The 115343-nt window shown below is 32.7% G+C and carries 106 protein-coding genes, 1 tRNA gene and 1 other RNA gene (1 of these 108 cut by a window edge); 43 read left to right on the forward strand and 65 right to left on the reverse strand.

The window, feature by feature from the left end:
* From ACHRVZ_RS15995 to ACHRVZ_RS16040, 10 genes are all read left to right on the forward strand, one after another.
* Positions 1 to 267, forward strand: the end of a protein-coding gene (locus ACHRVZ_RS15995; RefSeq protein ID WP_395423762.1) for a TerB family tellurite resistance protein. 369 nt of this gene lie to the left of the window's left edge; 267 of the gene's 636 nt are visible here — the last part of the coding sequence; its start codon lies off the left edge, out of view; its stop codon occupies positions 265 to 267.
* 5 nt (positions 268 to 272) lie between these two features.
* Positions 273 to 1478: a conjugative transposon protein TraJ gene (traJ, locus tag ACHRVZ_RS16000; RefSeq protein WP_395423763.1), complete on the forward strand. Its 1206-nt coding sequence runs from the start codon at positions 273 to 275 to the stop codon at positions 1476 to 1478.
* Between the two features lie 29 nt (positions 1479 to 1507).
* Positions 1508 to 2116, forward strand: a complete 609-nt coding sequence (gene traK / locus ACHRVZ_RS16005; RefSeq protein ID WP_395424150.1) for a conjugative transposon protein TraK — start codon at positions 1508 to 1510, stop codon at positions 2114 to 2116.
* 6 nt (positions 2117 to 2122) lie between these two features.
* Positions 2123 to 2581, forward strand: a complete 459-nt coding sequence (locus ACHRVZ_RS16010; RefSeq protein WP_395423765.1) for a hypothetical protein — start codon at positions 2123 to 2125, stop codon at positions 2579 to 2581.
* A 4-nt stretch (positions 2582 to 2585) separates the two neighbouring features.
* Positions 2586 to 3872 carry a conjugative transposon protein TraM gene (gene traM, locus ACHRVZ_RS16015; RefSeq protein ID WP_395423767.1) on the forward strand — a complete coding sequence of 429 codons (1287 nt, stop codon included), beginning with the start codon at positions 2586 to 2588 and terminating at the stop codon, positions 3870 to 3872.
* A gap of 18 nt (positions 3873 to 3890) precedes the next feature.
* Entirely contained in the window at positions 3891 to 4724 is an 834-nt protein-coding gene (gene traN, locus ACHRVZ_RS16020; RefSeq protein WP_395423769.1) for a conjugative transposon protein TraN, read from the forward strand.
* Positions 4725 to 4753: 29 nt separating this feature from the next.
* Positions 4754 to 5557, forward strand: a complete 804-nt coding sequence (locus ACHRVZ_RS16025; protein ID WP_395423772.1) for a hypothetical protein — start codon at positions 4754 to 4756, stop codon at positions 5555 to 5557.
* Between the two features lie 6 nt (positions 5558 to 5563).
* Entirely contained in the window at positions 5564 to 5860 is a 297-nt protein-coding gene (locus ACHRVZ_RS16030; protein WP_395423773.1) for a hypothetical protein, read from the forward strand.
* A 100-nt stretch (positions 5861 to 5960) separates the two neighbouring features.
* A complete protein-coding gene (locus ACHRVZ_RS16035) occupies positions 5961 to 6149 on the forward strand; it encodes a hypothetical protein (RefSeq protein ID WP_395423775.1) in 189 nt (62 codons plus the stop codon).
* A complete protein-coding gene (locus ACHRVZ_RS16040; protein WP_395423778.1) occupies positions 6100 to 7656 on the forward strand; it encodes a recombinase family protein in 1557 nt (518 codons plus the stop codon). The genes ACHRVZ_RS16035 and ACHRVZ_RS16040 overlap by 50 nt, the downstream gene beginning before the upstream one ends.
* Here the strand turns inward: ACHRVZ_RS16040 and ssrA are convergent.
* Both ssrA and ACHRVZ_RS16050 read right to left on the reverse strand, forming a co-directional pair.
* Positions 7611 to 8006, reverse strand: a transfer-messenger RNA (tmRNA) gene (gene ssrA, locus ACHRVZ_RS16045). The genes ACHRVZ_RS16040 and ssrA overlap by 46 nt on opposite strands.
* A 67-nt stretch (positions 8007 to 8073) precedes the next feature.
* Positions 8074 to 9276, reverse strand: a complete 1203-nt coding sequence (locus ACHRVZ_RS16050; RefSeq protein WP_395424151.1) for a serine hydrolase domain-containing protein — start codon at positions 9274 to 9276, stop codon at positions 8074 to 8076.
* A 240-nt stretch (positions 9277 to 9516) separates the two neighbouring features.
* On the opposite strand from ACHRVZ_RS16050, the gene ACHRVZ_RS16055 reads away from it, so the two are divergent.
* On the forward strand, positions 9517 to 10719 hold the full coding sequence (locus tag ACHRVZ_RS16055; RefSeq protein WP_395423780.1) for an NAD(P)-dependent oxidoreductase: 1203 nt from the start codon (positions 9517 to 9519) through the stop codon (positions 10717 to 10719).
* A gap of 210 nt (positions 10720 to 10929) precedes the next feature.
* Here the strand turns inward: ACHRVZ_RS16055 and fumC are convergent, their stop codons facing one another.
* From fumC to arsC, 3 genes are all read right to left on the reverse strand, one after another.
* Positions 10930 to 12315: a class II fumarate hydratase gene (gene fumC / locus ACHRVZ_RS16060; RefSeq protein WP_395423781.1), complete on the reverse strand. Its 1386-nt coding sequence runs from the start codon at positions 12313 to 12315 to the stop codon at positions 10930 to 10932.
* 660 nt (positions 12316 to 12975) lie between these two features.
* A complete protein-coding gene (locus ACHRVZ_RS16065) occupies positions 12976 to 15420 on the reverse strand; it encodes a TonB-dependent receptor domain-containing protein (protein ID WP_395423783.1) in 2445 nt (814 codons plus the stop codon).
* A gap of 95 nt (positions 15421 to 15515) precedes the next feature.
* Positions 15516 to 15860 carry an arsenate reductase (glutaredoxin) gene (gene arsC, locus ACHRVZ_RS16070; RefSeq protein ID WP_395423784.1) on the reverse strand — a complete coding sequence of 115 codons (345 nt, stop codon included), beginning with the start codon at positions 15858 to 15860 and terminating at the stop codon, positions 15516 to 15518.
* Between the two features lie 114 nt (positions 15861 to 15974).
* On the opposite strand from arsC, the gene ACHRVZ_RS16075 reads away from it, so the two are divergent.
* Both ACHRVZ_RS16075 and ACHRVZ_RS16080 read left to right on the forward strand, forming a co-directional pair.
* The gene (locus ACHRVZ_RS16075; protein WP_395423786.1) at positions 15975 to 16904 is read left to right on the forward strand and encodes a lysostaphin resistance A-like protein; all 930 of its coding nucleotides are present in this window, start codon (positions 15975 to 15977) and stop codon (positions 16902 to 16904) included.
* Between the two features lie 7 nt (positions 16905 to 16911).
* Entirely contained in the window at positions 16912 to 17952 is a 1041-nt protein-coding gene (locus tag ACHRVZ_RS16080; RefSeq protein WP_395423787.1) for an AMP-binding protein, read from the forward strand.
* 79 nt (positions 17953 to 18031) lie between these two features.
* Here the strand turns inward: ACHRVZ_RS16080 and ACHRVZ_RS16085 are convergent, their stop codons facing one another.
* From ACHRVZ_RS16085 to ACHRVZ_RS16095, 3 genes are all read right to left on the reverse strand, one after another.
* Entirely contained in the window at positions 18032 to 19261 is a 1230-nt protein-coding gene (locus ACHRVZ_RS16085) for an RsmB/NOP family class I SAM-dependent RNA methyltransferase (RefSeq protein WP_395423789.1), read from the reverse strand.
* 147 nt (positions 19262 to 19408) lie between these two features.
* A complete protein-coding gene (locus tag ACHRVZ_RS16090) occupies positions 19409 to 21382 on the reverse strand; it encodes a KUP/HAK/KT family potassium transporter (RefSeq protein ID WP_395423790.1) in 1974 nt (657 codons plus the stop codon).
* A gap of 134 nt (positions 21383 to 21516) precedes the next feature.
* The gene (locus ACHRVZ_RS16095) at positions 21517 to 22806 is read right to left on the reverse strand and encodes a hypothetical protein (protein ID WP_395423792.1); all 1290 of its coding nucleotides are present in this window, start codon (positions 22804 to 22806) and stop codon (positions 21517 to 21519) included.
* A 119-nt stretch (positions 22807 to 22925) separates the two neighbouring features.
* On the opposite strand from ACHRVZ_RS16095, the gene ACHRVZ_RS16100 reads away from it, so the two are divergent.
* Entirely contained in the window at positions 22926 to 23987 is a 1062-nt protein-coding gene (locus tag ACHRVZ_RS16100; protein WP_395423793.1) for an oxidoreductase, read from the forward strand.
* Between the two features lie 83 nt (positions 23988 to 24070).
* On the opposite strand, the gene ACHRVZ_RS16105 is transcribed toward ACHRVZ_RS16100, so the two are convergent.
* From ACHRVZ_RS16105 to ACHRVZ_RS16125, 5 genes are all read right to left on the reverse strand, one after another.
* Positions 24071 to 24529, reverse strand: coding sequence for a sensor of ECF-type sigma factor (locus ACHRVZ_RS16105; RefSeq protein WP_395423795.1), 459 nt, complete (start codon positions 24527 to 24529; stop codon positions 24071 to 24073).
* A 15-nt stretch (positions 24530 to 24544) separates the two neighbouring features.
* On the reverse strand, positions 24545 to 24958 hold the full coding sequence (locus tag ACHRVZ_RS16110) for a hypothetical protein (protein ID WP_395423797.1): 414 nt from the start codon (positions 24956 to 24958) through the stop codon (positions 24545 to 24547).
* 33 nt (positions 24959 to 24991) lie between these two features.
* Complete coding sequence (locus ACHRVZ_RS16115; RefSeq protein ID WP_395423799.1) at positions 24992 to 25534, reverse strand: RNA polymerase sigma factor; 543 nt, start codon at positions 25532 to 25534, stop codon at positions 24992 to 24994.
* Between the two features lie 61 nt (positions 25535 to 25595).
* Complete coding sequence (locus tag ACHRVZ_RS16120; protein ID WP_395423801.1) at positions 25596 to 26726, reverse strand: transcriptional regulator; 1131 nt, start codon at positions 26724 to 26726, stop codon at positions 25596 to 25598.
* Positions 26727 to 26915: 189 nt separating this feature from the next.
* Positions 26916 to 27104 (reverse strand): hypothetical protein, encoded by a 189-nt coding sequence (locus tag ACHRVZ_RS16125; RefSeq protein WP_395423802.1) that lies wholly within the window; start codon positions 27102 to 27104, stop codon positions 26916 to 26918.
* A gap of 82 nt (positions 27105 to 27186) precedes the next feature.
* Between ACHRVZ_RS16125 and ACHRVZ_RS16130 the strand changes: the two genes are divergently transcribed.
* A complete protein-coding gene (locus ACHRVZ_RS16130) occupies positions 27187 to 27567 on the forward strand; it encodes a hypothetical protein (protein WP_395423804.1) in 381 nt (126 codons plus the stop codon).
* A gap of 290 nt (positions 27568 to 27857) precedes the next feature.
* Here ACHRVZ_RS16130 and ACHRVZ_RS16135 read toward each other — a convergent pair whose 3' ends face one another.
* Positions 27858 to 28928, reverse strand: a complete 1071-nt coding sequence (locus ACHRVZ_RS16135) for a branched-chain amino acid aminotransferase (protein WP_395423806.1) — start codon at positions 28926 to 28928, stop codon at positions 27858 to 27860.
* A gap of 309 nt (positions 28929 to 29237) precedes the next feature.
* Between ACHRVZ_RS16135 and mnmD the strand changes: the two genes are divergently transcribed.
* Both mnmD and ACHRVZ_RS16145 read left to right on the forward strand, forming a co-directional pair.
* On the forward strand, positions 29238 to 29903 hold the full coding sequence (mnmD, locus tag ACHRVZ_RS16140; protein ID WP_395423808.1) for a tRNA (5-methylaminomethyl-2-thiouridine)(34)-methyltransferase MnmD: 666 nt from the start codon (positions 29238 to 29240) through the stop codon (positions 29901 to 29903).
* A 165-nt stretch (positions 29904 to 30068) separates the two neighbouring features.
* Positions 30069 to 30266, forward strand: coding sequence for a hypothetical protein (locus tag ACHRVZ_RS16145; RefSeq protein ID WP_056252939.1), 198 nt, complete (start codon positions 30069 to 30071; stop codon positions 30264 to 30266).
* A gap of 33 nt (positions 30267 to 30299) precedes the next feature.
* Here the strand turns inward: ACHRVZ_RS16145 and ACHRVZ_RS16150 are convergent, their stop codons facing one another.
* A complete protein-coding gene (locus ACHRVZ_RS16150) occupies positions 30300 to 31241 on the reverse strand; it encodes a LysR substrate-binding domain-containing protein (protein ID WP_395423810.1) in 942 nt (313 codons plus the stop codon).
* A 107-nt stretch (positions 31242 to 31348) separates the two neighbouring features.
* Here ACHRVZ_RS16150 and ACHRVZ_RS16155 point away from each other — a divergent pair, with 107 nt between their 5' ends.
* The 4 genes from ACHRVZ_RS16155 to can all read left to right on the forward strand — a co-directional run bounded on the left by ACHRVZ_RS16155 (position 31349) and on the right by can (position 34738).
* Positions 31349 to 31828 (forward strand): Dps family protein, encoded by a 480-nt coding sequence (locus tag ACHRVZ_RS16155; RefSeq protein WP_041515979.1) that lies wholly within the window; start codon positions 31349 to 31351, stop codon positions 31826 to 31828.
* Between the two features lie 109 nt (positions 31829 to 31937).
* Entirely contained in the window at positions 31938 to 32243 is a 306-nt protein-coding gene (locus tag ACHRVZ_RS16160) for a hypothetical protein (protein ID WP_395423813.1), read from the forward strand.
* 80 nt (positions 32244 to 32323) lie between these two features.
* On the forward strand, positions 32324 to 33973 hold the full coding sequence (locus ACHRVZ_RS16165) for a SulP family inorganic anion transporter (RefSeq protein ID WP_395423815.1): 1650 nt from the start codon (positions 32324 to 32326) through the stop codon (positions 33971 to 33973).
* Positions 33974 to 34099: 126 nt separating this feature from the next.
* The gene (can, locus tag ACHRVZ_RS16170; RefSeq protein WP_041515976.1) at positions 34100 to 34738 is read left to right on the forward strand and encodes a carbonate dehydratase; all 639 of its coding nucleotides are present in this window, start codon (positions 34100 to 34102) and stop codon (positions 34736 to 34738) included.
* Positions 34739 to 34771: 33 nt separating this feature from the next.
* On the opposite strand, the gene ACHRVZ_RS16175 is transcribed toward can, so the two are convergent.
* Entirely contained in the window at positions 34772 to 35974 is a 1203-nt protein-coding gene (locus ACHRVZ_RS16175) for an LETM1-related biofilm-associated protein (protein WP_395423818.1), read from the reverse strand.
* Between the two features lie 118 nt (positions 35975 to 36092).
* Positions 36093 to 36620: a superoxide dismutase family protein gene (locus ACHRVZ_RS16180; RefSeq protein WP_395423821.1), complete on the reverse strand. Its 528-nt coding sequence runs from the start codon at positions 36618 to 36620 to the stop codon at positions 36093 to 36095.
* Positions 36621 to 36832: 212 nt separating this feature from the next.
* Between ACHRVZ_RS16180 and ACHRVZ_RS16185 the strand changes: the two genes are divergently transcribed.
* The 3 genes from ACHRVZ_RS16185 to ACHRVZ_RS16195 all read left to right on the forward strand — a co-directional run bounded on the left by ACHRVZ_RS16185 (position 36833) and on the right by ACHRVZ_RS16195 (position 38383).
* Entirely contained in the window at positions 36833 to 37267 is a 435-nt protein-coding gene (locus ACHRVZ_RS16185; protein ID WP_395423823.1) for an META domain-containing protein, read from the forward strand.
* 31 nt (positions 37268 to 37298) lie between these two features.
* A complete protein-coding gene (locus tag ACHRVZ_RS16190) occupies positions 37299 to 37820 on the forward strand; it encodes a DUF4251 domain-containing protein (RefSeq protein ID WP_395423825.1) in 522 nt (173 codons plus the stop codon).
* Between the two features lie 80 nt (positions 37821 to 37900).
* Positions 37901 to 38383 (forward strand): hypothetical protein, encoded by a 483-nt coding sequence (locus tag ACHRVZ_RS16195; protein ID WP_395423827.1) that lies wholly within the window; start codon positions 37901 to 37903, stop codon positions 38381 to 38383.
* A gap of 82 nt (positions 38384 to 38465) precedes the next feature.
* Here the strand turns inward: ACHRVZ_RS16195 and ACHRVZ_RS16200 are convergent, their stop codons facing one another.
* From ACHRVZ_RS16200 to ACHRVZ_RS16230, 7 genes are all read right to left on the reverse strand, one after another.
* A complete protein-coding gene (locus tag ACHRVZ_RS16200; protein ID WP_395423829.1) occupies positions 38466 to 39560 on the reverse strand; it encodes a glycoside hydrolase family 18 protein in 1095 nt (364 codons plus the stop codon).
* A gap of 228 nt (positions 39561 to 39788) precedes the next feature.
* A complete protein-coding gene (locus tag ACHRVZ_RS16205; RefSeq protein ID WP_395423832.1) occupies positions 39789 to 41594 on the reverse strand; it encodes an acyl-CoA dehydrogenase family protein in 1806 nt (601 codons plus the stop codon).
* 57 nt (positions 41595 to 41651) lie between these two features.
* Positions 41652 to 42002 carry a four helix bundle protein gene (locus tag ACHRVZ_RS16210; RefSeq protein ID WP_395423835.1) on the reverse strand — a complete coding sequence of 117 codons (351 nt, stop codon included), beginning with the start codon at positions 42000 to 42002 and terminating at the stop codon, positions 41652 to 41654.
* Between the two features lie 130 nt (positions 42003 to 42132).
* A complete protein-coding gene (locus tag ACHRVZ_RS16215; RefSeq protein ID WP_026984655.1) occupies positions 42133 to 43314 on the reverse strand; it encodes an acetyl-CoA C-acyltransferase in 1182 nt (393 codons plus the stop codon).
* Between the two features lie 174 nt (positions 43315 to 43488).
* Positions 43489 to 45879 (reverse strand): 3-hydroxyacyl-CoA dehydrogenase NAD-binding domain-containing protein, encoded by a 2391-nt coding sequence (locus tag ACHRVZ_RS16220; protein ID WP_395423836.1) that lies wholly within the window; start codon positions 45877 to 45879, stop codon positions 43489 to 43491.
* Positions 45880 to 45932: 53 nt separating this feature from the next.
* Positions 45933 to 46391, reverse strand: coding sequence for a MarR family winged helix-turn-helix transcriptional regulator (locus ACHRVZ_RS16225; RefSeq protein WP_395423839.1), 459 nt, complete (start codon positions 46389 to 46391; stop codon positions 45933 to 45935).
* A gap of 221 nt (positions 46392 to 46612) precedes the next feature.
* Complete coding sequence (locus ACHRVZ_RS16230; protein ID WP_395423842.1) at positions 46613 to 47650, reverse strand: helix-turn-helix transcriptional regulator; 1038 nt, start codon at positions 47648 to 47650, stop codon at positions 46613 to 46615.
* 231 nt (positions 47651 to 47881) lie between these two features.
* On the opposite strand from ACHRVZ_RS16230, the gene ACHRVZ_RS16235 reads away from it, so the two are divergent.
* From ACHRVZ_RS16235 to ACHRVZ_RS16255, 5 genes are all read left to right on the forward strand, one after another.
* On the forward strand, positions 47882 to 49303 hold the full coding sequence (locus ACHRVZ_RS16235; protein WP_395423844.1) for an RtcB family protein: 1422 nt from the start codon (positions 47882 to 47884) through the stop codon (positions 49301 to 49303).
* A 452-nt stretch (positions 49304 to 49755) separates the two neighbouring features.
* Positions 49756 to 50553, forward strand: a complete 798-nt coding sequence (locus ACHRVZ_RS16240; protein WP_395423845.1) for a TatD family hydrolase — start codon at positions 49756 to 49758, stop codon at positions 50551 to 50553.
* 154 nt (positions 50554 to 50707) lie between these two features.
* Positions 50708 to 51859 carry a hypothetical protein gene (locus tag ACHRVZ_RS16245; protein WP_395423848.1) on the forward strand — a complete coding sequence of 384 codons (1152 nt, stop codon included), beginning with the start codon at positions 50708 to 50710 and terminating at the stop codon, positions 51857 to 51859.
* Between the two features lie 263 nt (positions 51860 to 52122).
* On the forward strand, positions 52123 to 53061 hold the full coding sequence (locus ACHRVZ_RS16250; RefSeq protein ID WP_395423850.1) for a DUF1837 domain-containing protein: 939 nt from the start codon (positions 52123 to 52125) through the stop codon (positions 53059 to 53061).
* Positions 53058 to 55718, forward strand: a complete 2661-nt coding sequence (locus tag ACHRVZ_RS16255) for a DEAD/DEAH box helicase (protein ID WP_395423852.1) — start codon at positions 53058 to 53060, stop codon at positions 55716 to 55718. The genes ACHRVZ_RS16250 and ACHRVZ_RS16255 overlap by 4 nt, the downstream gene beginning before the upstream one ends.
* Before the next feature lie 94 nt (positions 55719 to 55812).
* Here ACHRVZ_RS16255 and ACHRVZ_RS16260 read toward each other — a convergent pair whose 3' ends face one another.
* The 3 genes from ACHRVZ_RS16260 to ACHRVZ_RS16270 all read right to left on the reverse strand — a co-directional run bounded on the left by ACHRVZ_RS16260 (position 55813) and on the right by ACHRVZ_RS16270 (position 60936).
* Positions 55813 to 56211 (reverse strand): helix-turn-helix domain-containing protein, encoded by a 399-nt coding sequence (locus tag ACHRVZ_RS16260; RefSeq protein ID WP_395423854.1) that lies wholly within the window; start codon positions 56209 to 56211, stop codon positions 55813 to 55815.
* A gap of 297 nt (positions 56212 to 56508) precedes the next feature.
* A complete protein-coding gene (locus ACHRVZ_RS16265) occupies positions 56509 to 57837 on the reverse strand; it encodes an SWIM zinc finger family protein (RefSeq protein WP_395423856.1) in 1329 nt (442 codons plus the stop codon).
* A gap of 6 nt (positions 57838 to 57843) precedes the next feature.
* Entirely contained in the window at positions 57844 to 60936 is a 3093-nt protein-coding gene (locus ACHRVZ_RS16270; RefSeq protein ID WP_395423859.1) for a DUF6493 family protein, read from the reverse strand.
* Positions 60937 to 62341: 1405 nt separating this feature from the next.
* Here ACHRVZ_RS16270 and ACHRVZ_RS16275 point away from each other — a divergent pair.
* The 3 genes from ACHRVZ_RS16275 to ACHRVZ_RS16285 all read left to right on the forward strand — a co-directional run bounded on the left by ACHRVZ_RS16275 (position 62342) and on the right by ACHRVZ_RS16285 (position 65273).
* On the forward strand, positions 62342 to 63439 hold the full coding sequence (locus ACHRVZ_RS16275) for a slipin family protein (protein WP_395423860.1): 1098 nt from the start codon (positions 62342 to 62344) through the stop codon (positions 63437 to 63439).
* Between the two features lie 1061 nt (positions 63440 to 64500).
* The gene (locus ACHRVZ_RS16280) at positions 64501 to 64659 is read left to right on the forward strand and encodes a hypothetical protein (protein ID WP_395423861.1); all 159 of its coding nucleotides are present in this window, start codon (positions 64501 to 64503) and stop codon (positions 64657 to 64659) included.
* 110 nt (positions 64660 to 64769) lie between these two features.
* Complete coding sequence (locus ACHRVZ_RS16285) at positions 64770 to 65273, forward strand: hypothetical protein (protein ID WP_395423863.1); 504 nt, start codon at positions 64770 to 64772, stop codon at positions 65271 to 65273.
* A gap of 117 nt (positions 65274 to 65390) precedes the next feature.
* On the opposite strand, the gene ACHRVZ_RS16290 is transcribed toward ACHRVZ_RS16285, so the two are convergent.
* The 6 genes from ACHRVZ_RS16290 to ACHRVZ_RS16315 form a co-directional block, all read right to left on the reverse strand.
* Positions 65391 to 67169 carry an AMP-dependent synthetase/ligase gene (locus tag ACHRVZ_RS16290; RefSeq protein WP_395423864.1) on the reverse strand — a complete coding sequence of 593 codons (1779 nt, stop codon included), beginning with the start codon at positions 67167 to 67169 and terminating at the stop codon, positions 65391 to 65393.
* Positions 67170 to 67348: 179 nt separating this feature from the next.
* Positions 67349 to 67780, reverse strand: coding sequence for a hypothetical protein (locus tag ACHRVZ_RS16295; protein WP_395423866.1), 432 nt, complete (start codon positions 67778 to 67780; stop codon positions 67349 to 67351).
* 135 nt (positions 67781 to 67915) lie between these two features.
* Positions 67916 to 70321, reverse strand: coding sequence for a TonB-dependent receptor domain-containing protein (locus tag ACHRVZ_RS16300; RefSeq protein WP_395423869.1), 2406 nt, complete (start codon positions 70319 to 70321; stop codon positions 67916 to 67918).
* Between the two features lie 211 nt (positions 70322 to 70532).
* Complete coding sequence (purL, locus tag ACHRVZ_RS16305; RefSeq protein ID WP_395423871.1) at positions 70533 to 74186, reverse strand: phosphoribosylformylglycinamidine synthase; 3654 nt, start codon at positions 74184 to 74186, stop codon at positions 70533 to 70535.
* 114 nt (positions 74187 to 74300) lie between these two features.
* Positions 74301 to 76610: a T9SS type B sorting domain-containing protein gene (locus ACHRVZ_RS16310; protein ID WP_395423872.1), complete on the reverse strand. Its 2310-nt coding sequence runs from the start codon at positions 76608 to 76610 to the stop codon at positions 74301 to 74303.
* 57 nt (positions 76611 to 76667) lie between these two features.
* A complete protein-coding gene (locus tag ACHRVZ_RS16315) occupies positions 76668 to 78179 on the reverse strand; it encodes a hypothetical protein (RefSeq protein WP_395423873.1) in 1512 nt (503 codons plus the stop codon).
* Positions 78180 to 78429: 250 nt separating this feature from the next.
* Between ACHRVZ_RS16315 and ACHRVZ_RS16320 the strand changes: the two genes are divergently transcribed.
* The 4 genes from ACHRVZ_RS16320 to ACHRVZ_RS16335 all read left to right on the forward strand — a co-directional run bounded on the left by ACHRVZ_RS16320 (position 78430) and on the right by ACHRVZ_RS16335 (position 80915).
* Positions 78430 to 78861 (forward strand): PaaI family thioesterase, encoded by a 432-nt coding sequence (locus ACHRVZ_RS16320; RefSeq protein ID WP_395423875.1) that lies wholly within the window; start codon positions 78430 to 78432, stop codon positions 78859 to 78861.
* Between the two features lie 5 nt (positions 78862 to 78866).
* Positions 78867 to 79931, forward strand: a complete 1065-nt coding sequence (locus ACHRVZ_RS16325) for a chorismate-binding protein (RefSeq protein ID WP_395423876.1) — start codon at positions 78867 to 78869, stop codon at positions 79929 to 79931.
* A gap of 105 nt (positions 79932 to 80036) precedes the next feature.
* Positions 80037 to 80753 (forward strand): bacillithiol biosynthesis deacetylase BshB1, encoded by a 717-nt coding sequence (gene bshB1, locus ACHRVZ_RS16330; protein ID WP_395423878.1) that lies wholly within the window; start codon positions 80037 to 80039, stop codon positions 80751 to 80753.
* An 88-nt stretch (positions 80754 to 80841) separates the two neighbouring features.
* A tRNA-His gene (locus ACHRVZ_RS16335) sits at positions 80842 to 80915 on the forward strand.
* Positions 80916 to 81199: 284 nt separating this feature from the next.
* Here ACHRVZ_RS16335 and ACHRVZ_RS16340 read toward each other — a convergent pair.
* The 8 genes from ACHRVZ_RS16340 to ACHRVZ_RS16375 all read right to left on the reverse strand — a co-directional run bounded on the left by ACHRVZ_RS16340 (position 81200) and on the right by ACHRVZ_RS16375 (position 92160).
* Positions 81200 to 82054 carry a neutral zinc metallopeptidase gene (locus ACHRVZ_RS16340; protein WP_395423880.1) on the reverse strand — a complete coding sequence of 285 codons (855 nt, stop codon included), beginning with the start codon at positions 82052 to 82054 and terminating at the stop codon, positions 81200 to 81202.
* A 94-nt stretch (positions 82055 to 82148) separates the two neighbouring features.
* Positions 82149 to 86201 carry a PAS domain S-box protein gene (locus tag ACHRVZ_RS16345; RefSeq protein ID WP_395423882.1) on the reverse strand — a complete coding sequence of 1351 codons (4053 nt, stop codon included), beginning with the start codon at positions 86199 to 86201 and terminating at the stop codon, positions 82149 to 82151.
* Positions 86202 to 86295: 94 nt separating this feature from the next.
* Positions 86296 to 87084, reverse strand: a complete 789-nt coding sequence (locus ACHRVZ_RS16350; RefSeq protein WP_395423885.1) for a hypothetical protein — start codon at positions 87082 to 87084, stop codon at positions 86296 to 86298.
* Between the two features lie 122 nt (positions 87085 to 87206).
* Entirely contained in the window at positions 87207 to 88535 is a 1329-nt protein-coding gene (locus tag ACHRVZ_RS16355) for an aldehyde dehydrogenase (protein WP_395423887.1), read from the reverse strand.
* A gap of 74 nt (positions 88536 to 88609) precedes the next feature.
* Positions 88610 to 89299 carry an RluA family pseudouridine synthase gene (locus ACHRVZ_RS16360; RefSeq protein ID WP_395423890.1) on the reverse strand — a complete coding sequence of 230 codons (690 nt, stop codon included), beginning with the start codon at positions 89297 to 89299 and terminating at the stop codon, positions 88610 to 88612.
* 58 nt (positions 89300 to 89357) lie between these two features.
* Positions 89358 to 89708 carry a four helix bundle protein gene (locus ACHRVZ_RS16365; RefSeq protein WP_395423893.1) on the reverse strand — a complete coding sequence of 117 codons (351 nt, stop codon included), beginning with the start codon at positions 89706 to 89708 and terminating at the stop codon, positions 89358 to 89360.
* A 111-nt stretch (positions 89709 to 89819) separates the two neighbouring features.
* A complete protein-coding gene (panB, locus tag ACHRVZ_RS16370; RefSeq protein WP_395423896.1) occupies positions 89820 to 90638 on the reverse strand; it encodes a 3-methyl-2-oxobutanoate hydroxymethyltransferase in 819 nt (272 codons plus the stop codon).
* A gap of 94 nt (positions 90639 to 90732) precedes the next feature.
* On the reverse strand, positions 90733 to 92160 hold the full coding sequence (locus ACHRVZ_RS16375; protein ID WP_395423898.1) for an L-serine ammonia-lyase: 1428 nt from the start codon (positions 92158 to 92160) through the stop codon (positions 90733 to 90735).
* Positions 92161 to 92475: 315 nt separating this feature from the next.
* Here ACHRVZ_RS16375 and ACHRVZ_RS16380 point away from each other — a divergent pair, with 315 nt between their 5' ends.
* From ACHRVZ_RS16380 to ACHRVZ_RS16410, 7 genes are all read left to right on the forward strand, one after another.
* The gene (locus ACHRVZ_RS16380; RefSeq protein WP_395423899.1) at positions 92476 to 94623 is read left to right on the forward strand and encodes a cation:proton antiporter; all 2148 of its coding nucleotides are present in this window, start codon (positions 92476 to 92478) and stop codon (positions 94621 to 94623) included.
* Between the two features lie 104 nt (positions 94624 to 94727).
* Positions 94728 to 95228 (forward strand): hypothetical protein, encoded by a 501-nt coding sequence (locus ACHRVZ_RS16385; RefSeq protein ID WP_395423900.1) that lies wholly within the window; start codon positions 94728 to 94730, stop codon positions 95226 to 95228.
* 152 nt (positions 95229 to 95380) lie between these two features.
* Complete coding sequence (locus ACHRVZ_RS16390) at positions 95381 to 96127, forward strand: DUF2625 domain-containing protein (RefSeq protein WP_395423902.1); 747 nt, start codon at positions 95381 to 95383, stop codon at positions 96125 to 96127.
* Between the two features lie 50 nt (positions 96128 to 96177).
* Positions 96178 to 96840, forward strand: coding sequence for a class I SAM-dependent methyltransferase (locus tag ACHRVZ_RS16395; RefSeq protein WP_395423905.1), 663 nt, complete (start codon positions 96178 to 96180; stop codon positions 96838 to 96840).
* A complete protein-coding gene (locus tag ACHRVZ_RS16400; protein ID WP_395423907.1) occupies positions 96837 to 97538 on the forward strand; it encodes a VanW family protein in 702 nt (233 codons plus the stop codon). Before ACHRVZ_RS16395 ends, ACHRVZ_RS16400 begins: the two co-directional genes overlap by 4 nt.
* Before the next feature lie 37 nt (positions 97539 to 97575).
* Positions 97576 to 98007 carry an SMI1/KNR4 family protein gene (locus ACHRVZ_RS16405; protein ID WP_395423909.1) on the forward strand — a complete coding sequence of 144 codons (432 nt, stop codon included), beginning with the start codon at positions 97576 to 97578 and terminating at the stop codon, positions 98005 to 98007.
* Positions 98008 to 98050: 43 nt separating this feature from the next.
* Positions 98051 to 98413 (forward strand): VOC family protein, encoded by a 363-nt coding sequence (locus ACHRVZ_RS16410; RefSeq protein WP_395423912.1) that lies wholly within the window; start codon positions 98051 to 98053, stop codon positions 98411 to 98413.
* A gap of 58 nt (positions 98414 to 98471) precedes the next feature.
* Here ACHRVZ_RS16410 and ACHRVZ_RS16415 read toward each other — a convergent pair whose 3' ends face one another.
* The 24 genes from ACHRVZ_RS16415 to ACHRVZ_RS16530 all read right to left on the reverse strand — a co-directional run bounded on the left by ACHRVZ_RS16415 (position 98472) and on the right by ACHRVZ_RS16530 (position 115087).
* Entirely contained in the window at positions 98472 to 99152 is a 681-nt protein-coding gene (locus ACHRVZ_RS16415; RefSeq protein ID WP_395423914.1) for a 2'-5' RNA ligase family protein, read from the reverse strand.
* A 7-nt stretch (positions 99153 to 99159) separates the two neighbouring features.
* Entirely contained in the window at positions 99160 to 99528 is a 369-nt protein-coding gene (locus tag ACHRVZ_RS16420) for an iron chaperone (protein ID WP_395423916.1), read from the reverse strand.
* A gap of 78 nt (positions 99529 to 99606) precedes the next feature.
* Entirely contained in the window at positions 99607 to 100074 is a 468-nt protein-coding gene (locus ACHRVZ_RS16425) for an SRPBCC family protein (RefSeq protein ID WP_395423919.1), read from the reverse strand.
* Positions 100075 to 100151: 77 nt separating this feature from the next.
* On the reverse strand, positions 100152 to 100733 hold the full coding sequence (locus ACHRVZ_RS16430; protein ID WP_395423922.1) for a TIGR00730 family Rossman fold protein: 582 nt from the start codon (positions 100731 to 100733) through the stop codon (positions 100152 to 100154).
* A gap of 5 nt (positions 100734 to 100738) precedes the next feature.
* The gene (locus tag ACHRVZ_RS16435) at positions 100739 to 101263 is read right to left on the reverse strand and encodes a GNAT family N-acetyltransferase (RefSeq protein ID WP_395423925.1); all 525 of its coding nucleotides are present in this window, start codon (positions 101261 to 101263) and stop codon (positions 100739 to 100741) included.
* A gap of 187 nt (positions 101264 to 101450) precedes the next feature.
* A complete protein-coding gene (locus ACHRVZ_RS16440; RefSeq protein WP_395423927.1) occupies positions 101451 to 102575 on the reverse strand; it encodes a lactonase family protein in 1125 nt (374 codons plus the stop codon).
* Positions 102576 to 102599: 24 nt separating this feature from the next.
* Positions 102600 to 103130 (reverse strand): GNAT family N-acetyltransferase, encoded by a 531-nt coding sequence (locus ACHRVZ_RS16445; protein ID WP_395423929.1) that lies wholly within the window; start codon positions 103128 to 103130, stop codon positions 102600 to 102602.
* Positions 103131 to 103158: 28 nt separating this feature from the next.
* Positions 103159 to 104256, reverse strand: coding sequence for an MBL fold metallo-hydrolase (locus ACHRVZ_RS16450; protein ID WP_395423931.1), 1098 nt, complete (start codon positions 104254 to 104256; stop codon positions 103159 to 103161).
* A gap of 315 nt (positions 104257 to 104571) precedes the next feature.
* Entirely contained in the window at positions 104572 to 104994 is a 423-nt protein-coding gene (locus ACHRVZ_RS16455; protein ID WP_395423933.1) for a DUF1801 domain-containing protein, read from the reverse strand.
* 6 nt (positions 104995 to 105000) lie between these two features.
* Complete coding sequence (locus ACHRVZ_RS16460) at positions 105001 to 106047, reverse strand: serine hydrolase domain-containing protein (protein WP_395423935.1); 1047 nt, start codon at positions 106045 to 106047, stop codon at positions 105001 to 105003.
* 107 nt (positions 106048 to 106154) lie between these two features.
* Entirely contained in the window at positions 106155 to 106523 is a 369-nt protein-coding gene (locus ACHRVZ_RS16465; RefSeq protein ID WP_395423938.1) for a nuclear transport factor 2 family protein, read from the reverse strand.
* A gap of 72 nt (positions 106524 to 106595) precedes the next feature.
* On the reverse strand, positions 106596 to 107276 hold the full coding sequence (locus tag ACHRVZ_RS16470) for an aspartate/glutamate racemase family protein (protein ID WP_395423941.1): 681 nt from the start codon (positions 107274 to 107276) through the stop codon (positions 106596 to 106598).
* Positions 107277 to 107310: 34 nt separating this feature from the next.
* Positions 107311 to 107727, reverse strand: a complete 417-nt coding sequence (locus tag ACHRVZ_RS16475; RefSeq protein WP_395423943.1) for a hypothetical protein — start codon at positions 107725 to 107727, stop codon at positions 107311 to 107313.
* A 33-nt stretch (positions 107728 to 107760) separates the two neighbouring features.
* A complete protein-coding gene (locus tag ACHRVZ_RS16480) occupies positions 107761 to 108246 on the reverse strand; it encodes an SRPBCC domain-containing protein (protein WP_395423946.1) in 486 nt (161 codons plus the stop codon).
* Positions 108247 to 108495: 249 nt separating this feature from the next.
* Positions 108496 to 109107 carry a hypothetical protein gene (locus ACHRVZ_RS16485; RefSeq protein WP_395423948.1) on the reverse strand — a complete coding sequence of 204 codons (612 nt, stop codon included), beginning with the start codon at positions 109105 to 109107 and terminating at the stop codon, positions 108496 to 108498.
* Between the two features lie 498 nt (positions 109108 to 109605).
* On the reverse strand, positions 109606 to 110385 hold the full coding sequence (locus ACHRVZ_RS16490; protein WP_395423949.1) for a hypothetical protein: 780 nt from the start codon (positions 110383 to 110385) through the stop codon (positions 109606 to 109608).
* Positions 110386 to 110422: 37 nt separating this feature from the next.
* Positions 110423 to 111013 carry a hypothetical protein gene (locus ACHRVZ_RS16495; protein WP_395423951.1) on the reverse strand — a complete coding sequence of 197 codons (591 nt, stop codon included), beginning with the start codon at positions 111011 to 111013 and terminating at the stop codon, positions 110423 to 110425.
* Between the two features lie 75 nt (positions 111014 to 111088).
* A complete protein-coding gene (locus ACHRVZ_RS16500) occupies positions 111089 to 111652 on the reverse strand; it encodes a DUF3592 domain-containing protein (RefSeq protein WP_395423953.1) in 564 nt (187 codons plus the stop codon).
* A 12-nt stretch (positions 111653 to 111664) separates the two neighbouring features.
* Positions 111665 to 112294: a hypothetical protein gene (locus ACHRVZ_RS16505; protein ID WP_395423955.1), complete on the reverse strand. Its 630-nt coding sequence runs from the start codon at positions 112292 to 112294 to the stop codon at positions 111665 to 111667.
* A 41-nt stretch (positions 112295 to 112335) separates the two neighbouring features.
* The gene (locus ACHRVZ_RS16510) at positions 112336 to 112767 is read right to left on the reverse strand and encodes a GNAT family N-acetyltransferase (protein ID WP_395423957.1); all 432 of its coding nucleotides are present in this window, start codon (positions 112765 to 112767) and stop codon (positions 112336 to 112338) included.
* A 22-nt stretch (positions 112768 to 112789) separates the two neighbouring features.
* On the reverse strand, positions 112790 to 113470 hold the full coding sequence (locus ACHRVZ_RS16515; RefSeq protein WP_395423958.1) for a DUF4919 domain-containing protein: 681 nt from the start codon (positions 113468 to 113470) through the stop codon (positions 112790 to 112792).
* Positions 113471 to 113529: 59 nt separating this feature from the next.
* Positions 113530 to 113919, reverse strand: coding sequence for a DUF1801 domain-containing protein (locus ACHRVZ_RS16520; protein ID WP_395423959.1), 390 nt, complete (start codon positions 113917 to 113919; stop codon positions 113530 to 113532).
* A 313-nt stretch (positions 113920 to 114232) separates the two neighbouring features.
* Complete coding sequence (locus ACHRVZ_RS16525; protein ID WP_395423961.1) at positions 114233 to 114742, reverse strand: TPM domain-containing protein; 510 nt, start codon at positions 114740 to 114742, stop codon at positions 114233 to 114235.
* Positions 114743 to 114898: 156 nt separating this feature from the next.
* A complete protein-coding gene (locus ACHRVZ_RS16530) occupies positions 114899 to 115087 on the reverse strand; it encodes a SymE family type I addiction module toxin (RefSeq protein ID WP_395423963.1) in 189 nt (62 codons plus the stop codon).
* Positions 115088 to 115343 lie beyond the last annotated feature (256 nt).

Genomic DNA, 115343 nt, shown 5'->3' on the forward strand with positions numbered 1-115343 from the left:
ATTGCATATTTTGAAAAAGTGTATGGTAATTTACTTGTTCAAAGCATAAGGAATCTTGATGAACTTCTAACAATCGTCACAGCTGATAAACTAAGAATGTCAGATGATGAGCGATTGGAGGCCATCGATAAGATTTACCAAGATATGGAGGAAAAACTTTTATTTCTTCGAAGCTTTAATTCATCTTCAAATGTTTTGGCACTACAACGTGCCAGAGAAGAAAATGATATAGATACTGCCCAGCGAATTCATGAATTAAAAAAATAGAAATCATGATGATATTGAAGTTGAATAAAGCGATTGTTTTTATGATCGCAGCTCTACTATTGCCAGTAATTAGTCATGCGCAGAGCTTAGGTAGTGATATAAAAGGTTTACACCAAATTTTAGAACAGCTCTATGATGAGATGATGCCTTTATGTAATAATCTTGTTGCAGTAGGGCAGGGTATAGCGGGTTTTGGAGCACTCTGGTATATCTCTTCGAGGGTATGGAGGCATATAGCGAGTGCAGAACCAATAGATTTTTATCCACTATTTCGACCATTTGTAATTGGTTTTTGTATCATGATATTTCCTTCTGTATTAGCACTGCTTAATGGAGTTATGAAACCTACGGTGACGGCTACAGCGGCAATGGTTGAAGGTTCCAATAAAGCTATTGAAGTGTTGTTAAAAGAGAAAGAAAAAGCAATTAAAGAAACAGATCCATGGAAAATGTATGTAGGAGCCACTGGCAGCGGAAATCGTGACGAATGGTATAAATATACACATAGTGGAGAAGATCCTTCAGAGGAAAGTATGCTTTCGGGAATTGGGAATGATGTCAAATTTGCTATGGAAAAAGCTTCATATAGTTTTAGAAATTCAGTAAAAGAGTGGATGAGTGAGATCTTAAGAATACTCTTCGAAGCTGCTTCATTATGCATTGATACACTAAGAACATTTCAACTTGTTGTGCTTTCTGTCCTGGGACCTCTTGTTTTTGGAATTGCTGTTTTTGATGGATTTCAGCATACGCTCACGGTTTGGCTTGCAAGGTATATAAATATTTATTTGTGGCTTCCTGTTGCCAATATTTTCGGAAGTATTATTGGAAAAATTCAGGAGCAGATGTTAAAACTTGATATCGCACAGGTTAATAGCTCAGGAGATACTTTTTTTAGCAGAACAGATATCGCTTATTTAGTTTTCATGATCATTGGAATCATTGGATATTTCACAGTTCCATCTGTAGCTAATTACATTGTACATGCAGGCGGAGGCGGAGCATTAGGCCAGAAGGTAACAAGTATTTTTGGTAATTCAGCTAGTAGTGTAGTTGCTAAAACTTCACAAGGAGCCGGAATGGTTATGGATTCAATGGGTAATGCTGCAGGGAAAATGTCTCAGAGTATGTCTTCATCATCTAATAATTCACCCTATTTTGAAAAGAAAGGAAATTATATGGGTGATAGGCTAAAAGGGAATTCTAAATAATCTTAAAACTTTTTGTAATGTTTACTAAAATGAAAAATATTGATAGTGCTTTTAGGTACATAAGAGGCTTTACGCTTCTTGTAATTGTAGGATGCATCATAATCTGCTGTTATACTCTGTATAAAAGTTTTACGACAGTAACTCTGATGCAGGACAGGGTTTACATTCTGGCTAATGGTAAAGCTCTGGAGGCCTATTCCTCAGAGAGAAAAGATAATGTTCCAGTGGAAGCCAGAGACCATGTTAAAAGTTTTCACCGTTATTTTTTCACGCTTGATCCTGATGATAAAGTAATCAAAGCAAATATTACCAAAGCGCTTTATCTGGCTGATGACAGTGCGAAACATGTATATGATGATCTGAAAGAAAATGGATATTACTCAGGTATAATTTCGGGAAATATTAGTCAGACTATCACAATTGACAGTATTCAGATTGGTGTTGATGATTATCCTTATCGTTTTAAATGTTTTGCTAAGCAAAAAATAATTCGAAGTACCAGTATTGTAAATAGGAGCCTTATCACTGAGGGTAATTTACGCAATGTTTCCAGAAGTGATAATAATTCGCATGGTTTTCTTATTGAACGCTGGGTTACTTTGGAAAATAAAGATCTGAGTGTTGAAAATCGAAAATGAAAAGTAATGAGGAATTTAACTGAGAAACCCTTTATGAATATGGTAATTGATAAATATTTATTGCTTGTTCAGAGCAAATGGGCGCAAAAAATGAGTAGTCTCACTTCAGGTTTGTCAAAAAGAAGTTTAGTTGTTCTGTGGCTGGGATTTACAATTTTATCAGGCTGTATTAGTATTTCTATTGTTTACTGGAGTTTTGCTGGAGGTGTCTCTGGGAAAATCGATATTGTTTCTGTTTCAAAGCCTGTTATAGTAAATCAGAAATCAAAAGAGAATATTCTTAAACCGATTTTAATTTCACAAAAAGAGTATAAAAAAATAGAGAACTTCCTATCCTACAAGGATAGTCTTAAAAGAAGTTCTTCTAATAAGAAAATATATGACAGTATTAAGCTGTCTCGACCAGGCCTTCTGGATAGTCTGGTTTTTATTGAAAATTATTATAAGTCTAATGTAAAAGAGTAATGTCATGGAGAAAAAAACAATTTCATTAAAAGAATTAAAAAAAAGAAAAATGCTTCTAATACTTCCGGTTTTGATTTTGCCATTTGTAACGATGCTATTTTGGAGTCTTGGAGGTGGCAAAGGAACATTAGAAATTGTCAAAACGGAAGGTAGGGAAGGATTTAACAGTGTTCTACCAGATCCAAAATTTAAAAATGATGATGATTTTGATAAGATGAGTTATTATGAGCAGGCCGTAATTGATTCAGCAAAACTGCAAGAGCAAATCAAGAAAGACCCTAATTACTCAAGTACTGTGGTCTTAGGAGATTCTGTGGTTAATTGGGATCAAGAGCTAGGGACTAATAATTTTAGAAAAGGTAAAGTGGCTTTAAATACCAGCTCCTTTAAAGATCAAAATGAACAAAGAGTGTATGAGAAATTAAAAGCACTTCAAAATGCGATAAGCCAGCCTAAGGTACAAATAAGTCAAAGCCACGATATGAGGGAGTTTGAGGGTTATGGCACTAGTGAAGCATCTGGACAGATGGAGAAACTTGAGCAAATGATGTCGGTTATGAATGAACCTCAGGAAGCTGATCCTGAACTCAAACAATTAGGAGGAATGCTTGAGAATATACTTGATATTCAGCATCCAGCCCGAGTTCAAGAAAAATTAAAACAATCTTACGAAAACAAAAAATCAAGGTCATTGACAGTTGCTATAAAGACCAAGGAGAATAATCTTACCTCATTACAATCCGTTAAAGAAAACAAAGAGAATACCTCTAAACAAAATTCATTTTATGCTTTTGATGAAGAAGAGGTTTCATTTGAAGAGCAGAATGCCATTGAAGCTGTTATACATGAAACGCAGACCATTGTAAACGGTTCTACAATTAAACTCAGATTAAGCAATGATGTTTTAATTCAGGGAAAGCTTATTCCTAGAAACAGTTTTTTGTTTGGAATTGCTTCTTTACAGGGAGAAAGACTCGAAATAAAAATAAGTAATATAAAATATGCAAATTCAATTTTTCCAGTTGAACTCTCAGTTTTTGATATGGATGGAATTAAGGGGGTTTTTATTCCAGGGGCTATTAGCCGTGATGTTTCCAAAGCATCAGCAGACCGGTCCATTCAAACTTTAGGAGTTAGCGGTCTTGATGATTTATGGGGAGTACAGGCTGCCGGAATGGGTATTGAAGCTGCCAAGAGTTTTATGAGCAAAAAGGTTAAACTTATAAAAGTTGTAGTTAAGGCGGGCTATCGAATTCTCCTTTATGATGAGAAACAAAAGAATTCTAATTAAACGATAAAAACTGAACAGATGAAAAATAATAAATTAGGATTTTTGGCGAGTTTGTTAGTATTGGCATTTTCGTTATCAGCTCAGTCAAATGATGGCGGGACTATTTTTAAAAATTTGCAAATTGGATTTTCCAAAACTACTAGCATAGTCTTCCCTTATCCCATTATAAGTATAGATAAAGGAAGTCAGGGAGTTTTGATTCAGAAGGCAAAAGGAGTTGAGAATATTTTATTAGTTAAAGCCGGACTGCAGAATTTTACACAGACAAATTTAACTGTTGTTACTTCTGATGGTAAATTATATGGCTTTATTTTGAATTATGACGAGCAGTGTCCAGATCTAAATTTAGTAGTGGATAATTCAACAGTAGTAAATAAGGAAGTTGTTTTTTCCATGGAGAATCAAAATCAAAAGAAAATTGAGCAATATGCTAACCTGGCATTTTCTAAAAATAAAAAGATAGTCGGACTCAGTAGTGCTCGATTTGATATAAAACTTCAGATTACAGGTCTTTTTATTCATCAGGATGTAATCTATTTAAGATTAGTAATTGGTAATAAATCCAAAATAAATTATGATATAGATCAGCTTCGTTTTTTTATCAGAGATCAGAAAAAATCAATACGAACTGCTTCCCAAGAAATAGAAATCTTGCCTTTGCTTTCAACTTCTGAAGTTTCAAAGATACCAGATGAATCAGAAGTTTTGCAAGTGCTTGCTTTATCTAAGTTTACTATCCCCGAGAAAAAGTATTTAACAATTCAATTAATTGAAAAAAGCGGAGGGAGACAGATAGAACTCAATATTAAAAATAATGATCTGATTGATTTGGAGGTATTGGGGACTTTATAAACATATATTAACTTTTAAAATTAAATATTATGAATCAGAAAAATGTAGAATTCTTACAAGACCAAATTAAGTTTACTGGATTTGGAGAATCGATGGATGGTGTATTGAAAGATAATATACTTAAGGGAGAAGCAGAATTTAAATTGAATCATGAGGTGAAGTATGGGACTGATACAGTAAATGCTACTTTAAACTTTAAAAAATCAGATCAAAGTGATATGTATTTTTTTAATTCCTATAAAATTAGTTTGCAAAAAGATGATTCCAAAGAAGCGTTGGAGCAGACATTCTTTATTAATAAAGATAATAATATTACTGCTAAAGAAGCCTATAATTTAATGGAGGGACGTTCTGTAAACAAAGATCTTAAAACAAAAGAGGGAGAAGCTTATAATTCTTGGATTCAGATGGATTTTAAACAGGCGGATAATAGTAATGGAAATTTCAAATTAAATCATTATCACCAAAATTATGGTTATGATTTGGAATCAAGTTTGGCAAAACATCCTATAAAAGAATTAGAAAATCCAATGTACAAGGAGGATCTAATTAATTCTCTAAAAAAGGGAAATTTACAATCAGTCACTTTTAAAATTGACGGAACTGAGAATAAACAATTTGTAGAGGCAAATCCACATTTTAAAACAATTAATGTTTACAATGAGAATAAACAGCGAATCAGAATCAGTGAAAGTAAAGATCAAAAACAAGGTGAGTCTGAAGGGAAGTCGATGGCTAAAGATTCAAAGCAGAAGCAGGATGCTGAAGATCCTGAATCGGAGGAAAAGGCTAAGTCAAAAACCAGAAAAAATAGACAAGCTCATTCAATTTGATTTATCATGGATAATTTAAAACCCTTATCAGATTTCTTTATAGCCATTGAGAAAGACTTTCGTATTAGTAGTACACATATTGCAATTTATGTGACATTACTTCAATACCGAATTGATAAGGGTTTTATTAATCCTATTGAGGTATTTAGACATGAAATTAGTCACAAAGCAAAAATATTATCAGCCTATACGTACCGAAAATCTGTTCGTGAACTTAGTGAATATGGTTATATAAAATATATTCCTTCTTGTAAAAAGACGCAAGGGAGTAAGATATTTTTTAAATTGGATCATCTGGATTAGAAGCAGTAAAATTGGTTTGTATTGGAAGATCTTTTAACATTTATAAGAGCATAAGAATTGAAAAGCCCATTACGGGCTTTTTTTGATAAATTTCATTACTATGGAAAAGTTAAAAATCAAGGAAGAGGTTTTAAATAAAAGGATTATAGAAAGTTTTATTGAAATAGACAAAATTAAAGAGCAAAAAGTGGTAAGTTTATTTATTAAAATAATCGTTGCAGCAACTATACAAGAATTTTATGAAAAAGGCAATAAGATATCTGAGGTTCAGTCAGATTGGACAGAGTAACGGTTCGATTGAAAGACAGGAATTATATACAGATCAGTGGATCAAAACAAATGATATTGAGTTAATAGACACCTTTATTGATAGAGGCAAAAGTGCGAAAACATTTGATAGGCCGGATTTTATAAAATTGCAAGAGTTTATTACAAAGCACTATAAAAATGTTGATTATTTGTTAGTGGATCAACTGGATAGATTTAGCCGAAATGCTGGGGAAGCAATGAGTATGGTTAAAACTCTTCAGGGTAAGTATGGAATACAAGTAGTAAGTGTAACTGAAGGGATAATCTTTGATTATGAGACACCTGGGAGTTTTTTTAGAGCTGGATTACAACTTTTGCTTGCAGAAGAAGATAATATAAACCGAAGTATTAAAATTAGGGGAGGTTTATACACTGCAAAGGCAAAGGAGGGCCGTTTTGTACATAATTCGCCTCCTTTTGGATATAAGAAAGAAGGAGAACGTAAAGAGCGTAAGTTGGTGGTTAACGAAAAAGATGCTAAAATTGTTCGTTTCATTTATGACACTTATTTGCGTGACGTACCTATTTATCTGATAAAAGATATGGCTAAGAAATTAGGTTTCAACAGAACTGGAAATGATGCAATTCAAAGAGTGCTTAGTAATGCTGTGTATGCAGGTTTCTTGAAAGTTGAACCTTATAAAGATCATCCCGGAGGTCTTTTTCCAGGTATTCATGAGCCAATTATCGATGTACATGTATGGAAAATGGTACAGAATAAAATGAAGAGACCTGAAAAAATTAGATCTATTATTGACGATGAAATTCCTCTTAGAGGGGTTTTGAAGTGCCATTGCGGAAATGTACTTACAGGTGCACCTTCTCGTGGTAAGTCCGGTAAATATTTTTATTACTATAAATGCAAACATTCTAAGCATAATAATATAAGTGCTATCAAGGCTCATGATCAGTTTTTAAATATTTGTGAACTAATGAGTATTTCACCCGCAGTTGTTGAAAAAATAAGAAGTGGATGTGATAAATCTTTAAAAGATGAGTTACAGAAAAATAAGGTACTTAGCGAACTCAAAAAAGAGGAATTGATAGAGACTGAAAAAAAACTATTACTGCTTGAAGAAAAATGGATAAAAAGTGAAATTGCTAAAGATACGTATGATAGATGGTATGCTAATTATAAATACAGTATAGAAAATGCTAAAGAATCTATTCAGAGATTTAGCACAAATCCTTCAGGAGCATTTAAAATTTTGCAAAAGAATTTAGACTTACTAACCGATATTTCAAGTGTTTACACTAAGGCTAATACCTTAGAAAAAAGAGAATTTGTGAATTTGGTGTTCGACAGCAATTTGTACTATGAGGATGGTATCTATCGAACACCTACAATGTTGCATGTTTTTACTTGTAATCAGTTGAAAATGAAGAACAAAGGATTGCTTATTTACGAAAAAAAACGGGATGATTTTTCAATCATCCCGTCGAGTGGAGTCGCCGAGAATCGAACTCGGGTCCAAACAAGCAACTAAAGAGCTTTCTACACGTTTATTTCCTGATTGGATTTTCGTTGTTAAGCTAGGTCAGGAACAACCACTCAACACTTATCTTCTTAATTTCGATATCCACCCGAAGCTCATGGAAATCTAGGTTTATTTTTACGGTTCCCCTGTACTGACCGCCACAAACCAAGGCTTTCAAGGAGAATCCAGCTTCCCTATCTGATAGGGACGTGGCTAATCTTACTATAATTCAGATTATGCAGCTAAAGCGTAGTTATTTTCGCCGTGTAAAATTGTAAGATCTTATATTTACGAGCAAGGTCTCAATGCTCGACGTGCTTACTTTTCAATTCGACTTGCTGTCAAAACCAGTCGACCCCAAAAATGAGTTTGCAAATTTATACTATTTGAAGTTAGTTTTGTAATAAAATTTTCAGAAAAATAATTTTATTCTTCATCTTTAAAATTAAACGGATAATCGCCAAAAATTGGAGCCAATTTTCGAACCGCATAAGTGTTTCTGGTCATTTTATTAGATAAAGCTATAATTGTAACATTTTCTTTCATTAACGGAATATAAGATGAGGTATTACCATGCCACCAACCATTATGAAAGTAAAAGTTTTGTCCAGAATCCCAATTGATCATTCTGATACCTAAACCGTAATTTTTTGTTCCTTTTCTTTCATTACTATAACCGGTATAGACTTGTTTTAAAAGCTCCGGTTTCAAAAATCCGGGAGCATTTCTGGCACGATCAAATTTTAATAAATCACGAGGAGTAGAGTAGATGTTTTTGTCACCATAAACACAATCCAAATAATCAAAACCAATTTCTACACCATTACCTTTATATGATGGAACAATTTTTTTTCTGTCTTTTTCATTATCAAAAACAAAGGTATTTGTCATTCCCAAAGGTTTAAAAATCATTTGGGTCATTGCCTCCTTATAGGTAAGTCCTGTTATCTTTTCGATAATTAGGGCTAACATTGCGTAGTTGGTATTGCAATAACTAAAGCGTGTTCCTGTTTTTGATTCTAACCCAATATCTTTTGTGGCAAGAATATTCAAAATATCTTTGTTTGTTAATTGGTTATGTCTGTCCCAAACTGATTTGTCGCGATCAGTAAAATAGGCATAATTTCGCATTCCGCTTCTGTGGCTCAATAACATTCTGACCGTACAATCAGGATAAGGAAATGTTTTTAAAATGGTGTTTACTTTTTGATCTAAATCAATTTTGCCTGCGTTTACAAGTTTTAAGACTGCTGTCGCTGTCAAAACCTTACTTACTGATGCAATATGAAGCGGAGTGTTTGCTGTGATCTTAGTATCTTCATTTTTGTTAGCATATCCATTGTATCTTTCAAAAATGATTTGACCATTTCTAGCAACTAAAAAACTTCCGTTCATAGTATTGTTAGGCCAGTTTTTATTGTAAAAATGGTTTATTCTTCCCGTAACTGAATTTAAGTAGGCTTGCGTAAGTCTTTTTTCCGGACCTAACGGCTTCATCTTTGGTAAGGTATCTTCTGTTGTCGAAGTATTGTCGGTATTGGTTTTTTTATCTTTTCCGCAAGAGCTTAAAACTAATATTAGGAAAAGTATTTGTGGTATCTTTGTGTTTTTAAGGAAACTCATTTTCATCATTCTTTAAAAACAAATATATAGAATTCAATATTTATGTTTGACCGTTTTCTGTTTACTGAAAAGCTTGTTTTAACAAAATTTTAAGGTTTTGTTTAATTAGTCGATTGTTAGTCAGCTTTTAACGGTTTTTAAGCATTCTAAATTGAAATTTAACAACAAAACTTTAACTAAATTTGTTATATTTGAAACAAATAAGACGTAAAAAGTTATATTAATAAATACTTTAAACCTGTTTAAATGAAATTCGGAATCATAAAAGAAAGAAAAAACCCGCCAGACCGTAGAGTTGTTTTTGCTCCTAATGAGCTTACCAGACTGAAGCAGCTTTATCATGATGCAATAGTCGAAGTTGAAAGCTCTGATATTAGGATTTTTTCGGATGTTCAATATAAGAGTATGGGCATTACAGTTACAGATGATGTTTCTGATTGTGATGTTTTATTTGGTGTAAAAGAAGTTCCTGTTGAAAATTTAATTCCCAATAAAGCTTATTTCTTTTTTTCGCATACAATAAAGAAGCAGCCTTATAATAGGAAGTTGTTGCAGGCTATTTTAGAAAAAAATATCGATTTGTACGATCATGAAACAATTGTTGATGCTCATAATCGTCGTTTAATTGGTTTTGGAAAATATGCCGGAATGGTTGGTGTTTATAACGGAATTAGAGCTTTCGGAATAAAATTCGAATTATTTAAATTGCCAAAAGCTGAAACTTTATCAGGTAAAGATGCATTAATTATGCATTTGAAGCGTATTACAATGCCGGCCTTAAAGTTTGTAATTACTGGAACGGGAAAAGTTGGAAGCGGTGCCAAAGAAATTCTGGATGCTATAAAAATAAAAGAAATTACGGTTGATAATTATCTGACTAAAAAATATGCGCAAGCTGTTTATGTTCAATTGGATGTTTTAGAATACAACAAACGAATTGATGGAGAAGTTAAGGATTTTAAAGATTTTGTAGCACATCCTGAAGATTACGTTTCAGATTTTGAAAAATTCACCAAAGTGACTGATATTTATTTTGCAGGACATTTTTATGCTAGTGGTGCTCCAATGATTTTAACTAGAGAAATGCTAAATGCAAATGATTGTAAGTTAAAAGTTGTAGCAGATATTTCATGCGATGTAAAAGGTCCAATTGCTTGTACTTTGCGTTCTTCGACTATTGCAGAACCTTTATATGGTTATTTTCCTTTAGAAGATACTGAAGTTGATATTTTTCATCCTGCTGCAGTGGTTGTAATGGCGGTTGATAATTTGCCATGCGAAATACCAAAAGACGCCAGTGAAGGCTTTGGAGAACAATTTATGGAACATGTAATTCCGGCTTTCTTTAATGGAGATAAAGATGGAATTCTTGAACGTGCTAAAATAACAGATAAAGGAAAGTTAACACCAAGATTTAGTTATTTACAGGATTATGTAGACGGGAAGTAGAAAAAAGTCTCAGTCTCAGGTTTCAGTTTTGAGAGTGGGTAAACTTTGACAAAGTTGTAGATATTGATAGGATTAATAAAAAAGGCAAAAAACTTTAGTTTTCTGCCTTTTTTTATAGTCATCTGAAACCTGAAACCTGAAACCTGAAACCTGAAACCTGAAACCTGAAACCTGAAACCTGAAACCTGAAACCTGAAACCTGAGACTTTTTTATACCATCTCTTCCGGTTTGACCCAGGTATCAAAATCTTCTGGAGTGACATATCCTAAACGAACAGCTTCATTCTTAAGAGTTGTTCCGTTTTTATGAGCTGTTTGAGCTATTTCTGCTGCTTTATAATATCCTATTTTTGTGTTTAAAGCAGTTACTAACATTAATGAATTGTCTACCAATTCTTTAATTCTCTTATAATTGGGTTCAATTCCTTGCGCGCAATGTTCATCAAACGAAATACAAGCGTCTCCTAATAATCGTGCCGATTGTAAAAAATTGGCTGCCATAACAGGTTTAAAAACGTTTAATTCATAATGGCCCTGCATTCCGCCAACTGCAATTGCCATATCATTTCCAATAACTTGTGCGCAAACCATTGTTAAAGCTTCGCATTGCGTTGGGTTTACTTTTCCTGGCATAATAGATGATCCAGGTTCATTTTCAGGTATGTGAATTTCTCCAATTCCGGAGCGAGGTCCAGAAGCTAACATTCTAATATCATTTGCAATTTTATTTAATGACACAGCCAGTTGTTTTAAAGCTCCATGAGTTTCAACAATAGCATCGTGCGCGGCCAAAGCTTCAAATTTATTTTCGGCAGTTACAAAAGGATGATTGGTAAACTTAGCGATGTATTCCGCCACTTTTACGTCGTAACCTTTTGGAGTATTCAATCCGGTTCCGACTGCGGTTCCTCCCAAAGCGATTTCAGATAAATGTGCTAAAGTGTTTTTTAATGCTTTTAAGCCGAAAGACAATTGAGCAGCATATCCTGAGATTTCTTGTCCTAATGTTAGGGGAGTTGCATCCATAAGATGTGTACGCCCAATTTTTACGACATCTTTGAATTCTTTTGCTTTTGCAGATAAAGTGGTTTGCAATTTTTCGACTCCCGGAATTGTAGTTTCAACAATCATTTTGTAAGCAGCAATATGCATTCCGGTTGGAAAGGTATCATTTGATGACTGCGATTTATTAACATCATCATTTGCTTTAATAAACTGTTCACCTTCGCCAATTTCGAAACCTTTAAGAACTTGAGCACGATTTGCAATTACTTCGTTTACGTTCATGTTACTTTGTGTTCCTGAACCGGTTTGCCAGATTACAAGCGGAAATTGATCATCTAGTTTTCGGTCCAGAATTTCGTCGCAAACAGCTGCAATCGCATCTCTTTTTTCTATGGGTAAAACACCCAGGTCATAATTGGCATAAGCTGCTGCTTTTTTTAGATAAGCAAAACCTTCAATGATTTCTTGTGGCATCGATGCCGAAGCTCCTATTTTGAAATTATTTCTAGAGCGTTCTGTTTGAGCTCCCCAGTATTTATCGGCTGGGACTTGTACTTCGCCCATAGTGTCTTTTTCTATTCTGTATTTCATTTTGTATATGTGTTTATTATTTTTGTGATTTGAAAACTGATCTGTAAATAAAAAAACAGAAAGTTCTTATGAAAATGATTGTCCTAGCCCTGATGGGAACGGCATCCTTTTTCTGGCTTCTTTAGCCAGGAAAAGATAGAGTGTACAGCAGGAAATGGCTCCTGAAAACATACATGCTCTCTTGATTTGGATAGTTGAATAAAAACGTTATTTAAAATGAGTTTAAATATACGGATTATTGTGATTTTATAAAAATTGATTTGGATTTAATTGCTAAGGAAAAATATAAAACTTACATTTGTCCTTACATTCAAAAATTCCGGAAAACATGTTTGAATTTTCACAGTACTTAGGTTTTTTACTTTTCTTGACCATACTAACTATAGGGTTTTGGTTGATGTTTTTCTTAGTTGGTTTCGTATCTTATTGGGTTACGGGAGCAAGCTGGGAAATGATCAAAGAGAAGAGAGCAAAGAAGAAACAAGAACAATCAATTTAATTTTAAATTGATTTCATAAAAAAAGGACCCGTTTTTACGAGTCCTTTTTTTTATGTAAAAAAAATAGAATTTCAATAAAAAATCCAAATTCCAATTTTATAAAACTAATTTGAAGTCTTATTATTGGAATTTGGATTTTTAAATTTGAATTCTAACCTATATTATCCTGGGAAATCTCCACCTCCGTCACCATCATTTTTAGGTGCTGCATTTTTGTCTCTTTCGCTTTTTGGTTTGTTAAAACGGTAAGTGAATGATAAATTGAACTGACGTTTACGGAATTGCATTTCACCATATGATGTTTGGTTTTCAAGGTAAGTATAAGACTTCATGATTCTTGAATTGAAAACATCACTAATATTGAATGCGATTGTTGCTTTGTCTTTTAATACATCTTTACTAAATGCTGTATTCATACCAAACTGACCTAAGTTTTTACCTTGTGCCGTTTTTTGTTCGCCATTGTACATCGCTGTTAATTGCCAGTCGATTTTGTATGGTAAAGTTACTTTAGAGTTGATTCTGGCGAACCATGAATTTGCCTGATTGTCTAAATTTTGTACAACCACATCTCCATTTGCATCTTTGTAACTGTTCTCTCCTGTTGTTTTTACATTGTAAAGGTTGAAGTTACTATTTACTTTCCACCATTTAAATGGAGTGTAATTTAAGGTAAACTCAAATCCGAATTTTTGCTCTTTTCCTAAGTTAATAGGTCGGCTTAAGATAACCGGAATTCCGTTTACAGTTTCGCCTGTTGGAGATCTTACAAAGCTGAAAACATCTTTCGTATCTTCAAAATAAGCAGAAGTATTAAAAGTTACTTTGTCCCAACGTTTGATGTATCCGATGTCATATTTATCTGTTAAAGACGGATCTAAATCAGGGTTTCCTTGAAAAATATTGATATTACTTGAGTAATTTGTTGCAGGGTTCATGAAACGTCCTCTTGGTCTTGATAAACGTTTACTATAACTTGCGGTGAAATTACTTTGATCTGATATTTCATAACTAATAAAAGCACTTGGAAACAAGTTGTTGTACTTTTTAGTATTGAAATCGTTTGTGTCTAAAAGGTTTACCTGAATATTTGTGTCTTCCCAGCGTAAACCAAATAAGTATGAGAATTTGTTTACCTTAAGACCATATTGTGTGTATATCGCATTGATATTCTCCTTGTATTCTAAAGTGTTTGATAAACTCGGAATTGTCGCTCCCTGATCATCAAGGACGTAATATTTATTATTTAAATCTCCAAAACTTCCTTTATATCCAGCTTCAAACTGACTTCCTTTACCTAATGGTAAAACATAATCTGCTTGTAGTTGTACTTGTTTCTGAACTTGGTCGTTTAAAGTATTGTTGAAATTGTCTGAACCTGTAATAAGACTATTACTGTCGTCGCTGTTTCTTGAAACCGATAAATCAGCAGTCAATTTATGACCTTTATCGTTGAAGTTTTTAATTAAGTTGGAAGTATACTCAACGTTCTCACTTCCTGTATCTCCATTGTTTAAACGGTAAGATCTACCTGTAAAAGCATGAGCAGCATCATAATTATTGTAGTTAATTAAGTCTCTTGTGTCTCCAGTGCTTTTTTGATAGTTAATCGCGTTTGTCCAGAAAGTATTTGGAGCAACTGTCCATTCGATTCCGGCTCTACCGTTAAATCCGTCAGAAGTTCTTTTGGTATCACGCTCTTCGTCCAGGTAACTTTTTATAGATCCGTCTGGATTAAAATATTGAGAGTTGGTTAAACCGCCACCTTCACTTGTTCTGTGGTTGTATCCTGCAGTAGTGAAATAGTTGAATTTCTCAGTCTTATAATTCAGGTTTGCACTCAAGCCATATGTTTCAGGAAGTCCTGTAGAGGCGATGAAAGTTCCGTTTAAACCTTGGTTTTTTCCTTTTTTAAGAATGATATTAATAATTCCTGACCCACCTTCAGCATCATAACGTGCAGATGGATTCGTTATTACTTCAACTTTATCAATTGCATCTGCCGGAAGCTGACGTAAAGCTTCAGCAACATTTATCGCATTTGATGGTCTTCCGTCAATTAAAATACGAATATTATCACTTCCTCTTAAGCTTACATTTCCTTCTGTGTCAACAGAAACTGATGGAACATTGTCTAAAACGTCACTTACAGTTCCGCCTTTTACCATCATATCCTGACCAACATTATAAACTTTTTTGTCTAATTTTATTTCTACTGTCGATTTTTCTGCACGAACTACAACTTCGTTTAATTGTGCAGCATCTTCAGATAAGTTAATTATTCCCAGATTGGTATCGTCCAGAATGTTTCGTCCTTTAATTTCGGTTGGTTTGAACGAAATAAATTCCACTTTTATATCGTAGACTCCTGGTGCAACAGCTACTTCAAATTCACCCTTTGGATTTGTGATTCCCCCCGCAACAACTTTAGTGTCATTTGGCGCTGTGATCGAAATAGTTGCGTATTCAAGTGGTTGTTTGGTTATTTTTTCAAAAACTTTTCCAGTAACTTTTACCTTGCTTTTTGAAGGAGGTGCTTGTTGGGCATAGTTGTAAAAGCTTGTAAAAAAAGCTACAAGTAATACAGCAAATTTGATTTTTTTCATTGTTATTTTTGGTTTCAATTACTCTTTAGACGGCAAATGTAGCCTTTGGTTTAAAGAAAGAAATCATAAAATAATGTTAATTTGATTCTTTATAATCAATCTAAAAAAGAAGCAACCAAATCAATGTCTCTGCCAATAATTGCTTTTCCATCTTTTACAACAATCGGACGTTCTATTAAAATCGGATTTTCAACCATTGCCTGAATAATTTGATCATCGCTCAATGTTTTTTCTTTAAAATTTTCAATCCAGACTTTTTCTTTAGTACGTACTAATTGAATAGGATTAAGATTTAGTTTTTCAAGTAAACTTTTTAGTTCATTATGAGTTGGTGTATCTGTTAGATATTGAATAATTTCGTAGTCTTGTTTTGAGTTGTCAAGAAAAGCCAGACAAGTTCTCGATTTTCCACATCGTGGATTATGGTAAATTTGTATCATTTTGTTTTATTTAGTCAGTTGTAGGATAATTAAACTTAAAAATAGGTATTTTAGCAAGAGCAAAAATAAGACTTACTTATCAAATTGAATTCTCATTTTTAAATTATTATAAATATGTTTTTAGAACAAGGAGTTAAGCCTGAAAATAGTTTTTGGAAATACCTTATTGGGTCAGTTTTTATTATTACAGCTTCTTTTATTGGTCAGATTCCTTTTTCATTGGCGGTTTATTTTAATTACAAAGGCGATAAAGCTTTTCCTGGCGATAGTGATACTGCAATGAAAATTTTTGATTCAAATGTTACTTTATTTTTAATAATGGCTTCTTTTGTTTTTGCTTTTATTGGCATTTGGTTTATTGTAAAATATTTGCATCATCAAACACTTTTGTCAGTTACCACTTCGAGAAAAGAAGTAGATTGGAATCGGATTTTGTTTTCGTTTTTGTTATGGTCTTTTTTTTCGATTTTAAGTTTCTTGTTTCTTTATTTTAATGCGCCGGAAAATTTTGTTTGGAATTTTAAATTAGTTCCTTTTTTGATTTTAGTTGTAGTGGGGTCAATTTTAATTCCGATACAAACAAGTACAGAGGAATATGTTTTTAGAGGCTATTTGATGCAGGGATTTGCTAACTTAGCTAGAAATAAATGGTTTCCACTTTTGATGACTTCTCTAATCTTTGGTTCGATGCATTGGTTTAATCCCGAAGTTACTAAAATGGGAAATATAATTATGATTTATTATATTGGAACAGGCTTGTTTTTAGGGGTTATTACTCTTATGGATGAAGGGATGGAGCTGGCGTTAGGTTTTCATGCTGCTAATAACTTAATCGGAGCGTTGCTGGTTACATCAGATTGGACGGTGTTTCAGACCCATTCTATTTTTAAAGATCTGTCAGACCCATCAGCAGGTTTCGATGTAATTTTGCCCGTTGTAGTGATATATCCTATTTTGCTTTTTATTTTTAGTAAAAAATACAAGTGGACGAATTGGAAAGAAAGATTAACAGGAAAAATAAATAGTATACAACCTTCAAATTAATAAAGTCATGTCAAAATTAACACACAAAAATGTCCATAATTATTTTAAGTTAAATGGTTATCATTTAAACGGAAAAGACTTGTGTCGCGTAGGGTATAGCTTCATTAAAGAGGGCGATATTAACGAACAAGCAATTGGTGAATTTTTGTTGGATTGGTTCGATGATAAAGAGTATATCGAAATGACAACTTCCGGAACTACTGGACTTCCAAAATTAGTGCGATTAGAAAAACAGGCCATGATTCAGTCGGCTTTAGCAACAGGAGATTTTTTTGGATTAGAGCCTGGAGATAAAGCTTTGCTTTGTTTGCCTACTCAGTTTATTGCAGGAAAAATGATGTTGGTGCGAAGTTTAATTTTAGGATTGGATCTCGATGTAGTTTCACCGAGTACAGAGCCATTGGCTTTAAATAAGACTCAATATGATTTTGTTGCGATGGTGCCTTTACAAGTTCAAAATTCTATAGATGAATTAAAAAATGTAAAGAAGTTAATTATTGGCGGAGCTAAAATAGATAGTACGCTTGAAGAAAAATTAGTACCATTAAAAACTGAAATCTACGAAACTTACGGTATGACCGAAACGATTACTCATATCGCGGCAAAAAAAGTAGGCGAGAAGGCTTTTTCGATTTTGCCAAATGTAAAAATAACAAAAGACGATCGTGATTGTCTGGTAATTCATGTATCGTCTATTTCTGAGGAACCAATTGTAACAAATGATTTGGTAGAATTGATTAATGAGAATCAATTTGTTTTTTTAGGAAGGATTGATAATGTAGTTAATAGCGGAGGAGTTAAATTGATTCCGGAGCAAATCGAAGCTAAATTGATTAATAAAATAAACAATAGATTTTTTGTTACCGGAGTTCCTGACACTGTTTTAGGAGAAAAGTTAATTTTGGTTATTGAAGGTGAAAAACAAGATTTTGCCCCGGACTTTTTTGATGTCTTAGGGAAGTACGAAAAACCAAAAGAAATTGTTTTTGTACCGAAATTTAAAGAAAACGAAAACGGCAAGTTATTACGTAAACCGAGTTTGGTTTAAGAAATTCCAATAAATAAAATATCCCTAATTCCAATTGTAAAGTTGGAGTTAGGGATATATATAAATATTTGGAATTTAATTATTCTTTAATAACAGCATCTTTACGTTCCAAAAGCGCCATATAGAATCCGTCGAAACCAGATTCTGAAGCTAATATTTTACGATCTTTTATAAAAGTAAATTGTTTACCGATTTCAGTTTTTAAGAATTTTTCTACTTGTTCTTGGTTTTCTGATGGTAAAACAGAACAAGTTGCATAAACCAATTTTCCTCCTGGTTTTACAATTTTTGAATAGCTTTCTAAAACTTCAGCCTGAACTTTACGAATATTGTCAATAAATTCAGGTTTTAATTTCCATTTAGCGTCAGGATTTCTTTTTAAAACTCCTAAGCCGCTACAAGGTGCGTCAATCAAAACGCGATCAGCTTTTTCATGTAATTTCTTGATCACTTTTGTAGTGTCAATAATACGGTATTCAATATTAAAGGCGCCATTTCTTTTGGCTCTTAATTTTAATTGCTTCAGTTTACTTTCGTACAAATCCATTGCAATCAATTGTCCTTTATTTTCCATTAAAGAAGCAATGTGCAATGTTTTTCCTCCAGCTCCTGCACAAGTGTCTACAACACGCATTCCAGGTTTTACATCAAGAAAACCGGCTACTAATTGTGAGTTAGCATCCTGAACTTCAAAAAGTCCTTGTTTAAAAGCATCTGTTAAAAATACGTTTGCTCTTTCTTTTAAAACTAAAGCTTCCGGTTGATCTTTTAAATATTCTGTTTCAATATTCAAATCCATCAAAGTATTTCTCAAGCTTTCTTTAGTTCCTTTAAGTGTATTTGTTCTTAAAATAACTTTAGCAGGTTGGTTTTGAGCAGCAATTTCTTTTGCCCAAACTTTTTCTCCAAGTTCTTTTACACCCAATTCATCCATCCAGTCCGGAATAGATTCTTTTAATGCTCTAACTTTAGAAAGTTCATCAAAACGTCCTTTGATTTTTCTTTCAGGAGTTCCTTCTAATTGTTTCCAATCCGGAATTGGGTATCCTCTTAAAACTGCCCAAACTGCGAACATCCTCCATAAATTCTCTCTGTCGAAAGGCTCTTTTACTTCGGCAATTTCTGCGTATAATCGTTTCCAACGAACAATTTCGTATATCGTTTCAGCAACAAACTTCCTGTCAGAACTTCCCCAACGTTTGTCTTTTTTTAATGCTCTGGCTACCACTTTATCTGCATATTCTCCTTCATTGAAAATTGCATTTAAAGAATCGATGGTAGTATAAACTAAATTTCTGTGTAATCTCATTTTAAATATTTGAGTTGCAAAGGTACTATTAATTGATTGAAAGTTAAATTTTTAATTCTGATTGTTGTTTTAACTTCTTTAAAAAGAAAAAAAAACACTCTAATAAAGCTTAAAAGAGTGTTTTTCTGAATGTATTTTATAAATGATTTATTTTATAATTCGGGTCAATCCAATATTTTCCGGAGCATGAAGCACCATTGGGAATTTTTCTATTTTTACCGAACTACTGTCTAAACCAAAAGCTCTTTCTTCAGATAAACTCAGTTTCTTGATAAAGAAGTAAGAGTTCATGATGATATTCTCGTGCCATCTTAAATCGTTGTCATTTGATAAGAATTTCTCGGACAATACAAATTTGAAATCACCAATAATATTGTTTTTATTCAATGATTCGTAACGGCTGGTAATATCTACTTCTCCACGTTTTACCATGTCACGAATTACTTCTCTAAACATTAAATTGATTTTGGTAGGTTCTCTAAAACCTAAATTAAAATCGATTCTGTAAATGTCGTCTTTCGCTATTTCAGTTACTTTATATTGTGTTTTATATGGTTCTGTAAGGATATTTACGTGAACAAACCAATAAATATCAGCTCTTTTTGGGCGTTTTTGTAAAATTGAATAAATTACTTTTTCCTCCAGTTCATCAACACGATTTGCATTGGTCATGTAAACCAGGTGCGTTGCGTATTTAGGAATAGATAAATCTTCGCTCAACTCCATCAATACTTTTTTATAATCGTCAATTTTGATGATTTTAGTGTAGCTTTTATTAATTTTCTTAGCCAGGTACCAAATCGTCATAATCGAAATTAATGCCATTGCAATGATTAACGTTACGTAGCCACCCTCTGCAAATTTGGTAATATTAGCGATTAAGAAGCTAAATTCAATTAATAAGTAAATAGTAATAAGCGGAACCATTAAATACAGTTTTACCCTTTTCATTATCAAATAATAATTAAGTAAAATAGTAGTCATTATCATACATAAAATGATAGCAAGACCGTAGGCGTGCTCCATATTTCCTGATTTTTCGAAGTGTAAAACAATTCCAACACAACCAAAAAACAATAACCAGTTAATTGACGGAATATACAATTGCCCTTTAACTTCTGTAGGATATTTGATTTTTACTTTTGGCCAGAAATTTAATCTCATCGCCTCGTTTATCAAAGTAAATGAACCACTAATAAGCGCCTGAGAGGCAATTACAGCTGCTAAAGTTGCTACTACAATTCCGAATGGAAGAAACCAATGTGGCATTATTAAGTAAAACGGATTTCCGTTTTCTCCACCTAATTGTTGTAATGTGCTTCCTTCATGATGAATTAAGTATGCAGCTTGACCAAAGTAGTTTAGTACTAAAGTAGTTTTTACAAAAATCCAGCTAATTCTAATATTTTTTCTTCCACAGTGTCCCATATCTGAGTACAAAGCTTCAGCTCCTGTTGTACATAAAAATACAAATCCAAGTACAAAAAAGCCATCAGGATGGATAGAAAGTAAGTGATAAGCGTAGTAAGGATTTATGGCTTTAATGACTTCCGGATGACTAATGATCTGAATCGTTCCTAACGTTCCTAACATGGCAAACCAAATAAGCATCATCGGGGCAAAAAACTTACCAACTAGTTTAGTTCCGAATTGTTGAATTGTAAACAAGACAAATAAAATTCCTATAACAATATAAACAATTGTCTGAGTTTCCATTGTCGGATAAAAAGCTCTAATACCTTCTACAGCAGAAGATATCGAAATAGGAGGGGTTATAATACCATCTGCTAGCAGGGCACTTCCTCCAATTATTGCGGGCACAATGAGCCACTGAATCTTTGTTTTTTTGACTAAAGCATAGAGGGCGAAAATACCACCTTCTCCGTGATTGTCTGCACTTAAAGTGATAAGTACGTACTTTATGGTAGTTTGTAAAGTCAATGTCCAGAAAACACAAGAAATTCCGCCTAAAACAATATCGGAATTGATTGCATATTCACCAAGAATGGCTTTCATTACATACAATGGAGAAGTTCCAATATCTCCATATATAATTCCCAATGTTATCAATAAACCCCCTATAGACAACTTACTATGTAAGTTTTTATGCGATGCGCTCATGTATATTTTTATAAAAGACGGTTGCAAATTTACTGTTTTAAAACAAATTAGCGTCAATTATAATTAAAAAGATAAAAAAAAGCACAATCGTTAAATTGTGCTTTATATTTTTGGGTTGAAATGTGTTTTTAATATTAACCTCTTCTTCCGTTGCTTCTTCCGTTAGAACCGCTTTCTCTTTGTGGTTGACTACTTCTTGATTCCTGATTTACTCTCGGAGACTCAGAACGTTGTGAACTTTCTGATCTTGCTGAGCTGCCTCTATTTTCTGAATAATTTCTAGAAGATTCTGTTCTCTGACTTGGAGTGTTTGAATATGTTCTATTTGAATTCATTCTGTTTTCAGAGTTATTTCTTGGAGTTTCAGTTTGTTGAGACGCAGCAGTTCTGTTCGTATTTGCTCTGTTGTCATAATTTCCTCTTGAAGTACTCGTGTTGTTTTCATTGTAATTTCTTCTGTTTTCTGTTCTTGTAGAATTATCAACTCTTACAGGAGTAGTTACAGCGGCCGAATTATCTCTACCGTTAGAGCTCACTCGGTTTGTATTATAGCTTCTATCAGCGTTAGTTCTGTTTTCAGAATAATTTCTGTTTGAAGTTCTGTAGTCTCCATTTGAAACTCTTCCTGTACTTGGTCTGTTTGTGCTATAAGTATTTTGGTTTCTTCCAGTTTCTCTACTTGCAACACGTCTTTGATCCAAGTCATATCTGTTTGTAACATTAGAATGTCTTTGAGCGAAGCTATAATCCGGACGTCTTGTTTCATAACCATAAGTACGTCTTGATTCGTATAAAACCGGAGCTCTGTAACTTCTTCTTGTGCTTACGTAATTGTAACGATTGTTTACGTTGATACAAATATTGATGTTGTTTCTATATCTGTAAATTGGGTACGGTGTCCACGCTGCATAGTAAGTTGGGTAATAATTCCAGCTCCAGGTTGAATAGTATGGTCTGTAATTAGTAACCCAAAATGAGTTATAAATTACCGGTACAACACTATAAACAGGTTCGTAAATGTAGTTTGCTCCATACAAGTACGTGTTACCAACTACCTGAACGCTAACTTTGTTATAATTGTTTCTTTCGACATCTATAGTTGCAATATCTTGGTAAACATCACGATCTAAAACCGCTTGTATAATTACAACGTGAGTTCGGTCTTCGACAGATTCGATTACACGTAAATAATCAACTTCATTATCACCATTTAAATCAAGGTTTGATATTTGATATTTTGGATCATTTAATCGTCTTTCAAAATCCTGAAGATTTGCTGATTCTCCAAAAATAGAAGCCACGGCTCTTAAATCTAAATTATCGCTTATGTCTGAGTTTTTTGCGTATACTGATGCTCCAGCTTGAGCTTGACAAGAACTTATAGTTAATGTGATTAATGCTATAAAAAGTAGTTTCGTTTTCATTTTAAATCGTATTAAGATTGATAATCTGAGATATCCAATTACTGTGCCAGAAAAAAACAAAACATATTTTATATGTTAGAATTAATTGTATTTTAGCAACAATTAAATCTTAACCTAATATGAGAAAAGTAATATTGTTTTTTGGTGCATTTGTTTTATTAATGTCTTTTAAAACACTGAATAATAGTGGTAAAGTCATGATTAGCAATTGGTTTACATCAGTGCAAATAGATACTTTGTTTCAGGATAAAATTAGTATAAGAGCCATTTTAATTGATAAAAATAAAATTTGGTACGGTGCTGATAATTCGCGTTTTGGGTATTATGATTTAGATAAAAAAGAGAAATTTGAAGATCATATTTATCGTGATACTTTAAAATTAGAATTTAGAAGTATTGCTCAAAATTCAAGTAACATTTTCTTGTTAAGTGTATCGAATCCGGCTTTACTTTATCAGGTTTCGAAAAAAACGCAAAAAGTAAAATTAGTATACAAAGAAATCAATCCGAAGGTGTTTTATGATAGTATGCAATTTTGGAATGATAAAGAGGGAATTGCTATTGGAGACCCAACAGAAGATACTTTTTCGATTATTGTAACGCGAGACGGGGGTGAAACCTGGACAAAATTATTGTCAGACAAATTGCCTACAAACGCACAGGGCGAAGCGGCTTTTGCAGCTAGTAATACAAATATTGTAATAAAAGGAAATGATACCTGGTTAGTTTCAGGAGGTAAAAAAGCACGCGTGTTTTATTCTCCGGATAAAGCCAAAAGCTGGAAAGTTGTCGAAACTCCTATAGTTCAGGGAAAAACAATGACCGGTATTTTTACGGCCGATTTTTACGACTCTAAACACGGATTTATTGCTGGAGGTGATTATGAACTTCCAAATAATAAAAGAGATAATAAAGCCTTTACCAAAGATGGCGGAAAAACCTGGGAATTAATAGGTCAGGATTTAGGTTTTGGATACGCATCATGCATTCAATATGTTCCGGGAGGAAACGGTAAAGAAATTATTTGTGTAGGTTCTGAGGGAATACAGTATTCTCAAAACGGAGGTGAAAACTGGACGCAATTATCTACCGATTCAAAACTTTTTACAATTCGTTTTGTAAATCGAAATACTGCAATTGCAGCAGGTCATAATAAAGTTATTAGACTTCGCTTTAAATAGCTAAAAATAACAAGAACCCTAAATAATAAAGTAAGTATTATTATATAGGGTTCTCGTCGCTGTTGTTTCTTGTAGGCAGATAATTAATCTTTAGCTGCTTTGTCTCGGTATTGTTTTAATAATTTTCGATTAAAATCATCTTCCGATTTTTTAAGTTTTAATATCTTTTTTGCAGAAAGTACCTTTTTTAAATCTGAATTGTATTTAACGCGTAAAAGGTATAATTCTTTATCAGTGCATTCTATTTGTGATAAAAGTGTCGAAGCTTCCTTTTCTGAAAGTGAAGAGATGTTATCATCATCTAACTTCTTTAAATAAGTTTTCATTTTTTCATGACGCAATTCATATTGCTTGTCGTCATAAGAGTTGTAAATAGGCCAGAATTTCTCCGCTTCTGTAGAAGTTAATTCCAATTCGGTCGTTAAAAAAGAAACTTTATACGCCTTAATCTTTTCGCGTTTCTCATCTGTTTTATTGCTTTGTGCATAAAAAGAAAAGCTTACTAAAAACAGAATTATTGGTAGTATGTTTTTGATTTTCATCTTTTAAGTTTTGTTTTATTCAGAAATTAAGTGTTCTATATTTGGACTTGATGATAAGATGTCTTCAAGAGTCTCATCTTCTATTGCGACATTTTTGTTTAGTTTTTGAATGTCATTAGTATCTAAATTCTGAATCAAATCGTATTGATTCAAATTAGATTGATAGGCTAAATAAGTTTCTAAAGTGTCTTCGTCAAGATCTTTTGAAGTAGCGTTGTAATTATTAACCACCGGAATCATTAATCCAATTACCACTACAGCCGCTGCCAGCATTGAAATTACTTTTTTGCGTTTGTACAACGGAATTACTTTTAGTTCTTTTTCGTTTATTTGTTGTAAAACTTTTGCTGAAAAATTATCAAAATAATCCTCTGGCGTTTTAAAACCGGTCGTTATTTTGGGTTCGTTTTCTAATTTAAATGTTTTCATAATATCTATAAGATAACTTTTGTTACAAAAGGTTTAATTTGAGGTAACAAATATTTCAATTTTTTTTACTGCGTGATGGTATGATGCTTTTAATGCACCAACTGAAGTGCCTAAAATTTCGGCAATTTCTTCGTATTTTAATTCTTCAAAATATTTCATTTTAAAAACAAGCTGTTGTTTTTCAGGTAAGTTTACAATGGCTCTTTGAAGTTTTATCTGGATTTCATTTCCGTCAAAATAAGCATCGGCTTTTAAATTGTCGATGGTTTTATTTTGCAAAGCTTCCGAAGTTATTCCGCTTAATTTTGCTTTCTGATTTAAAAAGGTAAGTGCTTCGTTCGTAGCAATTCTGTACATCCAGGAAAAAAGCTTACTTTCTCCTTTAAAGTTTTTTAAATATTGAAAAACCTTGACAAAAGTATTTTGCAATACATCGTCCGCATCATCATGATTCAAAACAATGTTTCGAATATGAGAATACAACGGTTTTTGATAATCAGACAAGAGTTTTTGAAACGCAATATTTTGCGTTTTAGGATTTAATAATTGTTGAATAAATTCCTTCTCGTCTGTCAAATGTTTTGATTTACTTTATTAGAATGAATTTTAAACAAAAGGTTTAATCAGTGTTCAAAATTTAGAATTCTGATTGTTCTTCTTCAGGAGTTGTTTTAGGTGTTTCTGTAGGTTTTGGTGCAGTTGGTTCTGTGTCATTTCTGTAAACAGGTACTTTAGCAACCGGAATTACTTTTGGTTTTGTTGGGAAATAAATTTCAGTCATTAATTTTGATGGGCTTTTTACATCAAATTTGTTGACTGTTAAGATCTCAAGGTGAGACCAGCTTAAATCGGGAGTGATTTTTTCGTTGTTTATAAAGGCCGTTGTTTTAGCAATTGCCTCATTGGTATGAGAGTAATCTCCTGTTAGTGTCGTTTTTACAGCTTCAAATCCATCTAATTTTCCTCCAGAAATATCACTTCCTGAAGTTGTCATTATCTCCTTGTTTGTAGGTAAACAGATCGAAATTTTGGCTAATCCCGTTTTCGTATCGTAAGTATGATATATAATAAAAGGTTTTCCGTTTGTAGCTAAGCCATTATTTTTGCTGAATTCAATAAGTTTTGGAATTACAATTTTAGCATTTTTGTTTACTTTCTGAATTTCGCTCGTAAAAGTTTGCTTGATATAAGGGGTCTCTGTTTTTTTTACAACTCCATTTACTTTAATAGCAAATGTTTTAGTCTCGTAATCTAGGTTTTTATCAATATTTACAAGGCTTTTCTCGTAGATAGTTCCAATTACTTTGTCTGAACCACCGTTTAATGCCGTATAGATTTTAAACAAAAAGCTCATTGTTCCTTTTGCTTTCCAGGTAACTTTGGTTTTTCCTGCCAAAGTATCTTTAAAGGTCCAGTTTACATCCGCTTCGGTCCCGTCATATTTCATTTTTTGTTGAATGCTTTCTCCGTCTTTTGTTTTAAGCGTAATGGCATTTCCATTTCCTTCACTGGTAGTCCAATAAAATGAAGCTCCATTTCCAACAGTTTTATTCGGAAAAGTCATTTTTATAGAAGGATCTTCAACAGACCAAGATTCAAAATCTTCATAATTTCTAAAATCATTTACATAGTTGTACACAGTCGCTTTTGGCGAATTAATTACTTTGCTTCTTTCGACAGTAAAAACACCTTTTTGAGTAGCAACAAAAACAGTAAGAGCAACTAAGCTTAATAATAATAAAAGGAATAAATATTTTAAAATCTTCATTTGGGTAGGTTGTTTAGTGACGTAAAGTTATAACTTTTATTAGTAGTCGGCCTAATAACGCAGCAATAAAAGTACACTTTATAAAATAAATTTGGTCAAAGAAAACTTCAGATAGAACGTTTTTGAACAAGTTTAATTGTAAAGCTTCAAAAATTATTTAGTTTATTAAGAATTAGGTAAACACTTAAATTATCTTTTGAAAAAGAATTTAATCACAAATAAAATTGCAATAAAAAGCATGAACACAATTAATACTTTATAATTTCCTTTGTAAAAGATTCTGTGCAACGCAAGATCTTTACGATAAGCAATTATCATTACGATTACAAATGCAATAAAAAAACAGAGCGCGAATATTAATTGTCCTTGACTAAACATAGTTAAAAATTATTTTTGACAAATTTAGAGAATTGTATACGAATTGTTGCTAATTTGGCATTTCATTTAATCAAATAAAATCATGAAGAAACAACTTGATGCGGTTACTGAATTTCATACTGCCTTTAAAATAGGTCACAGTCAAATACCAATTGCTGATTTGGGAGAAACGAAAAAGATACTTCGTTACAATTTAATGAAGGAAGAAAATGAAGAATACCTGGAAGCAGTTCAGAATAATGATTTGGTTGAAATAGCTGATGCACTGGGAGATATGATGTATATTTTGTGCGGAACTATTATCGAACATGGTTTGCAGGATAAAATTGAAGCTGTTTTTGATGAAATTCAGCGTAGTAATATGAGTAAACTTGGTGAAGACGGACAACCAATTTATCGTGAAGATGGAAAAGTAATGAAAGGCCCAAATTATTTTAAGCCTGATTTTTCTAAATTGTTATAAAGAAGATTAACCGCAAAGAGCGCTAAGTTTTTTTTGCTAATATTAACTTCAAAAACACAAATTTCGCAAAGCTTTGCGTCATTTTTGTCATTTCGACGAAGGAGACCCGAGTGATAGCGAACAGACGAAGTAAATCACACTAGGGATTCGATAAAGATTGGCGATTTTGATTGCGGAGTTTTTAGTGTCATTTCGACGAAGGAGAAATGACAAGATTGTGTTTAATCATATAAAATAGAAAACCCGACAACTATTAAGCTGTCGGGTTTTTATATTTAAGTGTCTTTTAGTTATTGAACTTTAACCGTCCAGCCAAAAGTATCTTCAGAAAGTTTGTTTTGAAGATTGGTTAATTTTTCTTTCAAAAGAGAAGCATATGAATTCTCAATTGGAGCCATTTCGTAATAGGTATCCTGATAAGAGAAACCTTTAATAACGCTAATTACTGCAGCAGTTCCTGCTCCAAAAATTTCTTTCAAAGATCCGTTTTTAGCAGCTTCTACTAATTCAGAAACAATAACAGGGCGAACCTCCACATTAAGACCTTCTTTTTCTGCCATAGCGATTAAACTTTTTCTGGTAATACCATCTAAAATTCTTTCACTTGTTGGAGCAGTTAATAAAGTATCATTAATTCTAAAGAAAACGTTCATTGTTCCCGCTTCTTCTAGTTTGGTGTGCGTTGCATCATCTGTCCAGATAACTTGTTGAAAACCATCTTTGTTCGCCAAGTTAGTTGGGTAAAACTGTGCAGCATAGTTTCCGGCAGCTTTTGCAGCTCCAATTCCGCCATTTGCAGCTCTACTATAATGTTCAGCAATAATTACTTTTACTTCGCCTGCATAATAAGATTGTGCCGGAGAAAGTAAAATCATAAATTTATATTCGTCAGAAGGATTAGCAACAACACCAGCGCCCGTAGCGATCATAAACGGACGAATGTACATACTGCTTCCGTTTCCTCTTTGAATCCATTCTTGGTCAATTTTCAATAATTCGTTTAAACCATCCATAAAAATAGCTTCCGGAACTTCAGGCATTGCCATACGAACTGCAGAATTATTAAAACGTTTGTAGTTTTCGTCAGGTCTAAACAACCAAACATCATTATTGTCATCTTTATAAGCCTTCATTCCTTCAAAAATAGCTTGTCCGTAATGAAAGACTTTTGAAGAAGGATCCATTAAAATAGGAGCATAAGGCTTAATGACCGGATTTTGCCACTCTCCATTTTTAAAATCACATTCGAATAAATGGTCTGTAAAAACAGCACCAAAGCTTAAGTTTTGAAAGTCTACTTCGCTAATTTTTGACGAAGTGGCTTTTCTGATTTCAATTTTGCTTGTTTGAGTTGTACTCATAATTGTGTAAAGTTTTTATGTAATTTTCATTGCAACACATAAATTCTAAAGTAATGATTTGGTGTAAAATAGAATTTATTGAATGCAAAATTAAGTAAAAATATATAATTTACTTAGTAAAACTGCATTATTTATGCCTTTTAACTGCGATTTATTTATCTTATAAAAAAGTCAAAAAATTAAGACAGTTTTATAAAGAATTTATGAAAAAAGAGCCGATTTTTAAGGCTTTACGCATTTGTTTTGACTAAATTTGACTCTTTAAAAGGACTTAAACCTTATAAAATCAGATTATAAATTTCGAAAAAAGTGAAAAGAGAAATAATTAAGACGCTAGATGGCTCAACGACAATTCATTTACAGGAATGGGACGAGTGTTACCATTCTAAGCATGGTGCAATTCAGGAAGCGAAACATGTTTTTATAAAAAACGGGCTTTCATTATTCGAAAATAATCCGGTTAGTATTCTTGAAATTGGCTTTGGAACCGGTTTAAATGCCTTTATTACTTTCTTAGATACCAATGCAAAGAATCAAAAAATAGATTATGTTGGAGTAGAAGCATATCCGGTCGCTCCGGAAGAGGTTCTGGCAATGAATTATGTTTCTGAGCTTAACGCATTGGAATTTGAGAACATTTTTGAGAAAATGCATAAATCTGATTGGGATAAAAAAAATGAAATTTGCAATGCTTTCTCATTAACCAAAAGGAAACAATTTTTTCATGAAATCGACGATTTAGAAATTTTTGATTTGATTTACTTTGACGCCTTTGGATATCGAGTGCAGCCAGAGCTTTGGAGTACTGAGATTTTTCAAAAAATGTACAATAGTTTAAAGCCAAATGGAGTTCTTGTTACTTATGCTGCTAGAGGAGTTGTTAAAAGAAGTATGATTGAGGTTGGGTTCACAGTAGAAAAATTGGCTGGACCTCCAGGTAAACGTGAGATGTTTCGCGCATTTAAAAAGGTCTAAATGAGTTGTTTAGAATCATTCTAGATTGATTTATGTATAATAAGAAAACGTATTCGTTGCCAAAGTTTTTAAAATAATAAGTTAAAAAGAGTGCTTATGAATGATATTTGATTAAATTTGTGCGAGTTTAAAAATAATGATAACCCCCGAAAATCTTATTTTATTATGTCAAAAATGATGTTTGATTACACGAAATCAATACTTGAGAGAGTAAGTTTCGATCCGATACTTTTCTGTAAAGAACTAGAAAAAGCTATCAAAACACTGTTACCATACGAAATGGAGCAATTGCAAGAATGGTTATTAAATTTCATTGTTGAAAAACCAGAATTAAAACAGAGTTTACTGCTAATTAAAGTATAAAAAAAAGGAGCCAAATTGGCTCCTTTTTTATTTCTATTTCTTTTGCAGTGGACTGATGATTTGAACGTTTTGAAAAACAATAGCCCCTTTTACAACTCCAGCGATTGTCGATCTCAATGCGTCAATGATTTGCATTTTTAATTCGCTTTTAGGGTAAATTAAACTTACTTCACGAGCAGGTTTTGGTTCCTTAAAGTTTCGTAGTTTCAGTTTATCGGACTCTTTTAAGTCTAAGGTGTGCAAGTACGGTAGTAACGTTGTGCCCAAACCTTCGTCGGCTAATTTTATTAGGGTTTCAAAACTTCCGCTTTGAATCTGAAAATTATTCTGATCGATGTCAGAACCGTTTTTGCATAAGTTTAAAATTCCGTCTCTAAAACAATGTCCGTCCTGCAAAAGCAAAATTTCATTTAAATTTAAATCAGAAACTTCAATCTCTTCTTTTTGAAAACTAGCATGATGTTCCGGTATGTAAGCTACAAAAGGCTCAAAATACAAAACGATTTCTTTTATTTTTTCATCTTCCAATGGAGTTGCAGCGATTGCAGCATCAAGATGACCGTTTTTTAATTTTAAGATTATTTCGTCTGTATTAAGCTCTTCGATTAAGAGTTTGACTTTTGGATACTTCTTAATGAAGTTGTTTAGAAACATTGGTAAAAGCGTTGGCATAATAGTCGGGATAATTCCCAAACGAAATTCACCGCCAATAAAACCCTTTTGCTGTTCAACAATATCTTTAATTCGGTCAGCTTCGTTTACGATATTTTTGGCTTGATTTACAATCTTCTGACCAATATCAGTTAATTGTATAGGTTTTTTGCTTCTGTCGAAAATCAAGATGCTAAGTTCTTCTTCAATTTTCTGAATCTGCATACTTAGAGTAGGTTGGGTCACGAAACATTTTTCGGCAGCAAGAGTAAAATTTTTATGTTCGGCAACAGCTAACACATATTGTAATTGGGTTATTGTCATTTTGATAGTATTTTTTGATGCAAAAATAAGAAAATATAATTTTTTTTTATTTACTTTTATGAGAAGTTGTATTAAATTTGTAGTAAACTTATTATAAAACGAAAATTATGAAAACAAATATTTTAGGATTACCGGTAAAAGAGTCAGAATTGTTAGTAAAAGAATTAAATATTCTGTTGTCAAATTTTCAAGTGTATTATCAAAATTTAAGAGGAATACACTGGAATATTCGTGGTAAGCGTTTTTTCGATTTACATGTAAAGTTTGAAGAATTGTACACAGATGCTCAATTAAAAATCGATATGATTGCAGAGCGAGTTTTGACAATAGGCGGAACTCCTTTACATACATTTGATGACTATATAAAAAACAATAAATTAACTGTTGGAAAAAATATTTCTAATGATGAAAAAGCAGTTCATTTAATTGTAAGCTCTTTATCAGATTTATTGAAAATAGAAAGAGAAATTTTGAAACAATCTGATGAAATTAACGATGAAGGAACAAATTCTATGATGAGTGACTTTATTGCAGAGCAGGAAAAAACAATTTGGATGATGAAAGCTTGGTTAGAAGAAGAGTTATAATCGATTGTTTATAAATAATTTAAAAGGCAGAACGATCAGGTTTGATTGTTCTGCTTTTTTATGATTGTTAAATTTGTATAAAATTTTTGCCTCTGCGCTTTGATTTTATTTGTTTAACACTATTTTTGCTCCAATGAAATTAATCGCTCGCATATTATTATTCATATTTATTACCTTCTTATCTACCCCGACAATTGTTCAGGCGATAAAGAAAGGTACAAATACGACTATATCTTTTAATTGCGCAGAAGAAGAAGTTCATAAAGAACTTAAATCGGTAGTTCATGCTACAATATTAGAGCATGAAGTTCTATTGCCTGTTTATATTCAAAAGAAAACGATTGTTTCTGAAAATATCGTAAAATTAGACAATATTTCTCCGAGCATATTTGCTCCACCTCCCAACTTGGTATAATACTTCCGATTATTTTGAACTAAACTGCATTTGTACAAATGCGGCTAATCTTTAATGAATAATTTTTTTAGTATTGTATTATGACAAAAAAAATCAATCTTTTTGCCAACCTAAAATCTGATTTCGCATCAGGTTTGGTTGTGTTTTTGGTGGCTCTCCCATTGTGTTTAGGTATAGCAATGGCTTCTGGAGCACCTTTATTTTCTGGTATTATCGCGGGTGTTATTGGTGGTATTGTGGTAGGTTATTTAAGCCAGTCACACATTAGTGTATCGGGACCAGCAGCTGGGTTAACAGCTATTATTTTAACCGCTATTACTGATTTGGGAGCTTTCGATGTTTTTTTAATGTCTGTTTTTATTGCTGGATTAATTCAATTAGCATTAGGTTTTTTAAAAGCCGGAAGTATCTCGAATTATTTTCCAACCAATGTAATTGAGGGGATGTTAGCGGGTATCGGAATCATTATCATCTTGAAACAATTGCCTCACGCTTTTGGTTATGATGCTGATTTTGAAGGAGACCAGGCTTTTGCTCAGAATGACGGAAGTAATTCATTTTCATTTTTATTCGACGTATTTAATCACATACATTTAGGAGCAGTAGTTATTTCTCTTATTTCACTTGTTATATTAATCTCTTGGGATAAAGTTTCTTTTTTAAAGAAATTAAAATTAATTCCGGGAGCACTTGTAGCCGTTATTATTGGTATAGCCTTAAATGAATTTTTTGTTTCTACAGGAAGCTCATTGGCAATTGCGAAAGAACATTTGGTTTCATTGCCAGTTCCAAAATCTTTTGATGAATTTAAATCTATTCTAATAACTCCAAATTTTGCTGCTGTTACAAATCCGCAAGTTTGGGTAGTTGCTATTACAATTGCCATTGTAGCTTCTATTGAAACATTATTATGTATTGAAGCTGCTGATAGAATGGATGTGCAAAAACGTTACACAGATACAAATGTTGAGCTTAGAGCACAGGGTATTGGTAATATTGTAAGTTCACTTTTAGGAGGTTTACCTATGACATCAGTTGTAGTTAGATCTTCGGCAAATAATAATGCCGGTGCAAAATCTAAAATGTCTGCTATTATTCACGGGGTACTTTTATTAATAAGTGTTTTGGCTGTTCCCGCACTTTTAAACAAAATTCCATTGGCAACTTTGGCTACCGTTTTAATTTTAGTTGGATATAAATTAGCTAAACCTGCAACATTTAAGCATTTTTGGGAAAAAGGAAAATACCAATTCATACCTTTTGTTGCCACTTTAGTATTTGTTGTAGCAACAGATTTACTTAAAGGAGTTGCTTTAGGAATTATCATCAGCGTAATTTTTGTATTGAGAGGAAACTTAAAAAGAGCTTACAGCTTTAAAAAAGAAGAATACGAAGATGGCGATGTTATTCATATCGATCTAGCTCAGGAAGTTTCGTTCTTGAATAAAGCAGCTATTAAATCGACTTTGAGTGAGATTCCTGAAAATTCTAAAGTAATCATCAATGCTGAAGATACAGAGTATATCGCGCATGATGTTCTAGATTTGATTCGTGAGTTCAAAGAAACTAGAGCCATTGATGAAAATATTAAAGTAAAACTAAAAGGTTTTAAAGAAGCTTACGAGCTTGAAAATTCACCAGACATAAACAACCACGTTTCTATTGAACATTATTATGATGTTGCAAAAAGAGCCTTGGTTAAAAAAGAGGTGGTAAAAGAAGATTTTTAAACAAATTAAATAAATTAAGGTATTTCTTGATTGTGAGAAGTATTAAAAATTAGATAACTTTACACTAAAGTTATTTTTGATATGTTTAGACATAGAGAAATACCATTCAAAAAACAAAAAAATACAATGAGAAAGTTTTATGAGCAGTTATTAGAAAATAATAAAAAATGGGTAGAAGATTCTTTAGCAAAAGATTCAAATTATTTTGCTGATTTAGCAAAAGGACAATCTCCGCCATTATTATGGATTGGATGTTCAGACAGTCGTGTCCCTGCAAATGAAATTATTGGTGCTAAACCGGGAGAAGTTTTTGTACACCGTAATATTGCTAATATGGTTGTGCACTCTGATATGAATATGTTGAGTGTTTTAGATTATGCAGTAAATGTTCTTAAAGTAAAACACGTTATTGTTTGCGGACATTATGGTTGTGGTGGTGTAAAAGCTGCAATGGGTAATATGTCTGTTGGAATTATCGACAACTGGATTCGTCACATTAAAGATGAGTATCGTTTACATGATAAGTATTTGAACTCTATTGAAGATGAAACAGAACGTTTTAATGCTTTTGTTGAAATCAATGCTAAAGAACAAGTTTACAACTTAGCTAAGACTTCAATTGTACAAGGAGCTTGGAAAAACGGTCAGGATTTAATGCTTCACGGATGGGTTTACGGATTGAACTCAGGTTTTGTTACTGATTTGAATGTGAATATCAGTTCGAATGATGAACTAGATGATGTTTATCAGTTGAATAATCTATAAGAATAAAAAATCGCCTCAAAAGGGCGATTTTTTTTATTCGTTTTCGTCTAGATTTTCATTGAATGCTGATGGTAATAACGTTGGAATAAACTTTATTAAAATTGGCAATAATAAACTTCCGCCAGGAAGTAAGAAAATAGTTAGTGACGGAATCGTTTTACAAATATCCAAAAGTTGTTTTTTTACTTTCTTCTTTTCTTTTGCATCCAGATCTCTGGTGGTAGAATATGCTAATAAAACCATTAATTCTTTGCTCTGAATAATTTCCTTAACCAGCCTGTTTTTGTTTCTTACAATCAATTTTACAACACTCTGTGTCATTTGATCGTAAAAGTGTTTTACAGGATTAGAATAATTAAAATATGGAATTTCCTTTTTGTGAGTAGTTATAAAGGTATTAGTCGTATCAATACTTTTGGTTATAAAATCGTCAGAGATGTTCATCATTGATCCTAACGAGTATAAAAAATAAGCTTCTTCATTTTCTACAACGCCATCACTCCATAACGCCATTCCGGCCATATCGATCAAATAATATTGTTCGAGTTTATTATGGAAATAATCGAGTTGCAAAGTTTCTAAAGTGTCAACTGTAACTTTTGAAAATTTTGAATATCGAATAGAAGCTTCAAAAAGTTTAATCAATAAATCGTCGTGCTGCGATTTGATTGTTTTGGTTTTTAAAGCCAAAGCCACAATGCCAAGAACAGTTTCTTCAATTCGTTTTAGATATTTTTCAGGAATTGCACCTTTCTCTAAATATTGTCTGAAAGCCAGTACATCAATAAACAAAAGCGCATTAGTAACCAAATGCGAAAAGTTTTTACTGATAATACTATCATTCGTTTGAACACGTTGATCTATAATGTTCTCTAAAGAAAGGGAAGGAGTATCTTTTGGAAGTAAAATTTTGAACAAATTAAATCCCTCCGGATTCATTTCGTTGTAAAACTTTAAAACTTCAGTAATGAAATTGTTCGGTTCAGAGCTTCTTTTTTCTAAACAAAATACATGATATAAATTGTTTAACAAAGCAACCTTAGAAATTTCGGTCTTGAACCAGCCTTTTATAGGTATTGGAATTTGAGAATCAATAGCAATGATGTGACCATAGATAAATCCGGTTTCTCTAACTTTATAGTAAAACGAATCGGCAGTTTCAAAAGGAATAGCTTCTGAAAACTTTTGCTCACTAAAAAACTTATCTATCCAGCCGTGTGCTGATGGGTTAATCATTGAATTGAATTTATAGCTGCAAAGCTATATCTTTTTCTTGTTTTCGACTAGATTTTAAATGAAATAACCACTACATTTTGTGAAAATATAGTGGTTATTACGTATTCTTATGATTTTTTTACTTAATGATTCCTGCGCAAGCAACTCTACCGCCTGCATTTCCTGTAGGTTGTGTAGTAAAATCATCAGTTCCCTGATGCACAATTAAACCTTTACCCAGAACATCTTTAGTTGCATCTCCACAACCAACACACCATTCGTCAGTAGTTAATGTAATAGTTCCGTTACCTTTTGCATCAGCAGTAAAGTTGCCAATATCACCTTTGTGATATTCAGCTGAACCCCATTTTCCGTGTTTTTTAAAAGTTGGATTCCAGTGTCCGCCGGCAGAGCTTCCGTCTGCAGAACTACAGTCTGCTTTTTCGTGAATGTGTATTGCATGAACACCTGGTTGTAAACCGGTCATTTTTGCAACAAACGTTACTTTACCATTTTTTTCTGTAAAAGTTGCTGTTCCGGCTACTGTACTGTTGCTTTTTGGCTCTAGTGCTACAGTAAGAGTTTTAGCATCACTTGATTTTGTATTAGTCTTACAGCCAACAACTAAAGCTGTAATTATAGCGAAGGAAACGATTATTTTTTTCATATAAGAGACTTTTGAATTAAAGATTAAGTAAATTTAACATAAAATTCCGACTTTGATTGGCGCTGATAGTTAAAAAAATCTAAAACTATTCGTTGCAATTTAATGTAATTTTAAAGTGCAGAACCAAAAATTATTGCGTAAATTCGTATAACCTCGAATTGAAAGAATTATTCATTACTATTCATCGTATTTTTAATTTAATCTATAAAATCATGATAAAGAATATTTTAACTTTATTTTTTTTGGGAGTTGTCTTAGTTTCGTGTAATGCTTCTAAAGCACAAAAAAGCGATTCGGTTTCTAAACTTGAAGGAACTTGGGAGTTGGATTATATAACAGGTCCAAGAATTGCTTTTGATGGTTTGTATCCAAATAAAAAGCCCACAATTAATTTTGATATAAAAGAAAACCGAGTTTCTGGAAACAACAGTTGTAATTCTTTTACCGGAAAACTTGTTGTTACAGGTAATAAAATTGATTTTAATCAGCCTATGGCGATAACCAAAATGATGTGTGCAGATCGACAAGGTGAGCAAGTTTTTATGAGCACCTTACCTAAAATAACTTCATATGATGTTACTGATGATGGTAAAACGTTGAACTTTATTTCCGGAGATATTGCGATGATGCGTTTTACCAAAAAGTAAAATAGCTTTTAATCCTATTAATATATTTTTTATGAAAACTAAATCATCCATTTTATTGGTGTTGTTTTGTTTTTTGAATTTAGCTCTTTATGCACAGGAGAAAACGAGTAAGGAGATAAAAGCAGAGCAAGCTTTAAAAAAACAAAAAGAAATCGAAGCCCTTATAGATTCGAAGAAATTTGATTTTGAGGCAGAGAAAGTTACTCCGCAAGGAGGAAGACTTATTTTTATAGATTATAACACGTATTTTTTAAAATTCAATCCTGAGAAAACCACTTGTGATTTGCCTTTTTTTGGTCGTGCTTTTAACGTTCCTTATGGTGGCGATGGCGGAATGAAATTTGAAGGTATACCTGAAAATATTAAAGTAGAAACAAAGAAAAAAAACTATACTTTAAGTGCAACCGTAAAAGGCAAAGGCGATGTATATAGTCTTTTGTTTACTATATTCTTTAACGGAAGAGGATCGCTTTCTATAACAAGTAATAATAGAGCCTTTATATCATATGATGGTGAGATTAGAGCTCCTAAAACTGAAGAGAATAAAAAATAAGGAAGATATTTTAATATCATAAAAATTCATTGTGCTTACCCCTATATAAATTCTTGAAAAATAAATTTAAAATTAGAACTATGAAAAAATTAAGTCTTATTCTTGTTGTGGCAGTCGCCTCATTTTCGTCTTACGCACAATCTTCATTTAAGGAAGATATAGAAGTTGTGCAGAGTATTTATGGAAAATCAAAAAGTGATCTTGTAAAAGAGTATATGAATTTATCAGATACTCAAGCTACTGCTTTTACAAAAGTTTACGATAATTACGAGGCAGAACGCAAAGCACTTGGTCAAACAAAATTTCAATTGATAAATGATTATGCTGCAAATTATGCAACTCTTACAGATGCAAAAGCAGACGAGTTGGCAAAAGGAGCTTTGAAAAATAATTTGTCATACGAGAAATTATACTCTAAAACCTATAATCAGGCTAAAAAAGCTATAGGAGCAATAAATGCAGCAAAATTTATTCAGTTAGAAGTGTATTTGCAAACAACCATTCGTGACGAAATTCAAAATTCGATTCCGTTTATAGGAGAATTAGATAAAACAAAAATATAAGTAAGTTAATTTATATTTTTATAAATAGAAAACGTCAACTACTTTAATTAAATAGTTGACGTTTTTTTTTGTTTTGAAGTGTTTATTTAGCGATTTTTACCTCGTAAATAGCATTTACCATTCCATTGCGGAAACTGTCTAAAGGAAGTTCCCAAAACATAATACCTCCTAATTTTTTCGATTTTACATATTCAGTTTTTGCTTTTATAGAGGTTAAATCATCTCCTGTTGCAAATATTTTTTCTTTTGCATTATACCAATAAGGTGCTTTAGCTTTATCATCCCAAAAATACTTCCATCCATTTGCTTCTGTGTAATACGTAGCAAAGTTTTTAAAATCAACACCTGAAATGTGTTCTCCGGCTTGGTATAAACCATTATTGATGTTCTCTACATTCTTCCATGTTCTTGTATAAAATGCGCCTCCAATAACTAATTTTTCAGCAGGAATGCCTTGTTTTAGTAAATAAGTCACCGCTCTGTCTGTAGACTCTTCTTTAGGATTTGTGCTATATAATGGCGTGTGATGTCCTGTAACTTTAGAATATCCGTTAACCAAATCGTAGCTCATAATATTAATACGATTAACCAATGGACCAACAGTTTTCCAATCAATAGATTCGTCCAGATATTTTTGAAAACCTCCGGCAGCAAAACTTAATTCATATTTTTTACCTAAAGTTGAACGTAGAATTTTAATCAATTCAGTAAAGTTTGGTTTGTCGGCAGCTTGGTATAAATGTCCTGGCAGTCCCTCAATTGCCGGATATTCCCAATCTAAATCTAAACCATCAACTTTAAAATAGTTACTAACTTCTTTTACAGATTTAGCAAAAGTTAATCTTCCTTCGGCTGTAGAAAATGCCGCAGAACAAGGCTCACAACCTCCCCAGCCACCAAGTGAAAGAATAATTTTAAGTTGCGGATTTTTGGCTTTCAAAGAAACCAAATGCTTAATCGTAGTAGAATCCTTAGGTGAATCAACACTTAGTTTTCCATCTTTTAAATGACAAAAACTAAAAATAATTTGATCCAGCTTATTTATTTCATATTCGTTAATCAATTTGTTATCGCCTGTATAATAGGCAATAATGTCCATTTTTTTTGTTTTTTGTGCAAAAATACTTGTGGTAAAACTGCACAATAAAAACAAGGCAATCAGGTTAATTTGTTTCATTATATATCTTTTAGAGTTTTTAGAATGTTAAATATAAAGTAATACATTCGATTTTTAACTATTTTAGATAAGGCAGAAAGTTAATTTTAACGAAAATTTTGCAAATGACTGCAAAAATATTGCGGTTTGTGGTTTCTGATTTTTCTTTAAGAATATAAAAAAATAAACCCGCACTGTTTCGGATTAGTGCGGGTTCAAACAAATTAAAAGCTAAAAACTATTTTTACATTAGAAGCAGTAAGTATTTTCTGCAACTAATTTAGAAGCGATTGTTTCTCTCAATGCGATTACATTTGGCAAGTTGGTGTATTTCGTAAAACGTTTTAATCCCATTAACATCATACGTTGTTCGTCACCTTCAGCAAAAGAAGCAATACCTTCTTTTCCTTTTAAGTTTACAATATCTACAGCTTTGTACAAGTATAATTTTGCCATAGCGATTTGCTCCTGAACTTTATCTTCACCTTGATTTTTGGCTAATTTTTCAGTTCTTAAAATAGTACTTTCAGCCATGTAAATCTCAATTAAGATATCAGAAGCTGCCATTAACAGCTGTTGGTGAGCATCTAAATCAGCACCATATTTTTGAACAGCACTTCCTGCAACCATTAAGAAAACTTTTTTCAAGTTTGCAATGATTCCTTTTTCCTCAGCAAATAATTCAGAGAAATCCGGAGTATCAAAAGATGGAATTCCCATTAATTCTTCCTGAACTTTCATTGCTGGTCCTAATAAATCAACATGACCTTTCATAGCCTTTTTGATCAGCATACCAACAGAAAGCATTCTGTTAATTTCGTTTGTTCCTTCGTAAATACGAGCGATACGAGCATCTCTCCAAGCACTTTCCATTGGAGTATCTTCAGAGAATCCCATTCCACCAAAAATCTGAATACCTTCATCAGAACAAGATTGAATATCTTCAGAAACAGCTACTTTCAAGATTGAACATTCGATAGCATATTCTTCAACACCTTTTAATTCCGCTTCTTGATGCGTTGTTCCTTCTGCTTCACGCGCAGCAATTCTGTCTTCAATATCTTTTGCAGCACGGTAAGAAGCACTTTCTCCAGCGTATGCATTAGTTGCCATTTCAGCTAATTTAGAACGGATAGCTCCAAAAGATGAGATTGCAGTATTAAATTGAATTCTTTCGTTAGCATATTTTACTGCTCCGGTTGTTACTCTTCTTTGTGCATCAAGACAAGCTGCAGCCAATTTAATACGCCCAACATTCAAAGCATTCATTGCAATTTTAAAACCGTTTCCTCTTTCAGATAGCATGTTTTCAACAGGAACTTTTGTATCGTTGAAGAAAACCTGACGAGTTGAAGAAGCACGGATTCCTAATTTATGCTCTTCTTCATTCATAGAAATTCCGTTTGACGGATCGTTTTCCACGATGAAACCAGTGATGTTTTTATCATCTCCAATACGAGCAAAAACGATGAAAACGCTGCAGAAACCTGCATTCGAAATCCACATTTTTTGTCCTGTAATAGAGTAGTATTTTCCATCTTCAGATAAAACAGCTTTTGTTTTTCCTGAGTTAGCATCAGATCCTGCACCTGGCTCAGTCAAGCAATAAGCTCCAAACCATTCTCCAGAAGCCAATTTTGGAACGTATTTTTTCTTTTGCTCTTCAGTACCATAAAGTGTAATTGGCATAGTTCCAATTCCTGTGTGAGCACCAAAAGCAGTAGAAAACGAACCAGTTGCTCCAGAAATGTAATCACAAACTAACATTGTAGAAACAAAACCCATTCCTAATCCACCGTATTCTTCTGGAACCGCAACACCAAGAAGTCCTAGTTCACCAGCTTTACGCATAGATGATTCAGTATACGCATAATCTTTCTTTTCGAAACGATCTTTATGCGCCCATAATTCTTTATCAACGAACTCTTTTACAGAGTCACGCATCATTAACTGCTCTTCAGAGAAATCTTCTGGGGTAAAGATATCCTCGCACTTTGTTTCTTTAACTAAAAACTGACCACCACGGGTTACGTTTTTTTCGATTGTATCTGCCATTTTGTTTTTGTTTTTTTTTTGAAAGAAAATAGAATATAGAGTATAGAAAATAGACTTTTACTTTAGTCCGTTTTGAAAACCCATTGTCATTCTTTGGAATTCTTCTATTTTAATTTCTAATTGGTTAAATTGTATCTCGTTTATATATTTTCTATGCTTAGCAATCAGTAATTGTGTAATAAGTTCAAATGAAGAACCAAGAGAAATGTCTATAAAGTGACTAAATGATTTATCGGTTCTTGAAGATCCTTCGGCAATATTACTAGGCATCGAAACAGAACATCTGCTTATTTGAGAACTCAAATCGTATCGTTCGTGTTTTGGAAATTCTATTAATACATCTGAAATTTCATTAGCAATTGCAATTCCAATCTTCCAAATCTTCAAATTCTTATAATTATGTCTCATGTTTTTTGAGCCAAGATAAGAAACTAAGAATTTTAAAGTAAGTTTTTTATTACTTTTTAAAAATCTTTATTCTTGTCTCTTTCATCAAAAAAACATCTATTCTCTTTATTCTATATTCTATTTTCTCTTTTTAAAGAACTTCGTAAATCCCTGCAGAACCTTGTCCAGTTCCCACACACATACTCACGATTCCGTATTTACTACCTCTGCGTTTCATCTCGTCGAATAACTGAACAGAAAGTTTAGCTCCTGTACAACCTAGAGGGTGTCCTAAAGCGATAGCTCCACCGTTTACGTTTACGATATCCGGATTTAAACCTAACTCGCGAATTACAGCCAAAGACTGAGAAGCAAATGCCTCGTTTAATTCAACCAAGTCAATATCTTTCAATTCTAAACCAGCTTGTTTCAAGGCTTTCGGAATTGCTTTTACAGGACCGATACCCATGATTCTTGGCTCAACACCAGAAGAAGCAAAATTTACCAATCTTGCAATTGGCTCAAGATTTAATTCTTTAACCATATCCTCGCTCATGATCAAAACAAAAGCAGCACCATCACTCATTTGAGATGAGTTTCCTGCAGTTACGCTTCCGTCAGCGGCAAAAACTGGTCTTAAACCTGCTAAAGCAGCAACAGAAGTTCCGGCTCTTGGGCCTTCGTCTTGTTTTACAACGTATGATTTAGTTTCTTTTTTACCATTTTCGTTTATGAAAGTCTGTTCAACAGTAATCGGAACGATTTGTTTGTCGAATTTTCCTTCAGCCTGAGCTTTTAAGGCTTTCATATGAGAGTTATAAGCAAACTCATCTTGATCTTCTCTTGAAATTTTATATTGATTGGCAACCGCTTCAGCAGTTAAACCCATTCCCCAATAGTAATCTTCGTGACCTGCAGCAGCAACTTTATAATCCGGAGTTGGTTTGTAACCTCCCATCGGAATAAAACTCATACTTTCAGCTCCACCGGCAATAATACAATCTGCCATTCCTGATTGGATTTTAGCAGTTGCCATTCCGATAGTTTCTAATCCAGATGCGCAATAACGGTTTACAGTAACACCAGGAACATCTTCCACTTTTAATCCCATTAATGAGATCAAACGCCCAACGTTTAAACCTTGTTCTGCTTCCGGCATGGCATTTCCTACCATAACGTCGTCAATACGTTTTTTATCAAAATCTGGCAGTTCATCCATCATAAACTGAATAGTTTCTGCTGCTAATTCATCAGGTCTTTTAAATCTAAAAACCCCTTTTGGTGCTTTTCCTACCGCAGTACGGTAAGCTTTTACTATATATGCTGTTTTCATTTGTTTTGTTTTTTAAGATTATAGAAAATAGATCATAGAAAATAGACCGTTACTTTGTCTCAAAATCTATATTCTCTTCTCTTTATTCTATTTTTTAAGAGTATAGAAGATAGAGTATAGAAAATAGACTTTACGAAGTCTGAAATCTATATTCTATTCTCTTTGTTCTATTTTCTAATTTCTAAGTGGTTTTCCTTTAGTTAACATATATTGGATACGCTCCAGAGTTTTTCTCTCAGTACATAAACTCAAGAAAGCTTCACGTTCGATATCTAATAAATATTGTTCAGATACTAAAGTCGCTTCAGATAAATCACCACCAGCCATTACATAAGCTAGTTTGTTAGCGATTTTCTTGTCGTGCTCAGAAATGTATTTTCCAGCTTCCATTTGATCTGTTCCAACTAAGAACATTCCAAGTGCTTGTTTTCCTAATACTTTAACATCAGTTCTTCTGATTGGTTGTGTATAACCCGCTTCAGCCATTAACAAAGCATGTTTCTTAGCTTCTGCAATCTGACGATCTTTGTTTACTACGATAACATCTTTTCCATGTTGAAGAAGTCCAGTATCAAAAGCTTCATAACCAGAAGTTGAAACTTTAGCCATAGCAATAGTTAAGAAATACTCTTGAAGAACGTTCAATTCCACATCGTTTTTGCGGAATAAATCTGAAGCTCTCAAAGCCATTTCTTTAGATCCACCACCACCAGGAAGAACACCAACACCAAATTCAACTAATCCCATATAAGTTTCAGCAGCAGCAACTACTTTATCAGCGTGTAAGCTCATTTCGCATCCACCGCCAAAAGTCATTCCGTGAGGTGCTACAACAACTGGAATTCCTGAGTAACGAACGCGCATCATAGTGTCCTGGAACATTTTGATTGCCATGTTCAATTCGTCATATTCCTGTTCAACAGCCATCATGAAAATCATTCCAATATTAGCTCCAACAGAGAAATTCGCTGCTTGATTACCAATAACTAAACCTTGATATTCTTTTTCAGATAAGTCGATTGCTTTATTGATCGCTTGTAGAACGTCACCACCAATTGTATTCATTTTAGATTGGAATTCTAAGTTCAAAATTCCGTCTCCTAAATCTTGGATGATTGCACCGCTATTGCTCCAAACTTTTTTGCTTTCGCGAATGTTGTTCAGGATAATAAATGAATCTTGTCCTGGAACTTTAGTTTGTGACTTTGTTGGAATGTTGTAGAAATAAGTTGCTCCTTCTTTTACAGAATAGAAACTTTTGCTTCCAGAAGCAATCATTTCGTTAACCCAAGCAGCAGGCTCTAAACCTTCCGCTTTCATGATTTCAATTCCGTTTTCGACACCAATTGCATCCCAAATTTCGAAAGGACCATTTTCCCATCCAAAACCGGCTTTCATTGCATCATCAATTTTATATAATTCGTCTGAGATTTCAGGAATTCTGTTTGACACATAAGCAAACATTCCAGCGAAACTCTTACGGTAAAATTCTCCAGCTTTGTCTTTTCCTTTCACTAAAACTTTAAAACGATTGATAGGTTTATCGATAGTTTTTGTAAGTTCAAGTGTAGCAAAATTTGCTTTTTTAGCAGCACGATATTCTAGAGTATCTAAATCAAGAGTAAGAATATCTTTGTCTACTTTTTTGTAGAAACCTTGTCCGGTTTTACTTCCTAACCAATTATTTTCCATCATTTTTGTGATGAAATCAGGAAGTTTAAATAATTCGTGTTGTTCGTCAGTTGGGCAGTTTTCGTAAATACCGTTGGCAACATGTACCAAAGTATCTAAACCAACAACGTCAACAGTACGGAAAGTTGCTGATTTTGGACGACCGATAACCGGACCAGTCAATTTATCAACTTCCTCGATAGTTAATCCCATTTCTTTTACCAAGTGGAATAAACTTTGGATTCCGTAAATACCAATTCTGTTTCCAATAAACGCCGGAGTATCTTTAGCAACAACAGATGTTTTTCCTAAAAATTTAGATCCGTATTCGTTTAAGAAATCCAATACTTCAGTTGAAGTTTTTGGACCAGGAATGATTTCAAATAATTTTAAGTAACGCGCAGGGTTAAAAAAGTGAGTCCCACAGAAGTGTTGTTGAAAATCTTCGCTTCTTCCTTCACTCATAAAATGAATTGGAATACCAGAAGTATTAGAAGTAACCAAAGTTCCCGGTTTACGGAATTTCTCGATTTGTTCAAAAACTAATTTCTTAATGTCTAAACGTTCTACTACAACCTCAATAATCCAGTCAACATTGGCAATTTTAGCCATATCATCAGTCGTATTTCCAGTTGTGATTCGGTTTGCGAATTTTTGACTATAAATAGGAGAAGGTTTCGATTTTAATGAATTCGCCAAATGTTCGTTTACCACACGGTTGCGAACGGCTTTACTTTCAAGTGTTAATCCTTTTTTAGCTTCAGCTTCTGTCAATTCGCGCGGTACAATGTCAAGAAGTAAAACTTCAACACCAATATTTGCAAAATGACAAGCTATTCCTGAACCCATAATTCCGGATCCAATTACAGCAACTTTTTTAATTGTGCGTTTCATATTTGTAAAATTTGTTTTTTTGGGTAGAATTTGAATTTTCTCTTTACAAAAGGCTATTCATTTTCTGTGTTTTCTGTTTGATTAAATATGTTTTTGTCCTGAATTAATTCGTTTATAATTTCAGAAACTTCGATAAAATGTTTCAGTTTTTCGTCTGAAACATGTTTTCTAACGGTTTCATTAAATTTCAGAACTGTATTTTTAGATAACTCTCTTTTTTCTTTTCCAAATTCAGTCAGGTAAATTAAAACACCGCGGCCGTCACTGGGGTTTTTTTTGCGAACAATCAAACCTTTGTCTTCCATCGATTTTAATGTTCGGGTTAAACTCGTTGCTTCCATTCCCATTCTTGGGCCCAAAGCAGTCGATGGAGTCCCGTCTTCTTTGTCAATACTCAAAAGTGCAAATCCGGTGGCCATTGTGGCGTCGTACTTTGCAGCTTCCTCGTTATACATTCTTGATACGGCCTGCCACGTAGCTCTCAAAATATAATCTATTGTTTTCTCTTTCATAGGTAACTATATCGATTTCAAATATAATCAAAAAATACTATGCACGCATATAATTATTTGATAATTTTTTGGTTAGTAAAAAAATGTCTCTGATTTAGAGTGGTTTATGGTTTAATTTTAACTGAAATATACTATTCTTTTTTTAGATTTTAACAAATTTAATGCTGTAAAAATTGTTTTATTGTTTTAAAATGAAGTTTAATTCTATAATTTGTAAAAAATTATGATTTTAATTCAGAACTATCTTCAGTTTCATATCTCGATAATGCCTTTTCTAGTATCTTTTTCATTCGTTTTCGTAGGTTTTCGGGCCGCAGAACTTCAATTCCATCTCCAAAACCAAGTAAAATACGTTCCATTTCATAATTTGAAGTAATAAACAAATGAATAATAATACTTTTATCTTCATTTTCTTTGATTAAACGTTGGGATTGATGCAAAGGTTTTGTCAAGACATAAGGCGCATTTATGGCATCAATCCAAAGTTCGATTCTGCTGGGTCTTGAACCCGTATTTACAGTTACGCCAATTACATTTTTGTAAAACAAATCGGCATCAAAATCTTCTTCTATATAAGGAAGGTTAAAATCATAATCGATTCCTGTGATTCTGTCGAGCGCCAAATTGGTAATCGGCTGCGAACTTTTTTTCTTCCCAACCAAAAACCATCGATTATTGAATTCTTTTAAAATAAAAGGATGAAAATGAAACTTGTTTTCTTCTTTTGATTTAAATGATTTGTAAGTAATTACAAGTACAACTTTTTTGATAATCGCCTGATAAATTTCATCTAAATAATGAAGCCCTTTCAGTTTCTCATTTTTATCCAGATAAATTACGGGTTTGGTATGCGACTTTTCAGAGTAGATTTTATCCTCCAAACGTTGCAAAATATCCGATACATCATTAAACAAAGAAAAATCCTTAAACTGTTTCAGCATCGAAACCGTTTCTGTCAAAACATTCATATCCGTTTCCGTTAGTGGAATATCGGTTATCGAAAATTCTTCGTCTTCATACTTATAATACTTTTTATCGTAAACAACAATTGGCGCATTGTAACCCAGCTTTTCGCTCCGCATCAGCTGAATATCCATTTGAATCGTCCGTTTGCTAATAGGGTTTTCGCGGCCTTCATATTCAAACAAAGCTTCAGAACAGCATTCGATTAAATCTTCCAGAGTCCATTGCCGGTATTTATTTTGCAGACATTTGTCGATCGTTTTATACCGAATTAAGGCATTTTTGTTTTGTGACATATTGTGTTGTTTTGCTCTCGAAGGCGTGAAGTTTTCTTTCTCGCAGATTGTGCAGATCAAGCAGATTTTTTTTAATCTTTTAATCTGTGGCTTTAAAAACAAAAACTTTGCGACTTCGCGTCTTTGCGAGAGATTTATGCTTTAGTTAAAATAAAAATACATTTTTTATTTTACTGCGCAAAATAATTGCGTAGTAAGTATAAACATTTGTACTATCAAAAAATAGAAACAATGAACACACAAATAAACGGTACAGATATACTTGAATTAGGATTTCCAGAGGGGAAAATAATTGGTATTGCCTTAAAAATAAATAGCAAACGAAACGGATTTACAAGAGATGAAATGATTGCAAATTTTAATAACGTTTTAAATACTCCGGAAAAATATATTGACGATAAAATTTTTAGCAAATTGGCCATTGCCTTAATCGAAAAAGCAAATGAAAAACCAGAAGATTTTATCGCTTTAAACCAAAACCCCAATGCATATTCTGCTTACGGATTAGAACATATCGAAGACGGAGCCAGAAAACAAATGGAAGTTGCCATGAAATTGCCTGTTACCGTTGCCGGCGCTTTAATGCCAGATGCGCATCAAGGTTATGGATTGCCAATTGGCGGTGTTTTAGCTACTAAAAATGCTATTATTCCGTATGGAGTTGGAGTTGATATTGGGTGCAGAATGGCTTTGTCAGTTTATGATATTGGCGAAGATTTTTACTTTGAAAACGAAGCTAAGTTCAAAAGAGAATTAATTGCGAATTCGATTTTTGGAGCAGGTCACGGATTTCACGGACAATACAAATTAGATCATGCGGTTTTAGAAAACGATGCTTTTAATATGACTCCGTTTGTGAAGAATTTAAAAGATAAAGCCTGGTCGCAATTGGGATCTTCAGGTGGTGGGAATCACTTTGTCGAATTTGGAATCATGGAATTTGCGAAAGACGATGTGGTTTTGAATATTCCAAAAGGAAAATATGTCGCTTTGTTAACGCATTCAGGTTCGCGTGGAATGGGTGCCACAATTGCCGGACATTATACTAAAATGGCAAAAGACGTTTGTAAACTTCCGGAAGTGGCTAAAAACTTAGCGTATCTGGATATGAACTCACAATTGGGACAAGAATATTGGATGGCGATGAATCTTGCGGGAGATTACGCTTCGGCTTGTCATGAGATTATCCATAACAAAATGGAACGCGCTCTGGGAGCAACGATTTTAGCCAAAGTCGAAAATCACCATAATTTTGCGTGGAAAGAAATCTGGAACGGTGAAGAAGTGATCGTACATAGAAAAGGAGCAACTCCAGCTGGTAAAGGCGTTATGGGAATCATTCCCGGAAGCATGACTGCACCAGGATTTTTGGTGAGAGGAAAAGGCGAGGAGAACGCCATAAATTCGGCTTCGCATGGAGCAGGAAGACAAATGAGTAGAACGAAAGCCATAAAAAACATTACTAAAACGGAGATGCAATCGATTTTACAACATCACGGCGTAACACTTATTGGCGCAGGTTTGGACGAAGCGCCAATGGCTTACAAAGATATCAATCAAGTCATGGAAGCACAGCAAGATTTAGTTGATGTTGTAGCGAAGTTTACCCCTAAATTGGTTAGAATGGCGGATGACGGAAGCCGTGAGGATTGATTTTTAGTGTTCAGTCGCAGTTTTCAGTGTAGAGACGTTTTTTTTTTGATCAGTCACGGTCTCAGTTTTCAGTGTAGAGACGCACTGCAGTGCGTCTAACGTTTTGTGGTAATTTTAACCGCAAAGAGCGCAAAGAATTACGCGAAGGTCGCAAAGAGTTTTTCTGCGCAAAGTTTGTCATTTCGGCCGAAGGGAGAAATCAAACGCGGGACTCGACAAAGATTGGCGACATTCTGATTGCGTCCCGAGGCTTCGGGATAGTGTGATTTCTCCCTTCGGTCGAAATGACAAATATTACACTAAAAAAAAAATAATTTAAGGCAACAGAGAGAGAAAAACCTTAGCCCCTTAGCCTCTCAGAACCTTAGCAACTTAAAATAATAATTAAAGACTCAAAGAGAAGAAACCTTTGTCCCTCTGTCCCTTTGAGCTTTTGTAACTTTAAAAAAAAAATGACATATATAGATATCGGAATTAATTTAACAAACAAACAATTCCAAAACGACATAGACGATGTCGTACAAGATGCGATCGATGCCGATGTATCGCAAATGATACTCACCGGAACAAGCGTAAAAAATAGCGAGGCTTCTGCCCAAATGGCAAAAGAATATCCCAGAATATTATATGCAACGGCGGGAATTCACCCGCATGATGCGAAGAGTTTTGATGCGCAGAGCATTATGAAACTTCGAAATTTATTAAAACAGAAACACGTAGTTTCAGTAGGTGAGTGCGGACTCGATTTTGATCGTGACTTTTCGCCCAGAAATGTACAGGAAACCTGTTACAAAGCCCAATTAGAATTGGCGATCGAAGTTCAAAAGCCTTTGTTTTTGCACGAAAGAGCCGCTTTTACAAGGTTTATGAGCATTACCAAAGACTATTTACCGCAATTACCAAAAGCCGTTGTGCATTGTTTTACGGGAACTTTGCAAGAAGCCAAAACCTATCTCGATAACGGATTTTATCTGGGTTTTACGGGAGCAATTTCAGATACCAAACGTTTCAGTCATTTAAAAGAAGTCATTCAGTATGTGCCGCTTGACCGAATGATGATCGAAACCGATGCACCATTCATGCTGCCGAAAAACGTACCCAATAATCTCCTGAAAAAATACCACGAACGCCGTTGCGAACCTGCTTTTCTGCCTTTTGTTGCAGCAACTGTAGCGCAGTTTAAAGGAGTTTCGGGGATTGTGGTTGCTGAAGAAACGACCAGGAATGCTAAAGACTTTTTTGGAATTTAGAATTGGAATTTAATTTATTTCTAACCGCAAATTTGCAAATTTATCATGTGAGTTTGTGGTTTTTTATTTGTTAATTTGAAGTCATAATACAACTCATATACATACCGAAAAACTAATTAATTTTTAGCAGTTTAACCCAAAATAAGATTGATTAATGACTTATAAATCAATATGCTTTCAAAGTAAAAAAATAATTCTTCTTGCCTTTATTCTCTTAGCATTTTCATGCAAAAAAGAAGTAAAAGCTGTACATAAAAAAAGTAGTAAAGACACGGTTTCGGCTGTAGAACCAGAAGAAGAAAAAGTAATTCCGACCGAAATAGAAGGCAATTTTTTAAAAAGGCTTTTAAATGAAGAAATTGGCGAACAAAAATATAAGGAAATGCAAATATCTGAATCTCCTTATTACGTTTCGTTTGCAAATGATGACGATCCTTATACCGTTTCATTTTCAATTTTTGAAAAAGCTGATTTTAATAATGACGGAATCATTGATTATGTAATTAACAGATCATCTGAAGGAATGTTAGGAGGAAATGCAAACACAAATCAAGATTTTATTTTCTATATTATGAAAGATGAAATTAAGGAAAAAGAATCTCATAGTATTCTGGGATATGCTCCTTTTTCATACAATATAATTGACGAAGCAAATTTTGTTGGTAATAAATTTAAAATTAAGGTTACACAAAATTTCAGAACGTATTCAAGTTCGGTAGAAAATTTAAAATCGACTTCATTATCATTTATATACAAGAATGGTAATCTATACGAAGAATCATATTTGTCAAAATGTAAATTGGCAAAATTGAAATCTAAAACTATTTTTAATGATATTCCTGGAGTAGAAAAACGTACCAGAAGTATCGAAATGCATAATTATACCGAAACTATCGAAGAAATATATAAAAAGAATGATACTCTAATTAATGCAAGTGTAGGTGGCTGTGATAATTTAATATTAGAGTTTAATACGTTTTATAAAGTAGAACCGGATAAAATAAATGATACTGAATTTAAAAAGGAAGCTGCTTTACAATTATTAGAATTTTTAGCTAAGAATACTCAGTTTTCAAAAGAAATTAATGTTGCAATAAGCTATTATCAGAACAATCCTTTAGACAACGAATATATCGAAAAGATAAAAGGATACGGATTTAGAGTTTTAATTGATAAAGATGACGACCGCAAAGGGCAATTGAGGTTTTTAGTTCAAATTGATAAAATAGATAATCCATATCAAAAAGAGAATTGGGAAATAACGACACGTAATAAAACTGCTCCGCCTGATAATGAAGATTACTAAATAGCGATGTTTCCTAACAGGTTTCAAAAACCTGTTAGGTATTATTAGAGATTTTATTTGTTGGCTTTTAAATCAGGTGTTTTTACTGGGTTTAAAGGCTTTTTGTTTATATATATTTGAAGACAAGACATAAAATGATATTCGGCTAGATACATTTTATTGAATTTCAATGATTTATTTAAAAGATTGATTACGGAAAACCGTAAAAACATGTAGTAAAAATCTTTATATATTTACATAAATAGTAACATAATCAATTGGAGATGGCAACTAAGATTAAAGAAATAGATTGGTTACAGCTTATAAAAGTTGACAGAGACACTTTTTTGAATTGGTTTATTCTACATGAAGAGGAAGTAATCTCAGATGAAGTTAAAATTAAATTTTATAGTTTAAAATGTGAAAATAATGAGCAGAATATTGAAGGTTTTATAAATTACTTGCGTTGTGAAGTTGAACAATATGTATTTGATAAAAAAGAAATAAAGGAACTTATTGAGGATGGATATATTCCTCTTGATAAAGCATTAAGTTATTTTGGAGATATTGATCCATTAACAGATGGCAGATATGGTGAACTAATTTTATATCTATTCGTTGAATCTGTATTGCAAGCGCCCATGATTGTTCATAAAATTTCTCAAACATATAATAATAATGATCAAGTAAAAGGAGGAGACGGAATTTTTATTGGGAATATTAATGATAAAGCAACTCTTTTAATTGGTGAGTCTAAAATGAGAAATAGTTTTAATGCGTGTGTAGGAGATGTAATAGAATCTTTAGAAAGATTTATAAGCAACTCTGAAACAGTAGAGAGAGAATTGGATGTAGCAAAAAAACACCTAAGCAGGGATTTAAATAATTTAGACCAAGGTGATTTGGATCTAATTTATCAAAGTTTAAGAGTTAAACAAAAAGAATTTGAGGAATACAGTATATGCTATCCCGCTTTTTTAATGTATAAGGAGAAAAAAATTGGTAAAATAATCGAAGAAGATTTGACAGAAATAGAAAATGAAATTTTAAAATTAATTAAATCAGTTAAAACTAAAAGAACAAATTATATTAAAAAATCATTGGCAAATGTTTCAGATATTACACTTGAATTTTTTATGATGCCGGTTAGAGATGTTAGTTCTTTTAGAGAAATGTGTTATCAGATTTTCCATAATGGAAGAAAATACGAACGGAAAGGATGACGAATTTAACGATTAAATCAGCAAAAGAACATCCTGTTTTTAAAGGTGTTTTAAATTCTTTAATAACAAATAGATTTTATTCTGAATTAGAAGTAGAATTACCGAAAAACGAGATTGATGAAAATAGTTTAGACAAGGCGATATGGCTAGCTACCATTATTTCTACAAGTACTGAAGAAAATGATAAGTATTTAAGTTCAGTATTTGGAATTGCTCTCTTTTTAGAATATGATTCGAAAGAATATAGGAAAGTCGCTTATATCATTTTATCTAGATCAGGAAATTTGATTGCTGCTAAGTTTTTTAAAGAACTTGTAACAATAAATTCAATGTCTGGAAATTTATTTTTTGATGTTAGTTTTGGTACGGTAATGGACTTTGAATTGGGATCTAAAATTGCTTTAAATGAAATTGATAGTGGAAGTAAAAAAATAATTGGATCAGATTACCAAAAATTTTTATGGAACATATTGACAAGGAGCAATGAAAATGTTGCTATATCTGCTCCAACTTCTGCGGGAAAATCATTTATAATTCAAAATTTTGTTAGATATTCTTTTTTAAACAGAGAATCATTTTTTGTCATTTATATTGTTCCAACTAGAGCTTTAATTTCAGAAGTTTCAGAAGATTTTAGAAGAATATTAGATTCTGATGTAAACATAAATACTGCATTTATAGAAAAAGAAGGTCTTGATGTAGAAGACCAATTCTCAAATAAAGAGATATTTATATTGACACCAGAACGGACATTAAAATTAATACAGTATTCTTATAAAAATGATTTTTCTCCTGATTTGATCTTTATAGATGAAGTTCAAAATATTGAAGACGAAGGTAATAGGGGTTTTGTTTTTGAGCATTTAATCAATGAAATGGAAGCTCTATGGAAAAAATCCAGAAAAATAACGGCAGGGCCGTTTTTGAATAATCCGGACTCATTATTAAAACAAATGTTTAAAGAGTTCAGCGAAAATTTAAAAACAATATTCTCTCCAGTATTTCAATTAAAAATTAGTTTAAAACCATTAAAGGATAATAAGGTAGTTCTTGCTAGTATTTTTTTTCTTGAAGAATTAATAAACAAAATTGAGGTTCCAATTGATTTTGATTATGGAAAACAAATAAAGGATAATAAATTAAAAACGACAGTAAATGTTTTATTGAAATTTGGAAAGAAAAGCAAAAATTTAATTTATTTACCAAAAGCAAATTATGTAGAGCAATTTTCAAATTATTTAACAGTAGCTAAAAGTAATGAAAAACCTCAATTAAGCGAAGAAATAAATGAATTGATTGATTTAATAAAAGAAGAAATTCATCATCAATACAATTTAGTAGATATATTAAAAATTAAATCTGCTTTTCATCATGGCAAATTGCCTGAGATTATAAGAGGTGAATTAGAGTATCTTTTTTCAAATGGATATCTTGATAATATTATTTGTACTTCTACATTGGTAGAAGGAGTTAATTTACCTGCTGAAAAAATTTTTATTCCATACCCAAAAAAAGATAACAAGAAACTAAGCCCATTTGAATTTGGAAATATCGTTGGGCGGGCTGGTAGGATTAGAGATGCGCTTACTGGAACGATAATTTGCTTAGAAAAAGAAGAAGAAGAATGGGCTGAGGATTTTTTTGAAAATGAGCCTGATAAAGAAATTATTCCCGCTATTAATAAAATTTTAAGCCATCCAATTGACGAATTAATTTCGGCTTTAAACCAACCTCTGGATATTGGGAATAAGAAATTAGAGTTTGGAGTTACTTTCCTAAAACTGAAGTACCTTAAAGGGGAAGAAAAACTTGTTGAGTACCTAAAGGATAAAAATACAGATGAGAATTTAATTGAACTAATAGTAAGTAATCTTTCTGAAAAATTAGAATATATTAAGTTGCCCAGTGACGTATTACGACTCAATCCTAGTATAGATCCTGAACTTCAAAATCAGTTATACTTAAGAATTAAGGAAGAAGGTGTAAAAGATTGGGTTCTTCATATGCATAAATATATAAATGCGAAATGGGATAGGGAGACATTATCAAAAAAAGTTCACCAAGAAAGTAATTTCTTTGGCCAATTAAATAATATATTATACAAGTTGGATGAAATATTTGATTTTCATAAGGAAGCTTATTTTAAACATGATATCTCCAGAACAGTTCCACAAATGGTATTTTATGCTACTTTATGGTTAGATAATGTAAGTTTTAAAGAATTGATAATTAAAGAGATAGATTTTAATTCTGATGTCAGAAAAATTATCGATAGAAATAATAAAAGAGATGTAAATAAGACAATAAATGAAGTAATAAAAATTTATTCATCGATAATAGGTTATGTTTTAGTAAAATATACAAAGTTACTGGCGGATATTTTAGAATATGTACTTACAGAAGAAGAATTAGAGTTATATAAGCTTAGCCTTTCTTTACCTACAATGTTAGAATTAGGAACTAGAGATAATTTAGTTTTATTTTTGATTTCTAAAGGAATTTCAAGATCAATTGCAATTAAGATTTATAAACTTATACCCGAAGAGCATGCTGAAAAGCCAATAGAATGGTTGTCAACTCAGAAAGAATTGAAGATTCAAAAAATCTATAATGATTATCTAAAGAGAAAAGGTTTTTTGCTTCAAGATGAAGAATAGCTTATTTTCAAAATACAGATATATTTAATAACAAAAAAAAGCGCAAACCTTAAAGTTTTGCGCTTTTTTCAATTCTATATAAAAAGAAAAATCCCTATTTCAATTTCATCAATTTCTCTAAATACTCAACCTTATCTTTTTCAGCCTGAACCAAACGTTCGTAAAATTCCACAACTTTATCAAGAGGATTGAATGTACAATTATGATTAGGACCATTTATTTGACCTTGATTAACACTATTATCATAAAAGGTATTAAAGTAACTAAAAACAGATTCTTCCGAAAAGTTTTCAATCGCTTCAACAGTAACGCCAAGTGCTTTTGCAATTTCTAGCAGTTTTTTAGCATCAACTTCTTCGCTTCCTTCAATTCCTGAAATAGCTTGTTGGTTTGAACCAATTGCTTGCGCAAGTGCTTCTTGTTTCATACCACGAAGCTCTCTTATTCGGCTAATATTTCTGCCAATATGTTTGGGTTTAGTTGCTGTGCTCATAATTCAAAGGTATTTATTTTTTTTGATAAAAATAGCTTTCCGTAAAATACAAAATCAATTTGATAAAATACAATTTTGGTTGGTTTTATAAAAAGTAAATATATGCTTTTTCTTACTTTAATAGGTTAAGTGTAATTGTTTTTAACACATAGAAACATAGACTTAACACACTTAAAAAAGGCGTTTCACTTATTTAAAATAAACATAGAGAGCTATGTGTTAGAAACTTGTTTCTTTTTGTATTCTTTTATAAAGACTATAACCTATGTTTGTATGTGTTTAAATAAAAACAAGCTGCTAAGAAATCATCATTTTAACTCCCAAAATATGCTTGCAAATCCCTCTTTTACCCTGATAAGCCGTAAACCAGTCGCAGGTACATCTTTGCGAATTATTGTCGATAATAACTTTGTGTACAACGCCGGAACCTTTTACTTTGGCTTCGATATAATCGGCTCTTCGCTCGACGATTTCGATGTCTTCGTTAGCTAATAGTTTTTTGGCATTTTTAAGCCTCGGATTTAGTGATAAAATACGTTCGGTTTTAAAAGGAAGACGACGGTAAAAATGTGCTTTTTCGCTTAAATCATAACCCAATAATCCCATCGAGGATAAATTCGAAGTCAGATTATCCATCGTGCCAAAATCGATGTCATTTTCGATCGAAAGCATTGTTGGGTCAAAAGTTTCGTTTGATTTTAATAAACTGTTTAATCCGTAAACCCATTCTATAGGTAAGTTTTCGGTCATTGTTTCGAGTACATTTCCTTCGCCCGAAAAACCTCGGTAGGAATCTGGAGAAAAAGCCATAAGAAGCTGCATTTTTCCAAACTCGGCCACAATCGCGCAAGTTTGTTTGTCTGACGATTCGTAGATGAAAAATTTATCTACAATAGCCAGAATTCCTTCTAACAAACGCAAACGCTGCACACCGCCAATTCTAACGCTATCGGCTGTAGCTAAAGTCGAAAACATAAATTTTCCGGCTCTTTTGGTGATGAAAAAATCACCTTTTACAGTTCCTTTTGGTAAACTTTGAAACAGCTGAATCGTCTGAATTTTATTCAACTCAAACTTAATATCCATATCTGCCAGATACAACTGAACGCTCGTTAAACCTTTTATCCAGCGCATTGGCAAAGTCACTTTTTTCTCCGTCACTTTTGCTTTGCTGGTAATCACCTGAACATCCTGCTGACCCACGGCAAGCGTTACTTTTTCGTTTTTCTGAATCGCATTTAAGGCATTCAGCATTGGGTCATTAAAATCGACATTCGTGGTTCCGTTGGCAATAAATTCTCCGTCGATTGCTTCGGGTTTCATGTCTAATCGCACATAAACGCCATTGCAGGACGAAAATCCTTCGAAACGCAAACGCTCAGATCCTGCCGAAACGATAGGATCGCGAAGACTTGGCGGAATGGGACCAAAACTGGAACGAACGACTTTGGCAATCGTAGTCCAACATTTTGCGGTAACATAAGGATCTGTCAAACTTCCCCAGAAAAAACAGGGTATGTTATTGACTTCTTCAATTTCGGTTTGGTGTGCCAAAACCAGATTGTTAATGCCTTTGGTTTTACTGTAAGTCGAAATTCCTTTATAATTATATTCGAGATCTTTCATTTTTCTTTATTTTAAAATTTGCTTAATCAATGATTTAAGCGATGCATTATCTTTCCATTTTTCAAAGAAAACAATTGCCTCAGCAGATGGTTTCTGATTGGTTTTGGTTAAAATATCCAGATAATTTTCTATTATTTTCTTGAAGTTGGTTGGTAATTTGTCTTTTAGATCAAGAGTTGAAAAGAAGGCGTTCAACAACTTCAATAAAGCATTATTATGCAATGGCGAAACATCTTTTATGGCAATTAATCCGTCGACTAATCTTAAAAACACGCCATATTTTTCGGTTACCAGATACGCTATTTTCTCAGCAAAAAGTTCGATATCTATGGCTTGTTTTTCGATTAACTGAATCAAAACTTCTGATGCCAGTAATCGTAAATCTTTCTTTTCCTGAAAGAAACAGCAGGCATACAAAAACAGGCTGATGTCTGAGAATCGAAATTCAGGTCGGTTGATGACGTCTAAAAAACCTTTTAATTCCGGTTTTGCACCATCGGCAATATTACAATTATGCAATAAAGTCAATGCCAGCGCATCTGAGTTTTGTGGCGTAAGACTGTGCCAGAAATAGGTGTTTCCGGTATAATTAAGTAAATAATCCCAACTGTTTGGTCGCTGATACACATCAAGGCTGTACAGTAAATAATTTGGAATTTTAGAATAATTCGGCAAATCAAATTTTAGCTCGTACCACGATGGCGTTCGCTCTTTTTCTTTGGTTTGATAGTTTGTCCATTCATTCCATTTTTCTTTAAACTGAACTACCGGTTTAAAAGGAGCAACCACAAACGGAACATCTTTTAAATAGGTATTTTCGAATTCAGGGAAAGTATCGTTTGGATAAAAAGTTCTTGCAGCAACTGCCCAAAGCGATAAGTTTCCGGTTTCTTTGGTCGTTTTGCCCATTGTCGCCAATAGTTTCGAAAACAACGAAGTCGAATCTAATGCTACTTTTTCGTTTACGCCCAGACAAAACGATAATAAGGGTTTGAGTTCGCCTTCGATCTTATCCAATAACGGAATGGCTTCTTCAACATTTTCTCTCGGCATACGCGCGATTGCAATAGCCAAATCGGCAGCATCAATTTCTTCGTTGGTATTTTGATACGCAATAATTCTTTCGAGCAAAACTTTTGGAGCGACCCAATACGGTTTATGGCTAGGGAAAGAGAGCAGGGGCAAAGTAGAATTGGTATCTATTTTTTGCTGTACTTTTTCGAGTAAAGGCTGCATCAGCAAAGTGGTATTAATCTTTGAATAATGATTGACTTTACTATTGAATTTGTTGTCGATGTTGGCAATTTTAGATTGTAAAAATGCTTTCACGAAATTTTTGTGAGTGGCTTCAAAATAATGTTTCTGCAATTGCTTTTCATAAGGCTGCAATTGCGCGCTATAATCTGCAGGAAACAAATCCCGTTGCGCAATATAAATATTCAATAGAATTTCTGAATCGACCGTTTCTTCTGAATTGATGAAATTTCCAAACTGAAAAACAACATCGTTCCAATCCTTTGGCAACTGAACTTTTTCTGTAAGCAATAATTCTTGTTGAGGTTCAAATGTATATTCTTCATGTGCAGTATCATCAACAACCAGAGCATCTTCGTCTAAAAACTGCGTTAACCCTGATTTTATATTTCCCTGCATCAAAGTCACGTAAGATGATAATTTCTCTTTAAGAGTTTTATCTTTTACGTTGGCAATTTTGGTAATAATTTTGGTAGCGCGTTCCTGCAAAGCCAGATCTGCAATAACATAAACATCTGCAATAATAGATGCAATTGTGGCGCTTAGTTTAGGGTTCGATTTGGTGATTTTTTCCAGAATTGGCAAAACATTTTTAATGGCCGCTTTGCAATCGCTGCGCATCATTAAAGGTTCGAGCCATTCCAGGAATGATTTGGTTTTGAATTTTGGATGATCGTATATTTTCTTGATCAGTTCAATTCCGTAACTCGTTATAGGCGGATACGGATTGTGTAGAAAAGAGAATATATTTTCCTGATAAAGAATCAGTTCATCGGCAGTAATATTAAATTCTTCAATTCTTTTTCTAAAGAAAGATTTCAGATTATTGTTCCATTCTTTGGTCTGGATTAGGATCGCATTTTCGATAAAAAACGCGCGATCCATCTTTTTCTCCTCTAATAATGATTTGTAAATAACGGCCCAGGTCTGGAACTCATCGTGCTTTTGTTTATCATTATCCCTAAAAAAACTACTGTGCAGAATCGTTTCATAATTAAACAATTCCGGAATATCCCTTTGATACGTTAATTTGTCGCTTAAGGATGTATTAATGAATCTTCGGGTCTTCATTTTGGCACGCCACTCATTCGTTGCGGCCAATGTCAAAGCGTATAGTTCAGAATTATAGGTTAATAAATCGTGTTCTTCGAGTTTGCGGAGGGTATGATAATTAAAGCCTACCCAATCTTGTCTTTTTACTTTGTCTAAAATAAAAGTATCGAGCCAATTGGGTTTTGCCCACAATAAAACTTCCATCACGTGAGGTTTTTCGTCTAATTCATTTAATAGACTCAAAGCCTCGTCCCAGGAATTGATATCTGCTTTATCAAATAAGGCGATCGCGCTTAGGGTAATAATATCACTTTGTTTTTTATCGCCTCGTGTTCCCCAGCCATAATCGTGTTTGTCTTTTTTTACGTAACCCGGATCTTTGGTAAGATCAGTATAAGTCATAAAATAACGTTTACTTTTCTTGATCAGTTTTTTTAGCGCTTCAATATTCCCTTTTGATTTTTCTTTTAGAAAAGGCAAAAGCAAATCTATATTTTTACATTTTATGATAGTCTCATATTCTTCAAGAACTTCATCAGATTTTGCGCTTTTAGCGGTTTTAGGTTTTGAAGCTACAGCAACATCACCAGTTTCCGAATATCCTTTTTTTACTTTTTCGGCCAGTATTTTTTCTGCTGATTTCAGACATTCTTCGTCTGTAGAAAATGATTTGGTTTGAGAAGTTCCTGATGTTCCGTTTTTGCCGTAAGTCACAGTATATTCTAATCCTGTAACTTCAATTTGCCAAAACTTATCAGAGTTTCCGTCTATGTATTTTAAATATTTTTTCATGGTATTTTAAAGACTGAATTTGATGAAAAATAATATGTGCGTATATTCTCAAAAATATAAAATTATTCAGGTATAACTGAGGTTTTAAATGAAAATTTTGGTCTGTACGATAAATATTTCAGCACTAATTATATAGAAATGAGATTTCGACCCCGCTTAGTATGACAGAGAAATAACCTTTAAGCGGGTGTTTTTTGTGCCCAAAAATAAATGATTTAATAGCTCAATTGGTAGATTTATTAGTTGTTAATCAATAGGTTGAAGGTTCGGTTCTTTCCAAAATCGCACGTTCTCTAGAAGGAACTGGCTCATTGGGATTACTGGCTAACCTTCCCGACTGTCTCTCGGGAGAAACGGGTTCAACTCCTGTATGAGCCGCTTTTTTTGAAGTTGCTAAGCTTCTGAGTTGCTAAGATTTTAAAAGAATCTTTAATATGTTGGAAAAAAAATTTGCGACTCTGCGGCTTTGCGAGAGATTGATTAAGATAATCTTAGAGCAAAAAATGCGAATGATTTTCGCGCAAAGCCGCTGAGTCGCAAAGAAAAAAAATATAGTCTTAGTGCCTTCGTAGCAAATATAAATTACTACGCAGAATAACTGCGCACTACAATTTGAATATTTGCTCAAGAAATAAAACAAGTTCTTTTATAAATTGAAATACATCAAAGGAAACTTTGATTTACAATATCAAACAAGTCCTGTTGCGTGTTTCTGTATAGCACCATTGTAGGGAACTTTTCGCAAAAGCGTATTATGTTTTTCTATGCAACTTGATTTGGAGGTTTTGATTGTTTTCCAAAAAATGATCTCACTCTATCGGTCATGGGTTCGACTCCCATTCGCAGTAATGCGATAGTTCAGTCTGGTTAGAACAATAGAAAATTCGCAGGTTCGAATCCTGCACTGATTTAGGTTCAGTTTGACAGTGGCTTGTCGCCAGAGCGCATCACTCTTAAAAAGATGCTTATCCAAAGAAAACTGATTTGTCTTTGTCAGTGAAATTTTAGTCCAGTCCCGAAACTTCGGGATCGGGACGGGACTAAAATTTCACACTCATGATAAAACCAGTGCGAACAGAAATGTATTTTGAATTACTCATTTTCTTTTCGGTTTGATTGTTTAAGGATTTTTAGAATCGCTTTTACAAAATAGAATCGCAAAACAATAGGAGTAAAGAAACCGCAAGCTGTTTGTCCGTTTTTCTCAGAGGAGAGAGGCAATGAAGTTTTTTTATTTAGAATTAGAGAGAAGAGCATAGAAGCAAGAATATAGAATATAGAAGAAAGAGAATAGAGGCAAGAGAATAGAAGCAAGATTTCGATAGTGTTAAACTTGAAACTTGAAACTTGAAACTTGAAACTTGAAACAAAGAAAACTTGAAACAAAAAAAAGACAAAAAATATTATGATAAAAAGAATTAAAATCGAGGCGTACCAAGTAGGTTTGGTATTCGAAAACGGAAAATTAGTAAATGTAGTAGAAGCAGGAATGCACTGGATTTTTGGAGACAAAAATGTAATGATCTATAATATGAACGCAATATTTCAAGCGCCATTTGAGTTGAATATTTTGTTGCAAAACGAAAAATTGGCTTCTATGTTGGAAATTGTTGCGGTTGCTGATAACGAAATTGTTCTGCAATTTGTAAACGGAAACTTTAAAGGAGTTTTGCCTGCGGGAAGATATGCGTTTTGGAAAGGAATTGCCCAAAATGAATTCACAAAAGCAGATATTTCTAAAATTGAAATTACGGAGAATGTTGCTGTAAATTTATTAGAAAATGCCCAATTGAGACTTTTTACAAGAAAGTACATTGTTGCAAGCAACGATAAAGCATTGTTGTTTGTAAACGGAACTTTTGTAAAAGAGTTAAAAGCCGGAACGCACTACTTTTGGAATAACGCGATTACTATTGAAGTTAAAACTGTTGATGCCAGACAGCAACAAGTCGAGATTTCAGGTCAGGAATTGTTAACGAAAGATAAAGCAGGATTGAGAATCAACTTTTTTGTGAGATACCAAGTAGTTGATATCATGAAAGCTTTGGTGGATAACAAAGACTTTGAGAAACAATTGTACGTGGCAATGCAATTGGCTTTGAGAGCTTTTGTTGGAGGATTGACTTTGGATGAATTGTTAGGTAAAAAGGATACAATTGCTGAGGCAATTTTAGCCGAAGTAACGACTAAGATCAACGAGTTGGGATTAGTGATTTCTGATGCCGGAATTCGTGATGTAATCTTGCCTGGAGATATGAAGGAAATCATGAATCAGGTTTTGGTTGCCGAGAAAAAAGCGCAAGCCAACAGCATCATGAGAAGAGAAGAAACCGCTGCAACCAGAAGTTTATTGAACACAGCAAAGCTGATGGAAGAAAACGAAATGTTGTGGAAATTGAAAGAGATGGAATACGTGGAAAAAATTGCCGATAAAATTGGTGAAATCACAATTTCTGGTGGCGGTAATGTTATCAGTCAATTAAAGGAAATCTTCGTGAAATAAAAAAGGCTGTCTCGTAAAAGACAGCCTTTTTCTTTGGTTAATTATTTTGATTTTTAATTGAATTCGCAAGTGGGACACAGGCTTTAACAGGTGAGAAATGCAAAACCGTGTAAAACAGCAATCATCAAGGCGATTGTTGTAAAAATCTTATTTATTGTGAAATTTGTTAAATTAATGCAAAATATAATATATTTGTATCTGTAATTAAAAAATAGAAAAATACAGATGATACTTTCAGCAATCCTTAGTTTTGAACCTTTAGCCGGAGATTTTCCAGTTGAAGTGGCAGGATGCAATAAGTATTTTTATGAAATTGAAATGTGAATTTTAGAGTTTAAACTCAACATAAATATATAAAAGCATCCTTATTGAGGATGCTTTTTTTGTTTTAAGGCACTTCAATTTCGTTCAAAAAGAACTTCTATTGCGCTCGACATGATAGCAAAATGATTGAAAACAAACCATAACCAGAAATATTAAAAAAAATAATTGACCAAATGTTTAATGATTAATCAAAATAGCGAAATATAATCTTGAAAAGTAATCTGATGAGTAACAGTCATTTGATAAAAAGATAAATCTGCATCAGTTTGCGGACAGGGATTTCTTTGTTTTAATTTAAGTGTAACTATCTGTAAGTTAATAAAGTAATTTTAAAAATGATTTGGAAATGTGATTTTTTCCATCATATCTTTGCCAAACAAAATCGAAACATAACGTTTCACAACAACAACAACAACAACAACAACAATTTTAAAAAATAAAACAATATGAATTTTAAATTATACATAAACAATAAAGGATTAGCAGCCACGACTTCGAATAGTGAATGCTTTTACATACTGGTGCATCAATATAGGCAATAGGATAATTATATCGTATTTGTCATGAAGCACCTTTAATTGGGTGCTTTTTTTGTTTTTAGGAACATAGGTTCATAGAAGCAAAGGAACAAAGGAACAAGGGTTCAGAGTGCTAAAGAAAAAACTTAGTCTCTTAGTCCCGAAGCTTCGGGATAGTACCTCAGAAGCTAAAAAAAAATTAACAATAAAAATTTAAGGATGAATCAAAAAATAGGACTTAGGTCAGACTATAGTGGTCAAACAGATAAAGTGGAATTTGGTGAGTTGCCGTTTGCCTCAAGTAAAGAAGCGGATTTAGAACTTATTAACCTATGGAATGGAAAGGGGAATTTTAGGAATATTATATATATCATTTAGAGATGTTTCTCTAGTAAAGCAATGGTGCTTTTAACCTTTTGTGATATTGGATTTCCCGGAAAAACCTTCGATTTCCTGAGAATTCCAAGAATTGCAAAAATAAAAATACCATGCAAAACAATACATTAGAAAAATATAAAAAAGCAATTAGAAAAAAATACGAGATCGAAAAAGAAGGTAAATACTTTGATTATTTGTACAAACCTTCTCGTGGAGTACTTCGTGATTTATGCTGGTTGATTTTCGAAAATAACCCAACGAAAGATGACTTGAACGTTTTTAGTAATCTATTAGGATTAGATTTCGATCATAGTAAAAAGAATAAGTTTAAGGAGAAGAAAGATAAGTTTAGACCTATCGAGACGTTCTTTAAAGGCGAAACAGAGCTATCAAATATCGATGCTATAAATATGGCAGCTATTTTGGTTGACTTTGAGCCACGTCCTTTTAAAAGGTTTTACGAAAATTCTAAAACCGAAGAAACAAAACCAGTAAAACGAATTGAAAAAGTTCAGGCAGTTTTTGAAAAAAAGAGTTCTGTAAAAAAAGATAAGCTTGAAAAAAAGTCTAAGAAAAGAAGTTTTTTTCGAGATTTTAAAAGCATGTTCTTCTAGTAAACAGAAGTGAAGAATTGTAAAAATACAATTTGTAAATTGAAGGAAATCTTCGTGAAATAAAAAAAGGCTGTCTCATAAAAGACAGCCTTTTTCGTTGGTTAATTATTTTGATTTTTAATTGTGATCGTAGATTTTAAAGTAAAGATCTTTATAAATTTCTTTAATGATTTTACGTTTCAATTTTAAAGTAGGAGTCAATTGTCCGCCATCGATAGACCAAACATCCGGAGTTAACTCAAAACGTTTGATTTGTTCCCAGTGTCCAAATTTTTTGTTGATTCCTTCAATTTCTTCGTCAATACGTTTAATAACGTCTATATTTGAACTAATGTCTTTGTCTGTGTTTCCTAAAGTTATTTTATGAATTTTCGCCCATTCTTTTACAAATTCAAAATTGGGCTGAATAAAAGCAGCAGGCATTTTTTCGCCTTCTCCAATTACCATAATTTGCTCAATAAAACGAGATTGTTTCATGGCGTTTTCAATTAGTTGAGGTGCAATATATTTTCCGCCAGAAGTCTTGAACATTTCTTTTTTACGGTCTGTAATTTTCAAGAAACCTTCGCTGTCAATTTCTCCAATATCTCCTGTATGAAAATATCCGTCTATTAAAGCTTCGGCAGTTTTTTCAGGATCTTTAAAGTAGCCTAACATTACGTTTGGTCCTTTGCAAAGAATTTCACCGTCCGGAGCAATCTTAACTTCTACGTTGCGAATTACTTTTCCAACCGTTCCAATCTTGAAACCTCTGTTTCTTTGATCGTTTACAGCAATTACAGGCGATGTTTCAGACAAACCGTAACCTTCCATAACCGGAATCTCGGCAGCAGCAAAAACTCTTGTTAAACGTGGTTGTAATGCAGCACTTCCTGAAACCATTAAATCCAAATTTCCTCCCAAACCTTCTTTCCATTTGCTGAAAATAAGTTTGCGGGCAATTTTTAACTGAAATTCATACCAAGCACCATTTGCTCCGTATGGCTCATATCTTAAACCTAAATCAATAGCCCAGAAAAATAACTTTTTCTTGATGCCCGTTAATTCAGCTCCTTTAGCATAAATTTTATCGTAAACTTTCTCTAAAAGTCTTGGTACAGCCGTAATAACTGTTGGGCGAACTTCTTTTAAGTTATCACTAATTTTATCAATAGATTCTCCAAAATAAACAGAAACACCATAATATTGATAGATGTACAAAATCATTCTTTCGAAAATATGGCAAATAGGCAAGAAGCTTAGTGCAGTGCTTTTTCCCGGATCAAAAGGGATTCTTGGGGCACTGTCTAATACATTTGACACAATATTTTTGTGCGAAAGCATAACGCCTTTAGGTCTTCCTGTTGTTCCTGAAGTATAAATAATCGTAGCCAAATCATCGGTTTGAATACTGTCTTTTCTGGCTTCAACTTCATTTTGATTGCTTTCATCTTCTCCAAGAGTCAATAATTCTGACCAATGTTTACAACCCGGAATTTCATTAAAAGAATACACTTCTTTTAAAGTTGGTACATTTGCCTGTATCGATTTTACTTTTTGGTAAACTTCATCATCTGATACAAAACAGTAAATACTACCACTATGATTTAATATATATTCGTAATCTTCTTCAGAAATTGTTGGATAAATAGGCACGTTTTGCGCACCGGTTTGCAAAATACCAATATCCATGATATTCCACTCCGTACGATTGTTTGAAGTGATTAAAGCAATTTTATCATCTTTTTGAACGCCTATGCGTAATAATGCTCTCGAAACAGCATTTGCTTTTGCAATATATTCCTGGCTAGATGTTTTTTCCCAAACTCCATTTTTTTTGGTTGCTAAAGCAACTGGAAGGGCATAAGTTTCTTGTTGATAATAGGGAAAATCAAAAAGGCGTGTGATTGAAACCATGTTTAATATATTGAATTTTATTGCAAATTAAATAAAAAAAGGGTATAATTTTTAAATTTACAGAATTTTATAATAAAAATTATAGGTACTTTAGAAATTCTACGAAAACGTTTTCTTTTTTGTAGTAAAATTTCGAAAAAACAAGAAAAGTTTATCTTAGGATATAAGTTTTAGAAAAATTATTGAACGTTATAATCAACATATTCTTTTACTCTTTCTCCCATTAAAAACATTTTTTTCTTTGCAAAATGAATAGAAAACTGAGAGTAAATCCAGGCTTCGCTGTCATTTGGTTTGTACCAAAAAGTATAAGAGGCACTATTAAAACCTTCCTTGAAAACCGGAATTCCTTCGTCAGTGCATTCGATTCCCCAATTGATCTTGGATTTTGTTAAATCGTTAGACTGAATAACTCCTGTTCCGTCCTGATTTAATACGGTGCTTGGCTCTTTTTGGCCTGTCGTTATAAAAGTTCCGGGAACAGGGTAACCAATAGTAGTTGTAATGTAATGATCTCGTCCGTTGTAAGTAATTTGATCTACGTGAATTTGTGAATAAGAATGTGTAGAAACAAAAAATAACGTAATAAATACTGAAAATAAAAATTTCATTCTTTGTAGGTTTAATTGTTTTTGGAGGCGCAAAAAAAATTTAGTGGCATAAATTTTTTCGCGAATATAGTTCAATTTTCATTAGAAAAATGAATCCAAATTACAAGAATGATTTTTTTTCTTTTTGTGAAAATATTACTCAGTTGAAAACTGATTTTCCAATAGTTTTTCTTTAAAATCAGATTTAAAAGTATAGGCAAAAGTTACCATTAATGCACGAGTATCTGATTTTGAAGTACGATTATTACTAAATAATAAAGTATTGTTTTTGTAGCCGCTTTCAAGCGTGTTAAACATATCAGTAACCACCAATCCCAGACGCGCATTTCCGCTGCCTAATTTTTGCTGAAAACCCATGTCAACATTATAAATCGGAATTCTTTTTCCTTGTGCGGTAGCCAAAGCCGAATTGTAGTTCCCGATAATTTGTAGTTTTCCGCCTTTCCACGGAACAAAATTATTGATCATTTTTCCGTACCAGCTAAAAGCATTATTGACTACATCTTGCGCTAAATTTGAAGCATTTATGTTTTGCTGAAAGGCAGTTACACTAATATTAGCATCATAAAAGCCAATTGATTTTAAGCTAAAAATAGTTTCTAAACCGTAAGTAATTGTACTTCCAATATTTCGGGGTTGTAATAAAATCACACCATTGTCTTGAAGTTCTGCATATTGCCTAATTGTATTCGTAGCATTTCTATAAAAAGCATTGGTAGAGAAGGAGTACTTTGACCAATCTTTGTTATAACTCATTTCGGCGATATGAATAATTTCAGGTTTTAAATACGGATTTCCACCATGCGGATTCAACGCATCTGTAATATCAATAAACGGATTTAAATCATCTAAATCAGGACGATTGATACGTTTGCTGTAACCAATTTTCACAAATTCATCAGATGCTAAATTCATTTGAAGAGATGCCGATGGGAAAAGTTTTAAATAATGATTAGAAAAATTATCACTATTGTTTTGTGTTTTTCCATTGTTCGAAACCTGCTCGGCGCGCAATCCTAAATTGTATTTCCATTTCGGATTTTCCTTTTCTCCTATAAAAGAGTTTAGCATTCCGTAAGCAGCATTTATCTGTTCGTTATATTTAAAGCCATTGCTTGCTAAAGGATTTATAACATATTCGCCATTCGTCATATCAGCACTTTGAAAATCGGAATTAAAAAATCGGAATGTTCCTTTGTAACCCGTTTCTACAATTGACTTTTCAGAAACTGGAACTGCGTAATTCACAATTGCATTCGAGATGTTTTCATGCTCATAATTGTGTGTTCTCTGCAAAAAAGCGTCGCCGATTTGCGCATTATATTGATCGTAATTAAAAGTATCAATATCAGTGTTTTCTCTATGTTTATTAAATGAAGATGTAATGCTGGCATTCAGGCTTTTTCGTTCATCGGCAAATTTACGATCATAACCAAAAGCCAGTTCGCCAACTTTTGAGCGTTCTAGTTCTAAAGAATGTCTAACATTATTAGAGAAAAATTGATTCGTACTGGTATTTACCTGTGTATGTAAAGTTTCGTCATTATCCTGGCTTTCCATGTTTCCTAGAGCTTCAAATGAAAAACTGTTGCGCTCGTTAGGAGAAAAATCAATATTGAATTTCAAATTCTGCAAACCTTCAGTTCGTTGATCGCTTCTGTTTTGGTTAATGAAATGTTCGTCGTCAATAAGATAATTGGTTCTCTCGCCTTTTATTTTTTTAGTTCTACCGGCAAAACGGTTGTCATATCCCAAACCAAAATTCCATTTATCAGTTTTATGATTCAAAAGAACAGAACTGTTTAAACGTCCTTTTGCGCCAAATCCGCCACCCAAAACCACGGCGCCATTCATACCGCTCTGATTATTTTTTTTGAGCTTAATATTGATAATTCCACTTTCGGCATTCGCATCATATTTTGCAGTCGGATTGCTGATTACTTCAATACTTTCGATACTGCTTGCTACAATTTGATCCATATTGGTAATCGCCGAATTTTTGCCATTTATTAAAATCATCGGAGATTTTCCTCTTAGTGTAATTCCTCCATCTGCATCAACAGCGACAGTCGGAATGTTTTTTAGCATATCCGTAGCAGTTCCTCCCGATTGTGAAATATTAGAAACGGCATTAAAAATAAAGCCCTCATCTGTTTTTTGAATTTGCTTTTTCTGAGATTTTACAACAACAGCGTTCAATAAGTTAGTATCAGTTTGTAATGTTATAGTCCCGATAGAAATAGGAGAATCTGCAATTTTTACTTTTTGAGTTATGGTTTTAAAACCAATTAATTTGAATTGCAATTTATAATCGCCTGAAAGTACATTTTCTAATGAAAAATTTCCGGATGCATCAGTCACGGCGTAGCTTGCTACTTTTGTTGAGTCACTTACTTTTTTTAAAACTACATCTACAAATTCTATAGCAAGTTTCCCATCAGAGACCTTTCCTTTTATAGTTGAAGATTTTTGACCAAAAGAAAATTGACTGATGGTAAATAAGAGAATAAGGAATGATATATTTTGCGTCCAATTTTTCATGAGACAAAGATATTTATCCCATTGTTTATGATTGCTTAAGCTGTCTTAAGATACCATTAAATTAATCTTAGAGTAGTTTAAAAATCAATACTAATCCACATAATGATTGCCATTCCTTGGAATGACATTGCGGAAAAGTTGATACGGAAAAAGATATAAACAAAAAAAAACGTCCGATAAATTCGGACGCTTTCATAATAAAAATATATTTTTAGATTTTCTCAATCCATTTTCTAGCATTAACAAAAGCTTCATGCCAAGGAGAAACTTCGTCGTTTCTGTCTTTTGGATAATGAGCCCAGTTCCATTGGAAAGTCGAGCGCTCAATGTGAGGCATCATCACTAAATGTCTTCCAGTTTTATCACATAGCATTGCTGTGTTATAATCAGAACCATTTGGGTTCGCAGGATATCCTTCGTAAGCATATTTAGAAACAATGTTGTAGTTTTCTTCCCCAAGAGGTAAATTGAATTTTCCTTCTCCGTGAGAAACCCAAACTCCCAAAGTACTTCCGGCCAATGTCGATAACATAACTGAGTTATTTTCTTGAACCTTTACAGAAGTAAAGATACTTTCGTGTTTGTTACTTTCGTTATGAAGCATTTTTCCATGAACTTCATGCTCTGGATTAATCACTTCTAATTCCATAAACAACTGACATCCGTTACAGATTCCGACAGATAAAGTATCTTCTCTTTTAAAGAATTTATCTAAAGCTGTTTTTGCTTTTTCGTTGTATAAGAAAGCTCCGGCCCAGCCTTTAGCAGAACCTAAAACATCTGAGTTAGAGAATCCTCCAACTGCACCAATAAACTGAATATCTTCAAGAGTTTCACGACCAGAAATTAAATCGGTCATGTGAACGTCTTTTACATCAAAACCGGCTAAGTACATAGCATTTGCCATTTCACGCTCAGAATTACTTCCTTTTTCACGAATAATAGCTGCTTTTGGTCTTGGTTTAGAATTGTCGATTTCTGGTTTCTTTCCTGTAAAATGTGCTGGGAAAGTATATTGTAAAACTTGATTTTTATAGTTTTCAAAACGTGCCTGAGCTCTTCCGTTTTTAGATTGTTTTTGATCTAATAAATAAGAAGTTTCGAACCAAATGTCTCTATAAGTTGGAATATCCAATTTATAATCTCCAAATTCTAAAGTTGCAGTATTTTGAACTGAACCAATTTTGAAGAATTCGATATTGTTCGCTTTTAATTTAGCTTCAACAGCTGCGTCAGATTTAGCCTGGAAAACAATTCCGATGTTTTCTGCGAAAAGGATTTTCAATAAGTCTTTTTCCACGAAAGCGCTGAAATCAATTTTAGCTCCAAGATTTACATCAGCAAAACACAATTCTAATAAAGTAGTAATTAAACCACCGCTTCCGATATCGTGACCCGCTAAAATTTGGCTTTCGCCGATTAATTCCTGAATTGTATTAAAAGCATTTTTGAAGAAAGAAGCGTTTTTAATTGTAGACGTTTCGTTTCCGATTACATTTCTAATTTGTGCAAAAGATGAACCTCCAAGTTTGAAATCATCCTGAGACAAATTGATATAATAAATTGAATCTCCGTTTTTCTGTAAAACAGGCTCAACTACTTTTCTAATATCTGTACAGTTTCCTCCAGCCGAAATAATAACCGTTCCCGGCGCAATTACTTCGTCGTTTGGATATTTTTGTTTCATAGAAAGTGAATCTTTTCCTGTTGGAATATTGATCCCCAATTCAATTGCAAATTCTGAACAGCCTTCAACCGCAGCGTACAAACGAGCGTCTTCACCTTCGTTTTTACAAGCCCACATCCAGTTTGCAGATAATGAAATTCCTTTCAAACCATCTTTAATTGGCGCCCAAACAATGTTTGATAACGATTCTGCAATAGCATTTCTACTTCCCGCAACCGGATCAATCAAAGCCGCAATAGGAGCGTGCCCAATAGAAGTTGCGATTCCTTCTTTACCTAAATAATCCAGAGCCATAACCCCAACATTATTCAAAGGCAATTGTAATGGACCTGCATTTTGTTGTTTAGCCACTTTTCCACCAACACAACGGTCAACTTTGTTTGTTAACCAGTCTTTTGAAGCAACAGCTTCTAAACGTAAAACGTCTTGTAAATAACTTTCGAAATCTCCTGCTGAATAAGAAACAGCAGCATATTTTCTATCGATCGTTTTATCTGTCATAACCGTTTTTGGAGAACTTCCGAAGAAATCTTCTAAAGCATAATCCATCGGTTTTAAACCAGTAGATTTTGATTCGAAAGTAAAACGGTGATCTCCCGTTACATCTCCAACCTGATACATTGGCGAACGCTCTCTGTCAGCGATTCTTTGCAAAATATCAATATCTTTTTGACCAATAACCAATCCCATTCTTTCCTGAGATTCGTTACCAATAATTTCTTTTGCAGAAAGTGTTGGATCTCCAACTGGTAATTTATCCAAGTCGATTAATCCACCAGTTTCTTCAACCAATTCCGAAAGACAGTTTAAGTGTCCTCCAGCTCCGTGGTCGTGAATCGATACAATTGGGTTATGATCGCTTTCTACCAAACCACGAATGGCATTAGCAGCGCGTTTTTGCATTTCAGGGTTTGAACGCTGAATTGCATTTAACTCAATTCCTGAACCAAAAGCACCAGTATCTGCAGATGAAACCGCAGCACCACCCATTCCGATTCTATAATTTTCTCCACCAAGAATTACGATTTTATCGCCTTCTTGTGGTTTCTTTTTAATTGCCTGATCTAGTTTTCCGTAACCAATTCCACCCGCTTGCATAATTACTTTATCGTAACCAATTTTACGGTCGTTTTCTGAATGTTCGAAAGTTAAAACTGAACCTGTAATAAGCGGTTGACCAAATTTATTTCCAAAATCAGAAGCTCCGTTTGAGGCTTTGATCAAGATATCCATTGGTGTTTGGTACAACCATTTTCTTTCTTCAACCGCATTTTCCCATTTTCTGTCATCATTCAAACGAGAATATGAAGTCATATAAACTGCAGTTCCAGCTAATGGCAAAGAACCTTGACCACCCGCTAAACGGTCACGAATTTCTCCTCCTGAACCTGTTGCAGCTCCGTTGAAAGGCTCTACAGTTGTTGGGAAATTGTGTGTTTCTGCTTTTAAAGATAATACCGAATCAAATTCTTTTATCTCGTAATAATCAGGTTTGTCAGCTGTTTTAGGTGCAAATTGCTGCACTTTTGGTCCTTTTACAAAAGCAACATTGTCTTTGTAAGCAGACACTATATCGTTAGGATTTTCCTGTGATGTCTTTTTGATTAATTTGAAAAGAGAAGTTTCTTTTTCTTCACCATCGATTACAAAAGTTCCGTTGAAAATTTTGTGACGACAGTGCTCAGAGTTTGCTTGAGAGAAAGCAAAAATCTCAGAATCGGTTAATTTTCTTCCTAGTTTTACAGCAAGATTGTCTAAATAATCTACTTCTTCCTGACTTAAAGCCAAACCTTCAGTTTTATTATAAGCAGCAATATCATCAATTTCTAAAATTGGTTCTGGCTGAACGTTAATCGTGAAAATCTCCTGATCTAATTGATTGAATTTTTGAGAAAGCATTGGATCAAAATCAGTAAAATCTTCCGTTGCCGGATGAAATTCTTCAATTCTGATAATGCCCGGAATACCCATATTTTGAGTAATTTCTACAGCATTTGTGCTCCAAGGTGTGATCATAGTGGCGCGAGGACCAACAAAAAAATCCGTCAATGCGGATTTTTCGATCTTATTAGAGTTGGCAAAAAGCCAGTTTAGTTTTGAAATGTCTTGAGCCGAAATTTCGTTTTGCGTTTGTACGGCAAAAACAGTTTTGCTTTGGTTTTCAAAGAAATGGATCATTGTGATGTGTAGTTTGTTGTATTGAGGTGCAAATTTAGTGTAAATAAATAGCAAGCGCAAATTTGAAAACAAACTCTTTTGAAAAAAAATAATAGAATAATTTAAACCTTAATTCTATCTTTTTAAAGAAAAATGTCCTGTGTGTTGCTGACCATTACTGAATGTTACAGTAAACCAATAATCATCAGAAGGAAGCTCGTTGTTATTAAAAGTCCCATTCCAGGAGTCAGAACTATCATTTAACTCTTTTATTAACTGTCCATAACGATTGAATATTTTTGTTTTTAAATAGTTTTCATTATTCGTAAATTGTATTTTCCAAGTGTCATTATAACTGTCGCCATTTGGGGTGAAGAATTTAGGATACTTTATAGAATAGGCATATCCATAATCACTACCACATCCATTTTTATCTCTTACATAAATAATTTGTTTGCCTGGAAATTCTCCTATAAATTGATTACTTTCCTGATAATCTTCTCCATTAAGAGAATATTCAAAATCACCTGTCTGCGTCGTAATGATCGTAATTTTATTGATTTCATTGTTTAATTCTTCTGAGGTAATATTTTTAATCGCAGCACTGTTTGCAGCTTTTATTTCGAATTCTTTTGTAGAAATACAATTAAAACCGACATGTTTTTTTGTTGCTTTCAATGTATATTTCCCAATTTTATTAATTAAAATGGTTGAGTTTGTACTGCCGTCTGACCATAAGTATTCATCAAATCCTAAATCAGCCTGAAGGGTCATACTTTTTCCATCACATAAAGAATAAATATCCTGAAGTGTAATTTTTGGAGAATCGATAAGAGTCAATTTTAGAACAGCTATTTTATAACATGATCCATTATTGATTTTAAAGTAAAATTTATTTTCTCCAGAAACCAAATTGTAACTTGCGGTATTTGTTATTTGGTCAACAGTTAAACTATTTTCTGCACCGTTCAAACTTTTGTAAATAGTATGATTATAACTGCTGGAATTTGTAATCAAATGGTTCAGGTAATCATCTAAATTTGTTTTCTGAAATCCATCATTCAATTCGTCGCAAACCGATTCTTCATAATTCTGAGTAGGTAATTCTGTAATGATAGAAACGTTGATAGGGAAGCGTTTTATGCTTTCACAGCCGTTTAAAGTTTGTGAGGCATAATATGATTTTCCATCCATCAATAAAACAGTATTGGATAAAAGTGTTCCGTTTATCGCAGCATCGTACCATTTTATTGCAGTTCCATTAATAGAAATAGAGCTTAAATCAGCATTTTGGGCAATACAAAAACTCTGATTTGCAGTTCCTGAAGGAGCAATTGTTTCACGAATATTTATTAGAACTTCTGTTCGACCACTTTCACAGCCATTTATAGTTTGTGCAGCATAATATTTTGTTTCATTTACTAAGGTTGAATTTCCGTTTAATGAGCTTCCTCCGGTTAAAGAAGTATACCATTTGATATTTACACCCGTTTGAATGGCTATATCATTTAACGTTTTGTTTTCCTGCATACAGAACTGTTGCGGAGAAATTATCGTTGGAGGAGCATCTAAAATATCCGTATAACTTGAAGTTGCATCTTTGATAGTAGACCAATTTGCGTTTGAATAAGCAGCATTATCGACAGCAATACATCTTAAGTCAGGATTTTGTAAAAAAGAACAATAGAGAAAAAAACTCACGTCAAAATTAGTGTTATAGCCATTTTTTAAATTTAGTGAGGTAAGCAGGTTATCTTTGCAGCTAAATTGTTTCAAAGCAATATTTTTGGAAGCATCTAATTGTGTCAGGTAATTGGTGTCACATCGAAAATAAACAAGTTTGGTATTCTTTGAAATGTCTAAATTTCTCAATCGATTAGAAGAACAATAAATTTGAACTAAATTTATATTATTAGAGACGTCTAAAGTATTTAATGGATTACGACTTGTTATTAAAGTTTTTAAATTGATGTTTTTTGAAAGATCAATACTGGTCATTTCATTAGTATCACATTCTATTGTCTGTAATTTTGTATTGTTAGAAAAATCGACAAAAGTTAGTTTATTTTCATGGCACCATACGACTTCGAGATTTATATTTTTTGTAATGTTAAGACTTGTCAATTTGTTTATTTGGCATTCTAAGTTTGTCAAAGCAATGTTTTTAGAAAAATCTAAAGTGGTCAGATTGTTTTGATCACACCAAAAATATTGTAATGATACGAAATCCTCAATTCCTGTCAAATCAGAAATATTTGCATGTCCAGCATCTAAAAACGTAATGGTGCTTATTCTCGAAGTTAGAACTTTTCCGTCAATCGGACCAAAATCAAATCCTCGATCAATTAATCTTTGTTCAAAATTTGGATCCGGAATTAAAGTATATTGAGCATGTGCTGTAAGTGTAACTAGAAAAATAATTGATAGTAGTAATTTTTTGATCATGAGATGCGAATTCTTTTCTTGCAAAGAAAAGTTTATGTTTTATTTTGGATGATATTTTTACTTTGGAAAAACAACACTCTGATAAGCGCCTAAATCCGGTGGAGAAGTTCTCGTAATTCCAAGAATATCTTGCGGAATCAAATACGCCTGATTCCCTTTCGCGAAAGCGGCAGATGTATTGTCAATATTAAATTTATTTTGCGAAACATTATAAAACTTCGGATTTTCATTCAAAATAATCTGATTATAATGAACAGCATCAGTTTTAAATTGATAATCCGGATTTGTGGTTGAACTGCTAAATTTTAGAAGGCAATTATTTAATTTATAGACAAAAGCAGCGTTGGTGTTTTTATTCAAATTGAATTCGTTGGTGTTTGAGCCATAAATAATACAATTGTTAAAAGTAGCATTTGTAAGCGCATTTGTTTCTGGAGTTTTACCTTTTAAACTATTGCTTAATGTAACAGCAAAATGCGAAGGATTTGACCAGTTATTATTGAAAGTGCAATGTGTAAAACTATAATTACCGCCATAAACACATGATAAACTTGCTATACCTGCATAATTAATTACGATGTTTTCAGCAATAATATGCGTGTCTTCTGCCAGAATTCCATATTCGACACAATTGTAAATCTGCGTATTTTTAATTTCAACGGTATTAAACGGACTTCTAAAATCTAAGCCTGTAACCGCATTTTTTAAAGTTAAATGATTGATAGAATGATTTGCACTTCCGCTAGAAAAAATAACCGATTTCCATTGTCCGGGGATATCGGAATATAAAGATTCTAAGCGATCTCCTTGAAAAACGACTTCATTTTCTAGTTTACTGGTTTTTGAGGCAGTTCCGTTAATTTTAAGAGAAGCATTATCTCCTATATACAGTCCGGAATTAGCATGAAAATGAACTTTGGCTCCAGCTTCAAAGGTTACGGTTTTAAATTCAGGAACGCCGGCGTAGCCATAAATAACGTACGGTTTTTGATTGGTGAAAAGCAATTCATTTCCGTTTACAGGATTATTTTCATCCAAATAAAAACCATCAACATCTTTACCGTCAATCTTTATTTTTTCTTTAGTTCCATCCGGGTTTTGTTTTGGATAAAGAAAAACAGCATCTTGAATTAAAGTTACCAAAGCTACTTCCTGAAGATTTGCGCCACTATCAAACTGAATTTGATCAGTGTATAAAAAATCGGTCGGATCTGCATCTGTAATATCTGCTGTAGTTTCTATAAAAATGTACAAACTATCTTTTGCTAAAAGCGTAACATCTTTAAAAATCTTGCCGTTATTGCCGCTCATTCCGTCAACAGTCATTCGGTATTTTGAATTTAAACCATTTTTGAGTTGAATGGTCGGAATCGAAATGTCATTTTTGCTTTTATTGTACACTTTAAGTTGGTAAGTGCTTGAACCAATATTTTTAAAAACAGTATCTAAATAGACGGTATCTTTTGAAAACTTTAAATTTCCGGAACTGGCAACGGTATCAAAATCTGTGCGACATGAACTGATAGTTAAAATTATTCCGAAAAGAAAAAGTACAAGATATTGACGCATTTTGAATAGTTTTTTGCCACAGATTAATAGATTAAAAAGATTTTTACGCAATGTTTTAAAATAAATAATCCATGTAAATCTGTGCAATCTGTGACGAAAATAAAAAGATTTTGGCGACAGATTGTATTTGATTGTTTTTGTAAAAATAACAAAAAACTGACAGGTTCATAAATGATTTTTAATTTAGAATTGGATTTTCTGATTTGTATCTCTTCTTTTCTTTAATTTTACGATTTTAAAGCCTATTTTAATGAATTACACAAAAGAGCAAATATTAGCGCGTTGCAATCAGTTTTCTGAAAACACTTTGATGGAAACGCTAAAAATAGAATATATTGATGCCGGAGAAGATTTTTTAACAGCTAAAATGCCTGTAAATCCAAGCGTTCATCAACCAATGGGGTTATTGCATGGAGGAGCTTCAGTTGCTTTGGCTGAAAGTGTAGGCAGTGCAGCATCTTTCTTTTTTATTGATCCAAAAGAACAGGAAGTTAGAGGAATTGAGATATCAGCAAATCACTTAAAAAGTATTCGCGAAGGTTGGGTTTTTGGAACAGCGCGAATTATTCATAAAGGAAGAAGTATACATCTTTGGGAAATTAAAATTACGGATGAAGCCGGAAACTTGATTTCACTTTGTAAGTTGACTAATATGGTTTTGGATAGAAAGAAAACAGAATAGAAAATATGAATGACTTTTTTTCTACAATAAAAAAACACCGAGAGCAAAACTTACCTTTTGTAATTTACTCTAAACCTAATTCGTCTAGTATTTTTGCTTTTTTGCAGCAAGATGCTTCTTTGTATACCGTTTCAGATTACAGTGAAAGAGGTTTTGTCTTTGCTTCTTTTGATGAAAAACAACTGATTTTAATTCCTGAAAGCGAATCGAAAATTATAAGTGCCGAACAAACAAAAGTCGATTTTGATCCAATTGAAACTGAAGATTTGAATTTTGATGCTGAAGCTAAAAATCAATACGAAAGTTTGGTTGAAAAAGGAGTTGAAGCAATTAAAAATGACGAATTCAAAAAAGTTGTTTTATCGAGAAGTGAAAAAGTTGATTTGTTAGATTTTGACTTCAGTACGACTTTTCAGCGATTGATTCATTTATACCCTGCTACTTTTTCGTACTGTTTTTTTCATCCCGAGATTGGACTTTGGATGGGAGCAACTCCTGAACAATTATTAAAAGCAAGTGGGAACGTTTTTGAAACGACCGCTTTAGCAGGAACTCAAAAAGCTAACTTAGAAACTGAAATTTCATGGCAGCAAAAAGAAAAAGACGAACAGCAATATGTTACCGATTTTATTGTAAAAAGGTTGCGTGAAGTGGCTTCGTCTGTAGTTGTTACAGAACCTTATAGTTTAAGAGCCGGATCGATTTGGCATATTAAAACGGATATTTCTGGGGTTTTGAATGAAAACTCTACTTTAGAAGAAGTTATTGATACGTTACATCCAACACCAGCTGTTTGTGGTTTGCCAAAGAAAAAAGCAAAAGCATTTATCATCGAAAACGAAAATTACGACCGAACTTTTTATACCGGTTTTCTAGGAGAGTTAAATAGCAGTTTTGCAAATAATAGTAATAGCTCTGATTTATTTGTAAATTTACGTAGTATGCAAATTCAAGATAAAATTGCTGTTTTATACATGGGGTGTGGAATTACAAAAGAAAGTATCCCTGAAAAAGAATGGGAGGAAAGTGTCAATAAATCAATGACAATGAAAAAGGTTTTGAGAAAGTGAAAATAGAATAAAGAAAATAGAATAAAGAAAATAGATAAAAGATCAGTTTGGATTTTAGAATTGTTATTGAAATTGATTTTTGACATTGAAATTGAAAATAAAATTATGAAATTAGACATATTAGCCTTTGGTGCACATCCGGACGATGTAGAATTGGGTTGTGCCGGGACAATTTTAAAAGAAGTATCTCTGGGTAAAAAAATAGGAATCGTTGATTTGACGCGTGGAGAATTAGGAACGCGCGGAACTGCTGAAACCAGAGATCAGGAAGCAAAAGACGCTGCAAAAATATTAGGTGTTTTGGTTCGTGAGAATCTGGCGATGCGTGATGGCTTTTTTGTAAATGACGAAAAGCACCAGTTAGAAGTTATTAAGATGATTCGAAAATATAAACCCGAGATTGTATTATGCAATGCTATCGATGACCGTCATATTGATCATGGAAAAGGAAGTAAATTAGTTTCTGATGCTTGCTTCTTATCTGGTTTAATGAAAATCGAAACATCTATTGATGGTGTAAATCAAGAGGCATGGAGACCTAAGTTTGTTTATCACTACATTCAATGGAAAAACATTGTGCCGGACTTTGTAGTAGATATTACTGGTTTCGAAAAAAAGAAGGTAGAGGCAGTTTTGGCTTATAAAACCCAATTTTATGATGCAAGTTCAAAAGAACCTGCGACGCCAATTACAAGTAAAAACTTTTTAGAAAGCTTAAATTACCGTGCGCAGGATTTAGGAAGGTTAATTGGTAAAGATTTTGCTGAAGGTTTCACTGTTGAAAGGTGTTTGGCTATCAATAGTTTAAGTGATTTGATTTAATTTTTTTTATTTTTTGATGAAATTTTTTCAGTTTTTCCTTTGTAGAAGTAAACCTTTGTTATATATTTGCACTCGCAAAGAAAAAATGGTGGTTGTAGCTCAGCTGGTTAGAGTATTGGTTTGTGGTGCCGAGGGTCGCCGGTTCGAACCCGGTCAGCCACCCAGATTTTTTAAAAGCCTTGAAGAAATTCAAGGCTTTTTTTATGCGCTTTTTTTGGGCCTCATAAGTTTTTTGAGATTAATGACTTTTAAGCCAGTTGTTTTTTTTTTTTTTGTCTTTCCAAGGAACGAGGAATCTCCGCAAGGAACTCGTTAAAGATTAGCTTTAATTTTTATTGTCGGTTTTGATTGCGGAGATTCTTAGTTTCTTGGAATGATAAGAGCCAAAAAAAAACATGACCGTTAAGTCATGTTTTTCATTTGGTTATTATAGTTTGGTTAATGAATTATCTTATTTCGTCAAAAGTATTCCCTTGATTGATGTCTCCTGTTTTATAGCCTTTTTTAAACCAGTACATTCTTTGTTCAGATGTACCGTGTGTAAATGAATCCGGAACAACATGTCCTTGCATTTTGCTTTGAATGGCGTCGTCACCAACTGCATGAGCAGCACTTAAGGCTTCTTCGATATCACCGGCTTCAATATACTGCTGGTTGTCATGAGCCCAGACTCCTGCATAAAAATCAGCTTGTAATTCCAGAGCAACCGAAAGTTTATTGGCTTCGGCTTCGCTTTTACCTTCTTGTGCTTGTCGCATTTTTGCCGATGTTCCAAGTAAGGTTTGTATGTGGTGGCCTATTTCATGCGCTATAACGTACGCAATAGCGAAATCACCACCCTCGGCACCAAATTTAGTTTTAAGTTCTTCAAAGAAGCCTAAATCCATATATACTTTTTGATCTCCCGGACAATAAAAAGGCCCAGACGCTGATGATGCACCACCGCAAGCTGTATTTACTGAACCTCTAAAAAGAACTAATTTAGGTTTTTTATAGGTCATTCCGAGTTCTGCAAATTTTTTGTCCCAAGTGTCTTCTGTTTTTGCCAGAACAGTTTTAACAAAATGACCCATTTCTTCATCTTCTTTGCTTAATGGGGCAGCGGCTTCAGTTTGATTTGATTGAGAACCTTGCATTTGTTCCAGAATTGGAGTTATCATTTGAGCATTTTCTCCTCCAAAAACATTTACTAATAAAATAATAATACCGATGATTCCACCGCCTACAATGGTTTTTCCTCCTGAGGACATTCCTCTTCTGTCTTCGACATTGTCACTTTCTCTTGTACCTTTCCATTTCATAGGTTGCTGTTTTTGTGTTGATTGTGTGTTATCTTAGTACGAATTTATAGATTTTTTTAGAATAACACATTACCAGATGTAATTTTGTTTTTAACTATTTTAACCATTTGGTCAAAGCTTCTTCTACAGTGCCTTTCATTATTGGTTTTGAAATATAATCGTTCATTCCGGCAGCCAGACATTTGTTTCTTTCTTCTTTTTCTGTACCTGCGGTTACGGCAATTATCGGGATTTCTTTTCCGATAGTTGTGTTTCTTATGGCTCTGGTAGTTTCATAACCATTCATAATTGGCATTTGAATATCCATAAATACAAGATCAGGATTTATATTTTCAAATTGGGTTACAGCTTCATACCCGTTTTCACACTCATATATGTAGGCCGTACTATACAAGTTTCTAACAATGGTTTTTAAAAGTAACATGTTTACTTTGTTGTCTTCTACTATTAAAAAGGTAATGTTTTTATGAGCGGGATTTATGTTATTTGAAATTAGTTCGAGATTGATTTTTTTACGTTCGGCGTTGTATTTTTCGTTAATACTTTGATTGCTTGTCTTTAAATTTAGATCAAAATAAAAATTACTTCCAATATCTATTTTGCTTTCAAGTTGTAATCGGCTTTCCATTAAAGCTAACAATTGATTTGAAATAGTTAGCCCTAAACCGGTTCCTCCAAATTTTCTCGTTGTAGAGCTATCTTCTTGTGAAAAAGCTTTAAAAATCTTCTTTTGATTTTTGTCGAGAATTCCGATTCCAGTGTCGATTACTGAAAATCGAATAGCGCAATTATCATTTTTGCTTTTTTCTAAAACAGAAACATTTAGTTTGATAGAGCCTTCATCAGTGAACTTTACCGCATTTGAGAGTAAATTGATTAAGATTTGTTTGATTCTTACGATATCTGTCCAAATGTATTTAGGAACATCATGGTCTATATTTAATTCTAATTGTAAATTTTTTTGATTGGATTCGTAAACAATTAAGTCGAAAACCTGACCAAGCACTTTTTTAATATCGTATAAATCAATAAAAAGCTCCAGTTTTCCGGCTTCAATTTTAGAAAAATCAAGTATGTCATTAATAATTTCAAGCAAAGAATGTGCTGATTGATTAATAGTGGTCATGTATTTTTCCTGAATTTCTCCCAACTCCGTTTTCATCAATAAATGTGTGAAACCAATAATACCGTTTAAAGGCGTTCTGATTTCATGCGACATATTTGCTAAAAAATCTGATTTTGATTTGTTTGCGGCTTCTGCCAGTTGTTTTGCTTTTATTGCATCTTCAGTTTCTTTTTTATTTGTAATATCAAAATAGATTCCGCCCACAAATTCAATTTCATCCCCTTTTTTAATAACATCTCCAAATTCCTCTATCCAGATATACTCTCCAGATTTTCGTTGAATACGGTATACATTATGAAGCGCCTTTCCGTTTTGGAAATTATTAATCTGGTTATTGATTACTTCATTTTTATCGTCAGGATGAATAAGCGATAAAAACGATAAATTATTCTCAATAAATTCTGATTTAGAGTAACCTGTTAAATTTAAAATTTCGTCATTTAGAAAAATTTTAGTCGAAAAAGCATCAAATTTTGACAAGTAAACTGTACCAGGAATATTATTGGCGATTAATTTGAATTTTTCCTCGCTTTCGATGATTTTAGTTTCATTTCGATTTCTTTCCAGAGCCGATGAAATGTTGTTGGCTAAAACCTGAAAGATGTAAATCTCTTCTTCAGACCATTTTCTTTCATTTGTACAATCATCAAAACCAATAAATCCGATAAATATATCATCAATATATAAAGGTAAAATCAAAATTGACTTGATTTTATTGTCAATTAACAGTTGTTTAAAAAAAGTGTCTCCAAGTTTTCGGGTATGCTTGTTAACGATCTTTTTGTTAAGCGCCGCCTCGTAGATTTCGTGTAAATGATTTTGGGTAAGTTGTTGTAAGTCGGTTATTTGATGTTCAATTCCTTTTCGCGACCATTTGTATTTTTGACTCACAGTATTGTTTGTAAGGTCTTTTTCATAGTAATACATATGATCGACTCTGGCAGCTTTTCCTATTAAGTCGTAAGTTTCCTGAAACATTTCGTGAGGAGTTTTGCTCAATAAAAATTTCTCGGTACAAAGTGAAAGTGCTGAAAGTAACTGACTTTTAAATTCTAATCTTCGCTCAGCTTCTAAACGCATTTGCGAAGAAATGGCTAACGAAATAATATCAGAAATGGTTCGGGCATAATTAATGTCTTCGTTATCCCATTCTCTTTTTTCCTCCGTACTTTCAAAACAAGCTACACCTGCCAATTGACCGTTTAAAAATACGGGAACATCAAGCATAGATTTGATGTGATTTTTTGTGAAATAAAGTTTTTGGAATTCAGATGTTTCTAGTTTAGTAAAAACATCAGGAGCATTTATAATGCTTTTGTTTTTTAACGTTTCAAAATAAATGGGGTATGATTCTTTATCCAGAGTATTTTTGTCGCTTAGGTTTTGATTGTCAACGCTAAATAAATTTTTGCAGGTAATTAAGTCTTTATTGTATTTCCAAAAACTCACACGATTGGTTCTGGTTACCATTGCAGCTTCTTTTATAATAAAATCGATGACGCTATCTAAGTTGGCATAATGACTAAAGTCTGTAGTAGATAATTTACTGGTCGAATTATTGTGTGCTTCAATTTTTTTCAGTCTCTTTTTTTTCTCATTCTCAATGTTCCTGATGTCAGTAATATCGCGGGCTATACCGGCAAAACCTATAGTTTGGCCTAAATCATTTTTTCGAATAATGATCTTTTGTGAAATCCATATTTTTTTACCGTTTTTCTTTAAAATCGGAATTTCGATTGTTGGAAAATTATTTTCGTTAATTTCTAAGTTTTCATAGAAATCGACGGCATTTCGTTGGTATTTTTCATGAATGAAATTAGAATAATGCTCCGAAATAATTTCATTTTCAGAATATCCTAAAATCGAAAAACCAAAGTCATTTATAAAGGTAAAATAACCGTCAGCATCAATTTCAAAAATAATATCAGTTGCGGTTTGAATCAGGTTTTTGTATTGATCCCGAACGTTAATCTGCTCTGTAACATCTTGACCAATACTGATAATTAAATTATCGGAGAACTTTTTATCTTTCCATTGAATGTATTTGAACTCGCCGTTTTTACTTTTTAATTTCCTGATGTAAAGTTTGTTTTCTTCATGCATTAAATTATCAATGTTTTCAAGAAAGTCAATTTCTTTAGTCAGTTTCCAGAACTTTAATCCCATTACTTCATCAGGTAAATAACCTAATATTGAGGTGATGGTCTCACTGCAAAATAATACTTCATTTTTGTTGTTGGTTGCTATCGTGAGCGAATTTCCTTTGTGTACGATTTCGTTTGTAAATCTGTAATTATCACGAGTGTTTAACAATACAGCGTATTTAACCTGATTGATGATAAAAATTAGAATACAAAAATTGATTAATAGAACAGATGATTTTATGGAAATCAAATGAAAAGCAACTGTAGAAAGCAGAAAGATAGAAACCAGACCAATAAAAAACCAATAAATTTTAATAGGTTTTAAGATGCTGTAAGAAAAATAAAAGGAGATTAAAAAGACAATTATTGGCACAACATCATTAGATAAATGAGTGATATTGTATCCAATATAAAACATATAAACAAAGAAAAAGAATATGAAAATAGACTGAATTCTATCCCGTATAAATTTTATTTTGTCGGTTGCAAAATAAATAATAAGCACTGCAAAACCTATTGATACATTTTGGATTAATAGGCTTTTTGGTCTGATTTTAAAAATTTCATTAATGATCTCTATCAGAATAACGGCAATACCAAAAAACAAAATATAGAGTTGATACTCTCGACTTTCGGTTTCAGTTTCGGGTTTTTTTTCGATAAAATAACCAATTCTTGCTTTGATTTTAAAAAATTGGTAAACAAGAATCGTTAGAAAGCCAAACAAGGCCAATCCTAAGACAATAAGCTTAGGATTGTTGAAAAAAAATAAGTTTGTAGTGAAAACATACCAATTCGCAATAATTGACTTCAGGGTATTACCAAGCATGGCAATTCCTGAAATCAACGAATTGAAATTACTATAGTTTTCTACCATAGATTTTTGGGGATATGTTTGGTTTACTAATTAGTTTTGTGAAAATTTCGGTAGAGTAGGTTAGGCTCGTTTTTGTTCGAGATTTTCTATTATGTTAAAAATCAGATTGTCCGATAGAATCAATAGGATCTTCTTTATCAATATTAAAAATGGCACAATATATCGCGTAAGTCATCGAGTAAGTAAACGGAATTGTAAAGACTAATCCGATGCAAAGTGCTAAAAGACCAACAACATAAGCGGCAATAATCATGATCATTAATCCTAATAACACTATGGGTTGTTTTGCGATAATTATGAAACTTGACTTTATTGCGTTAATTGCGCTTAGATTTCCGAAAATAATAAGCGGAATGGTTAAAAACGTAAAAAAAGAGATGATTAAAGAAATTATTAGTCCAAGACTGTTTAGTTTTTGAATTTCTAAAAAGGATGTTATTACCACACTAAATAATGAAATAATGAAAGTCGCGAGAAAGATTTGCGAAAAATGGTGTGTTTTGTAATATGTAAATATTGTTGCAACTTTAAATTCTTCGTCTTTGTCTGCGCAATCGGCCATTTTTAAAAATCCTGCAGTAAAAGGGCTAAAAAGTGCAGAGACAAATGCCGATCCGGCAATATAATAAATCAAGTGAATTTGAGATAAATGCTCAGGTTTAATGCTCAGGAGGTTTGCGTTAGTCAATTTGTCTAAACCAAATATTGAGCCTAAAATTGCGTAAGCGATGAAACCAAAGAATACTGAAAATACCAATATCATTAATCCTGCATAAAGAGCGATTTTTTTGTAATTTTCAAAAGCATGGTTAAAAACATTTGAAAAATCCAGTGCATAACCATGATTTTTAATGTCTTTGATTTGATCAAGAGTAGATTTCATTTTTTAATAGGTAAAATTATTTTATATTCTAATGATTTAGTAGAATGAATGAGACGTAAATATAATATTTTTAATCAATTCCGTACGGAAATCTACAAAACATTACGAAATTGTTTTTAATATTAAATCCAGTCTAATAAACGTTTAAGAGATGTAAGTTTGTCTTTGTAAGGCGCATAGCGCATAGGAAGATCGAGCCAGTTGGCTTTTTTTACGACTGCTTTGTGATGTGAAAAAATATCGAAACTCAACTGACCATGATAGGCGCCAATACCGCTATGACCAACTCCTCCAAAAGGCAGTCTTTTATTAGAAAAATGAACAACTGTATCATTTATACAGCCTCCTCCAAAAGAGTACGATTCGATGAGTTTTTTAGCAAAAGATTTATTTTCGCTAAAGACATAAAAGGCGAGAGGTTTTTCATAACGACTGATAACGTTTTGAATGTCTGCTTCGGTTTCATAAATAAGAATTGGTAAAATAGGACCAAATATTTCTTCTTTCATGACGGGACTGTCTAAAGCAGGTTCTTCAATTAGTGTTGGAGAAATAAAAAGCTTTTCGGCATCAGTTTCTCCACCAAAAATTACTTTTTCGCGCTCAATCATGCTGTCCAGTCGGACCCAGTTTTTAGTATTTATAATACGGGCAAAATCAGGAGATTTCTCCATTTTTTTTCCGTACGCTTTTATAATTTCTTCGATCAAAAAAGAAACGAAATTAACTTTCATATTTTTCTGAACCAAAATATAATCCGGAGCAATACAAGTTTGACCGGCATTAATGAATTTTCCCCAGACAATACGTTTTGCAGCTAATTTTAAATTGGCAGTTTCGTCAATAATACAAGGGTTTTTTCCACCAAGTTCTAAAGTGACCGGAGTTAAATTTTCGGCAGCGGCTTTGGCGACAACTTTACCAACAGCAACACTTCCGGTAAAAAAGATATAATCCCAACGTTGTGCGAGTAATTTGTTAGAAACTTCTACGCCTCCTTCAAAGACTTCGACATGATTAACGTGAAAAGTTTTTTCAATAATTCTCGCAATTACTGCAGAGGTGTGCGGAGTAAGCTCTGATGGTTTTAAAACGACTCTGTTTCCTGCGGCAACGGCAGAAATTAAAGGGCATAAAGCCAATTGAAAAGGATAATTCCAGGGAGCAATAACCAAAACGTTTCCGTATGGTTCTTTATAGATATAATCAGTTGAAGGAAAATTAAGTAATGATGGTAAAACGCGTTTTCGTTGCGCCCATTTATTGATGTTTTTAATGGTGTCTTTTAAATCCGAAATGACATAATTCGTTTCGGTTAAAACAGCTTCAAATTCTGGCTTTTTAAAATCATCGTACAAAGCTTTTACAATTAAATCTTCGCTTTTTTGAATGTTGTACAATAATTTCTTTAGCGTTTCTTTTCTGTATCCGATGTCGTTTTTGTAGTCCATTTTAAGATTAACTTGTTTTTTCTCTATGCAAGTTAAATCATAATTTTTAAAATTTTAACAATTTAATCATAAAATCACAGAGCGTTCCAAATGGTTTCATCTGGAGTTGGCGCAACAATTGTAATATTTTCTTTGGATACAGGATGAATGAAAACTAATTTACGAGCGTGAAGGTGAATTCCGCCATCAGGATTACTACGGTCAAAACCATATTTTAAATCCCCTTTTATTGGAGATCCTATGGCAGCCAATTGTGCACGAATTTGATGATGACGACCCGTATGTAAGTTAATTTCCAGCGCCACATAATTTTGAAGTTCTTTAAAAACGGTATAATCTAAACTTGCCAGTTTACTGTCCGGAACTTCTTTTAAATGTGCTTTTGAAGTGTTATTCTTTTCGTTTCTTTTTAGATAATGAACGAGTTTTGCAGATTTTTCCTGAGGTTTATTCTTCACAACTGCCCAATATGTTTTTTGCGTTTCACGATTACTGAACATTTCATTCATTCTCGTTAATGCTTTGCTTGTTCTGGCAAAAACTACGATTCCGGTTGTAGGACGATCCAAACGATGAATCACACCCAGAAAAACATCACCAGGTTTATTGTATTTGTCTTTAATATATTCTTTTACAACATCAGATAATGGTTTATCACCCGTTTTATCTCCTTGCACAATATCCCCCACACGCTTGTTTACCACAATAATATGATTGTCTTCGTGTAATATTTGGAGATTGTTTTTATTGGAAAGAATTTTCATATTAGACATTTTAGATTTTTAGACTTACTTAGACTTCTTAGATTTTGTGGATTGAAATTTAGAGTAAAGTTGCTCTAAATCTGGATGTCATTTTAGTGATTTCTTCTAACATGTTTATTAATTCGGTTGTTTTTTCTTCATTAATAAAACCCAAGTCAGATGAAATTAAGAGTTGTGTTTCAGCTTCATATGCAGATCCAATTGCAATTTCTAAAAAACGAGCAAAATCTTTATTAGAGTTTCTTGAAGAACCTTCCGCTATGTTTGAAGGAATAGATACAGAAGCTCTTCGTAGTTGATTTGTTATTCCAAATTTTTCTTCACTTGGAAAACTAGCGGTTACATTATAAATTTTAGAACAAAACAATCTGCTTCTTTTCCAAATTAAAAGCTCTTTAAATTGATGCATTTCTTAGATGTTTAGATTTCTAGACTGACTTAGACTTCTTAGATTGTTTTAAGTTTCAAAGAACAAAAATCTAAGAAGTCTAAAATCTAAGAAATCTAAGCAAGTCTAAACTTAATATTGTTCCCCAGCATTAGGGAAATCGCTAGACTTAACATCAGCAGCATATTGACCAATTGCTTTTGTCATTTGATCGTATAGATTTAAGTAACGACGCAGGAAACGTGGGCTAAATTCATTGTTCATTCCTAACATATCGTGAATAACAAGAACTTGTCCGTCAACACCGCCTCCGGCACCAATTCCGATAACAGGAATCGAAATACTTTCAGCAACCTTTTGTGCCAAATCAGCAGGAATTTTTTCTAAAACGATAGCAAAACAGCCTACTTTTTCAAGTAATTTTGCATCTTCAATTAGTTTTTCAGCTTCTTCATCTTCTTTTGCACGAACGCTGTAAGTCCCAAATTTATAAATTGATTGTGGAGTTAAACCCAAATGTCCCATTACTGGAATTCCTGCGTTTAATATTTTTTTGATAGATTCTTTAATTTCTTTTCCTCCTTCAAGTTTTACAGCGTGTCCACCGCTTTCTTTCATGATTCTAATGGCAGAACGCAAAGCTTCTTTTGGATCAGATTGGTAACTTCCAAAAGGTAAATCTACTACAACTAATGCTCTTTCTACAGCACGAACTACAGATGAAGCATGATAAATCATTTGATCTAAAGTAATAGGCAAAGTCGTTTCATGACCCGCCATAACATTTGATGCTGAATCGCCTACTAAAATGACATCGACACCCGCAGTATCAACAATTTTTGCCATAGTATAATCGTAAGCAGTAAGCATAGAGATTTTTTCTCCATGGCTTTTCATTTCGATTAATGATTTTGTAGTGATTCTTTTATAATCTTTTTTTGCAACTGACATTATAAGTGAGTTTTAGTTTTATGAAATAATTTTAAAAGCTGAATGTACTTTTAAAACGTGAGTTTTTTTGTTTGCAAAATTAAACAATATTATTCTAACAGTCGGCCATATTTACAGCAATTGCTAATCCGCCTTCAGAGGTTTCTTTGTATTTAGAATTCATGTCTTTTGCCGTTTGCCACATTGTATTAATAACTTTGTCTAAAGGTACTTTGGCATTTTTAGAATCAGTTTCAAGAGCTAATTCTGCGGCATTTATGGCTTTTATCGCCCCCATAGTATTTCTTTCGATACAAGGAATTTGTACCAAACCACCAATTGGGTCACAAGTTAAACCTAAGTGATGTTCCATTGCGATTTCGGCAGCCATTAAAACCTGAGCAGGAGTTCCGCCCATTAATTCGCAAAGTGCCGCTGCAGCCATTGATGACGAAACGCCAATTTCGGCCTGACAACCGCCCATAGCGGCAGAAATGGTTGAACCTTTCTTAAAAATACTTCCAATTTCCCCGGCAACCATCAAAAATTGTTTGATTTCTTTTTCGCCTGCATTATGGTTTTCAATTACCAAATAATACATTAAAACGGCCGGAATTACACCAGCACTTCCGTTTGTAGGAGCCGTAACGACACGGCCTAAAGAAGCATTTACTTCATTTACGGCAAGTGCAAAACAGCTTACCCATTTAAGAATCTGACGAAATTTTACTTCAGTTTTTCTGATTTCTTCTAACCATGTTTGCGGATTAGAATAATTAGATAAACCTATTAAGTTTTGGTGCATATCAAAAGCTCTTCTGCGAACGTTTAATCCGCCGGGAAGAATTCCTCCGGTATGACAACCAATGTACATACATTCTAACATTGTGTTCCAAATGCGCATTAATTCCGAATGAATTTCGGCTTCAGGACGCATTGATTTTTCATTTTCATAAACAATTTCAGAAATCGATTTGTTTTCTGAAACGGTATAATTTAAAAGTTCAACAGCATTTTGAATCGGAAAGGGGAAAGCACATTTTATAACTTCATTATTTTTAGCATTTGTGCGTTCTTCTTTCACCACAAAACCTCCTCCGATCGAATAAAAAGTTGATTCATACTCAGAATCATCAGTTTTATAAGCTGTGAATTTTAATCCATTTGCATGGAAAGGAAGAAATTCTTTATTGAAAACAATATCCTGAAGAAAATAAAATGGAATCTTATATTCGTTAGCCAAAATAATTTCGTTTGTATCTTCGATGGTTTTGATGATTCCGGCAATGTTTTCGACCGGAATATATTCCGGATCCTGTCCACTTAAACCCAACATAACAGACAAATCGGTAGCGTGACCTTTTCCGGTTAAAGAAAGTGAACCGTACAAGTCGACTTTTACGCGTTTAATTTGGTCTAAAATTGATTCGTTTTTTAACTCTTCTAAAAAACGTTCTGCGGCTCTCCAAGGCCCTAAAGTATGAGAACTTGAGGGACCAACGCCAATTTTAAGCATATCAAAAACAGAGATACATTCTTCCATTGTGCAATATTTATTAAGACAAAGATAATTGAATAATGCAATGAACATTTATTTTCATTTGTAAATGTTGCGATTTTGTTAAAAAAAATATTAAATTTTAATAATTTGGCAACGAAACAAATTTTATTACTTAATATGCGGTTTTCGTGAAAAGTTCGCAATTTTTTTAGGTATTTTTGTAATGAAGCAATCACTAAAGAATCCGATTTGTTTGTTTTTAAATAAATCGGTAATAATAACTTCTGAGATTTGATTTTAATTTTAATACCACTTTTTACGAAAAATTAAAATACATAAAGAAGATAAAATTACATTATGATAGAATTTTTCAAGCATTTTTTACAAGAATTCGAATTACCACTAAGCAACCCAGTATTGATTTTTTCGTTAATACTTTTCATTATTCTCTTGTCGCCTATTTTATTAAAAAAAATTAATATTCCCGGGATTATCGGGCTTATTATTTCGGGTGTTATTATTGGGCCTCACGGACTTAATATTTTAGCAAAAAACTCAGCCGTTGATTTATTCTCTACAATCGGACTTTTGTATATTATGTTTATTGCTGGTCTGGAACTCGACATGAATGAGTTCAAAGCCAATCGAAATAAGAGTTTACTATTCGGATTTTTTACCTTTATTTTTCCGTTAACAATTGGATTTCCAGTTTGTTTTTACTTACTGAATTACGATTTTAATGCCAGTTTTTTAACGGCAAGTATGTTTGCAACACACACCTTAGTTGCATACCCGATTGTGAGTAAACTCGGAATCGCAAAAAATCAGGCTGTGGCTATTACAGTTGGAGGAACAATTTTAACAGATACTGCTGTTTTAATCATTCTGGCAGTAATTATGGGAAGCAGTCAGGGAAATCTGAATCAGGCTTTCTGGATAAAACTAACCGTTTCATTAGCCATTTTTTCAGCAATTATGTTTTTGGTTATTCCAAGAATTGCCAAATGGTTCTTTAAAAAATTAGAAAGTGAAAAACACGCTCATTATATTTTTGTGCTTTCGGTAGTTTTCTTCGCGGCATTCCTGGCAGAAGTTGCAGGAGTAGAGCCAATTATTGGAGCTTTCGTTGCAGGTTTAGCATTGAATCCTTTAATTCCGCATTCGTCTGCATTGATGAACAGAATTGAGTTTATTGGGAATTCATTGTTTATTCCGTTTTTCCTGATTTCTGTGGGAATGTTAGTTGATATCAGTGTGATTCTAAGCGGACCAACGGCATTAATTGTAGCAGGAACATTAAGTGTTGTGGCTATTTTTGGAAAATGGATTGCGGCCTTTTTTACCCAAGTCGTTTTTAAATATACGAAGACTGAAAGACAGCTGATTTTCGGATTGAGTAGTGCGCACGCGGCTGCAACTTTAGCGGTTATTTTAGTTGGATTTAAAGCTAAAATTCTTGATGAAAATATCTTGAACGGGACCATTATCTTAATCTTAATTACTTGTATTGTGGCTTCTTTTGCGACTGAAAAAGCAGCTAAGAAAATCGCGATTTGCGAAGAAGAAGTTTCACATGAAGATGCTAACAGCGATGAAATTTTAGACGAACATATCTTAATTCCGTTAGCTAAAACTTCGGCTACAGCCAGTTTATTAGATTTTGCACTTTTAATTAAAGATAAAAAATCATCTAATCCGGTGACATTGTTAACGATTGTACCCAATAATGATCAGGCAGAAATTAATATTTTAAAGTATAGAAAAGCTGTCGATAAATTTGTTATTCAAGGTTCGGCTTCAGAAGTAAAAATTAATACGATTGCCAGAATTGACCATAATCCTGCAAGCGGAATTGCAAGAACTTCGAAAGAAATCATGTCGGATATTGTGATTATTGGATGGCCAAGAAAAACAGGTTTTCTGGATAAAATTTTTGGAGAAAATGTAGATTCGATTATCAATAATGTAGGTAAAAGTTTGTTTATCTGCAGGTTTCAGAAATCATTTATCGAAGAAAAAAGATTGGTTTTTATTTGTCCGCCTTTTTCTGAAAGAGGAGTTGGATTTCACCTTCTATTGCAGAAAATTTGCCGATTGTCGCAGGAATTAAGTATTCCGATAGTGATTTATGCCGAGTACAAAACACATCAAACTATTCAGCAAATTGCGGCAAATTTAAAACTAAATGCAAAATTAGGTTTTAAAAGCATTATGGACTGGGAAGATTTTGAATCTATTTCTGAAGAAATCAAACCAACCGATTTAATTGTCTTTAATTTATCTCGAAAAGGTTCTGTTTCGTACCAATCGATCTTTGATAAACTGCCTCAAAAATTCGAGAAATTTTTTAGCGATAATAACCTGATTTTGGTTTATGCGCAAGACGACCGTAAAGAGACTTCTATGGATGCTTATGAAGATTTTACAGCAACGCCATTAACAAAAGGAATTGAAACAATTGAGCAAATTGGTAGAGGTTTAGGTAATATTTTGAAGAAGAGATAGGCTTGATTTGTGTCTTTTAGATTGAAATATATAGTAAGATGAAAATTAATAAATTCATATATCTCTTTTTGATATCAATTTCCTGTTTTTCTCAAACAGTTAAATTGACAGGAAAATTAATTTTAAAGGATACCGAGAATTATAATAAGGTTTTTGAGAATACCGTTATAGTTTTGAAAACCAGCATAAAAACTGATAGCATAAAACTTGATTCTGATTTAAGATTTGCGTTCGAAGATGTAAAAGTTGAAAAAGTAAACATATTTATTTCGCCAAGAAGTTATCCGACTAATACTTATTATATCCTCAACTTAAAGCAAAATGAAATTAATCATATAGAAATTCCATATTCATCTGTTTGCCCGTTTGGAAAGAACAAAAGTAATTTTTGTACTGTTTGTGGTAAAAATGATAAAGTAATTCCAATTGTTTACGGATTAATTGCAAGAGTAAGTTATCGGGATAAAAATGGAAATCCTACAGATAAAAATGGAAAGATAATTTCTAAAGAAGAGAGCGAAAAGGTAAAATATAAATCGGGTGGTTGTGTTGTATCTGAGTGTCAACCAAATTGGTTTTGCGAACGTGATCAAACACAATTTTAGTTACAAAAAAAATAAAAAGTAAATACAATTACGAAGCATTTCAACTATTTAGCAGATTATAAATCTTAAAATAATCTAGCAAATTAGTTATGTTTTATGCAATATTTCGAAGAAAGGATAGTTGTTAAGAATAATTCTCACAATTTTATAAAATGATATTTAAGTTTTCTTTAATTACATTGCTATTTTTAACTTTTACAGTAACTGCACAAAACAAAATGAAAAGTGCTGAAGAACTTATAGATAAAGCAGACCCAGGTTGGACAACTGTCGAAGACTGGATTAAAACAGCAAAAAATAAAGTAGAAGTTTTGCCCGTAGATGCATTAAACGGAAAAGAATCATTATACAAAACCCAAGTAACAACTCGTTCGACAATGGGAGCTGTTGTTTTTATGACGGGCGGAATTTTGATTGATGATGGCTGGATTAGAATTTTGGGTTCTGGAAATTCAAAGTTTAATCGTACGCTTCCGGATTGGAACAAAGGAAAATCGTTTAAAGAGTTTGGCGAAAAACCATCTTTTTTATTAATTGCAGATGATGCAATTGGTGGTTTTTATCTTTTGAATGGTGGCGGATTAGGAAAAGATTTGGGGAAAGTTTATTATTTTTCTCCTGATAATCTCGAATATGAGCCACTGGATATTACTTATTCTGAATTTTTAGGATTTTGTTTTAATAATGATCTGGATAAATTTTATGAAGGAAACAGGTGGAATGGTTGGAGAGAAGAGGTTTCAAAATTAAAAGGAGATGAAGTTTTTAATTTTTACCCATTTCTATGGTCAGCCGAAGGAAGCGATATTAATAAAAGCACAAGAAATGTAATTCCAATTCAGGAACAATATAGTTTAAATCTGGATCTAAGAAAGCAACTTGGTTTTGAGAAACAATAATATTTAAGTAAGAGTTTCATTATATTTGTTTTTAACCTAAAAGAAAATAAATGAATGAAATTGTAAATTATTATGATACATTGGCAAGCACATATGATGAAAATAGATTTAATAATACTTATGGGCAATTTATCGATAATCAGGAAAGAAAAATTCTAAATAAATTATTGACTAATAAAAATGAAATAATTCTTGATTTAGCTTGTGGTACTGGAAGACTTTTAAATTACGCATCTTTAGGAGTTGATGCGAGTAGGGCAATGGTTGAAATTTCTAAGGCAAAATTCCCTGAAAAAACGATTTTATTATGTGAAGCTCACCAGCTAAAAATAGAAGACAATAGTATCGATACCATTATAAGTTTTCATTTTTTTATGCATCTAGAGGAGAAAAAAATTGATGCCATACTTGAAGAATGTAATAGAATCTTAAAAAAGAATGGAAGAATTATTTTTGATATTCCTTCAAGAAAAAGAAGAAAACTTCTGGGATATAAAAATAAAGATTGGCATGGAGCGAAGAGTTTTTCGATTGGCGATCTAAAGTTAAAGCCAAATTTTAAACTCAAAAAAACTATTGGTTTTTTGTTTTTACCCATTCATAGATTTCCTAAGTTTTGCAGAAAGTTTTTAATAGAATTAGATTCACTTTTAGCAGTTTCATTTTTGAAAGAATATAGTTCTTATTTAGTCATTGAATTTGAGAAAAAATGAAAACTTGGAAACAAATTAAAATAAATATAAAATTACTTATAAGGTTTAAAAATGATTTTTTAAGTAAAGATTTGTTTAAATTTTCTAAGGAAACGAATGACAAATTTATTTTTGATTATAAAGTAACAATATCCCAGAAAATAATGCCAAGCCAGACTTTTGGGAATAAGTTGTATAACATAGAATTAGCCTCAAAAAGAATAAATAGACACATCCTTAAACCAAATCAAATTTTTTCTTTTTTCAAAATTATAGGTAACCCAAATCATGGTTTTAAGAAAAGCAGAACCTTAGTTAATGGAAAATTAGAGCAAGAAAACGGAGGTGGTATGTGCCAAGTATCTGGAATTGTATACCAGATGAGTTTAATAACTGGTTTAGAGATTTTAGAAAGACACAATCATTCTGTTGATATTTATACTGAAGAAACAAGATTTGCACCTTTAGGTTGCGATGCAACAATTGTTTATGGTTATAAGGATTTAAGAATTAAAAATAACTTACCATTCCCTGTTAAATTTGAAATTGTAATAATTGATAATTTTATATATGCAACTTTGCTTAGTATGGAAGTTATTGACAAGAAAGATTTGATTTTTGAGTCTAAAATAGATGAAAATTTCATCTATGTTAATGTCCTCAATTGTGATAAAAAAGTACTTAATAAATCTCAATATAAGGTAATGAATTTTGAGTAATAGTAATTTTTTATATTGATATTTTAAGTTTTATTAAATGAAAAATTTACAAAAAATAATTACAAAATATAGCTTTCCTAAAAGAGATATAAATTCATCTGTAGAAGTATGCGATGTTGAAGCTTATTCCAATTTAAAGCTTCCAGTAGATTATGTTTATTATCTGGAAAACTATTTAGGTATCGATCAATTTATTGGGGTTGAATTTATAAATCTTTGGAGTTTAGAAGAAATTATTGAAGCCAATGAAAGCTATAATATCGTAAACGAATTGCATCAGACAATTGGGATTGGATCAAATGGAAGTGGAGAATTTATTGGAATTGAATTTGGCGAAAATGAAAATATCAAAATAATCCTTTCACCTTTTATAGATTTGAATAATAAGTATAATATTGAAATTGGTTCATCTTTTACCGATTTTCTCATTCGTTTAGATAATGGAGTTGATTGGTTTTTAAATGAATAATGAATAAATTTGTTAGAAGGTTCATCATTACAAATCTAAAATCATGAAACACAAAGCCACATCGATCAGACCATTTATTGGAGCTAAGGATTTTCAAATATCAAGAAGCTTCTATCACGATTTAGGTTTCGAAGAAGGAGTTTTAGATTCGAAGTTTTCTGTTTTTAAAACAGGAGATTTAGCTTTTTATCTTCAGGATTATTATGATAAAAGCTGGAACGAAAATACAATGATTTTTCTTGAAGTCGAAGATGTTGATTACTATTACAATGAACTTTTGAAACTCAATCTGACGGAAAAATACGGAGTGAAATTAACTCCAACAAAACATTTTGATTGGGGAAGCGAATGTTTTCTACACGATCCGTCTGGTGTTTTGTGGCACTTTGGAAAGTTTAATAAATAAAATTCGTGCTAATTCGTGAAATTCTTGGCAAAAAAAATAAATTCGTTGCGAAAAAAAATTACAAATAGAAATCTGCTAAATGTATGGTGTTTTCTACTTTTTGATACCAATCATTATAAACCAATTCTAGTTTTTCTACCTTAAATTCTCCAAAATCATAATCACGATATTGCTCCAAAACTTGTATTAATTTTTCCGGATTTTTAAGTGTTTCCTGAAATCGCATTACGGTCGAATGTGCCGTTTCAATTGTGTAGCGACTATCAATACTTTGCTGTAAATCTGATTTTTTAAAATTGTCACGAAGTTTATTTCTAAAAGCGGTAAGAGTTTTATCCGAAGGAAATCCTTGAATCATTATTGCAGAAGATGAAGCTGTAATGCCTCGAAACTCGATATTTATTTGATTGACTTCAATTAAGCTTTTTTCGATGATTTCAATATAATCATGCACCTTAATTTTATCGAGACTAAAACCGTCATAACACGAAATAATCGACATAACGGTAATATGAATGTCAGCATCTGGATAATAATATTGCACGTCATCAATAGCTTTTAAATCCTCTAAAAACAATTGAATATTTGCTCTCACAGTTTCGCTTGGGCGAATGAGAAGCGTAATCCCAAAACGAGAGTCAGAACCATTATTAATTTGAGTATCTAATGTATAATTTTCGGCTAAAATAGCTTCAGAAGATGTTTTGTAAAGTTGATTGTAGTGTTCGGCTAGATTCATTTTAGGATTATTTCTTTTTCGTTTTCTCCAGATTTTCTTTTACTCGAAATTTCACGATTTTGGTGATTAAATCAAACGGAATTTTGTCTTTTAGAGGAAACTGAACTGAACCTTTTCCCGATTTATATTTTGATAATTCTTCTTTGAATTTTTCGTGACCGCTTGGTAAAGCATACAAACCAATATGATTTTTGAAAGCAGCAAAATAAACTACAATTCCGTTTTGCTCAAAAGCAGGCATCGAATAACTAATTTTTTCTTTGGCATCAGGAGCTGCTTTTTGAATTGTCATTCTTATTTTTTCTAAAATTTCCTGAACATCGTTTGGAAATGCTCCAATGTATTCGTCGATGTTTTGAGGTTTTTTGATATCCATATTTTTTTTGGTTTCAGGTTTCAGGTTTCAAGTTTCAGGTTTTCGACAGCAACCTGAAACTTGAAACAAAATCAACTTTTACGCTAAGCCTTTCGGGAATCTGTCAAGAACCAAATTCAGTTGAATTTTATGTTCTAAATATGCTTTTGCTCCAGCCAAAACCAATGTAAAACCTTCAGTAGAATTTCGAACCTGATCGATTATTTTATCTGAATCTCCTTTTAAACCTGAATTGGTAATGCTCACGAAAGTTTCATGTTCATTTAGCGGATGAAAAGTCCATTCTACAATTGTGGTTTCGTCCGGGTTTCCCCATTCGATTACAATCTTTTTATTTTCCTGCAAAACGTGAGTCGTAACGGTTAATGAAAAACCATACATTTCCCAAGTCCATTCGGTTTTCGTGTCTTGTTCTAATATTCCGGAACCTTTTGTAAACCAAAATTTACGAGTTATTTCCGGATTTATAAAAGCCTGAAAAACTTCTGAAACAGGTTTTCTGATCAGCATTTCGGCTTTTGCGAAGTGGTTGTTTTCTGCTTTCATTTTTTTTATTGTGAAATGTGATTTGTAAATTTGAAATCTGAAGTATTTTTTGAGGTAACTAATTTAAGAATAATAGTTTACACTTTGTCTTTATCAATCCATTTTCCAACAGTTGGAGGTACATAGTTTTTCATTTGATGCAATAAATCGTCAATAGTATTACTTATCAAAAGCATTTTTTGGTTGACATCTTTCAGTAACCCTTTTTCAACCATAACTTCAGTTAATTCAATTAAAGAATCATAAAAGCCGTTGATGTTTAAAATGGCAATTGGTTTTTTATGTAAACCTAGTTGTGCCCAAGTCAGCATTTCAAAAAGCTCTTCAAGCGTTCCAAAACCTCCAGGCAATGCGATAACGCCATCGCACAAATCATTCATTTTGGTTTTTCTTTCGTGCATACTTTCTACCAAAATTAATTCGGTTAAACCAAGATGCGCGATTTCTTTAGATCTTAAAAAATTTGGCAAAACACCAATTGCTTTTCCGCCGGCATTTAGTACACCATCGGCCACAGCGCCCATTAAACCAACATTTGCACCGCCATAAACCAATTCTATATTTTGTTTGGCAAGAGTTTGTCCGAGCAAAGTAGCTTGTTCTTTATAAATTTCTTCGGTACCAGAACTAGAACCGCAAAAGACTGTTATTCTATTCATTAAATTTATTGTTTTTTTAATTCGTATTCAAAATGCGGCATATCTACACCATTGGCAGAAACTATCGTTTCTTTTATTTTTGCTGCTCCAAGTTTTGAAACCGCTTTTTGCGAACGGAAATTTTCTATTCCAACATGAAAAAGTATCGTATCGACATGCTGAAAAGCATAATCGATCATTAATTTTTTATTTGATTTATTATACGGTCCGCCCCAAAATTTTCGGCCAATAAAAGTGTAACCAATACCAACACTTGACTTTTCTTTATCGTAATCATAAAATCGGGTGGTTCCCATTACTTCATTCGATTTTTTATCTAAAATTAAAAAAGCACCTTTAGAATTCATAGCTCCTTCAAAAAAAGGTTTAAATATTTCTATTTTATATCGCTCTTTTACTGGATGCTGTTCCCAAATTAATGGGTCTGAAGCAACTTTATAAAGTTCTTCAAAATGATTTTCTTGCAACGGAATCAATTTTGTGATTTCATCTTCTAAAAAGTCAGGTTGTAAGTTGAATTCTGGTTTCATAATTTTTAAAGTTTTTTTGTTTTAAGCCACAGATTAATAAGATTAAAATGATTTTAAATCTATGTATTGTTATTTTAAAGTAATCGGAATGTTTGTCAGATGACATAAAATGAAAATAAAAATAAGAGCGAAAATAAAAAATTCGTGATAATCCTTTCAGACCAGTAAAATCTGTGGACAATTAAAATTATATCCTTTTTATCTGTACACAAGAAACGTTCTCTATTTTAACTTTATTTTCTATTTTTTTAAGCATTCCTGTTTTTTGATTTCTTTTAAAAACGACTACGTTTCCAGAAATAACATTCGTTGCAATTAAAAAATTTCCACTTTCATCGATGGCAAAAATTCTCGGATGTTTTCCTAAAGTCGATTGATATCCAATGTTTTTCAATAAACCATTTTCGTCAATAGAAAAAATAGCAATATTGTTTTCTTTTCCTCGGTTTGTGGCGTAAAGAAATTTTCCGTCAGGAGAAATATGGATATCTGAACTTTCAAAACCAGATTTGATTTTTTCAGGATGTGTGTTGATTCTCTGAATCTTTTTTAAACTTCCGTTTTCATATTGGTAAACACTAATTGCGCCTGCCATTTCTTCAATACAGTATCCAAATTTCTGATTCGGATGAAAAGTAAAATGTCTTGGTCCAGCTTCTAAATCTGTTTTTATAAAAGGATTTTTTGTTTCCAGTAAAGGTTGTTTTTTATTTTTATCAAATTGATAACAACGAATTTTATCTGCACCTAAATCGGGTAAAAACAAATAATCATTTTGAGGTGAAAACACTGCCGAATGTACGTGCGATCGGGTTTGTCTTTCTTTGTTGACACTTCCGTCCATATATTGGAAATTCTGCGCAAGCGAATCGATTTTTCCATTTTCTAAAAGAGGATGTACAGAAACACTTCCTTCAGTATAATTAGCATTTACAAGCCATTTTCCACCTTTATGAACTGAAACATAAACAGGATTTTCGCCTCCGCTTGATTGTTTGTTTAAAAAAGTAAGCGTTTTATTTTTGGAATTAAATTCAAAACTGCTAACGCTTCCTGCATTTGGTGTTTTGGTATCAGTGCAAGCATATACAAATTTTCCATTTGGCGATAAAGTCAAGTAAGACGGATTGATTAGATCTTTTGCTGAAGCAACTTTGGTCAGTTTACCTTTTAAAGTGTCTAACTGATATACCTGAATAGATTCGGCAGTTTTATCTCGATTATAACTTCCTAAAAAAACATAAGTATTTTGGGCAAACAGATTAAAAGTTGCCAGAAAGACAATTGTAAAAAAGAGTGTTTTAAGTTTCAATGTATTGATTTTAAAATTTTAATTCTATGATGTTATTTTTAATCTAAATCCGAAAACGGCCAATTCTCCTTGCATAAAATCTAAATCTTCAGATCGTTTAAAGCCTAGATTTTCATACATCTGCCATGCTGTTTTCATTGCTAAAGTTGAATGAATTATAAGCTGTTGGCGTTTGTTTAAGGTTGCTTTTTTAATGCATTCCTGCGTTAGTAATTTGCCAATCCCTTTTCCGCGTGCATTGGTGCCGACACCTAATAATCGAAAACCGGCCGAATTTTGTTCCTGAGTTGCAATTCCACCAGAACCATAATATTTCATGTCATTAAAATAAACAACTGCACCCAAAACAGTATTATCTTTATCGACAGCTACTAAAAGTTCCGTTTCGGGATAATTGGTAAAGTCTCCAATATTTGCCAACATCTTGTAATAATTTGGCTGGTCGCTTTCTTTAGGAAAACCGTCTAATTGCGAATAAACACTGATAAGTAATTGTCCTATTTCTTCAAATTCTGAAAAGAAAGCATTTCGAATCGTATAATTTAAAGTATTCATTTTTTATCTTTTATTTCTGAATTCCGTACTAGTGAACTCCTTTCCACCATTGTTGAAATTCTTGTTTTTCATTTTTGAGTTCGACCAATTCACCAATTTTAGGTGTTATTAGCGGAATTGGGTTTTCAGACAAACGGTTCAATTCTGTTACTTTTAGCAAAGGTTCGTCCCACGGATGAAGCGCTAACGGAAATTTCGATGAATGCACCGGAAAGACTCGTTTGGCTTTTAAATCTTTCATTGCTTTTATGACATCTTCCGGCAAATTATGAATGTATTTCCAGGCAGGATTGTATTGACCATTATCGATAAGAGCAATATCAAAAGGCCCAAATTTATCTCCAATTGCAGCATAATGTTTATCATAACCGCTATCGCCGCCCAAATACATTTTAAAGTCTTTGGTTTCTAATACAAATGATGTCCAAAGTGTGTTACAGCGATTGATACTTCTGCCTGAAAAATGTCTTGACGGCGTTGTATAAATCGTAATGTTTTGATCCAGTTCTATTTTTTGATGCCAGTCTTTTTCGATAATACTTTCAACAGGGAATTTCCAAAATTCAAAATGTGAACCTACACCAAGCGGACAGATTATTTTTTTGATTTTAGGTTTTAATTCCATTATGGTTGTATAGTCTAAATGATCATAATGATCGTGCGTAATCAACAAAAAGTCAATTTCCGGAATATCATCAGCAGTATAAATATCGGTTCCTTTAAACGCTTTTGTAGTTCCGTAAATAGGAGAGGCGTTACCGCTGAAAACAGGATCTATTAGAAAACGTTTTCCTTCAAGCTGAATGAAATAAGAGGAATGTCCAAACCAAACCAGAATATCCTGATTTAACGGGATTTCGTGTAAATTAGTTTTTATTGACGGAATTATATCTGTCGGAATTTTGCGGTCTACTTTCTTAAAGAAAAAATCTTTTAAAACATCAAAATAACCGTAACCTTCTGCCAGTTCAGGTGTGAAACTTTCGTTTTCGAATTTTCCGTTTTTATACTGAGGTGACTTTTGAATCAAAACCAATCGTTCTCCAGATGGTCTTTTCCCATATCTCGGATGCATCAAAAAGTAAATAAGAAGAGCCAGTAAAAGTAGAATTATTGTTAGGATCATGATTGTTTAGTTTTTGGTATTGCTGTGTCAGTTGAAAAATAAAACTTAGAATAGAATTTGTCTTATAAAACTATAAACAAATAGTATAGAAATTACAATAAAAAACAGTAAGCTTGAAAGTCGGCGAAATTTAAGATATGTAAAGTCATTTACATAGTTTATTAATTTGATATACAGTTTTTTATAGTTGTAAATGGAGTAGCAAATAATTGTAACAATAATTAAAAAAAACATACATTGCAATACAAAACGGTCATTTTCAGACTGTGAGTTGTGTTCTGATAGAAATCTTTTCATTTATTAGGTTGCAGCAGGTTAATTTGATGGATATAATTTATTTAAATTTTCTACTGAAAGTGAAACCATTTTTTTTAGCACTTCGATATCAATATCTGCCAATTTTTTGATGTAAATACAACCTTTTGCGGCTCTGTGTTTTCCTAATTTCAAAAGTAACTCCTCTCTTTTTTCCGTAGGTAAAGAAACATAAAGCGAAATGGCGGCTTTTCTTGGCGAGAATCCTGCAAGTGGCGCGTCGCCTTCGTGACCGCTGGCATATTTGTAATGATAACTGCCAAAACCAATAATACTTGGTCCCCACATTATAGCGTCAGAACCAGTAACTTTTTGCATTATTTTGATGAGCTCAAAAGAGTCATTTCTTTTTGCTTCATCTTCGACTGTGTTTATGAAATCAACAACACTGCTCTCGGTTTCAGTAGTTTTATTCTTTGCCATTGTCTCTTATTTTTGATTCAGTAAACTGCTTTTCAGTAAAATATTTTTGATTTTAAATTCAGAAGCATAAAACAAATCTGAACTTACGTTCATCTCATTTTCCTGAATAATTAAACTAACATCACTCTCAGGAAAATACAAATTTACAGATGAAAATCCGTCGCCTAAACCCGTGTGACCTAAATATTTGACAGGTTCTTTTTCTAAAATTCTGATACCGTAACCATAACCTTCTTTTTCTTTGCCAAAGAAATTATGTTGAGAAGTAATATTATATTTAAGCATCAATTGATAGGTTTCCGGTTTTAAAATTTTTCCTTTATGGAGATTATTATTCCAAATTGCCAGATCATTTGCAGTTGAGACGATTCCATCTGCGCCTAAGTTATCAGAATTAATCTTAGATTTTTTTACAATTTCAAAAGAATCATTTTTGTTGATATATCCCGAAACGAAATTTTGTTTTTTAGCTTCAGAATAGCAAAGTGTATTGTTCATTTTTAGTTTCTTAAAAAGCGCATCTGCTACTTCAGTATAACTTTTTTTAGTAGTAGATTCAACTATTTTTCCTGCAAGACTAAAACTTAGATCTCCGTATTTAAAATTCGTTCCGGCTTTATAAGCAAGTGGTTTTTGTAAATCGACAATCCCGTGCGTGTGATTTAGTAATTGATGAACTGTAACAGAATCAGCCCACGATTGCGTTAACTCCGGTAAATATTTTTTAATTGGTGCATTCAGATCGATTTTTCCTTTTTCAACTTCCAATAAAATCAAAACTGCAGTAATTTGTTTACTGTTGGACATAATTTCGAATTGACTATCAATTTTTAAAGGTTTTTTAGTTTCAAAATTGCTAAATCCCTTCGCTTTTGAGTACAAAGTTTTTCCGTTTTTTGAAATTAGGATTACGCCGTTAAATTTAGGATTATTGAGTTTTATTACGCTGTCAATTTTTGCAGAATAATTGTCCTTTTTTTGTGCGAATGAATTGCAATTCGAAAGAAGTAAAAGAAAAGATAGTAAAGAGAAGATTCTAAATGTCGATTTCATTAATTTTTTTTGGTGTTTTTGGTTTTAGGTTTTCGTTTTTTTGTTTCAGGTTTCAGGTTTTCGTTTTTGTGTCTTTGTTGATTGTTAACTGTGACTGAAAACTATTTTTAGAACATTCCGTTCTCGTTAATTTTTTCTTTTGGAATCAGTTGTCCTAAATCCCAAAGTTCAATTATTTTATTTGCTTCGAATTTAAAAATATGTACGACTGCGGCGCCTAAGTCGGTTGAGTTTTGCTTTACATGAGAATGAACCGCAACCAAATCTCCGTCGCTTAGCGCGTGATGAATTGTGAGTGTTTTGTTTGGGTTTTTTCTTGACGATTCTTCCATTGCCAGCATCAAAGTGTCAGAGTCACCTTTAAAATAGGCGTTATGATGTTTAAAATCCTTGCCAACATACAAACGAAACGCTTCGTGCGAATGCCCGTTTGCAGCGAGTTTAAGAAAGTCTTTGGCAATAAATTTCTTAGTCATGATTTTAAAATTAAAAAACAAACTAAGTTATGAAATTTACCATCTTAAATGGAAATTTTTTCGGATTTAACTTTAAGACAAAATGAAGTTTACAATAGCCTCAGAATGTATTTTGGTAGTATCAAAAACAGGGAATGAAAAGTCAGATTGATCGATTAGCAACGGAATTTCGGTACAGCCTAAAATAATGCCTTCTGCGCCGCGCTCCGTTAATTCATTTGCAATATGAATATAGTTTTGTTTCGATTCCGGATTAATAATTCCTCTTCCAAGTTCTTCTTTCAAAACGTGTTGTATATAATCTCTGGTTTCCTGCTTTTCAGGAATAAGTACATTTAAGCCAAAACTTTTCAGACGATCTTTATAAAAATCCATTTCCATGGAAAACGAAGTTCCTAAAAGTCCAATTGTTTTAATTTTTTGTGCGGATATTTTTTGTGCGGTTTCTGTCGCAATATGAATTAAGGGTAATTCAACTTCTTTTTCAATTTTATCTGCATACATATGCGCTGTATTTGCTCCCAGTACAATGGCATCAACACCACTTTTCTTTAAGCTTAAGCAGGCATTTAATAGAATTTCGTACGAGTCAGTCCAGGTTTTTTCCTGTATGTCGGCAAAGTTTAAAGAATAAATTAAGCATTCTGCAAATTGTAATCCTCCCAGTTTTTTATTGACACCTTCGTTGATTAATTTATAATATTCAATGGTCGAAACCCAACTGATTCCTCCTACGAGTCCAATTTTTTTCATTGTTTTTTAAGGTAGATTGAGAGAAGAAATGTCTTTATGATTTATTATTGGCAAACAATTTTATCGCTAAATATGTCAGAGGAATGTAAGCAAAAACTAAATCTATAATTGTAAACCAAATAGGAGAAGGAAGAGTACAAACACTTACGATTCCTCCAATTAAAAAGAAACCACCAATTATTAAAGGTAATTTTGTTTTATGAGTTATAGCAATTATAGCTGTTGTTGCTGCTCCCGCAAACGTTCCGATCGCATGTGCTAAAAACGGAAAAAGAAAATGCTTCGGTTCAAATAAATGCATAGTAGCTTTTAAGCTTTCGGTAGTTGTATTATCTGCGCCATTTGGAAGCGGAATGATTGAACTACTCAATAAAAGAATAAACATATTAACAATACTTCCAACAAAAAGTCCGGCAATAACAGCCAAAATGTTTCTTACAATAGGATTCATAGTTTTGGTTTTTTAGCTACGAATTTATGAAAATTATTTCGATGATAATTTCTTTTCCGTATCTGTCTGCGGTTTTCCTGAGGCATTTGGCGCACCTTTTCCAGTTGTGATCAGTTTAAGTAAACTATTCTGAATATAATTTGTCCAGCCTTCTTTGCAAATATCAAAACATTCATATTCTGGTACCAAACCAAAATGGGTGAAATGAAGCTCTGTTTGGCCCTCTTTTTCAGAAATTTCAAAAGTGGGTTTTGTTCCCGTCCATTCGGTTTTGTCTTCGGTAAATTTGAAATAATTTTGCTCCACTAACCAAACAATTTTTTTGTTCGGGACAACTTCAATTAATTTTACTTTACATCGATGAACATCTTCATAATGATAATCGAATTCATCATTAAGCTTTGCCGAATTGCCTTCTACTTCTTCTGACCACCATCCGCGAACATTTGTAATGGCATTAAAAACGTCTTCGGGAGATTGATCTACTTTTATTGTTGTGGTAAAATCTGTTGCACTCATTGTATATGTTTTTAGAAAGTTATACAACAAAGTTATCTTTTAAAAATCAATTGGTTAGGGTTGTTTAAGGACAATTTTAAGGGGGAATTCGGACAGGTTTAAAATCAGTATTAATTATTTCAAATTTAAGGAGCAGAAAAATTATTTTCATAATAACCTTTAGTCCCGCTGTACGCTATATCTTTTCCTTGCTAAAGAAGCAAGAAAAAGGATGCCGCTCCCATCGGGGCTAGATTAGACGTTTATCATTTATAAGAAATACTTTTTCTGAATGAGTGAAAAAATAAGGAAAAATGTCAAAACGATTATAAAAATTAACCATCCGTATCCTTGTGTGTTTTTTAAGTTTTTAGAGTCACTTTTTAACTTAAAATAAGAAGTAGTTATATTCTTTAAATTTTTTGCAAGAATAGTATAATTTGTAATTTCCATTGAAGTTATAACTATTTTCTTTGAGTTATAAAGTTCAATTATGATTTTATTACCGCTATAAATATCAAAAGTCGAAAAGTCTCGCGAACCTTGAACACTATATTTACTTTCTCTAACTTTATAAACATCCTCAAAAGCTATATTTCGTTTGTAAAAGATTAAAGGATACGAAATAGTCAGGATTGTATTGGTTAGTGTAACTCTTTTTGAACTAAACAGCATGTATAGACTTCCAAAGGCAAAAAAAGCGAATAGAAACACAATTATCCATATTAAATTAGTTTCGGTATCGTTATTTGTTATCCACTCACTGCCGCAAATTAAAAAAATAATACTTGAAGGAAATAAGAACCCCATAATGCTAAAGCCTATTTGAAGTAAACTAGGGTTTCCTATTATTACTTCAGGTGTTTCAGTTTCGTTAATCATATTTAGTTTCTAAAAAGATTCTAAAGGATTTAGGTTGTTCTAAACAATCCAATCAATAAATTAATAATAAAAATAGGTACAGCAACAAAAATAATTAGTAAAAATTCATTCACTAATGTGATGTTAATTAACTGGTTTCCGTTGTCAAGCATAGGAAAGTTAGGATCTCTTGTTAATAGTTTACTGTAAATAATAACGAGCCAATAAATAACAAAACTCCCAATCAAAATAGAAGAATGAATTATAGTTAACGGATTTATAAGCCGTTTTTTAGGTAGTTTCTCGAATACCCAATACAGTAGCCCCGTTAAAAAATATAAGGTAAACAAAACAAGAGTACAATGATAGTTTGATATTACAAAATAAGTATCGTGAACATTAATATCTAAGATTGAATTTGGATCAGTGCTTCGATTAAATCCAATCAATAAAATTAGTATTGAAACGATGAAGAACAAGTTATAGACTTTTATTTTTTTTACATTCATAAATGGTGTTTTACTCAATTCGTTTTACCACATTGTCAATGTTTTCAACTACTAAGTTAAAAACAATTTTATTTCGGGGGAATTCTTTTTGCACAGTATTTCGTAATTCGATAAAAGGCTGGTAAGCTTCGGGTTCAGTTTTTACTGATTCATTGCAAGAAATAGATACAATATAATTGTTATCTGTCTTTTCCAGATAAACATATTTAGTTAATGAGTCGTCAAAAAAGGTTCCTTTTGTGAGCGCTTCGGCTATTTTATCGGCTTCATTTTCATTGATATTGCTTTGATAGACAATTTCGTGATTCATTGTGCCGTATTTTTTTGTTGATTCAGAAAGTGTTCCTTTCGCGGCTTCATTTAAAAAACCTAAACCAACCAATACACCAAGCGTAACTACACACCCTATTAAAGTTATCCCTATTGTACGCCACCAATTATACTCTTCACCGCCATTGTTAATATGCTTATTTATTTTCTCTTCCTGAAAACGTTTGACTAAGTAAGCTGTAATTCCTACATATATTAAAGGAAATATAACACTAGGAATATTTACGCTCTCCGGAATTAAAAAGATTAGACTAAAAATAAATATGGTTGAAAGTACTGTAATAATCCAGGTTTTCTTAACGTTTTTGTAATCAGCAAAAGTTCTGAAATTTTCTGAAATAAGATAACCTGCAACTAGAGGGCCTCCTAAAAAAGTACCAATGTTAATTGCTTTTTCAGAGTATATTTTTCCTGTTGGGATTTCTTCAAAAACTGATTTTTCTAGTATTGTTTCTTCCATGATATATCTTTGATTTATGATTTGAAGTTTTATTGTATCATTTTACTTTAATCAAGAGTAGTTTTCTACCTTCATTAATCATTCGGACGCCATACGAAATAGTCGCAATTGCACAACCCAGGCTCACTACAACGTTGGCAAAATTTACTGTAATTGTTTTTTGTGTTATTAAATAAATACCAAGTATTGCAAACAGGCAAGTCCAGGCTCCCATATAATAATCAAAAGTGCGGTTGAAAATTTTGGCTAACGGAAAAAAATGCAGACCAACTGCTAAAGCAAAAAACGAAATAAACAATTCGTCGTGATGAATGTTCATCAAAACATTCTTTGCAATAAGTATTCCCAGACCTTCTAAACCAAAGACGATTAAGAACCATTTTTCTTTCCTTTTTTCTTCAATAGTTTTTTCTTCGGTACTTTCAATAAGAGATTTTTGTGCTTTGGTAAATGTCAAATAGAAGTATAAAAACGCTGTAATGATAAAACCTAAAAGAACTCCAATAAGCCTGTAATCTTTATTTTCAAGATAATATTCGGCAATAAAAGCCCAAATTGTAGTATTGATAATCATAAAGAATAAACCTCCAATTGGTTTGTCGATATCTTTTTTGGTAATTGGTTTCATTTGTTTTTTTGTTAGGTATTGGTCTCTTCTTTTTTTAGGTTTGGATAGCCTTAAACATTGTTTTTTAAATTAAATCTACTTAAACAAAGGCGCTACTAAATAAAAAGTAAGACAGGTAATTCCTGAACTGGCCAATAACCCCATAAAAATACCAATGAATATTTGGCTATTAACTCGTGGTACTAAACAGGCTTTTTGAGGTTTTTTAGGATCGTAATAAACTCGTGTAGGCGTTCCAATCATATTTTTTATTTCTTTTTCACTATTTATGAAATTCAGATCACTATGTTGATCATAATTGTTTGAAGGTTTGTTCAAGCGCTTATAGTCTTTTATAAAAAGAGAATCAGAGGCATAAGTCTGATTCGATTTGTATTCTTTTCCATCAACAGTATAGCGATATTCTTTTACAATTGCTGATCGGGAAGTTGTTTCATGATCAGTATTGAATTCAGTATATTTTATCTCAGCGTTGGTAATTTTACCAAGTGTCGATTTCCAGTTGCGGCTTTTTATCATTCGGTACAATCCTATAATTCCGGAAAAAAATAACCAATAGCTAAAATAGATAAATAGCGGAAAAAACGCACATACAAATATTGTGGCCGGAACATCGAGTTGCCAATTGTTTAAATTCATTTTTGTTGATTTCTAATGTGATAAAACAACAGGAGTAGGATCGTTTTCTTTAATTCTGATTTTACATTTTTTTTCAATATCATAGACATTTTCAATTCCTGAGATGTAAATGATATCCGGAACAAATTTGTCTGCTTGGTTTTTTTGGCTTTGCATTTTGCCGGTTCTCAATTCATATTCCAGATCGCCCAAATTGTTTTTGGATTCTATTTTTACATTTCCTGTAAATTGTTCCCAATCTGTAATGGTACTTTTTCCGTTGTAATATTGGATAAGCCGGGTCTCTGTTCCAACAAAATAACTTCCTTTTTGAAATAGCGATTTAATGGCAAAAAAAAGCAAAATAAGTCCAATTACTGCAAATAGTCCAATGATTAATCCGGGAACCAAAAGCTCACTTAAATCTTCCCAACTGGCGGTTACCGGTACATCATTTGATGTAAAATGAACTTCCTCATTTCTAAGTAACGGGCCAAAAAGGGCATAGGCCATAAAACCTACAAAACTGCACCATATACAGGCAAAAAATAAGCCAATCCGTGTTTTACTCAGAGGATATTTTCGTTTTGCTTTTGTCAAAAAATCGACTTTTTCATTTTCAATAAGTTTTTTAAGATCAATAGGTAATTCGGTTAAGTTCATTTTTGTTAGTAGGTTTTGGAATTGTTTTTTTTAGTTATTATTTAATTTATGTTTTCGGATAATTCAAAAAGAATATAACCTCCATGGTCAGATTGTCCTCTTTCTATTGCAATGAAACCTTTTTTGAGATAGAAATCAACAGCTTTTAGGTTGTTTTCAAGACATTTTAAGGTAATTGGTAATTGTGTTTTTGCAATTGCAGCTTTTAATAATTGGGTTCCAATGTTTTTACCCTGATGTTGTTGATCAATATATAAATGATGAATAAAATGATCTCTCATCCAAATAGAAATAAATCCGACGGGAATATCATTAAGATGAGCAACCAAAATTAACTCTCCTTTTGTATCCCGATCAAAATCTTTTAACTGAAACTCTGATGGATCGAGCCATAAAAATGTCCCTCGTCTTACCTTAAAGTATAAGTTTCGTAAGGGCTCAAAATCGGATTTTCGGATTGCGGTTATTTTCATTTTGAGTGTAAATTTCCAGCTTTTATTTGAATGATTTTGCCTCGTTTTCAAGCATTTTTTCAATATTAAAGTATACTCCGTCTACTTTATATTTGCCTTTCTCGAAACTGAGATAATCACATTTTCCAATTAAGGACTGAGATTTAGTTTCGAGTTCAAAAACATTCAGAACGACATATTCGTGTGATACAACAAGAACATGAAAACCGGTTTCGCATTGCTTTCCGTCTCCGGATGATAAAATGGCATTTATAATATTGTGAAATTTAAATGATGTTTTTTGTGCCAATTCTTCATTTCCTTTTACATGATAAACATAGCCCAGAAAATTTAGCAATCTTAAATCGAACGGAAAATCATTTAGTGAATGATTGGCCAGTTTAATGATTTCATCGCAATCTGTTGGTTCTAATTTTTCTTTACCGTAGTATTCGCGAAGTTTTTTGTCATCAGGAGAAGTCCAAAAGGCGCTATATTTAGGTTGAAATACATATCCAAAATACAAATGGCGATACTCATCCTGGTTTAAAAGTGTGTCATTACTAACCAGTCTTTCCATTAATTTTGGATAATAATACGATGAACTTTTGTCTTTAATTTCTTTTTCAATTGCTTTATAATCTAGAATTTTAAAAGTAGTTTCCTGAGCAAAAACGGTAATTCCGATTAAGAATAATACTAAGGGTAAAAATTTTCTGAACATGGTTTAAGGTTTAGGTTTTTGGTAGAATTAAATTAGTATTTTATTATGATATTTCATTATCACTTCAATCTTTCTAAAACTCCTTTTCGTTTGATTAAATTTTTATAATCCCATTGTATTTCACGTGATTTATTGAGCCAGCGTTTTAGATCTTCTTTATTAATTTGATCAGTTTCAGTATATCGAAATTCAGCTGCTTTGAAGGATCCTTCGTTTGCGAGCTTTTCTTCCTCAAAAGATTGTCCGCTCCAAAAGAGTAATCGGATACAATTTTTTAATTTACTATAACCCACAATCGGATTTCCGTTCAGAAACCAAACCGGATGCGCATGCCAGATTTTATTTTCAGCATCAGATAAATTTTTACTGATTATTGTCGCCAATTGATCGCAGATTTCTTTGTCTGAAACAGTTTGCAAATTATTATAATCGTTTATGGCTGTATTCATAATAATGCGCTTTTTAGTTGTCTGTAAATAAACAATACTGTCTTGTTAATTGCATTTGAAAGCTATTCGCACAAGCTAAAATAATCTTTTTTTATTACAAAAACATAATTTAAAAAAGGGGCTTTCTTTTCAAAATGGGTTCGCGAGCCATAGTAATGATGGTCGTGGCCAGAAGAAGGACAAGCAAGAAAATATAATGTCTCAATAACGATCAGGAAGTGTAGTCCGAAAGTACACGCTCAGATTAATAAAAAAATCCGACTTACTTTGTGTAAATCGGATGTTGTATTGAAAACGTGATTTTTTTTAAACGTTACTTTAGTTTTACTATAATTTGAGCTACGGCTTTTTCTAATCCTTTGTGAAAATCTCCTTTTTTGAATTCGGGCAAGGCAAAATTGGATATAATTTCTCTTGTTTCGTCGTAGTTGAGTTTATTTCCTATTTGATTGCTTGCCTGAAGCTGAATTTGTCTTAAGTCTTTACTCAGAACAATTAAAACAGCTGCATTCATTTTTAATTTATTACTTAAATAGGTGTTGAGGTACAATGCGTATTCTGGAATATTAGCGTAAGGAATTATAGAGGAAGTTGTTACAATAATAATTTTATGACCTGAATTTGATTCGCATGATTTTAATGTGTTTTTTAAACCTGTGATTTGGCTCGGAGATAATATCTTTTCGTAATCATTTACATAGTCATACGATTTCGAAAAAATAGTTTGTGTTTGCGAATTTTGGTTCGTCACCTTTTTTGTTTGAGCAAAGATAGTATGAGATAAAAATAAGGTAATTGTAATAATGAAGAATGTCTTTTTCATTGTAGATTTAAGCTTTGATTTGGTGCCGCGAAAATAACACTTTATTATCATAAAACATCTTGTAATTTGTTACTAAATAAGGAATGTTCTATTGGTTTTGCTCGGATTGAATGAATGTTGAACGTAATTTTTTGAATTGAAAATTAAATGGAACTTTTATTTGTTTTCCTTTTCAACGGTTATTGTTAACTTATTTTTCTTTTGTTTTATATTTATCATTTGCCCCGCATTGAAACCAAGTTTGTTTAGCCATTTACCTTCAAGTTTTATAACCGGAATTGTTGTGGCTTTATAAGTGCTTGGTTGATATTTTGTATGAATTTTTAGTTTTCTTGAGTCTTTCATTGTCATATAGTTTTATGTTTTTAACCTTAATTAAAAAACGATAAATTTTTAAGACAAAGTATTGTCATTTCGACGTAAGGAGAAATCACACAAGTAATTCGACAAAGTTTGATGATTTTCTTTGCGGAGTTTCTAGTGTGATTTCTCCTTACGTCGAAATGACAAAAATTGATGATTTTGGAATAAACCAAATGTCTAACTAATGGTTGAGAATGTTGTCATATTATAAGTTGACAAACAAGAATCTTATCAACAA

The sequence above is a fragment of the Flavobacterium sp. FlaQc-57 genome (genome assembly GCF_044007395.1).
Classification (GTDB): Bacteria; Bacteroidota; Bacteroidia; order Flavobacteriales; family Flavobacteriaceae; genus Flavobacterium.

What these genes read in the sequence shown, in the direction of transcription:
- ACHRVZ_RS16320 (WP_395423875.1), top strand. Translation starts at nt 78,430, where the DNA reads ATGAATTACACAAAAGAGCAAATATTAGCGCGTTGCAATCAGTTTTCT.
- ACHRVZ_RS16390 (WP_395423902.1), top strand. Translation starts at nt 95,381, where the DNA reads ATGATATTTAAGTTTTCTTTAATTACATTGCTATTTTTAACTTTTACA.
- fumC (WP_395423781.1), bottom strand. Translation starts at nt 12,315, where the DNA reads ATGAAATACAGAATAGAAAAAGACACTATGGGCGAAGTACAAGTCCCA.
- ACHRVZ_RS16065 (WP_395423783.1), bottom strand. Translation starts at nt 15,420, where the DNA reads ATGAAAAAAATCAAATTTGCTGTATTACTTGTAGCTTTTTTTACAAGC.
- ACHRVZ_RS16480 (WP_395423946.1), bottom strand. Translation starts at nt 108,246, where the DNA reads ATGAGTGCAACAGATTTTACCACAACAATAAAAGTAGATCAATCTCCC.
- ACHRVZ_RS16470 (WP_395423941.1), bottom strand. Translation starts at nt 107,276, where the DNA reads ATGAAAAAAATTGGACTCGTAGGAGGAATCAGTTGGGTTTCGACCATT.
- ACHRVZ_RS16080 (WP_395423787.1), top strand. Translation starts at nt 16,912, where the DNA reads ATGTCAAAATTAACACACAAAAATGTCCATAATTATTTTAAGTTAAAT.
- ACHRVZ_RS16395 (WP_395423905.1), top strand. Translation starts at nt 96,178, where the DNA reads ATGAATGAAATTGTAAATTATTATGATACATTGGCAAGCACATATGAT.
- ACHRVZ_RS16120 (WP_395423801.1), bottom strand. Translation starts at nt 26,726, where the DNA reads ATGAAGATTTTAAAATATTTATTCCTTTTATTATTATTAAGCTTAGTT.
- ACHRVZ_RS16030 (WP_395423773.1), top strand. Translation starts at nt 5,564, where the DNA reads ATGGATAATTTAAAACCCTTATCAGATTTCTTTATAGCCATTGAGAAA.
- ACHRVZ_RS16295 (WP_395423866.1), bottom strand. Translation starts at nt 67,780, where the DNA reads ATGAAATTTTTATTTTCAGTATTTATTACGTTATTTTTTGTTTCTACA.
- ACHRVZ_RS16050 (WP_395424151.1), bottom strand. Translation starts at nt 9,276, where the DNA reads ATGAAAATGAGTTTCCTTAAAAACACAAAGATACCACAAATACTTTTC.
- ACHRVZ_RS16345 (WP_395423882.1), bottom strand. Translation starts at nt 86,201, where the DNA reads ATGGTAGAAAACTATAGTAATTTCAATTCGTTGATTTCAGGAATTGCC.
- ACHRVZ_RS16510 (WP_395423957.1), bottom strand. Translation starts at nt 112,767, where the DNA reads ATGAAAATAACCGCAATCCGAAAATCCGATTTTGAGCCCTTACGAAAC.
- ACHRVZ_RS16190 (WP_395423825.1), top strand. Translation starts at nt 37,299, where the DNA reads ATGAAAACTAAATCATCCATTTTATTGGTGTTGTTTTGTTTTTTGAAT.
- ACHRVZ_RS16185 (WP_395423823.1), top strand. Translation starts at nt 36,833, where the DNA reads ATGATAAAGAATATTTTAACTTTATTTTTTTTGGGAGTTGTCTTAGTT.
- ACHRVZ_RS16245 (WP_395423848.1), top strand. Translation starts at nt 50,708, where the DNA reads ATGACTTATAAATCAATATGCTTTCAAAGTAAAAAAATAATTCTTCTT.
- ACHRVZ_RS16240 (WP_395423845.1), top strand. Translation starts at nt 49,756, where the DNA reads ATGACATATATAGATATCGGAATTAATTTAACAAACAAACAATTCCAA.
- ACHRVZ_RS16260 (WP_395423854.1), bottom strand. Translation starts at nt 56,211, where the DNA reads ATGAGCACAGCAACTAAACCCAAACATATTGGCAGAAATATTAGCCGA.
- ACHRVZ_RS16100 (WP_395423793.1), top strand. Translation starts at nt 22,926, where the DNA reads ATGAGAAAAGTAATATTGTTTTTTGGTGCATTTGTTTTATTAATGTCT.
- ACHRVZ_RS16405 (WP_395423909.1), top strand. Translation starts at nt 97,576, where the DNA reads ATGAAAAATTTACAAAAAATAATTACAAAATATAGCTTTCCTAAAAGA.
- ACHRVZ_RS16455 (WP_395423933.1), bottom strand. Translation starts at nt 104,994, where the DNA reads ATGGCAAAGAATAAAACTACTGAAACCGAGAGCAGTGTTGTTGATTTC.
- ACHRVZ_RS16175 (WP_395423818.1), bottom strand. Translation starts at nt 35,974, where the DNA reads ATGATTAACCCATCAGCACACGGCTGGATAGATAAGTTTTTTAGTGAG.
- ACHRVZ_RS16165 (WP_395423815.1), top strand. Translation starts at nt 32,324, where the DNA reads ATGACAAAAAAAATCAATCTTTTTGCCAACCTAAAATCTGATTTCGCA.
- ACHRVZ_RS16230 (WP_395423842.1), bottom strand. Translation starts at nt 47,650, where the DNA reads ATGTCACAAAACAAAAATGCCTTAATTCGGTATAAAACGATCGACAAA.
- ACHRVZ_RS16430 (WP_395423922.1), bottom strand. Translation starts at nt 100,733, where the DNA reads ATGAATAGAATAACAGTCTTTTGCGGTTCTAGTTCTGGTACCGAAGAA.
- ACHRVZ_RS16380 (WP_395423899.1), top strand. Translation starts at nt 92,476, where the DNA reads ATGATAGAATTTTTCAAGCATTTTTTACAAGAATTCGAATTACCACTA.
- ACHRVZ_RS16475 (WP_395423943.1), bottom strand. Translation starts at nt 107,727, where the DNA reads ATGAATCCTATTGTAAGAAACATTTTGGCTGTTATTGCCGGACTTTTT.
- ACHRVZ_RS16525 (WP_395423961.1), bottom strand. Translation starts at nt 114,742, where the DNA reads ATGAAAAAGACATTCTTCATTATTACAATTACCTTATTTTTATCTCAT.
- traM (WP_395423767.1), top strand. Translation starts at nt 2,586, where the DNA reads ATGGAGAAAAAAACAATTTCATTAAAAGAATTAAAAAAAAGAAAAATG.
- ACHRVZ_RS16280 (WP_395423861.1), top strand. Translation starts at nt 64,501, where the DNA reads ATGAATCAAAAAATAGGACTTAGGTCAGACTATAGTGGTCAAACAGAT.
- ACHRVZ_RS16485 (WP_395423948.1), bottom strand. Translation starts at nt 109,107, where the DNA reads ATGATTAACGAAACTGAAACACCTGAAGTAATAATAGGAAACCCTAGT.
- ACHRVZ_RS16130 (WP_395423804.1), top strand. Translation starts at nt 27,187, where the DNA reads ATGAAGAAACAACTTGATGCGGTTACTGAATTTCATACTGCCTTTAAA.
- ACHRVZ_RS16350 (WP_395423885.1), bottom strand. Translation starts at nt 87,084, where the DNA reads ATGAAATCTACTCTTGATCAAATCAAAGACATTAAAAATCATGGTTAT.
- ACHRVZ_RS16275 (WP_395423860.1), top strand. Translation starts at nt 62,342, where the DNA reads ATGATAAAAAGAATTAAAATCGAGGCGTACCAAGTAGGTTTGGTATTC.
- ACHRVZ_RS16195 (WP_395423827.1), top strand. Translation starts at nt 37,901, where the DNA reads ATGAAAAAATTAAGTCTTATTCTTGTTGTGGCAGTCGCCTCATTTTCG.
- purL (WP_395423871.1), bottom strand. Translation starts at nt 74,186, where the DNA reads ATGATCCATTTCTTTGAAAACCAAAGCAAAACTGTTTTTGCCGTACAA.
- ACHRVZ_RS16490 (WP_395423949.1), bottom strand. Translation starts at nt 110,385, where the DNA reads ATGGAAGAAACAATACTAGAAAAATCAGTTTTTGAAGAAATCCCAACA.
- ACHRVZ_RS16310 (WP_395423872.1), bottom strand. Translation starts at nt 76,610, where the DNA reads ATGATCAAAAAATTACTACTATCAATTATTTTTCTAGTTACACTTACA.
- ACHRVZ_RS16435 (WP_395423925.1), bottom strand. Translation starts at nt 101,263, where the DNA reads ATGAAACCAGAATTCAACTTACAACCTGACTTTTTAGAAGATGAAATC.
- ACHRVZ_RS16200 (WP_395423829.1), bottom strand. Translation starts at nt 39,560, where the DNA reads ATGAAACAAATTAACCTGATTGCCTTGTTTTTATTGTGCAGTTTTACC.
- ACHRVZ_RS16110 (WP_395423797.1), bottom strand. Translation starts at nt 24,958, where the DNA reads ATGAAAACATTTAAATTAGAAAACGAACCCAAAATAACGACCGGTTTT.
- panB (WP_395423896.1), bottom strand. Translation starts at nt 90,638, where the DNA reads ATGTCAGTTGCAAAAAAAGATTATAAAAGAATCACTACAAAATCATTA.
- ACHRVZ_RS16225 (WP_395423839.1), bottom strand. Translation starts at nt 46,391, where the DNA reads ATGAAAGAGAAAACAATAGATTATATTTTGAGAGCTACGTGGCAGGCC.
- ACHRVZ_RS16265 (WP_395423856.1), bottom strand. Translation starts at nt 57,837, where the DNA reads ATGAAAGATCTCGAATATAATTATAAAGGAATTTCGACTTACAGTAAA.
- ACHRVZ_RS16155 (WP_041515979.1), top strand. Translation starts at nt 31,349, where the DNA reads ATGAAAACAAATATTTTAGGATTACCGGTAAAAGAGTCAGAATTGTTA.
- ACHRVZ_RS16420 (WP_395423916.1), bottom strand. Translation starts at nt 99,528, where the DNA reads ATGGATATCAAAAAACCTCAAAACATCGACGAATACATTGGAGCATTT.
- ACHRVZ_RS16450 (WP_395423931.1), bottom strand. Translation starts at nt 104,256, where the DNA reads ATGATCCTAACAATAATTCTACTTTTACTGGCTCTTCTTATTTACTTT.
- ACHRVZ_RS16375 (WP_395423898.1), bottom strand. Translation starts at nt 92,160, where the DNA reads ATGGAAGAATGTATCTCTGTTTTTGATATGCTTAAAATTGGCGTTGGT.
- traN (WP_395423769.1), top strand. Translation starts at nt 3,891, where the DNA reads ATGAAAAATAATAAATTAGGATTTTTGGCGAGTTTGTTAGTATTGGCA.
- ACHRVZ_RS16095 (WP_395423792.1), bottom strand. Translation starts at nt 22,806, where the DNA reads ATGAAAACGAAACTACTTTTTATAGCATTAATCACATTAACTATAAGT.
- ACHRVZ_RS16090 (WP_395423790.1), bottom strand. Translation starts at nt 21,382, where the DNA reads ATGAGCGCATCGCATAAAAACTTACATAGTAAGTTGTCTATAGGGGGT.
- ACHRVZ_RS16365 (WP_395423893.1), bottom strand. Translation starts at nt 89,708, where the DNA reads ATGCATCAATTTAAAGAGCTTTTAATTTGGAAAAGAAGCAGATTGTTT.
- can (WP_041515976.1), top strand. Translation starts at nt 34,100, where the DNA reads ATGAGAAAGTTTTATGAGCAGTTATTAGAAAATAATAAAAAATGGGTA.
- ACHRVZ_RS16515 (WP_395423958.1), bottom strand. Translation starts at nt 113,470, where the DNA reads ATGTTCAGAAAATTTTTACCCTTAGTATTATTCTTAATCGGAATTACC.
- traJ (WP_395423763.1), top strand. Translation starts at nt 273, where the DNA reads ATGATGATATTGAAGTTGAATAAAGCGATTGTTTTTATGATCGCAGCT.
- ACHRVZ_RS16425 (WP_395423919.1), bottom strand. Translation starts at nt 100,074, where the DNA reads ATGAAAGCAGAAAACAACCACTTCGCAAAAGCCGAAATGCTGATCAGA.
- ACHRVZ_RS16400 (WP_395423907.1), top strand. Translation starts at nt 96,837, where the DNA reads ATGAAAACTTGGAAACAAATTAAAATAAATATAAAATTACTTATAAGG.
- ACHRVZ_RS16235 (WP_395423844.1), top strand. Translation starts at nt 47,882, where the DNA reads ATGAACACACAAATAAACGGTACAGATATACTTGAATTAGGATTTCCA.
- ACHRVZ_RS16285 (WP_395423863.1), top strand. Translation starts at nt 64,770, where the DNA reads ATGCAAAACAATACATTAGAAAAATATAAAAAAGCAATTAGAAAAAAA.
- ACHRVZ_RS16300 (WP_395423869.1), bottom strand. Translation starts at nt 70,321, where the DNA reads ATGAAAAATTGGACGCAAAATATATCATTCCTTATTCTCTTATTTACC.
- ACHRVZ_RS16520 (WP_395423959.1), bottom strand. Translation starts at nt 113,919, where the DNA reads ATGAATACAGCCATAAACGATTATAATAATTTGCAAACTGTTTCAGAC.
- ACHRVZ_RS16360 (WP_395423890.1), bottom strand. Translation starts at nt 89,299, where the DNA reads ATGAAAATTCTTTCCAATAAAAACAATCTCCAAATATTACACGAAGAC.
- ACHRVZ_RS16210 (WP_395423835.1), bottom strand. Translation starts at nt 42,002, where the DNA reads ATGAGACATAATTATAAGAATTTGAAGATTTGGAAGATTGGAATTGCA.
- ACHRVZ_RS16250 (WP_395423850.1), top strand. Translation starts at nt 52,123, where the DNA reads ATGGCAACTAAGATTAAAGAAATAGATTGGTTACAGCTTATAAAAGTT.
- ACHRVZ_RS16085 (WP_395423789.1), bottom strand. Translation starts at nt 19,261, where the DNA reads ATGAGATTACACAGAAATTTAGTTTATACTACCATCGATTCTTTAAAT.
- ACHRVZ_RS16145 (WP_056252939.1), top strand. Translation starts at nt 30,069, where the DNA reads ATGTCAAAAATGATGTTTGATTACACGAAATCAATACTTGAGAGAGTA.
- ACHRVZ_RS16410 (WP_395423912.1), top strand. Translation starts at nt 98,051, where the DNA reads ATGAAACACAAAGCCACATCGATCAGACCATTTATTGGAGCTAAGGAT.
- ACHRVZ_RS16465 (WP_395423938.1), bottom strand. Translation starts at nt 106,523, where the DNA reads ATGACTAAGAAATTTATTGCCAAAGACTTTCTTAAACTCGCTGCAAAC.
- ACHRVZ_RS16460 (WP_395423935.1), bottom strand. Translation starts at nt 106,047, where the DNA reads ATGAAATCGACATTTAGAATCTTCTCTTTACTATCTTTTCTTTTACTT.
- ACHRVZ_RS16150 (WP_395423810.1), bottom strand. Translation starts at nt 31,241, where the DNA reads ATGACAATAACCCAATTACAATATGTGTTAGCTGTTGCCGAACATAAA.
- ACHRVZ_RS16010 (WP_395423765.1), top strand. Translation starts at nt 2,123, where the DNA reads ATGAGGAATTTAACTGAGAAACCCTTTATGAATATGGTAATTGATAAA.
- ACHRVZ_RS16220 (WP_395423836.1), bottom strand. Translation starts at nt 45,879, where the DNA reads ATGAAACGCACAATTAAAAAAGTTGCTGTAATTGGATCCGGAATTATG.
- ACHRVZ_RS16180 (WP_395423821.1), bottom strand. Translation starts at nt 36,620, where the DNA reads ATGAAAAAAATAATCGTTTCCTTCGCTATAATTACAGCTTTAGTTGTT.
- arsC (WP_395423784.1), bottom strand. Translation starts at nt 15,860, where the DNA reads ATGATACAAATTTACCATAATCCACGATGTGGAAAATCGAGAACTTGT.
- ACHRVZ_RS16125 (WP_395423802.1), bottom strand. Translation starts at nt 27,104, where the DNA reads ATGTTTAGTCAAGGACAATTAATATTCGCGCTCTGTTTTTTTATTGCA.
- ACHRVZ_RS16215 (WP_026984655.1), bottom strand. Translation starts at nt 43,314, where the DNA reads ATGAAAACAGCATATATAGTAAAAGCTTACCGTACTGCGGTAGGAAAA.
- ACHRVZ_RS16270 (WP_395423859.1), bottom strand. Translation starts at nt 60,936, where the DNA reads ATGAAAAAATATTTAAAATACATAGACGGAAACTCTGATAAGTTTTGG.
- ACHRVZ_RS16025 (WP_395423772.1), top strand. Translation starts at nt 4,754, where the DNA reads ATGAATCAGAAAAATGTAGAATTCTTACAAGACCAAATTAAGTTTACT.
- ACHRVZ_RS16445 (WP_395423929.1), bottom strand. Translation starts at nt 103,130, where the DNA reads ATGAATACTTTAAATTATACGATTCGAAATGCTTTCTTTTCAGAATTT.
- ACHRVZ_RS16505 (WP_395423955.1), bottom strand. Translation starts at nt 112,294, where the DNA reads ATGAACTTAACCGAATTACCTATTGATCTTAAAAAACTTATTGAAAAT.
- ACHRVZ_RS16355 (WP_395423887.1), bottom strand. Translation starts at nt 88,535, where the DNA reads ATGGACTACAAAAACGACATCGGATACAGAAAAGAAACGCTAAAGAAA.
- ACHRVZ_RS16500 (WP_395423953.1), bottom strand. Translation starts at nt 111,652, where the DNA reads ATGAATTTAAACAATTGGCAACTCGATGTTCCGGCCACAATATTTGTA.
- traK (WP_395424150.1), top strand. Translation starts at nt 1,508, where the DNA reads ATGAAAAATATTGATAGTGCTTTTAGGTACATAAGAGGCTTTACGCTT.
- ACHRVZ_RS16255 (WP_395423852.1), top strand. Translation starts at nt 53,058, where the DNA reads ATGACGAATTTAACGATTAAATCAGCAAAAGAACATCCTGTTTTTAAA.
- ACHRVZ_RS16105 (WP_395423795.1), bottom strand. Translation starts at nt 24,529, where the DNA reads ATGAAAATCAAAAACATACTACCAATAATTCTGTTTTTAGTAAGCTTT.
- bshB1 (WP_395423878.1), top strand. Translation starts at nt 80,037, where the DNA reads ATGAAATTAGACATATTAGCCTTTGGTGCACATCCGGACGATGTAGAA.
- ACHRVZ_RS16290 (WP_395423864.1), bottom strand. Translation starts at nt 67,169, where the DNA reads ATGGTTTCAATCACACGCCTTTTTGATTTTCCCTATTATCAACAAGAA.
- ACHRVZ_RS16495 (WP_395423951.1), bottom strand. Translation starts at nt 111,013, where the DNA reads ATGAAACCAATTACCAAAAAAGATATCGACAAACCAATTGGAGGTTTA.
- ACHRVZ_RS16530 (WP_395423963.1), bottom strand. Translation starts at nt 115,087, where the DNA reads ATGAAAGACTCAAGAAAACTAAAAATTCATACAAAATATCAACCAAGC.
- ACHRVZ_RS16035 (WP_395423775.1), top strand. Translation starts at nt 5,961, where the DNA reads ATGGAAAAGTTAAAAATCAAGGAAGAGGTTTTAAATAAAAGGATTATA.
- ACHRVZ_RS16325 (WP_395423876.1), top strand. Translation starts at nt 78,867, where the DNA reads ATGAATGACTTTTTTTCTACAATAAAAAAACACCGAGAGCAAAACTTA.
- ACHRVZ_RS16205 (WP_395423832.1), bottom strand. Translation starts at nt 41,594, where the DNA reads ATGGCAGATACAATCGAAAAAAACGTAACCCGTGGTGGTCAGTTTTTA.
- ACHRVZ_RS16040 (WP_395423778.1), top strand. Translation starts at nt 6,100, where the DNA reads ATGAAAAAGGCAATAAGATATCTGAGGTTCAGTCAGATTGGACAGAGT.
- ACHRVZ_RS16415 (WP_395423914.1), bottom strand. Translation starts at nt 99,152, where the DNA reads ATGAATCTAGCCGAACACTACAATCAACTTTACAAAACATCTTCTGAA.
- ACHRVZ_RS16075 (WP_395423786.1), top strand. Translation starts at nt 15,975, where the DNA reads ATGTTTTTAGAACAAGGAGTTAAGCCTGAAAATAGTTTTTGGAAATAC.
- ACHRVZ_RS16135 (WP_395423806.1), bottom strand. Translation starts at nt 28,928, where the DNA reads ATGAGTACAACTCAAACAAGCAAAATTGAAATCAGAAAAGCCACTTCG.
- ACHRVZ_RS16340 (WP_395423880.1), bottom strand. Translation starts at nt 82,054, where the DNA reads ATGAAATGGAAAGGTACAAGAGAAAGTGACAATGTCGAAGACAGAAGA.
- ACHRVZ_RS16315 (WP_395423873.1), bottom strand. Translation starts at nt 78,179, where the DNA reads ATGCGTCAATATCTTGTACTTTTTCTTTTCGGAATAATTTTAACTATC.
- ACHRVZ_RS16055 (WP_395423780.1), top strand. Translation starts at nt 9,517, where the DNA reads ATGAAATTCGGAATCATAAAAGAAAGAAAAAACCCGCCAGACCGTAGA.